124 protein-coding genes and 4 pseudogenes (2 of these 128 only partly in view) are annotated in these 114,665 nt (G+C 41.3%); 39 read left to right on the forward strand and 89 right to left on the reverse strand.

Features of this window, described 5'->3' with window-relative positions; all coding sequences use genetic code 11:
• The 3 genes in view from NSQ76_RS15145 to NSQ76_RS15155 are tightly spaced (at most 41 nt apart) and all read right to left on the reverse strand, a layout consistent with a single transcriptional unit that may run on beyond the window.
• A protein-coding gene (locus NSQ76_RS15145) for a transglycosylase SLT domain-containing protein (protein ID WP_341054631.1) crosses the window boundary here: on the reverse strand, positions 1-1,969 show its 5' portion. The gene continues 2,147 nt to the left of window position 1, outside the view; only the first 1,969 of its 4,116 coding nucleotides appear in the window; it begins with the start codon at positions 1,967-1,969; the stop codon falls past the left edge of the window.
• Positions 1,970-2,107, reverse strand: a complete 138-nt coding sequence (locus NSQ76_RS15150; RefSeq protein WP_095357030.1) for a hypothetical protein — start codon at positions 2,105-2,107, stop codon at positions 1,970-1,972. It abuts the gene before it with no gap.
• Between the two features lie 41 nt (positions 2,108-2,148).
• The gene (locus NSQ76_RS15155; protein ID WP_012011040.1) at positions 2,149-2,589 is read right to left on the reverse strand and encodes a phage tail assembly chaperone; all 441 of its coding nucleotides are present in this window, start codon (positions 2,587-2,589) and stop codon (positions 2,149-2,151) included.
• Positions 2,590-2,773: 184 nt separating this feature from the next.
• Here NSQ76_RS15155 and NSQ76_RS20975 point away from each other — a divergent pair, with 184 nt between their 5' ends.
• The gene (locus NSQ76_RS20975) at positions 2,774-2,830 is read left to right on the forward strand and encodes a putative holin-like toxin (RefSeq protein WP_350223447.1); all 57 of its coding nucleotides are present in this window, start codon (positions 2,774-2,776) and stop codon (positions 2,828-2,830) included.
• A gap of 284 nt (positions 2,831-3,114) precedes the next feature.
• Here NSQ76_RS20975 and NSQ76_RS15160 read toward each other — a convergent pair whose 3' ends face one another.
• The 18 genes from NSQ76_RS15160 to NSQ76_RS15245 all read right to left on the reverse strand — a co-directional run bounded on the left by NSQ76_RS15160 (position 3,115) and on the right by NSQ76_RS15245 (position 14,383).
• Positions 3,115-3,558, reverse strand: a complete 444-nt coding sequence (locus NSQ76_RS15160) for a phage tail tube protein (RefSeq protein WP_024423257.1) — start codon at positions 3,556-3,558, stop codon at positions 3,115-3,117.
• A 1-nt stretch (position 3,559) separates the two neighbouring features.
• Positions 3,560-4,906, reverse strand: coding sequence for a phage tail sheath family protein (locus NSQ76_RS15165; protein ID WP_103131529.1), 1,347 nt, complete (start codon positions 4,904-4,906; stop codon positions 3,560-3,562).
• Between the two features lie 3 nt (positions 4,907-4,909).
• Positions 4,910-5,122, reverse strand: coding sequence for a hypothetical protein (locus NSQ76_RS15170; RefSeq protein ID WP_034282476.1), 213 nt, complete (start codon positions 5,120-5,122; stop codon positions 4,910-4,912).
• Positions 5,109-5,564 carry a phage tail terminator family protein gene (locus NSQ76_RS15175; RefSeq protein WP_024425901.1) on the reverse strand — a complete coding sequence of 152 codons (456 nt, stop codon included), beginning with the start codon at positions 5,562-5,564 and terminating at the stop codon, positions 5,109-5,111. The genes NSQ76_RS15170 and NSQ76_RS15175 overlap by 14 nt, the downstream gene beginning before the upstream one ends.
• A 4-nt stretch (positions 5,565-5,568) precedes the next feature.
• The gene (locus tag NSQ76_RS15180; protein ID WP_341054635.1) at positions 5,569-6,066 is read right to left on the reverse strand and encodes an HK97 gp10 family phage protein; all 498 of its coding nucleotides are present in this window, start codon (positions 6,064-6,066) and stop codon (positions 5,569-5,571) included.
• Positions 6,063-6,419, reverse strand: coding sequence for a YqbH/XkdH family protein (locus tag NSQ76_RS15185; RefSeq protein ID WP_025094218.1), 357 nt, complete (start codon positions 6,417-6,419; stop codon positions 6,063-6,065). The genes NSQ76_RS15180 and NSQ76_RS15185 overlap by 4 nt, the downstream gene beginning before the upstream one ends.
• Positions 6,416-6,799, reverse strand: a complete 384-nt coding sequence (gene yqbG / locus NSQ76_RS15190) for a protein YqbG (RefSeq protein WP_024423261.1) — start codon at positions 6,797-6,799, stop codon at positions 6,416-6,418. The genes NSQ76_RS15185 and yqbG overlap by 4 nt, the downstream gene beginning before the upstream one ends.
• 13 nt (positions 6,800-6,812) lie before the next feature.
• Positions 6,813-7,736: a phage major capsid protein gene (locus NSQ76_RS15195; protein WP_024423262.1), complete on the reverse strand. Its 924-nt coding sequence runs from the start codon at positions 7,734-7,736 to the stop codon at positions 6,813-6,815.
• 22 nt (positions 7,737-7,758) lie between these two features.
• Positions 7,759-8,847 (reverse strand): XkdF-like putative serine protease domain-containing protein, encoded by a 1,089-nt coding sequence (locus NSQ76_RS15200; RefSeq protein WP_341054640.1) that lies wholly within the window; start codon positions 8,845-8,847, stop codon positions 7,759-7,761.
• A gap of 38 nt (positions 8,848-8,885) precedes the next feature.
• Positions 8,886-10,343 carry a phage portal protein gene (locus NSQ76_RS15205; RefSeq protein ID WP_034624554.1) on the reverse strand — a complete coding sequence of 486 codons (1,458 nt, stop codon included), beginning with the start codon at positions 10,341-10,343 and terminating at the stop codon, positions 8,886-8,888.
• On the reverse strand, positions 10,340-11,641 hold the full coding sequence (locus NSQ76_RS15210) for a PBSX family phage terminase large subunit (protein WP_162860192.1): 1,302 nt from the start codon (positions 11,639-11,641) through the stop codon (positions 10,340-10,342). The genes NSQ76_RS15205 and NSQ76_RS15210 overlap by 4 nt, the downstream gene beginning before the upstream one ends.
• Positions 11,642-11,649: 8 nt before the next feature.
• Positions 11,650-12,294, reverse strand: a complete 645-nt coding sequence (gene terS, locus NSQ76_RS15215; protein ID WP_024423266.1) for a phage terminase small subunit — start codon at positions 12,292-12,294, stop codon at positions 11,650-11,652.
• Positions 12,295-12,446: 152 nt separating this feature from the next.
• Positions 12,447-12,965: a sigma-70 family RNA polymerase sigma factor gene (locus NSQ76_RS15220; RefSeq protein ID WP_024423267.1), complete on the reverse strand. Its 519-nt coding sequence runs from the start codon at positions 12,963-12,965 to the stop codon at positions 12,447-12,449.
• A gap of 130 nt (positions 12,966-13,095) precedes the next feature.
• Entirely contained in the window at positions 13,096-13,302 is a 207-nt protein-coding gene (locus tag NSQ76_RS15225) for an XtrA/YqaO family protein (RefSeq protein WP_024423268.1), read from the reverse strand.
• Positions 13,299-13,700, reverse strand: coding sequence for a hypothetical protein (locus NSQ76_RS15230; RefSeq protein ID WP_034624557.1), 402 nt, complete (start codon positions 13,698-13,700; stop codon positions 13,299-13,301). The genes NSQ76_RS15225 and NSQ76_RS15230 overlap by 4 nt, the downstream gene beginning before the upstream one ends.
• A 50-nt stretch (positions 13,701-13,750) precedes the next feature.
• A complete protein-coding gene (locus tag NSQ76_RS15235; RefSeq protein ID WP_029706250.1) occupies positions 13,751-13,993 on the reverse strand; it encodes a hypothetical protein in 243 nt (80 codons plus the stop codon).
• The gene (locus NSQ76_RS15240) at positions 13,971-14,123 is read right to left on the reverse strand and encodes a hypothetical protein (RefSeq protein WP_162860191.1); all 153 of its coding nucleotides are present in this window, start codon (positions 14,121-14,123) and stop codon (positions 13,971-13,973) included. The genes NSQ76_RS15235 and NSQ76_RS15240 overlap by 23 nt, the downstream gene beginning before the upstream one ends.
• On the reverse strand, positions 14,120-14,383 hold the full coding sequence (locus NSQ76_RS15245; protein ID WP_034624558.1) for a helix-turn-helix transcriptional regulator: 264 nt from the start codon (positions 14,381-14,383) through the stop codon (positions 14,120-14,122). Before NSQ76_RS15245 ends, NSQ76_RS15240 begins: the two co-directional genes overlap by 4 nt.
• Positions 14,384-14,542: 159 nt before the next feature.
• Between NSQ76_RS15245 and NSQ76_RS15250 the strand changes: the two genes are divergently transcribed.
• From NSQ76_RS15250 to bioB, 3 genes are all read left to right on the forward strand, one after another.
• Positions 14,543-14,920 (forward strand): helix-turn-helix domain-containing protein, encoded by a 378-nt coding sequence (locus NSQ76_RS15250; protein WP_024425910.1) that lies wholly within the window; start codon positions 14,543-14,545, stop codon positions 14,918-14,920.
• A 219-nt stretch (positions 14,921-15,139) separates the two neighbouring features.
• Positions 15,140-15,490 (forward strand): hypothetical protein, encoded by a 351-nt coding sequence (locus NSQ76_RS15255; RefSeq protein ID WP_024425911.1) that lies wholly within the window; start codon positions 15,140-15,142, stop codon positions 15,488-15,490.
• Positions 15,491-15,641: 151 nt separating this feature from the next.
• Positions 15,642-16,637 (forward strand): biotin synthase BioB, encoded by a 996-nt coding sequence (bioB, locus tag NSQ76_RS15260; protein WP_034624561.1) that lies wholly within the window; start codon positions 15,642-15,644, stop codon positions 16,635-16,637.
• A 35-nt stretch (positions 16,638-16,672) separates the two neighbouring features.
• On the opposite strand, the gene NSQ76_RS15265 is transcribed toward bioB, so the two are convergent.
• From NSQ76_RS15265 to NSQ76_RS15280, 4 genes are all read right to left on the reverse strand, one after another.
• The gene (locus NSQ76_RS15265) at positions 16,673-17,146 is read right to left on the reverse strand and encodes a hypothetical protein (protein WP_024423274.1); all 474 of its coding nucleotides are present in this window, start codon (positions 17,144-17,146) and stop codon (positions 16,673-16,675) included.
• A gap of 367 nt (positions 17,147-17,513) precedes the next feature.
• Positions 17,514-18,347, reverse strand: a complete 834-nt coding sequence (locus NSQ76_RS15270; RefSeq protein WP_025094210.1) for an undecaprenyl-diphosphate phosphatase — start codon at positions 18,345-18,347, stop codon at positions 17,514-17,516.
• Between the two features lie 127 nt (positions 18,348-18,474).
• Positions 18,475-19,617: an AI-2E family transporter gene (locus NSQ76_RS15275; protein ID WP_024423275.1), complete on the reverse strand. Its 1,143-nt coding sequence runs from the start codon at positions 19,615-19,617 to the stop codon at positions 18,475-18,477.
• A 66-nt stretch (positions 19,618-19,683) separates the two neighbouring features.
• Positions 19,684-20,076, reverse strand: coding sequence for a DoxX family protein (locus tag NSQ76_RS15280; protein ID WP_034622098.1), 393 nt, complete (start codon positions 20,074-20,076; stop codon positions 19,684-19,686).
• A 197-nt stretch (positions 20,077-20,273) separates the two neighbouring features.
• Here NSQ76_RS15280 and NSQ76_RS15285 point away from each other — a divergent pair, with 197 nt between their 5' ends.
• Positions 20,274-21,266: a Gfo/Idh/MocA family protein gene (locus NSQ76_RS15285; RefSeq protein ID WP_034622101.1), complete on the forward strand. Its 993-nt coding sequence runs from the start codon at positions 20,274-20,276 to the stop codon at positions 21,264-21,266.
• Between the two features lie 73 nt (positions 21,267-21,339).
• Here NSQ76_RS15285 and NSQ76_RS15290 read toward each other — a convergent pair whose 3' ends face one another.
• From NSQ76_RS15290 to NSQ76_RS21005, 8 genes and pseudogenes are all read right to left on the reverse strand, one after another.
• Positions 21,340-21,864: a type 1 glutamine amidotransferase domain-containing protein gene (locus NSQ76_RS15290; RefSeq protein WP_024423278.1), complete on the reverse strand. Its 525-nt coding sequence runs from the start codon at positions 21,862-21,864 to the stop codon at positions 21,340-21,342.
• Between the two features lie 90 nt (positions 21,865-21,954).
• Positions 21,955-23,943 carry a methyl-accepting chemotaxis protein TlpB gene (tlpB, locus tag NSQ76_RS15295; protein ID WP_034622103.1) on the reverse strand — a complete coding sequence of 663 codons (1,989 nt, stop codon included), beginning with the start codon at positions 23,941-23,943 and terminating at the stop codon, positions 21,955-21,957.
• A 167-nt stretch (positions 23,944-24,110) separates the two neighbouring features.
• A complete protein-coding gene (locus NSQ76_RS20980) occupies positions 24,111-25,058 on the reverse strand; it encodes a methyl-accepting chemotaxis protein (protein ID WP_369877313.1) in 948 nt (315 codons plus the stop codon).
• Positions 25,050-26,087 (reverse strand): annotated as a pseudogene (locus NSQ76_RS20985) (HAMP domain-containing protein); the annotation flags it as partial. The pseudogene NSQ76_RS20985 and the gene NSQ76_RS20980, both read right to left, overlap by 9 nt.
• A 173-nt stretch (positions 26,088-26,260) precedes the next feature.
• The gene (locus NSQ76_RS20990) at positions 26,261-27,211 is read right to left on the reverse strand and encodes a methyl-accepting chemotaxis protein (RefSeq protein ID WP_377939542.1); all 951 of its coding nucleotides are present in this window, start codon (positions 27,209-27,211) and stop codon (positions 26,261-26,263) included.
• Positions 27,206-28,252 (reverse strand): annotated as a pseudogene (locus NSQ76_RS20995) (HAMP domain-containing protein); the annotation flags it as partial. The gene NSQ76_RS20990 and the pseudogene NSQ76_RS20995, both read right to left, overlap by 6 nt.
• Before the next feature lie 125 nt (positions 28,253-28,377).
• A complete protein-coding gene (locus NSQ76_RS21000; RefSeq protein WP_377940214.1) occupies positions 28,378-29,328 on the reverse strand; it encodes a methyl-accepting chemotaxis protein in 951 nt (316 codons plus the stop codon).
• Positions 29,320-30,369, reverse strand: a pseudogene (locus tag NSQ76_RS21005) (cache domain-containing protein); the annotation flags it as partial. The gene NSQ76_RS21000 and the pseudogene NSQ76_RS21005, both read right to left, overlap by 9 nt.
• Positions 30,370-30,525: 156 nt before the next feature.
• Here NSQ76_RS21005 and NSQ76_RS15315 point away from each other — a divergent pair.
• On the forward strand, positions 30,526-31,266 hold the full coding sequence (locus NSQ76_RS15315) for a protein-glutamine gamma-glutamyltransferase (RefSeq protein WP_024423283.1): 741 nt from the start codon (positions 30,526-30,528) through the stop codon (positions 31,264-31,266).
• Positions 31,267-31,287: 21 nt separating this feature from the next.
• Here the strand turns inward: NSQ76_RS15315 and NSQ76_RS15320 are convergent, their stop codons facing one another.
• From NSQ76_RS15320 to NSQ76_RS15345, 6 genes are all read right to left on the reverse strand, one after another.
• Positions 31,288-31,536: a hypothetical protein gene (locus tag NSQ76_RS15320; protein ID WP_024423284.1), complete on the reverse strand. Its 249-nt coding sequence runs from the start codon at positions 31,534-31,536 to the stop codon at positions 31,288-31,290.
• A 24-nt stretch (positions 31,537-31,560) separates the two neighbouring features.
• Positions 31,561-32,589 carry a nitronate monooxygenase gene (locus NSQ76_RS15325; RefSeq protein ID WP_341054660.1) on the reverse strand — a complete coding sequence of 343 codons (1,029 nt, stop codon included), beginning with the start codon at positions 32,587-32,589 and terminating at the stop codon, positions 31,561-31,563.
• A gap of 16 nt (positions 32,590-32,605) precedes the next feature.
• On the reverse strand, positions 32,606-33,007 hold the full coding sequence (locus tag NSQ76_RS15330) for a secondary thiamine-phosphate synthase enzyme YjbQ (protein WP_024423286.1): 402 nt from the start codon (positions 33,005-33,007) through the stop codon (positions 32,606-32,608).
• 113 nt (positions 33,008-33,120) lie between these two features.
• On the reverse strand, positions 33,121-34,413 hold the full coding sequence (locus NSQ76_RS15335; RefSeq protein WP_024423287.1) for a hemolysin family protein: 1,293 nt from the start codon (positions 34,411-34,413) through the stop codon (positions 33,121-33,123).
• Between the two features lie 48 nt (positions 34,414-34,461).
• Positions 34,462-35,136 carry a zinc metallopeptidase gene (locus tag NSQ76_RS15340; RefSeq protein WP_024423288.1) on the reverse strand — a complete coding sequence of 225 codons (675 nt, stop codon included), beginning with the start codon at positions 35,134-35,136 and terminating at the stop codon, positions 34,462-34,464.
• A gap of 80 nt (positions 35,137-35,216) precedes the next feature.
• Positions 35,217-35,441: a hypothetical protein gene (locus NSQ76_RS15345; protein WP_024423289.1), complete on the reverse strand. Its 225-nt coding sequence runs from the start codon at positions 35,439-35,441 to the stop codon at positions 35,217-35,219.
• A 125-nt stretch (positions 35,442-35,566) separates the two neighbouring features.
• On the opposite strand from NSQ76_RS15345, the gene NSQ76_RS15350 reads away from it, so the two are divergent.
• Positions 35,567-36,553: a potassium channel family protein gene (locus NSQ76_RS15350; RefSeq protein ID WP_341054663.1), complete on the forward strand. Its 987-nt coding sequence runs from the start codon at positions 35,567-35,569 to the stop codon at positions 36,551-36,553.
• Here the strand turns inward: NSQ76_RS15350 and NSQ76_RS15355 are convergent.
• The 5 genes from NSQ76_RS15355 to NSQ76_RS15375 form a co-directional block, all read right to left on the reverse strand.
• Entirely contained in the window at positions 36,550-36,951 is a 402-nt protein-coding gene (locus NSQ76_RS15355) for a YugN-like family protein (RefSeq protein WP_024423291.1), read from the reverse strand. The two genes, NSQ76_RS15350 and NSQ76_RS15355, sit on opposite strands and share 4 nt — an antisense overlap.
• 43 nt (positions 36,952-36,994) lie before the next feature.
• Positions 36,995-37,198, reverse strand: a complete 204-nt coding sequence (locus tag NSQ76_RS15360; RefSeq protein ID WP_254241451.1) for a spore germination protein — start codon at positions 37,196-37,198, stop codon at positions 36,995-36,997.
• A 112-nt stretch (positions 37,199-37,310) separates the two neighbouring features.
• Positions 37,311-38,666: a glucose-6-phosphate isomerase gene (locus tag NSQ76_RS15365; protein WP_025094199.1), complete on the reverse strand. Its 1,356-nt coding sequence runs from the start codon at positions 38,664-38,666 to the stop codon at positions 37,311-37,313.
• Between the two features lie 126 nt (positions 38,667-38,792).
• On the reverse strand, positions 38,793-39,965 hold the full coding sequence (locus NSQ76_RS15370; protein ID WP_024423294.1) for an iron-containing alcohol dehydrogenase: 1,173 nt from the start codon (positions 39,963-39,965) through the stop codon (positions 38,793-38,795).
• 121 nt (positions 39,966-40,086) lie between these two features.
• Entirely contained in the window at positions 40,087-41,250 is a 1,164-nt protein-coding gene (locus NSQ76_RS15375) for an iron-containing alcohol dehydrogenase (protein ID WP_024423295.1), read from the reverse strand.
• Positions 41,251-41,394: 144 nt separating this feature from the next.
• Here NSQ76_RS15375 and NSQ76_RS15380 point away from each other — a divergent pair, with 144 nt between their 5' ends.
• Positions 41,395-41,631, forward strand: a complete 237-nt coding sequence (locus NSQ76_RS15380) for a DUF378 domain-containing protein (protein WP_003212952.1) — start codon at positions 41,395-41,397, stop codon at positions 41,629-41,631.
• 244 nt (positions 41,632-41,875) lie between these two features.
• On the opposite strand, the gene yugI is transcribed toward NSQ76_RS15380, so the two are convergent.
• The 3 genes from yugI to NSQ76_RS15395 form a co-directional block, all read right to left on the reverse strand.
• Positions 41,876-42,268, reverse strand: coding sequence for a S1 domain-containing post-transcriptional regulator GSP13 (yugI, locus tag NSQ76_RS15385; protein WP_008345795.1), 393 nt, complete (start codon positions 42,266-42,268; stop codon positions 41,876-41,878).
• Positions 42,269-42,466: 198 nt separating this feature from the next.
• A complete protein-coding gene (locus tag NSQ76_RS15390; RefSeq protein WP_024423296.1) occupies positions 42,467-43,660 on the reverse strand; it encodes an aminotransferase in 1,194 nt (397 codons plus the stop codon).
• On the reverse strand, positions 43,661-44,161 hold the full coding sequence (locus tag NSQ76_RS15395; protein WP_003213765.1) for an Lrp/AsnC family transcriptional regulator: 501 nt from the start codon (positions 44,159-44,161) through the stop codon (positions 43,661-43,663). It abuts the gene before it with no gap.
• A gap of 175 nt (positions 44,162-44,336) precedes the next feature.
• Here NSQ76_RS15395 and NSQ76_RS15400 point away from each other — a divergent pair, with 175 nt between their 5' ends.
• Positions 44,337-45,161, forward strand: coding sequence for an alpha/beta fold hydrolase (locus NSQ76_RS15400; protein WP_224426588.1), 825 nt, complete (start codon positions 44,337-44,339; stop codon positions 45,159-45,161).
• On the opposite strand, the gene NSQ76_RS15405 is transcribed toward NSQ76_RS15400, so the two are convergent.
• Positions 45,158-45,418: a YugE family protein gene (locus tag NSQ76_RS15405; RefSeq protein WP_024423298.1), complete on the reverse strand. Its 261-nt coding sequence runs from the start codon at positions 45,416-45,418 to the stop codon at positions 45,158-45,160. The genes NSQ76_RS15400 and NSQ76_RS15405 overlap by 4 nt on opposite strands.
• Positions 45,419-45,501: 83 nt before the next feature.
• Between NSQ76_RS15405 and NSQ76_RS15410 the strand changes: the two genes are divergently transcribed.
• The gene (locus NSQ76_RS15410) at positions 45,502-46,677 is read left to right on the forward strand and encodes a MalY/PatB family protein (protein ID WP_135032747.1); all 1,176 of its coding nucleotides are present in this window, start codon (positions 45,502-45,504) and stop codon (positions 46,675-46,677) included.
• Positions 46,678-46,810: 133 nt separating this feature from the next.
• Complete coding sequence (locus NSQ76_RS15415) at positions 46,811-48,103, forward strand: sensor histidine kinase (RefSeq protein WP_025094194.1); 1,293 nt, start codon at positions 46,811-46,813, stop codon at positions 48,101-48,103.
• Here the strand turns inward: NSQ76_RS15415 and NSQ76_RS15420 are convergent, their stop codons facing one another.
• Positions 48,104-48,280 (reverse strand): hypothetical protein, encoded by a 177-nt coding sequence (locus NSQ76_RS15420; protein ID WP_162860193.1) that lies wholly within the window; start codon positions 48,278-48,280, stop codon positions 48,104-48,106.
• Between the two features lie 91 nt (positions 48,281-48,371).
• Between NSQ76_RS15420 and NSQ76_RS15425 the strand changes: the two genes are divergently transcribed.
• Entirely contained in the window at positions 48,372-48,764 is a 393-nt protein-coding gene (locus NSQ76_RS15425; RefSeq protein ID WP_025094193.1) for a kinase-associated lipoprotein B, read from the forward strand.
• Here NSQ76_RS15425 and kapD read toward each other — a convergent pair.
• The gene (gene kapD, locus NSQ76_RS15430; RefSeq protein WP_025094192.1) at positions 48,761-49,378 is read right to left on the reverse strand and encodes a 3'-5' exonuclease KapD; all 618 of its coding nucleotides are present in this window, start codon (positions 49,376-49,378) and stop codon (positions 48,761-48,763) included. The two genes, NSQ76_RS15425 and kapD, sit on opposite strands and share 4 nt — an antisense overlap.
• Positions 49,379-49,596: 218 nt before the next feature.
• Here kapD and NSQ76_RS15435 point away from each other — a divergent pair, with 218 nt between their 5' ends.
• The 3 genes from NSQ76_RS15435 to NSQ76_RS15445 all read left to right on the forward strand — a co-directional run bounded on the left by NSQ76_RS15435 (position 49,597) and on the right by NSQ76_RS15445 (position 53,213).
• Positions 49,597-50,775, forward strand: coding sequence for an MFS transporter (locus NSQ76_RS15435; protein ID WP_220396324.1), 1,179 nt, complete (start codon positions 49,597-49,599; stop codon positions 50,773-50,775).
• A 107-nt stretch (positions 50,776-50,882) separates the two neighbouring features.
• On the forward strand, positions 50,883-52,784 hold the full coding sequence (locus NSQ76_RS15440; RefSeq protein ID WP_051582041.1) for a transglycosylase domain-containing protein: 1,902 nt from the start codon (positions 50,883-50,885) through the stop codon (positions 52,782-52,784).
• An 18-nt stretch (positions 52,785-52,802) separates the two neighbouring features.
• Entirely contained in the window at positions 52,803-53,213 is a 411-nt protein-coding gene (locus NSQ76_RS15445) for a thiol-disulfide oxidoreductase DCC family protein (protein ID WP_024423304.1), read from the forward strand.
• A gap of 247 nt (positions 53,214-53,460) precedes the next feature.
• On the opposite strand, the gene NSQ76_RS15450 is transcribed toward NSQ76_RS15445, so the two are convergent.
• A complete protein-coding gene (locus tag NSQ76_RS15450; protein ID WP_034622124.1) occupies positions 53,461-54,018 on the reverse strand; it encodes a YufK family protein in 558 nt (185 codons plus the stop codon).
• A 185-nt stretch (positions 54,019-54,203) separates the two neighbouring features.
• Here NSQ76_RS15450 and malK point away from each other — a divergent pair, with 185 nt between their 5' ends.
• From malK to NSQ76_RS15485, 7 genes are all read left to right on the forward strand, one after another.
• Complete coding sequence (gene malK, locus NSQ76_RS15455) at positions 54,204-55,802, forward strand: malate sensor histidine kinase MalK (RefSeq protein WP_034622126.1); 1,599 nt, start codon at positions 54,204-54,206, stop codon at positions 55,800-55,802.
• Entirely contained in the window at positions 55,795-56,502 is a 708-nt protein-coding gene (locus NSQ76_RS15460; protein WP_024423307.1) for a response regulator, read from the forward strand. Before malK ends, NSQ76_RS15460 begins: the two co-directional genes overlap by 8 nt.
• 394 nt (positions 56,503-56,896) lie before the next feature.
• Positions 56,897-57,979 (forward strand): BMP family lipoprotein, encoded by a 1,083-nt coding sequence (locus NSQ76_RS15465; protein WP_024425935.1) that lies wholly within the window; start codon positions 56,897-56,899, stop codon positions 57,977-57,979.
• Between the two features lie 158 nt (positions 57,980-58,137).
• Positions 58,138-59,673, forward strand: a complete 1,536-nt coding sequence (locus NSQ76_RS15470) for an ABC transporter ATP-binding protein (RefSeq protein ID WP_024425936.1) — start codon at positions 58,138-58,140, stop codon at positions 59,671-59,673.
• The gene (locus NSQ76_RS15475; protein WP_024423310.1) at positions 59,666-60,712 is read left to right on the forward strand and encodes an ABC transporter permease; all 1,047 of its coding nucleotides are present in this window, start codon (positions 59,666-59,668) and stop codon (positions 60,710-60,712) included. Before NSQ76_RS15470 ends, NSQ76_RS15475 begins: the two co-directional genes overlap by 8 nt.
• Positions 60,713-61,672 (forward strand): ABC transporter permease, encoded by a 960-nt coding sequence (locus NSQ76_RS15480; protein WP_024423311.1) that lies wholly within the window; start codon positions 60,713-60,715, stop codon positions 61,670-61,672.
• Between the two features lie 176 nt (positions 61,673-61,848).
• Complete coding sequence (locus tag NSQ76_RS15485) at positions 61,849-63,186, forward strand: 2-hydroxycarboxylate transporter family protein (protein WP_024425937.1); 1,338 nt, start codon at positions 61,849-61,851, stop codon at positions 63,184-63,186.
• Positions 63,187-63,260: 74 nt separating this feature from the next.
• Here the strand turns inward: NSQ76_RS15485 and NSQ76_RS15490 are convergent, their stop codons facing one another.
• A complete protein-coding gene (locus NSQ76_RS15490; RefSeq protein WP_024425938.1) occupies positions 63,261-63,470 on the reverse strand; it encodes a hypothetical protein in 210 nt (69 codons plus the stop codon).
• A 219-nt stretch (positions 63,471-63,689) separates the two neighbouring features.
• Here NSQ76_RS15490 and NSQ76_RS15495 point away from each other — a divergent pair, with 219 nt between their 5' ends.
• Genes NSQ76_RS15495 through mnhG form a run of 7 tightly spaced genes read left to right on the forward strand, consistent with a single transcriptional unit; the run spans position 63,690 to position 69,460 of the window.
• Positions 63,690-66,095: a Na+/H+ antiporter subunit A gene (locus tag NSQ76_RS15495; RefSeq protein WP_025094188.1), complete on the forward strand. Its 2,406-nt coding sequence runs from the start codon at positions 63,690-63,692 to the stop codon at positions 66,093-66,095.
• Entirely contained in the window at positions 66,092-66,523 is a 432-nt protein-coding gene (locus NSQ76_RS15500; protein ID WP_025094187.1) for a Na(+)/H(+) antiporter subunit B, read from the forward strand. The genes NSQ76_RS15495 and NSQ76_RS15500 overlap by 4 nt, the downstream gene beginning before the upstream one ends.
• A complete protein-coding gene (locus NSQ76_RS15505; protein WP_024423316.1) occupies positions 66,523-66,864 on the forward strand; it encodes a Na(+)/H(+) antiporter subunit C in 342 nt (113 codons plus the stop codon). Before NSQ76_RS15500 ends, NSQ76_RS15505 begins: the two co-directional genes overlap by 1 nt.
• Positions 66,857-68,335, forward strand: coding sequence for a Na+/H+ antiporter subunit D (locus NSQ76_RS15510; RefSeq protein WP_285709669.1), 1,479 nt, complete (start codon positions 66,857-66,859; stop codon positions 68,333-68,335). Before NSQ76_RS15505 ends, NSQ76_RS15510 begins: the two co-directional genes overlap by 8 nt.
• A 6-nt stretch (positions 68,336-68,341) precedes the next feature.
• A complete protein-coding gene (locus NSQ76_RS15515) occupies positions 68,342-68,821 on the forward strand; it encodes a Na+/H+ antiporter subunit E (RefSeq protein WP_024425941.1) in 480 nt (159 codons plus the stop codon).
• Positions 68,821-69,102 (forward strand): Na(+)/H(+) antiporter subunit F1, encoded by a 282-nt coding sequence (locus tag NSQ76_RS15520; protein WP_024425942.1) that lies wholly within the window; start codon positions 68,821-68,823, stop codon positions 69,100-69,102. The genes NSQ76_RS15515 and NSQ76_RS15520 overlap by 1 nt, the downstream gene beginning before the upstream one ends.
• Positions 69,086-69,460, forward strand: coding sequence for a monovalent cation/H(+) antiporter subunit G (mnhG, locus tag NSQ76_RS15525; RefSeq protein ID WP_024423320.1), 375 nt, complete (start codon positions 69,086-69,088; stop codon positions 69,458-69,460). The genes NSQ76_RS15520 and mnhG overlap by 17 nt, the downstream gene beginning before the upstream one ends.
• A gap of 92 nt (positions 69,461-69,552) precedes the next feature.
• Here mnhG and NSQ76_RS15530 read toward each other — a convergent pair whose 3' ends face one another.
• The 6 genes from NSQ76_RS15530 to degQ form a co-directional block, all read right to left on the reverse strand.
• On the reverse strand, positions 69,553-69,942 hold the full coding sequence (locus tag NSQ76_RS15530) for a hotdog fold thioesterase (RefSeq protein WP_024423321.1): 390 nt from the start codon (positions 69,940-69,942) through the stop codon (positions 69,553-69,555).
• A gap of 23 nt (positions 69,943-69,965) precedes the next feature.
• Positions 69,966-70,607, reverse strand: coding sequence for a response regulator transcription factor (locus tag NSQ76_RS15535; RefSeq protein ID WP_024423322.1), 642 nt, complete (start codon positions 70,605-70,607; stop codon positions 69,966-69,968).
• 80 nt (positions 70,608-70,687) lie between these two features.
• A complete protein-coding gene (locus NSQ76_RS15540) occupies positions 70,688-72,979 on the reverse strand; it encodes a sensor histidine kinase (protein ID WP_024425943.1) in 2,292 nt (763 codons plus the stop codon).
• Positions 72,980-72,992: 13 nt separating this feature from the next.
• Entirely contained in the window at positions 72,993-73,166 is a 174-nt protein-coding gene (gene comX, locus NSQ76_RS15545; protein WP_024425944.1) for a competence pheromone ComX, read from the reverse strand.
• On the reverse strand, positions 73,144-74,067 hold the full coding sequence (locus tag NSQ76_RS15550; RefSeq protein ID WP_024425945.1) for a polyprenyl synthetase family protein: 924 nt from the start codon (positions 74,065-74,067) through the stop codon (positions 73,144-73,146). The genes comX and NSQ76_RS15550 overlap by 23 nt, the downstream gene beginning before the upstream one ends.
• A gap of 151 nt (positions 74,068-74,218) precedes the next feature.
• A complete protein-coding gene (gene degQ / locus NSQ76_RS15555) occupies positions 74,219-74,359 on the reverse strand; it encodes a degradation enzyme regulation protein DegQ (RefSeq protein WP_003213123.1) in 141 nt (46 codons plus the stop codon).
• A 505-nt stretch (positions 74,360-74,864) separates the two neighbouring features.
• Here degQ and NSQ76_RS15560 point away from each other — a divergent pair.
• The gene (locus tag NSQ76_RS15560; RefSeq protein WP_024425946.1) at positions 74,865-75,221 is read left to right on the forward strand and encodes a hypothetical protein; all 357 of its coding nucleotides are present in this window, start codon (positions 74,865-74,867) and stop codon (positions 75,219-75,221) included.
• Positions 75,222-75,256: 35 nt separating this feature from the next.
• Here NSQ76_RS15560 and NSQ76_RS15565 read toward each other — a convergent pair whose 3' ends face one another.
• The 9 genes from NSQ76_RS15565 to NSQ76_RS15605 form a co-directional block, all read right to left on the reverse strand.
• Positions 75,257-76,483: an EAL and HDOD domain-containing protein gene (locus tag NSQ76_RS15565; RefSeq protein ID WP_024425947.1), complete on the reverse strand. Its 1,227-nt coding sequence runs from the start codon at positions 76,481-76,483 to the stop codon at positions 75,257-75,259.
• Positions 76,484-76,620: 137 nt separating this feature from the next.
• Positions 76,621-78,093 (reverse strand): nicotinate phosphoribosyltransferase, encoded by a 1,473-nt coding sequence (locus NSQ76_RS15570; RefSeq protein WP_024425948.1) that lies wholly within the window; start codon positions 78,091-78,093, stop codon positions 76,621-76,623.
• 17 nt (positions 78,094-78,110) lie between these two features.
• Positions 78,111-78,662, reverse strand: a complete 552-nt coding sequence (locus tag NSQ76_RS15575) for a cysteine hydrolase family protein (RefSeq protein ID WP_024425949.1) — start codon at positions 78,660-78,662, stop codon at positions 78,111-78,113.
• 60 nt (positions 78,663-78,722) lie between these two features.
• Positions 78,723-79,130 (reverse strand): YueI family protein, encoded by a 408-nt coding sequence (locus tag NSQ76_RS15580; RefSeq protein WP_024423329.1) that lies wholly within the window; start codon positions 79,128-79,130, stop codon positions 78,723-78,725.
• Between the two features lie 27 nt (positions 79,131-79,157).
• Positions 79,158-79,406, reverse strand: coding sequence for a YueH family protein (locus tag NSQ76_RS15585; protein ID WP_285711186.1), 249 nt, complete (start codon positions 79,404-79,406; stop codon positions 79,158-79,160).
• Between the two features lie 96 nt (positions 79,407-79,502).
• Entirely contained in the window at positions 79,503-79,724 is a 222-nt protein-coding gene (locus NSQ76_RS15590) for a spore germination protein (RefSeq protein WP_024425952.1), read from the reverse strand.
• A gap of 98 nt (positions 79,725-79,822) precedes the next feature.
• A complete protein-coding gene (locus NSQ76_RS15595) occupies positions 79,823-80,044 on the reverse strand; it encodes a spore germination protein (protein WP_003213446.1) in 222 nt (73 codons plus the stop codon).
• A 66-nt stretch (positions 80,045-80,110) separates the two neighbouring features.
• Positions 80,111-81,214, reverse strand: a complete 1,104-nt coding sequence (locus tag NSQ76_RS15600; protein ID WP_024423333.1) for an AI-2E family transporter — start codon at positions 81,212-81,214, stop codon at positions 80,111-80,113.
• 183 nt (positions 81,215-81,397) lie between these two features.
• Complete coding sequence (locus NSQ76_RS15605) at positions 81,398-81,634, reverse strand: YuzF family protein (RefSeq protein ID WP_024423334.1); 237 nt, start codon at positions 81,632-81,634, stop codon at positions 81,398-81,400.
• 176 nt (positions 81,635-81,810) lie between these two features.
• Between NSQ76_RS15605 and NSQ76_RS15610 the strand changes: the two genes are divergently transcribed.
• Positions 81,811-83,298, forward strand: a complete 1,488-nt coding sequence (locus NSQ76_RS15610) for an esterase/lipase family protein (RefSeq protein ID WP_341054701.1) — start codon at positions 81,811-81,813, stop codon at positions 83,296-83,298.
• On the opposite strand, the gene NSQ76_RS15615 is transcribed toward NSQ76_RS15610, so the two are convergent.
• The 8 genes from NSQ76_RS15615 to NSQ76_RS15650 form a co-directional block, all read right to left on the reverse strand.
• Positions 83,295-83,828: an HD domain-containing protein gene (locus NSQ76_RS15615; RefSeq protein WP_024423336.1), complete on the reverse strand. Its 534-nt coding sequence runs from the start codon at positions 83,826-83,828 to the stop codon at positions 83,295-83,297. The genes NSQ76_RS15610 and NSQ76_RS15615 overlap by 4 nt on opposite strands.
• 299 nt (positions 83,829-84,127) lie before the next feature.
• Positions 84,128-84,871, reverse strand: a complete 744-nt coding sequence (locus NSQ76_RS15620; RefSeq protein ID WP_025094181.1) for a (S)-benzoin forming benzil reductase — start codon at positions 84,869-84,871, stop codon at positions 84,128-84,130.
• Positions 84,872-84,970: 99 nt separating this feature from the next.
• A complete protein-coding gene (essA, locus tag NSQ76_RS15625) occupies positions 84,971-85,456 on the reverse strand; it encodes a type VII secretion protein EssA (RefSeq protein ID WP_034668062.1) in 486 nt (161 codons plus the stop codon).
• A complete protein-coding gene (gene esaA, locus NSQ76_RS15630; protein ID WP_341054707.1) occupies positions 85,446-88,355 on the reverse strand; it encodes a type VII secretion protein EsaA in 2,910 nt (969 codons plus the stop codon). The genes essA and esaA overlap by 11 nt, the downstream gene beginning before the upstream one ends.
• On the reverse strand, positions 88,352-92,827 hold the full coding sequence (gene essC, locus NSQ76_RS15635) for a type VII secretion protein EssC (RefSeq protein ID WP_025094178.1): 4,476 nt from the start codon (positions 92,825-92,827) through the stop codon (positions 88,352-88,354). The genes esaA and essC overlap by 4 nt, the downstream gene beginning before the upstream one ends.
• Positions 92,828-92,878: 51 nt before the next feature.
• Entirely contained in the window at positions 92,879-94,192 is a 1,314-nt protein-coding gene (gene essB, locus NSQ76_RS15640; RefSeq protein WP_025094177.1) for a type VII secretion protein EssB, read from the reverse strand.
• Between the two features lie 15 nt (positions 94,193-94,207).
• Positions 94,208-94,447, reverse strand: coding sequence for an EsaB/YukD family protein (locus NSQ76_RS15645; RefSeq protein ID WP_003213579.1), 240 nt, complete (start codon positions 94,445-94,447; stop codon positions 94,208-94,210).
• 95 nt (positions 94,448-94,542) lie between these two features.
• Positions 94,543-94,836, reverse strand: coding sequence for a WXG100 family type VII secretion target (locus NSQ76_RS15650; RefSeq protein WP_003213769.1), 294 nt, complete (start codon positions 94,834-94,836; stop codon positions 94,543-94,545).
• Between the two features lie 406 nt (positions 94,837-95,242).
• Here NSQ76_RS15650 and NSQ76_RS15655 point away from each other — a divergent pair, with 406 nt between their 5' ends.
• The 3 genes from NSQ76_RS15655 to NSQ76_RS15665 all read left to right on the forward strand — a co-directional run bounded on the left by NSQ76_RS15655 (position 95,243) and on the right by NSQ76_RS15665 (position 98,432).
• On the forward strand, positions 95,243-96,472 hold the full coding sequence (locus tag NSQ76_RS15655; protein WP_024423341.1) for a PucR family transcriptional regulator: 1,230 nt from the start codon (positions 95,243-95,245) through the stop codon (positions 96,470-96,472).
• Positions 96,473-96,582: 110 nt separating this feature from the next.
• Entirely contained in the window at positions 96,583-97,719 is a 1,137-nt protein-coding gene (ald, locus tag NSQ76_RS15660; RefSeq protein ID WP_025094176.1) for an alanine dehydrogenase, read from the forward strand.
• A 116-nt stretch (positions 97,720-97,835) separates the two neighbouring features.
• The gene (locus NSQ76_RS15665) at positions 97,836-98,432 is read left to right on the forward strand and encodes a biotin transporter BioY (RefSeq protein WP_034622146.1); all 597 of its coding nucleotides are present in this window, start codon (positions 97,836-97,838) and stop codon (positions 98,430-98,432) included.
• A gap of 38 nt (positions 98,433-98,470) precedes the next feature.
• Here NSQ76_RS15665 and NSQ76_RS15670 read toward each other — a convergent pair whose 3' ends face one another.
• From NSQ76_RS15670 to NSQ76_RS15680, 3 genes are all read right to left on the reverse strand, one after another.
• Positions 98,471-99,247 carry a sporulation protein gene (locus tag NSQ76_RS15670; RefSeq protein ID WP_135032733.1) on the reverse strand — a complete coding sequence of 259 codons (777 nt, stop codon included), beginning with the start codon at positions 99,245-99,247 and terminating at the stop codon, positions 98,471-98,473.
• Between the two features lie 159 nt (positions 99,248-99,406).
• Positions 99,407-100,735 (reverse strand): Na+/H+ antiporter family protein, encoded by a 1,329-nt coding sequence (locus NSQ76_RS15675; protein WP_024425962.1) that lies wholly within the window; start codon positions 100,733-100,735, stop codon positions 99,407-99,409.
• Between the two features lie 341 nt (positions 100,736-101,076).
• Complete coding sequence (locus tag NSQ76_RS15680) at positions 101,077-102,567, reverse strand: leucyl aminopeptidase (RefSeq protein ID WP_024423346.1); 1,491 nt, start codon at positions 102,565-102,567, stop codon at positions 101,077-101,079.
• Between the two features lie 324 nt (positions 102,568-102,891).
• Between NSQ76_RS15680 and NSQ76_RS15685 the strand changes: the two genes are divergently transcribed.
• A complete protein-coding gene (locus NSQ76_RS15685) occupies positions 102,892-103,368 on the forward strand; it encodes a divergent PAP2 family protein (RefSeq protein WP_024423347.1) in 477 nt (158 codons plus the stop codon).
• A 40-nt stretch (positions 103,369-103,408) separates the two neighbouring features.
• Here NSQ76_RS15685 and NSQ76_RS15690 read toward each other — a convergent pair whose 3' ends face one another.
• From NSQ76_RS15690 to NSQ76_RS15705, 4 genes are all read right to left on the reverse strand, one after another.
• Positions 103,409-104,053: a 3D domain-containing protein gene (locus tag NSQ76_RS15690; RefSeq protein WP_024423348.1), complete on the reverse strand. Its 645-nt coding sequence runs from the start codon at positions 104,051-104,053 to the stop codon at positions 103,409-103,411.
• Positions 104,054-104,152: 99 nt separating this feature from the next.
• Complete coding sequence (locus tag NSQ76_RS15695; RefSeq protein WP_024423349.1) at positions 104,153-104,473, reverse strand: YuiB family protein; 321 nt, start codon at positions 104,471-104,473, stop codon at positions 104,153-104,155.
• A gap of 81 nt (positions 104,474-104,554) precedes the next feature.
• On the reverse strand, positions 104,555-104,680 hold the full coding sequence (locus NSQ76_RS15700) for a YuiA family protein (RefSeq protein WP_157834354.1): 126 nt from the start codon (positions 104,678-104,680) through the stop codon (positions 104,555-104,557).
• Positions 104,681-104,815: 135 nt separating this feature from the next.
• The gene (locus NSQ76_RS15705; protein WP_024423350.1) at positions 104,816-106,033 is read right to left on the reverse strand and encodes an NAD(P)/FAD-dependent oxidoreductase; all 1,218 of its coding nucleotides are present in this window, start codon (positions 106,031-106,033) and stop codon (positions 104,816-104,818) included.
• Between the two features lie 391 nt (positions 106,034-106,424).
• Between NSQ76_RS15705 and yumC the strand changes: the two genes are divergently transcribed.
• The gene (gene yumC / locus NSQ76_RS15710; protein ID WP_024425964.1) at positions 106,425-107,423 is read left to right on the forward strand and encodes a ferredoxin--NADP reductase 2; all 999 of its coding nucleotides are present in this window, start codon (positions 106,425-106,427) and stop codon (positions 107,421-107,423) included.
• Between the two features lie 46 nt (positions 107,424-107,469).
• On the opposite strand, the gene NSQ76_RS15715 is transcribed toward yumC, so the two are convergent.
• Complete coding sequence (locus NSQ76_RS15715) at positions 107,470-107,676, reverse strand: hypothetical protein (protein ID WP_024425965.1); 207 nt, start codon at positions 107,674-107,676, stop codon at positions 107,470-107,472.
• Positions 107,677-107,914: 238 nt separating this feature from the next.
• Between NSQ76_RS15715 and NSQ76_RS15720 the strand changes: the two genes are divergently transcribed.
• Positions 107,915-108,682, forward strand: a complete 768-nt coding sequence (locus NSQ76_RS15720; RefSeq protein ID WP_172643440.1) for a MerR family transcriptional regulator — start codon at positions 107,915-107,917, stop codon at positions 108,680-108,682.
• A 297-nt stretch (positions 108,683-108,979) separates the two neighbouring features.
• On the opposite strand, the gene NSQ76_RS15725 is transcribed toward NSQ76_RS15720, so the two are convergent.
• The 3 genes from NSQ76_RS15725 to NSQ76_RS15735 all read right to left on the reverse strand — a co-directional run bounded on the left by NSQ76_RS15725 (position 108,980) and on the right by NSQ76_RS15735 (position 110,777).
• Positions 108,980-109,342, reverse strand: coding sequence for a HesB/IscA family protein (locus tag NSQ76_RS15725; RefSeq protein ID WP_024425967.1), 363 nt, complete (start codon positions 109,340-109,342; stop codon positions 108,980-108,982).
• Positions 109,343-109,415: 73 nt separating this feature from the next.
• A complete protein-coding gene (gene dapF / locus NSQ76_RS15730; protein WP_024423355.1) occupies positions 109,416-110,270 on the reverse strand; it encodes a diaminopimelate epimerase in 855 nt (284 codons plus the stop codon).
• A gap of 270 nt (positions 110,271-110,540) precedes the next feature.
• Positions 110,541-110,777, reverse strand: coding sequence for a YuzB family protein (locus NSQ76_RS15735; protein WP_008346813.1), 237 nt, complete (start codon positions 110,775-110,777; stop codon positions 110,541-110,543).
• A 255-nt stretch (positions 110,778-111,032) separates the two neighbouring features.
• On the opposite strand from NSQ76_RS15735, the gene NSQ76_RS15740 reads away from it, so the two are divergent.
• Positions 111,033-112,100, forward strand: coding sequence for an NAD(P)/FAD-dependent oxidoreductase (locus NSQ76_RS15740; protein ID WP_341054721.1), 1,068 nt, complete (start codon positions 111,033-111,035; stop codon positions 112,098-112,100).
• Positions 112,101-112,150: 50 nt separating this feature from the next.
• On the opposite strand, the gene NSQ76_RS15745 is transcribed toward NSQ76_RS15740, so the two are convergent.
• Complete coding sequence (locus NSQ76_RS15745; protein WP_025094166.1) at positions 112,151-112,381, reverse strand: hypothetical protein; 231 nt, start codon at positions 112,379-112,381, stop codon at positions 112,151-112,153.
• 101 nt (positions 112,382-112,482) lie between these two features.
• A complete protein-coding gene (locus NSQ76_RS15750) occupies positions 112,483-112,812 on the reverse strand; it encodes a YuzD family protein (protein ID WP_024423358.1) in 330 nt (109 codons plus the stop codon).
• A 121-nt stretch (positions 112,813-112,933) separates the two neighbouring features.
• Between NSQ76_RS15750 and NSQ76_RS15755 the strand changes: the two are divergent.
• Positions 112,934-113,233: pseudogene (locus NSQ76_RS15755) on the forward strand (NifU family protein).
• A 216-nt stretch (positions 113,234-113,449) separates the two neighbouring features.
• Here NSQ76_RS15755 and NSQ76_RS15760 read toward each other — a convergent pair.
• Positions 113,450-114,665, reverse strand: partial view of an alpha/beta hydrolase family protein gene (locus NSQ76_RS15760; protein WP_341054725.1) — the 3' portion only. The gene runs 755 nt beyond the window's last position; 1,216 of the gene's 1,971 nt are visible here — the last part of the coding sequence; the start codon falls outside the window, past its right edge; it ends in the stop codon at positions 113,450-113,452.

Here is a 114,665-nt window from a genome sequence, read left to right on the forward strand (position 1 = left end):
TCTCGATAAACCAGCCTGCGACTGTACTGAATGTTTCTTGGATCCATGTCCAGGCGTTGACTAGGCTTGACCAGATGGTCGTGGCTACCGTAACGACTGTACCGCTTAACGGTGTCCAGACGTTTTCGATAAACCAGCCTGCAACTGTACTGAATGTTTCTTGGATCCATGTCCAGGCATTGACTAGATTTGACCAGATGGATGATGCTACTGTGACAACCGTACTGCTTAATGGTGTCCAGACATTTTCTGTGAACCAAGTCGCAACTGTTGACCAAACTTCAACAATTTGGTCTTTGATTTCAATGGCTTTTTGGCCAATCTTTTCAAATCCGCCGCCATCAAACCATTTTCCGATCGTTTCACCGATAGATTCGCCGCCCATACTTCCAGCGATGCCGCCTACTAGACCACCGATGGCTGTACCTACTCCTGGCACTACGCTTCCAATAGCTGCACCTGCTGCTGCACCTGCCATCCCGCCGGCGATACCGCCTCCAGTTGTACCGATCTTTTCACCAGCATTCTCTTTTTTCATACCGATTAAATTTGTTGCACTAAGTAAACCACCTAGAATAGGTACTTTCTTTAATAATTTACCGCTCCCTTTACCGATATTTTTCATCGCATCCCCTAGTCCACTTAACCCCTTGCCACCTTTCATTAGACCCGTAAACCCGCCAACTGAAGCTGCGATACCCGCACCTTTCTTTAGTCCACTAGGGATTTTTCCAAATAATTTACCTGCATTTGTTTTCAGTTTCCCTAATTTACTTGGAGGCCTTCTATTCATTTCGGTTCTTGATGTGGCATTTGGATTTGTTGATCCTCTCGGTGAACGGCCATTTTTCGCTTTAGTAGATCCTCGGCTGCTTATACCTCTTGCACAACAAGGGCAACAACTACTGCGAAACAAACCTTTTCCACCTCGCGGCTTAGGCTGCGTTTTAGGAGCTGAATTAGATGGTGCCGTTGTTGGTGCCGTTGTTGGTGCCGTCGTTGGTGCTGTTGTTGGCGCCGGAGTCGTACTGTTGTTTTCACTTGATTGATCACTTGTACCAAAGAGGCGATCTAATCCAGTCTTCACCCATTGATCTAGTTTTTCTTCAGGATTAAATTTAATCTTCTCTTTAATTCTTCCGATCACATCTTGTTTGTACTCTTCTATTTTATTTTCAACCCAAGGAAGTGCTTTTTCATCCCAAAACTTTCTAGGACTCAATTTTTCCTTCACTTTGTCTGCAACGTCACCTGCATATTTTTGAATTTCATTTAATCCTTTATTGGCAAAGTTCTGTAGCAAACTCTGTTTAGGTTCATCCGTTTTAGCTGACGGACTAGCAGCCTCAGGCTCTTTTTTTATGGTTTTTTCTTTCACAACAGACTCTGCCTGATCTCGTTTTTTCAACTTACTTTTTGCATTGTCTTGAACAGACACTCTGATTTCGTGTTTGGACATTGTCAAGCTTTTGAGTGTCTTTTTGATTCGTTGAATTGCAGCGGTGGCTTGGTCAACCATGTTTAATCTCATATAGTACGTTCTGTTGATGAGCTGAAGGATTGATTTTTTAATCGATGACATTTTCGCTGACAATTGATCGTTTAGTTTAAACGTCAGCATAATGGGACTTGTCCCCATTTGTTTCAAACGATCTATGTTGGATTTAATGACATTCAGCCCCTTCGCTTGAAAGGATATGACCAGATGATTTGGAATCATATTTAACTGATTGTTCAATGCTTTTAGATCCCGATAGATTCCTTGATCCAGCCTCATAGAAAATACTGAAACTTTCCGCAGCGATAAAGTGAGGTTTCTTAATTTCTTTTCATCCATTTCCAGACTTATTTTCACTGGTTTTCTAAATGGTTTGAGCTGCTTCTCAAACGTTTGAAAACGTTTTTGAATGCGTAATAACTTCTTCGACACCCGGTCTTCTAATTCAAATCGTGCTGTAAGTTTCGCCAATTATTTACCTCCTTTCTTTGCTTCTTTTTCTAGCATGTCTAGCTTGTAGCTGATGAGTCCGAAAAGGAATGCTTTGAACGGTCTTGGTGATTCGTATAATTCCAGGAGTTCAGATGGGGAGTAGTGAAGCTCGTGCATCGCGTAATATAAAAACACCGCTTCTTTATCCCCATCTTTTATTAGTTTTTTGCTGCTTCTTCTAAATCTTCAATTTCATCTTCGAATCCGTTGATTTCGATCGCTTTGTTTAACCAGTTCGCATATTCACCGCCGACTGACAGGACACGTTTTGCTACTTCAACTGGATCTTGTGTGCTGTAGGCTTCTCTTAATTCCTTTGAGCGGAAATCTGGATAAATCGTCGATTCAATCGCAATACGTGCGTAGAAGCGCTGGCTGTCTAAGTCTTTCACACGTCCTCTGCCTTTGACATTTTTGAAGGTTGTGTTTTCTTTTTCCAATTCATCAATACGTTCAGTTGTAATAGCTTTAAAGACAAAAGGAATGACATTTCCTTTTTTATCAACAAAACGCTTAGAAATCGGTACTTTGACTTCTTCCGCTTCTACTGTTTGTCCTGGCATAAAAAATGAAAGATCAAATGTTTGTTTTTCACTCATGTTTAAAAACTCCCTTTGTTATGTTTTTTTGAATGCAAAAAAGCACATCCATTTTTGAATGTGCTTTCCAATCTTTTCATGTATAATTTAAATTGTACAATTGAACGGCTTGCTCAAGGGCGTCTGACTCATCCCCGATAGGAAGGGGGTGATGCATATGTCAACATTTGAAGCGATTTCCCTTATGCTTTTATTCGGGATGTTTATCTTTACTTTGTTGACGTATATAGACAAAAAATAGACTCCCCCTTGAGCTGTGGAAGGTTAAAGGGAAGTCTACCTAAAGAACCTATTCGATAAGCCAGCCCCTTGAAGGGCCTCATTGTACATTGCCGGGATGTTAGAGCATCCTGGCTTCTTTTTATTTTATGCAAATTGCTTTGCAAGTAAACATATTTTAATGAATCGAATACAAGACGTTACCAGACGAAATGAAGACGGCATCAAGACGGTTGTATTACAACTGCATTATAGCATATTCAGCTGTTATTTAGCTAATTAATCAGCTAATTTCCTCCACTTTTCTTAGAATGTATTCTTCAGTTTTTCAGGCAGGTCAAAGTCCTCGAATGTGAAAGGAACTTCTTCTTCAAGTGCCTCTGAATCAACATCCAATCCAGCGATTTTAGCAGAATCAAAGTTGACATCAAATAATGTCACACGCTCAGTGCCACGGCCTGATGATTTATCGTCAATTACCGCTTGAAGAGTGAAATATGGATCTTCTCCTTTTTTCACATAATTGAGCATTAATTGAACGAAACGGGACGTAACTTTATAGAATGTTGCCGTTCCTGTTCCATTTGCTCCCGTTGTTTTATGGCCAGTCATTCGGCGGCCCATGACGTTGACTTCTGATTTGTTTTTCTCCACGTTTGCTTCGAAGGTTTTGATAAATGCAAGTTCCTCACCTTCTAAGAAAAGACGACCTTCTTTACCTGAAATTGTATTTTGCGCTTTAAAAGCCATCTTACTTCACCTCCACATTGAAATAGAATTTTTCTGCTGCATCTACTGGCTGAACCGCTAAATCGATGATAAATCCATCACGATCTTCATTGAGACCGATCACGATATCTGTTTCTGAATTAAAGCCTGTAATACCGCTGCCATCTTGAAGCTGTGTGAGATACTGGGTAATCAGTGTTTTCACAAGCTGCACACCATCATCTGATGCTGGAATGTCATTGCCATTGGCTTTACGTAATTTAATCAGATTTTTTAATTCGAATGTTAAATCATTGTTGATCGCATCAAGCACACGAATGATTTTGTTTTTCGCCATTTGCTGGTTCTTTTCAGCTGTGAAGCTTGTCAAGGAGTTAATATCTTTTTCAACACTCACCGTGCGATCTCGCGCATCAAAGGTGAAAAGGAACTCCCCTTGAGATAATCGGTATTCGACTTGATCATTGTCAAGGCGTTCTAATGTATCGACCGCTCCTTCGTATTCAACAAAGGTCAATGACTGATTGAAATTTGCTCCGGCACTTGCACCTGCGACCCATGCTGTTGTTTGAGCAGGTGTTAGTTCTGTTCCATCTTCGAGGACAACGCCGCTTGTCACATTGATGATTCCTTCTTGGTCCGCTGCATAATTCGCCACAACTCCTTGCACCTTACGTCCTTGCTTATCACGTAAACGTTCGATAAATGAAGCGAAGGTTGCTTTTAATTGCTCACTATTATCGACTGGAAGGGCAATGACATCAAAGTATTCTGTTTCTGCTGCTTCTAGGAAAGCTGTATAATCTGCGACACTTGCCACGCCATTTTTCCCGCCGCTTAGTGCCACACCAGCTGTGATGACAGCTTCACCTTCACCAGAAAATTGAACGTATTTGTTTTTCACAAGATCTTTCACATCAGTGACAACCTGTTTATCCACAATGTCTGTTCCAAGATAAGTGATCACATCGCGTTTTGTGCTATCAAGTACATTTTCGGCGACTTGTACTGTGATCTCATTTCCTTTTTGGCCGCCATAATTTGCTGTGACTACAAAATTTTCAGCAATTTCGGCTTTGGCCGGCTCTCCTTCATTGAGACGGTAAAGCAAGACCGTTTGCGCTTTTTTCTTTGCTTCACGGAAAAGAAGAAGTGACTTATCATCAATGTTGAGTCCAACCTTTTTATTTAAATCTTCCATATTTGAAACGGAAATAAAGGTTTTTGGTTCTCCCCAGCTCATCACAAGGGGAAGTGCCACCGTACCTCGATCGCCTAAAGTAATTCGCTGCTCTGCTGTTGTTTTAAAATTAAAGTAAATGCCAGGACGCTTTTTCTCTGTACCCGGTGTAAAAGTGCCTCCGTTCATCCTTTAAACCTCCTTGGACAAAAAAGCATCAATGTGCTTTTTCGCTTCTGTTTTTGTAATTGGTTGATGTTTGATATAAAAAAGAGCCCCTTCAAGGATTTCTGGTTTGACCCCAAAAAGATCCTTACTGTGCTCCTTCAAGGCTTCAAATGAAAAGCCAAATTCTTTTTCTTCGCCGGCTGTTTGAGCAGGCTGAGCATGTTTAGTCTTGCTCACGTTTGATCACCCCATCTGAAAAGTTGATGTCTTCAAGGCTTGCCTCTTTGTCGCGGTTATACCAATAGCTGCTATCCCACGTCAGGACAATCGCTGCTACACCTTGATCTATCATTCTTGTTTCCACTCTTTTTATGCGGACATAATCATCAAGCACCTCTCCGTCTTCACTCATCATCTGAATGATTTGACGATCAGCAAGCAATGCATCAACGATTGTTTCTGCCGCATCATGTGCTTTTTCTGTATCAATATGAAAGACTTTCACTTGCAGCGAATAAGATTTCATAAAGGTAGAGACCGTATCTGGACCACTGATCACTGTCACAGGCGGCACATAAACGGATGGCACTTGAAAGCGTTCTGGCAAAAGACGATCATACATTGTCACAGGAAAGTGTGTGTAGATATAATGCATGATTGCCCCGACTTCTTGATTCATTCCATCACCTCCCAAAATGTCGATCGAACCAGCTTTGCAGCTTTCGATCCAGCGACTGTTCAAACATTTGCTCATAGAGCATGACGGCATGATCCCAGTAGCCATTGCCATCAATCCATTGAGAGGCAAGCATCATTCCTGTACTTGCATTCGGATCATATTCAAAGCGGCTGCCAGTCCATCTGCCAGGCACCCATCTTCGCTCTCCACTTGAAGAAGTGGCATGTCCGTCATTGACATAGGAGGCATATTCAAGCTGCGTTCCCACTTCAAGTGTGAGACCGCCTTTTGAAATGAGAAAATGATTCTCCTTATCGCCTTGTGTAAAGGATCTAAGAAGCCGGCCTGTATCGACAGCATTCTCCTTGATTAATTCATCCTGAATGATGTCTAAAAACTGCAGGCCCATGTCCTCCAGCCAATCTTGATATTCTGCCTTTAAGCCGCCATCACCCGCTGTCTGCAGCTGTGAAATCAGCCGGTCAAGTCCAGCAATTTTCATAGATTTTCCTTCCTGACTGCTATCACTTCGATGTGATGATTTTTCACTTTTTTAGGCTGCTGTAATTTGAGTGACACGCCATTCCACACCATTTTGTCATGCAAGCGAATATCACTTGCTAAAGGAAAATGGACAAGATAGGATTGATAAATGACTGTATTCGGCTCTTCTTGCACAAGTGACTGGTTTTTTTCTATGACATAACAAGCAAGATCGGTCAGGCTGGGAGCATCGGGATAGGAAAGTGTTATTTGTAAATCATCAGCTGGAATTCCAAATTTCCCGCGGGCGGAATCCTGCTGTTCAAGGTGAAAAAGATCACAGCGGTCTGTTAATAGAGATTGATAGCTCATAATGACCTCACCTTTAACTTGGCACTGCCGCCGGTCAATGTTGGTTCAATGTAATCTACAAGCAGGGCATATACATAGGGTCTGCCTTTGACTTGATCAGCTGCCTTCGCATATGAATAATCGCCCATTTTCTCTGACGTAAAGCCTTTCATCATAGATTCATCATCATTCAGCATGGCAAAATATTGGGCCATTTTTAATAATGCGATTCTTGCTTTTTCAGGGAGGGGCTGATATTTTTCGCTTGAGAAATCGTGACCTACGATCTGAAATACCGCAGCTTCTGCTTCGATAATATCTGCTGTCAGTCTTTCCACAGATCGATTTTTCACACGATCAAAGACAGAATAGGCTTGCAGTTCTTCAGCAGAAATGATCATGGCCTGCCGTCACCTACTCTTTCACTTTCATCACTTTTGCTACAGCATCCTCTTCCTCAAATTTGCTGTCTAGCTTCGCTGTGAGGACAATAATAAATTTACGGCTGCGAATATCTTTTTCTACTTCAATTCGAATATGACGAGAGAAACCTACGATAATATTTTTAGGGTGTGTCAGCAAAATATCTGATACGTCTGTTCCCGCTTCGTCATATGGCTGCATATTGGCAAGGCCTTTGACCGGCACACCGAATGCAGAAGAAAGTCCGCCTTGAATGGCCGCATCTCCGAGGCCTGTCTGACGGTTTGCTACTTGATCCTTCCACTCAACTTCTAAACTTGGGGATGTGTAGAAACGGAAATCCTGAGGTACACGTAAATATTTTGACGGCATCGCTTTATAGGCTTGCTTAAACATTTGGCGGCTGATTTCCGCTCCGTTTGCATCTACGATATGAGAAACTGCTTGTTTTCTCACGCCATCCATTTGAGCTAAAAATGGATCTGCTGAAGTCGTATCGCCATTGACGATGAGCTCTTCAATGTCAACGGCTGCTCGTTCAGCGAGCATTTGCATAATCGTCTGCTGAATTCCGTCTTTCTCAATATTGTTTTCAATGCTGTCATAGGTCATATGAATCTCTGCGATGACCTCTTTCGCATTTAGCTGGACAGTGCTTGTCGCTGGGACAACACGGTCTTTCGCATCAAGTGCTTTGCCTTCTTCTGCTGGGCGCAAAATACGCTGGCCAAAGCCGATTTTTTCGATTTTTTGTGAATCACTTTCCATTGGAATGATACGTGCATCATTTAAAACGGTTGGTGTATTTTGCATCATTCTAATGAATGTGTTGGATTGGGTTGCGTTCATGAGACCGCCGGTTTTTAAGCTGGCAAGTGTCATTTCGGCCTTGCGAATCAACTCTTGATTTCTCACACTGTTTCCTCCTTATTTAGGCTTATAGTAAGCCATCCCATATGGGCTTTGTACTGTCGTTTTGTGTATCGTGGATTGTTTGTTTTGACATGCCGCGCGCTTTTTCAAGCATGTGAATCCGCTCTGAAATAGGCAAAAGCTGCTGCTGAAGCACTTGTTCAAGCGCTGCTTTTTCTCTGCTGGCTGATTTCTCTAAGGAAGAAAGCTGATGACGAATCGGTGCAACGACTTGCTCAAGCACCTTTTGGACAGGTTCTTCCCCTGTTTGATCTGTTTTCTGCTGTTCTGCCTGCTGTAAGACGTTTTCAATGGCCATTTTTGCTTTTTCAAGCTCTTGTACTTGCTCCGTTGTCAGAGCGGCATCTTGTTTTTGTACGGAGGCTGGCCTTTCACCAATCGTTTGAAGCACATCTTCTGTCTTCAAAATGTCCTGCACGATTGGCAGCAATTGCTCAAGCGCTGATCTTACACCCGCCTCATCACCATCACTTGACTGTAAGGCTTCCAGCAGATGGTCTAAAACGCTCCAAAATTGTTGTGACATGTTTGCACCTTCCTCTTTCAAAAAGAAATTTTTCAGCAAAGAAAAAAGCCCTCTCTCATTTGTGCTTTGAGATAGGAGCTGATCTTGTTCTTCTATTGCTACGATGTCCGCCGTTCCAGCCATTGAATAGCCTGTAATGTGGCCTTTCTGAATTTGATCCCAAATCTCTTGGGAAGCCTTTGTTACGAGCACCCAAGATCCTTTTCGAATCAGCTCACCGCCTACCTCAAAATCAGCGGGGGCAATGTACGATTCAACAACCTCGCCCACACCATGTTGAAAATCATGCTGCTTGTCAATGTGGCGAGCATCCTTCATAAAACCATGTGCCGCTCTTTCAATTTCTTTTGCAGACATAAAGTCTTGGTGTGCATCAGGTGTATTCGGTTCATACACGACACCATACACAAGACGATGAGCATCTTCTGCCTTTGTCAGCACACTAACCTCCTTTTGAAAGTCAGGCTGGCTTTTCTTTGCCTTCATCAAAAAGAATTTCTTTTTGTTTGCGGCTCTGTCCACATAGGAAACATGCGTAATTTTTGCGTTTTTTAATTCTCTTGGCATATGTTCACCCCCTTTCAAAAAAGCGCATGCGCTTCGGTTTATTTCTTCAGCTGATTGGCCTCTCGTTGAGGCTGTTGTTCGGCTGATGTCATGCGGCTTTCTAAAGGTCTGTGATAGAGATCCTCCGGCCATTCCTCTAACGTTTTCCCAAGGATACGTCCTGCTAGATCTCGCAAATCGTTTGGTGACACTGCCCCAGCCTGAATAAACGGTGTCAGAACCTTGGCAATCTCTAATGGATCTCTAAAGTCAGGACCATTTAATAGGAAACGAACATGCCAAATATCAAGATCCGGCAAGAAAAGGGTATTGAGCTTTCCTGTGATGAGATGCCGTTCAGGCTGAAATACCTGTTCTTCTGTTGTTTTCCGCGCCGTATCGGCTGTCGCTTTGTTATAGTCTTGAGACTCACCTGTGTAAATAGGCGGCAGGCGAAAAGCAGAGCGGATTTTGTTTCTTGTTTTTTCATCATATTCTAAAAAGAGTGCATCTTCTTGCAAGATCTCTGCTAGGGATTTGAAGTTCACTTTGACATTTGAGACATCTTCTTCTCCAGTTAACCCTTTTTCCGTCGGGAGACCTTCGACTTCAAGCAATAGAAATTTATGTGCATGATCAGAGCCTTCAATATCGTCCATATAATCCTGAAGCTGCTGATAGGAAGACTCAGACAGCATTCCATTTTCGACAATGATGGCACCAGGTACATGCCGCCCTTGTTTAAAATAAAGATAGTTCAATTCTTCTGCCTTGCGTGCCCCATACATATTGACGATGTTGCCAATCCAGCGGGGAATCCCATACGTTCCACTGCCTATTTTAAAATGAATCACTTCTGTTGCGCGCAGCGGCTCTGGGGTGGTGTCATCGTATTTGCCTGTCTCACAATGTAAAATGCGCGGATCACCATACTCCTTGAAGAAGACTTTCTTTTCATTGATCACCTGCACATATTTACGGAATCGTTTCTTTCGATTCATTGTTTTCAATTCGCCGTTTTCTGTATACCGGAATTCAACGTCAACTGGCTCACTAAGCTTGCAAATACGGATATGGAGCGCATCTAAATACTCGATTCCTGCCGGCTTTCCCTGACCATCTCGGAGAACCTCTAAAAAACCATTCCCCGTTTTCTCCCGGTCTTCGATGACATAGCCAAGCACCACATCAGCAGACTCATCATAGTTCATGTATTTCGTAAACTCTTCAAGTCTTGTCCATTCCTTCTCTGCTGCTTTCTTTTTTGCCGGTTTCACACCTTCTGCATTAAAGTCAAAGGCATATTCTACACCAAAACCAAAGCCTAAAATATTGGTCTTATACGCATCAATACATTGCTGAAGAATGGTTGAATATTCTGCCATGCTTTTTAATTCATTGATATTGTAAGGCGGGGGAACAATGTCATCTTTTTCGTAGGAAAATTCATCTGCATACATTTGTTTTGTATGATCAGACATGTTTGCCTTCATAATGGTTGCTTTCAATTGTTTCATTGTATGGACCTCCTCTCTCTGTTTGGACGGACACGCTCTGAGGCGGTCTGTTTCAAATCTGTCACTTCATAATCATCCAGCGCATACCAGATGGCTGATAAAGTGTGCGGATCGATTTGAAATTCATCTTCCTCTAGACGTCCATCCTTATCTGCCTTATAGGTTAGTGATTGAAGTTCATAGATGGTATATGGACAAGCATCAGAACAAATAATTTTCTTAAACCGTTTGATTTTTTTTGTATACTGCAAACGTGAGCCTTGGAATTTATGTGCCGCTACCATTTGAAAGCCGCGCTGCCGAAAATAGTGAATGGTTTTAGGTTCGGCTGCGTCGGCTTTAATCAGTTCCTTTGATTCAATGAACTCTTTCAAGTCAGTGGCTGTTTCATCATCTGTTTTCCCGCGATCGTAATATTCCCAATAAATATATAAGTACTTTTTTTCATGATCGACAGCTAACCGAATGAGCGCATTGTATGATTCAACAAATCCAAAATCCATCCCTGCTCGTTTCAGCGGTCTGTCAATCTGCTGAATGGCTTCTAATACATCAGAATGGCTTCTCACCTCAAATTGAGGAAAAACCTTTGTGCCATTAATGCCGAAATACCCCTTCCTCGCAATACGATAGAGATCTGGATCATACTCTTTCAGCTCATCCAGCTGCTTCACGTAGCTTTTAGGAAGGAATAGGTTATCTTCCGCCGTGGAGTGATGATAGTACGTATCCTTGATGACAACAGTTCGCTTTTTGTATAAGGTTTCGTCATCTAAAACAAATCGCTTCAGCTGTTCATCTCGAAAAAAATGTCTGTACGTCCAATTATCCTGACCAACAGGATTCGTCGATAACATCATATAAAGCGGTAAGGATGGATGCCTCAGCCTTCCAAGCAGCTCTTTAAAACCTTCATAAGAAACCTCTGAACATTCCTCAATCCAAATGATCGAGATGTTGTTGATCGATTTCAATTTTTCAGGCTTGTCCAGTCCTTTAAATAGGATGCTGCTGCCGTTTCGAAATGTTAGTGCAAGCGGCGAACTTCGGCACTTCACCACGTGGTCGATGCCGAGGTCGCTAACGATTTCTTGTAATAAAGAAAAGGTTGATTCGCGGTGCGTATCATACACTTCTCGAATGACAAGTGCTGTCCGCTTTTCTTCCAACAGCTTTAAGACAAGCTTTAAAGCAATGTGATAGCTTTTAGAGGAGCCATAGCCCCCTACTAAAAATTGAAACTTTTGATTCCAATCGAATAGAAAATGTTCAAAATGAGGATTGACTTCTTTTTCAATCAATGGCGTCATGAGTCGTCCTCTTTTCGCTTGATCATAATTTGAAGATCTTCCTCTTTTTCTTCACGCACTGCTTTTTTCGTTTTTTCGATCGTCAGTTCAATTTGCTTCAGCCTTAATCTTCGTTCATCCTTCGCATGTGCGAGCTCTTCAAACTGTTTTATTAGACGTCTGAGTTCACCCATTGCACGGGATTGTGCATTTAAAAACGTGGCATGCCGATCCCATGAAAATTGAAACGAGTATTCTTCTGAGGTGATGTCTAGTTCTGGCTGAATGCCTTCGCCTGTTTCTTCTAATGAAGATGGCATGTATGCCGCCTTTTTCAGCTCTTTAATCATGTCCTCTTGATCTGCTACATACATGATTCGCTGCGCACGAATAATGGCTGCATATTGAATTTGAATTTGATCCCAGATTAAATCAAGCGATGTGCGTCCATCCATTTTCTCCATGATTTCAATCGTTTCATCTGAAAGAAATTGATTGAAAATCGAGTGTGCTTGCTTTGACGAAGTTTTTTGTCTTTGCCATCCGTATCGCCTTTTCCACGATTTGACGGTATGGATCGAGACATTGTAATGATCAGCAATTTGCTGGTACGTCATCCCCTTCATATAATCCTGCTTGGCCTCTATCCGTTTATCTTTCATTTACATTCACCTGCCGCCTCCTTTTAATTCGAATGATTCCCTCTGAAGGAATCATTTGTGTAGGGCTAGCAAACATTCGTTTGGTCTTTCTAACTATAGGTGGCAACTGTAAGACAAGCTTTAGCTGTTTTATTTTTGAACAGAAAAAACACCTATTCAGCAGCTCTGAATAGGCGTTCTTGTACTTTTTTGGACATCTTCGTCCGCGCTCTTTCCATATGTTTTTGGACAGTTCCTTTTTTGACATCCAGCATAACCGCAATCTCGCTAAACGATAACCCTTGTGTTGTGTGCATAAAGAATACGTCCTTTTCTCGATCTGTTAAAACAGACAAAGCTTCATCAATTCGTCTTTTGTCTCTCTCACTGACTTCTCTTTCTTTCTCTTGAATAAGGGTATATTCATGTGATAAAGCCTCTAACACTTCTGGATTTGCGAGAATGGTACGCTGATAGACTGAACGTCTGTCTAATCCTCTGCGCGCACCTGGCTCTCTTCCGATTTGAAGCCATTCTACTACGTATTCCAGATCGCTTACCATACTGGCGATCATTTTTTTATCATGCTTGTCTTGAACGGACAGCTGATGTTCTTCTTTTTCTTTAAATGGTTCATATTGTTTTCTAGCATTCTTTAAAGCTCTTTTATATTCAATGAGTAAATCTTGCATATTGGCTCTCTCCCTTTTTTAAGAAAATAAAAAACGGACACCAATCAAGCCCCCTTTTAGCAGGGTCTTGATCAGTGTCCGCAGGCTTTCCGTCTTGGACATAATATTGTGCTTTGATGTGTTCAGTCAGTTAGCTGATTTTAAAACCAATCTCGTGATCTACTCTTGCAAAATGACCTTTTGCCGTTTGAATAATGGTTTTTCCATGTTCAGGTACATCCATTTTATAAGCCGTTCCTACATTCCCATCTAACACGATGACTTGAATTTTTCCTTTTTCCATCTCACCGACAAATGTTTGGTTTTCTTGAATGAATAGTTGTTTTGGCTCGTTCATATGCTTGTCTCCTTTTTTGGTGATGGCCTCGTGCCACCACCTACCGTATTGATAATGATTTCAACTCTTGGACACATACTATAAAACTGGGAAACTCTTAAATCGACCATCTGCAGAGGGACTTCATCAGCTATAGAATGAAGTGCTTCTTGAATATGCTGTAGATTCGGCTGAAAGATGCTGACGTGTACTGGGCGTATCAACCCTTTTTCTGCGTATGTACGCTTTTTTTGGCAGTCAGCTATGTCAAACGGCATGTGATCAAATAAACGAATTTCAAGTGATAGTGCGCCTTTTAATTTTTGCGGGCATTGCCCTTTTGCAGCTGATCGTATTCTTTTCATCAATGTCTCTTTTGTTAACAAATGCTCATGTTCAATAATTAAATGGATGACCATGTTATGATCTCCCGTCATCCTTTGACCACTGGCGGATGTCTTGTTCGTTTTTACTCGCTTTGAGCAAGCATTTCAAAAATGTCATGATTTGCTTCCATCGTTTCACGTTGCCCTGATTCCTCCTTTTTTGTATCATCGACCTTAGCCTCCAGGAGGGTCATATATGTCTCTTTCTCTTCTGCTGTGGCAAAAACAAACATCGGTTTCTGACGATGAAAGGCGATCCAGCCGCCAGCTTGGTCTAAACAAAGCTGCGCTTCTTTTCTAGCATCAAACGTCAGCTGATGTCTCATCTTCTTCAGCTCCCTCCAAGCTGTCCTCAATTTCTGTTTGGTATCCATATCGTTTCATGTCATATAACCAATAGCTTTTTGGATAACCAAAGTCACTCATCTGAGTCACCATTGGATGTTCAATATTCATTCTGCTCGTCTCCCCTTTTCTAAGAACCGATCTTCTCTTAAAGAATTACTCTTTTCGTGTAACTTTTGGCCAAAAAAAAGCTCTTGAACCCCGGTATTCAGCAGATCTGCAATATGCTTTGCTATTTCTAAGCTAGGCTTCGTTCTGCCCATTTCGATATTCGCATAGCCACTTGTGTACTTATATCCCAATTTTTTCGCCATATAGGTTTGTGTTTTACCTTGCAATATGCGCTCTTCTCGTAAATTTTCAAGTTTCATCTGTCCACCTCTTACTCAATATGTGTAAGTTATATTCATTATGATAATATACACGTAAAGAGTAAGTCAATCACATTTTTATTCTTTTTGTGTATTTATTTATCTTTTCCGTGTAATTCATGATAAAATTTACTCATAACATGAAAAAAGGTGTTTCTGATGGATAATTTGACTGGGAAGATTCTAACTGAATTAAGAGAGAAGCATGGATGGAGCAAGTCAACAGTTGCTAAAAAACTCGGATTAAAGGCAATGTCCACTTATGCAAACTGGGAATACGGCTTGAGAAAACCCGACGGTGAAATGATTGTGAAAATTGCCGAGTTATATGGGGTCTCAACCGATTATCTTCTCACAGGTAAGGACAAAGGCAGGCCCGATGACGATCTTGCAGACGATCCTGATTTGCAAATTGCGTTTAAAGCAGCCTCAGATTTTTCCGAAGAAGCACGAAGACAAACCATCGATTTTATTAACTACATTAGAGAAAAAGAGAAGCAAAAAGGTCGTCAGCCAAAAAAGCGTGACGACAATTGATCATCTCTTTTCATCTGCTTTACGCTGGGACGCACCCAGCTTTTTTTTATACCTCTTTTTCCCTTAAAAAAGAAATAGCATATGAATAAAAAATCATATTTTTTCCAACAAATATGTGACAATTTTCGCCATAATTACTCTTTTTTTCATATATTTTAATTGACAAATAATTCTATTATTATTAATATATGTATATACCAAAAAAAAGGAGTGTTACCGATGAAAAAATTCATGAAAATCTGTACATTGTCTTTAGCTGCTGTAGGTGCTCTTACGTTCTCTCAAACTGAAGGTGCTCATGCAGCTGCACAGCCAAAAGAACCAGTCATAGCAAAAGCTCCTATTATGAATAAAGTAATTACGGTGAACCGTACACTTTCTGTAGGTTCTTCAATCGCCGTCTCTCTTCCAGCAAGCCAAATTTCTGTGTCGGGTGCAACGTATGCAATTCAATTAGATCAAACAGCTCCAAACTTCACTTGGATTCGCGCTGTACAACGCGGTTCTGTAACAGTTTCCTACTATAATTCACTAGGCGAGCTTGTGATTAACTATATTACTGTTCGATAAACAATCTAGCTTTACATATCTAAAGGCGATGACATGAAGTCATCGCCTTTTGGTGTTTAGAGTCGGTTTCATCTGAATCATGATTGCCAACATCCGCCCAATATGTTAACTTTTAATAAAAATAAGTTAACATATTAAGGGGGCATTCATGATGAGAGAGCAGCTGTCTTTGTCTTGGGAAGCAATAGCGGAGAAGGCGATGAAAAATGAACCGATCACGGTGCAAGAGGGTCTAGACATTCTTGAAGCTGACGATAGAGAATTGTTATCTATTATGCAAGCAGCCTATCAGGTACGATTTCATTTTTTTCAAAAAAAGGTGAAATTAAATATGATTTTTAACGCGAAAAGTGGATATTGCCCTGAGAACTGTGGATATTGTTCACAGTCGATGATTTCAAAAGCACCAGTTGAAAGATATACAATGCTTGATCAAAAGACCATTGTAGATGGTGCGCGTGAAGCTCTTAAAAGAAAAGCCGGGACTTATTGTATTGTGGCAAGCGGGAGAGCGCCTTCTCATAGGGAATTAGATGAAGTCACAGCAGCAGTCAAGGAGATCACTGAAACGATGCCTTTGAAGGTGTGTGCCTGTCTTGGGTTATTAAATGAAGAAAAAGCGAAGCGGCTGAAGGAAGCGGGTGTTCATCGGTATAATCACAATATCAATACACATCATGATCATCATGCTCAAATTACGACAACTCATACATACGATGACCGCGTGTCGACCATTGAGCAGGTCAAACAGTCTGGCATGTCACCTTGCTCAGGGGTCATTATTGGAATGGGTGAAACCAATCAGCAGATCGTTGAAATGGCTTTTGCGCTTAGAGCACTTGATGCGGATTCAATTCCAGTCAACTTTCTTCATGCCATCGAAGGAACACCGCTTGAGCATCAAAAACGAACACACCCAATCAAAGCATTGAAAGTGCTGGCAATGATGAGATTTGTCAACCCAACAAAAGAAATTCGGGTATCCGGAGGCAGAGAGTTTAATTTACGGACACTCCAGCCGCTCGCACTTTATGCCGCAAATTCCATTTTTGTTGGTGATTATTTAACAACTAAAGGCCAGCAAGTCCAAACGGATCATCACATCATTGAAGATTTAGGGTTTGAAATAGAAGAATGTGCGTTATAAAAAAAGTCTGCCGATTCTCCGGCAGACTTTTAAGATTAGAATCTTTTATGAAAATCGACAGTTCCGCTTCCATCTTCTCGGTCAAAGCTGCCAACAAACGTCCAGTTAATATATCCACCGTCGCCATTATTGACAAACGTACCATCTTCAAATACCCAAATACCAAACGTAATACCGTCATATTCAACACTATCATAGTAAACAACATTGTTCAGACCGCTAAAGTCGTGGTCTTGGCTTAAGTTTTGGACAACTACGTTGTAGTTTTGACCTGCTTCATAGAACGCACTGTATGCTGCATTTTTTACGAATCCATCACGATTTTGAGATGACTTTACTGCTTGTTCAATTTTATCGGCAATGGCTACTGGATCAATAGAGACACTTCCATCAACCCCTGTTGTTGTAGCAGCTTCAGCCGTTTGACCAAAAGTCGTAAGAGATAGAGGGGCAGCAATCATTGATGTAGCGATGACAGAACCAACAAACATTTTGCTTGTTTTTCTCATTATTTCTAACTCCTCCTTTAATTGGTATGTTTATGTACTACCCCTTTATCTGTCTCTTAAACACTAATTTATGAAAAAAATTCTTATTCTACCAATTAAGAGGGTGTTTTTACTGTTTAATTAGGCGAAATAACAAAAAAACTACTCTTATAAAAGAGTAGTTTCAGATTGTTGACAAAGGGCTAAAATGATCTTGATTTTAGCCCTTTGTCTTCTTTTCAGCGTGATAGAAAACCTTTGCAGTCTAGGAAGGACGAGCACCGGAGCGAATTCGACATTCGTGAGCACTGGAGCGCAGACCTGACACCGAATGCGAGGGTTTGTCTACACGCTGAAATTACTCTTTATAAAAGAGTAGTTTACAGTATTACATGAACAGGATAAATAAAATCACACCTAGGATAATTCGGTATATCGCAAAAGGCACCAGTTTGATTTTATTGATCAGTTTTAGGAAGAATCGAACAACAAAGAGAGCCACAACGAACGCACTCACAAAGCCGACGATAAAGAATGGCAGCATGTCCGGTGTTAAATATTCGGCATTTTTCACAAGGGTTAACAAGCTTGCTCCTGCCATAATCGGCATCGCCATGATAAATGTAAAGTCTGCCGCAGCACGGTGATTCAAACCAAGAATAACCCCGCCTGCGATCGTCGAACCTGAGCGCGAAAAGCCTGGCCATAATGCTAAACATTGAAACAGTCCAATATAAAGCGCTTGTCTGTACGTCATGTTATCGACAGAGCTTGTTTCTGTTTTTCGTTTATTGATCCAGTCAGCGACAAGCATCAGCACTGCCCCTAAAATCAAACCGACAGCGACTGTTCTGACGTCAAATAAGTATTTATCAATATAATCTTCAAATAAGAATCCTAAAATGACGGCTGGAACAAGTCCAACTGCAATTTGGGCGATGGTCAGTTTATGCCCGCTGCGCTTTTGCTCTTCGGTGATATTCTTCTTTAAGCCCAATAAGTTTAAAATACGATCTTTAAACACGATCATAACAGCTAAAATTGAGCCTAACTGAATCACGACTTTAAATGTGTTGGCCGCTTCTGGCGTAATAATTTCCTTTGATTTTAACCAAAGATCATCGACAATGATCATGTGACCTGTAGATGAAACAGGTGCGTACTCTGTTAATCCTTCGACAATTCCTAAAACCAGTGCCACGAATAAATCCCATAGATTCATGATTTTCTTTCCTTTCAATTCTGATCTTTTGAACACGCCAAACATCTATGTCCACATAAAGACAAGCTTCCTTCATCGAAAGCTCGTCTTTATGATACTATATTTTTTTCAAAAAAAGATTATGACATCAAACCTTTTCTTCTTTATACAAATTGGACCGCATTTTGAACCAATCAAATAAGTGAGTCGTGATGACCTTCAGAACGGCATACGTCGGAATAGCGACAATGATGCCGACCACGTTAAACAATTTCCCAGCTGTTAATATAACAAAAATAATTGTAATGGGATGAATATGAAGGTTTTTCCCCATCACCTGAGGAGAAATGAATTTCCCTTCAACTAGCTGAACCACTGTCCAGACTATAATGAGTTTTAACAGCATTACTGGTGACGTCACAAGTGCAATCACAATCGCTGGTGTAATCGCAATTGTTGGACCAAGGTAAGGCACTATGCTTGTACATGCAGCAATGATAGCGAGCAGCAGCGCATAGTCAAGTCCAATGATCATATAACCGATTAACAGAAGAACACCGATACAGAAGCTGACAATGATCTGTCCGCGAATATACGAGCTCAGACGGTGGTTCATTTCGTGAAGCATGATATGTGTATGTTCCCTCATTTTACTTGGGAAAAATTTCAATAGATAGTCAGGCAGCTTTTTGCCGTCTTTTAATAGATAAAACAGAATAAACGGCACAGTCACGATCGAGATGATGACTTCTGTGAGCGCCCCTAAGAATGTTCCTACACCGGTAAAGGTGCTTTCCAAAATCTTCGTCGCTTGACTGGATGCTTTACTTACTAATTCAGACACGTTAAAGTTCATCGAGTTTTGCACTTGATTAATAAAGTTACTTCCTGTTAATTGTCTAATTTGATCTTCTACCGTATCGACGTATTTCGGAAGATTATGAAATAGACTCATGGTTTGAGCTTGTAAAAAAGGAATAATGGACACGATGGTCACTGTAATAATCCCAATAATGACAATATATAAAAGCAAAATGGAATAGATCCGCTTAATTCTTGCTTTCTCTAACAAGTTGACAATTGGATTTAATAAATAATACACGACCCCCGTTAAAATAATCGGTAAGGCAATGGTTTTGACGAGTACAATGAGCGGTGTGAAAATAAATGATGTTTTCATGAAAACAAGGATATTCAATCCAATTAATAACAGGACGAGTAAAAAGAGAACAAACTTGTTATCAAGAAAAAATTTTCTAAATCGACTGCTCCACATTTGCATAGAGTTCATATCGTTCCTCCAAACACGGGCTATTTTTATGAGTAAATTGTACACTACTTGATCATGATATGGTGGTCATTGTTTCAGCTTTTTTTCCCATTTTGCAATAGACATCACCCATACAATGAGAATCGGCTGTCCAATAAGCCTTATCCATAGCAAGGCTTGTTCTGTATTTTCTTGACCTGGAAATGGTATTCCCTCACGAGCAGCAAATAAGTTTGCAGGGAAAATGAGTACAAGATAGACAGCAATGGATTTTGCCGCTGTAATCCTGACATTTGGCAAAAGCAGCAGCACGGCAAGCAGCCATTCAAAACATGCAGTCGCATAGACCATTACATATGGAAATGGCCAGCCTGGCATCATGCGGGCAAAGCCGCTCGGCTCTATCACATGAAAAATACCAGCCGCTATGAATAAAAGCGCAAAGGTGTATGTACTTCCTATATGCAGGACGCGCTTCATGTTTTCTCCTCTCCCTTCTATCTTGAGTATTACCCGAAGAAGGAAGAAACTACCCACTTTTCGTACATTTATATCCTTTATATAAGACGTTTCAGCCTATATAAAGGTTTCATCCGCTTGTCAATAAAAAGAATATTCTTTCATACAAACGCTTTCAAAGCATGTATAATCAGAGAAAAGCAGAAGGAGGGAATCACATGATTCGATTTGCTGTCATCGGAACGAACTGGATTACAGATCGGTTCTTACAAGCTGGTGAAGAACTAGCTGATTTTACATGTACAGCCGTCTATTCACGGTCCGCTGAAAAAGGACAGGCCTTTGCCGAAAAATATGGGATTGATACGTTTTTTACGAACTTACAACAAATGGCGGAAAGTGATACGTTTGATGCCGTGTATATTGCGAGTCCAAATGCCCTTCATAAAGAGCAAGCCATGTTGATGATGGAGCATCAAAAGCATGTTTTATGCGAAAAACCATTCGCCTCTCATCGAAAAGAAGTGGAAGAAATGATTGCCGCAGCGAAAAAACATCACGTTTGTTTGATGGAAGCGATGAAAACGACATTTCTGCCTAACTTCCTTCAAATCAAACAGCATCTTGATCAGCTTGGACCTATCAGGCAAGTGGTCGCGCATTACTGTAAATATTCTTCAAGATACGATGCCTATCGAAGCGGCGAGCTTCCAAATGCCTTTAAGCCTGAGCTATCCAATGGTTCTTTAATGGATATCGGGGTGTACCTCGTTTACCCAGTCATATCCTTATTTGGTCTGCCGAATCAAATCACCGCGAGAGGCTATAAGCTTTCTTCTGGTGTGGATGGGAACGGTTCAGTCCTTTTACAGTATGACGGGCATCAAGCACTTCTTTTTCATTCTAAGATTTCAACGTCTCATTTATCGGCTGAAATTCAAGGCGAGGATGCTACAATGGTGATTGATCAATTCCACCGTCCTTCACAAATTACGATATATGACCGTGACGGACATCAAACTGACATCTCTCTCAAAGATGATCAGCCAGCTATGTCTTATGAAATGAATCATTTTATTGAGTGTATTCAGCAGGGAATGGGGCAGTCTCCGGTCAATACATTTGCCTTATCTGTTCAAACCATGTCCGTCATGGACGAAGCGAGAAGACAAATGGGCGTGATGTATCCTGCCGACAGACAAAATGTATAGGGCATGAAATGATGAACAAAGAGCGAATGATTGATTTGTTCGCCCTTTGTTTTTTACGTTTCGTGTCAGTCATTTATTTTGCCGCTAACACATCCGCAAATGCTTTCACATACGGCGGAAGGTCAGGCGGGCGTCTGCTGGAGATGAGGTGGCCATCTGTGACAACTGCCTCATCGAACCAGTCCGCACCAGCATTTGTCATATCATCTTTAATACCAGGTGTACTTGTCACTTGTCTGCCTTTCAGGATTCCTGCTGATATCAGCACCCAGCCGGCATGACAAATCTGACCGATTGGTTTTGCCTTCGCATCAAATGTACGGACGATGTCTAATACTTCTGGATAGCGGCGCAGTTTATCAGGCGCCCATCCACCAGGGACAAGCACAGCATCATAATCATCAGCTTGAATGGAATAAAAATCTGCATCGGATACCGCCGGCACACCATATTTCCCGATGTACTCATGATTTGCTTTTTCACCTACAAGATGGACAGTTGCTCCCTCTTCTCTTAATCGTAGAACCGGATACCACAGCTCTAAATCTTCAAAATCATCGCTGACAAACGCAATGACCTTCTTATCTGATAAACGCATACTATCTCTCCTCTTCTTTCGATTTCCTCTATTGTACGAGATGTCCTGTTAAAAAGAAAAGCGGTTCCCCTTGAGGAGAACCACTTAACCTTATTCACTAATCTTGAATTTTTTAATTAAATCACGTAATTCTTCCGCCATTTGGGAAAGAGTCGTAGATGAAGAACTAATCTCTTCCATAGAAGCAAGCTGCTCTTCAGCAGATGCTGCGATATCTTGGATGCTTGCTGAACTCTCTCTCGATACATCTGCAATTTCATTCACTGCTTTAGAAATTTGCTCAGATCCTTTCGACAGCTCACGCACCGTTGTATTCATTTCATTCATTCTTGCTGCGATTTCCGCTGTTTGTTCATTTATTTGTGAGAAGCTTTCTTTCGTTTGATCTGTAATTGTAAGACCATTCTTCACTTCTTCATTCACTGCTTTGAACATATTTTGAGATGTTTCAATTTCAGTGACGATTTCATTTACAAGCTTTTCAATCTCTTTTGCTGAATCCGATGATTGAACCGCTAGTTTACGCACTTCTTCGGCAACAACAGAGAATCCTCTGCCTGACTCGCCTGCGCGTGCTGCTTCAATGGCGGCATTTAGTGCAAGTAAATTCGTTTGATCCGCAATACCGTTAATCACGCCTAAGATGTTTGTGATATCTTTTGATTTATGCTCTAGCCCGTTGATCACGCCTTCAGCTTCTTTCACTGAATGGTCAATCGTCTTCATTTGGCCAACAGTTTGCTCCACAAGCTGTCCGCCTGTTTCCGCAACTGTTTTTGATTGAATAGATGACGATGTGATGACATCAGACGTTTCGGCAACTTCGTTCAGACCCTCATTCATTTGTTTTAAATGAGCCGCGCTTTGCTCCACCATTTCGCTTTGATTTTCGTTGCCGTTTGAGAATGTTTCAATAGATGATGTAATATGTTCGGTTGCTTTTGTTGTTTGACCTGCGCTCGCCGTCAGTTCTTCAGATGATGAAGCGACATTCTCAACAGATGTTTGTACAGCTTGAATGACATCTCTTAGGGACTCACTCATTTCATTAAAGCTTGTGCCAAGCTGTCCAATTTCATCTTTTGAGCGGACATCAATTTTTTCTGTCAAATCTCCCTGACTGATCTTCTTCGAAGAAGAGACAAGAGTGGAAAGTGGTTTTGTAATGGAACGGATGATAAAGAAGATTAGAATCCCGCCAATGATAAGCGCGCCTGTTAAAATAATAGCGGCCATGTTAAAGACTGGCTGTGCAGCTTCTTCTACTTCACTGACAAACATCGTCCCGACAATCTTCCAGCCAGTCGCCTTGTTTGTGGTGAACTCCATTTGCTTTTCTTTTCCTTCAAACATGTAGCTCATAGCTCCGTTATCTTGTGAATACAGTTTTTCTAACCATTCACCGGATAATTTTGTTCCTGCTTTTTTCTTTGGATGTGCCACATATGTACGATCTGGACTTCCAATAAAGGCATAGCCTTGTTTCCCAATGTTAATGCTATTGGATTCTTTAACTAGATTCGCAATGTCTAGGTTCATCGCGATGACGCCTGATCCATCCTCTAATTTTTTAGAGATGGTCACCACAAGTGTACCGGTTGAAGCCGTTGCATATGGTGCTGAAACAGACAGCTCACCGTTTTTCGCCCAGCCGTCTTTATACCAATCACGCTCAGTTGCGACATAATCGGCAGGCATTTTTTGATTAGGATATCTTGAAAACACTTTACCGTCACTTGAAGCGACAAAAATGCCTTCTGTGTCATCATTCATGCTCATGAACTGCTCAAAGCGTCCTTGAATATCGGTCGTTCCTTTTTGCTTGAGCTTTTTCTCCGTGATCCATTTGCTAAAGAAATCGGCTGCGTCTGTTTTCACTTTTACAACCTTCGTAATATTTTTATCTAGCTGCTCTACGTTTTCCTTTGCACTTTGCATAATTTGATCATTTAAGGAGGTGCTTGCCGTATGGTATGAAGAGAATGCCAATACGATGATTGGGCATAAAAGAATAAATAAGAAAGAGAATACGAGCTTTTTTGAAATAGATGGCTTTCTGAAATACTGTATGAATTTCATAAAAAAGAAAACTCCTTTTAGTAAGATAGTATATATATCGGAAGTACTACTAGGTTCTTTACTTTTTTAACTTATTAAAGTCTAAATAAGTCCAAATTACCCAATTTATATGCATCGAATGGAAAAACACCTGACGTTTTGACGTCAGGTGTTTCGCTACTCTCCTCTTACATTTTAAATTGTTTAATGAGCTCCCTTAGTTCTTCTGCCATCTGAGATAAAGTGGCAGAGGATGAGCTGATCTCTTCCATAGATGCAAGCTGTTCTTCTGCTGATGCCGCGATATCTTGGAAGCCTGCTGAGCTTTCTCTTGAGAGCTCTTTGATTTGATTCACCGCATGAGAAATATCATTTGAGCCATGCGATAGCTCTTTGGCTGATCCGTTCATTTGTTTCATTTGTTCTGTCATTTCTGATGTTTTATCAGTGATTTTCTCAAAACTCACTTTCGTTTCATCTGTAATGTTTAATCCAGATTGTACTTCACCTGCTACTTGTTTAAACATTTTCTGCGATTTTTCTATTTCCTCCACAATTTCGTTCGTCAGGCTTTCAATTTCTTTTGAAGAGCTTCCTGACTGCTCTGCCAATTTGCGGACTTCTTCTGCGACAACAGAGAAGCCTCTGCCTGCTTCACCTGCTCGTGCGGCTTCTATCGCAGCGTTTAAAGCAAGGAGATTCGTTTGATCCGCAATACCGTTGATGACCCCAAGAATGTTTGTAATATCCTTTGATTTCTGCTCCAAGCCTGCAATGACAAGCTCTGCTTCTTTTACTGCCTGCTCAATCGTTTGCATCTGGCCTGCTGTTTTTTGAACGAGTTCTCCTCCAGCCTGAGCGGTTCTGCTCGATTCGATCGACGATTCCATCATATGAGAGGTTGTGTCGACCATATGCGATAAGCTCCGATCCATTTCGTTTAACTGGACTGAGCTTTTTTCGATCATATCATTTTGATGTTCAGTGCTGTTTGAGAACTGTTCAATAGATGATGTGATATGCTCAGTCGCTTGAGCTGTCTGTCCTGCACTTGCCGTTAACTCTTCAGACGAAGCAGCCACATTTTCAATGGAATTTTGGACAGCTTGAATGACTTGCTTCAGCTTTGCTGACATGTCGTTAAAGCTCTGCGCTAGCTTACCAATTTCATCGTGCGTACGAACTTCAATATGCTGGGTCAAATCACCTTGACTGATTTTCTCAGCCGATTCAGAGAGCTCTATCAGTGGCTTTCGAATCGATTTAATAATAAAATAAATCGCGATTCCGCCAATGGCAATCGCAGCCGCAAGGATAATCATTGTTAAGTCGAGCACTGGCTGTGCGGCTTCTTTTACTTCATTCACATACATCGTTCCAGCTAGCTTCCAGCCGGTTGCTTCATTTGTGGCAAAAAACATTTGCTTCGGCTGGCCATTGTATTCATATTCAAAGCTGCCTTCTTTTTTATCATATAGTTTTGAGATGAAGTCACCAGTCAGCTTTGTCCCCGCCTTATCGGTTTTATGGGCCACATAACGCTGATCTGATGTGGCGATAAACGCATAGCCTTCTTGGCCAATTTTGATGCTGTTTGTATCTTTAACAACCGTATTTAATCGTACATTCACCCCAATCACACCAGATCCATCTGCTAACTGCTCAGATATTGTGATGAGCAGGTCATCTGATGACTTGTCGGTGAAAGGATCTGAAATGATGAGTTTCTTCTCTCCCATCGATTGCTGAAACCATGGTTCATTTTTTGCGCTCTTTGCATTACCTTTGTGAATCTCGGAATATTCAGTTAGTTTACCATTTTGATCTGCAACAAATACTTCTACTACATCATCATCTGTTTCCGATAATTGCTCTAATTTCACTTTGAGTAAATCTTTGTTTTTAGCAGTCAATTCTTCCTTTTTGACCGATCTGGATAAATATGAAACAATGTCAATTTTAGGCTGTATATCTTTATTAATGAGTTCGTTTAATTGTTGAACACCATTTGCAGCGCTAGACATAATCTCATCATTGAGAGACTTTGATGCCACTTCATAAGAAAATGCGGCCAATACGAGAATTGGCACTAGGAGAATCGCTAAGAATGCAGTAATTAATTTCTTCGACATCGTAAAGTGCTTAAAAAAGTTGAATTTTTTCATGACTCTACTCCTTTTGATTTATGATTTGTGGTCTTTCTCTTCTATTCTTAGGTAATATGAATTATTTTTCAAGGAATAATGTTCAATAAAAACAAAAAATAAGTATAATTACCCATTTCTTTTGGTTTATCCAATAAAAAAGAGCCTCTAGCTGGAGGCTCTTTTCTTCATGTCTATTCAACCTTAAATTTGCTAATTAAATCGCGTAATTCTTCTGCCATCGAAGAGAGTGTGGCAGAGGACGAGCTGATTTCTTCCATTGATGCCAGCTGTTCTTCAGCTGAAGCAGCAATGTCTTGAATATTTGCCGAGCTTTCACGTGATACGTCTGCAATCTCACGAACAGCCTCTGACACATGTGCAGAGCCTTTTGAAAGTTGGACAACGGTTTGATTCATTGTTTGAAGCTGGTTAGAAATTTCTTTTGTCATGTCAAAAATATTGTGGAAGCTCACTTTCGTTTGTTCAGTGAAGCTTAGGCCTGATTGAACTTCTCGATTCACCGCAGTGAATACTTCCTGTGATACGTCGATGTCTTGCACGATTTCTTTGATCAAATTCTCAATTTCTTTTGCCGAGTTCGCAGATTGAACCGCCAGTTTTCTTACTTCTTCTGCTACAACGGAGAAGCCTCTGCCAGATTCACCAGCTCTTGCTGCTTCAATCGCTGCATTTAGCGCAAGTAAATTCGTTTGATCGGCAATTCCATTGATGACACCGAGAATTTGGGTAATGTCTTTCGATTTATTTTCAAGCGCACTAATGACGTTCTCTGCTTTTTTCACGGACTGATCAATGACATTCATTTGAGAAGCGGTTTTTTCAACAAGCTGTCCGCCTTCCCCTGCGATATCTGTTGATTTAATCGATGAAGCCGTAATAGATTCAGCCGATTGATTCATATGTTGAAGACCACGATTCATTTCATCTAACTCGACTGAGCTCAATTCGACTTTATCATTTTGGCTTTCATTTCCGCTGGAGAATTGTTCAATGGCTAGTGTAATATGCTCTGTTGCTTTACTTGTCTGTCCTGCGCTGGCAGTCAGTTCTTCTGATGAAGATGCGACATTTTCAACTGAAGTTTGAACGGCTCCAATAAGGGATCGCAATGAATCAATCATTGTATTAAAGCCTTTACCAACTTGTCCAATTTCGTCATCTGACTGGATCTGAAGCTTATCGCGTAAATCACCTTCGCTGACTTTTTTCGAGAAGCGGGCAAGATTGGATAATCTTTTTGAAATAGAGCGGACGATAAAGAAAATGAGGGTGCCTGCTACAATGAGTGTGACACTGAATACGATAATGGCAGTATTGAAAACGGGCTTTGCTGCTTCTTCTACTTCAGATACGAGCATCGTTCCACCAATTTTCCAGCCGGTTAATTCATTGGTGACATATGCAACCTTTTTATCTGTTCCGTTGAGGGTATAGCTGCCGCTTCCTTCTTTGTTTTTATAAATAATACTGGCCAGATTTTCATTGACCTGACTTCCTGACTTTTGGGTTGGATCTGCTAAAACCGTTTTATCTTTCTCCATCATGAAAGCATAGCCTTTTTGCCCAATTTTGATTTCTTTTAGTTTTTGGAGCAGGCTGTCAATTTCCATATCAAGACCAATGACACCTGAACCATCTTTCGTTTTTTGGGCAATTGTGATCACCATTTTGCCTGTAGATGCTGCTACATATGGTTTTGTGATGACTTGTTTGCCGTTTTCTGCTTTCAATGCCTCTTGATACCATGGACGTTCTCTTGGATCGTAGCCGTCTGGCATCTTTTGAACTGGGTATTGCATAAACAATCCCTTTTCAGAGCCTGCATAGATCGCAGAAACATCTTTTTCATTAATTTTTCCAAATTGCTGTAATTCTTTAATGGTCGCATTTCTATTTTTTTCTTGAAGATTAGACGCTTTGAGCGAGTCTGAAAACAGTGTCACAGCATCTGATTTGTTGCCAATATTCTCATTGATTAAGGTATCAAATGCATTGACCTGACTCATCGCACTGCGCATAATCTGTTTGTCTAGTTCTGTCTTTGATGTAAAAAACGCACTAATTGTCAGTGCCACAGTCGGCAGGATAAGAACTACCAAGAAGGCAATGATTAATTTCTTTGAAATGGATGGTTTTTTGAACCATTGGATCATTTTTCCCATTTTAACTTTCCCCCTTTACTTCTCTAAAGTTATTATCGGATGAAAGGTGTATTTTTAGAGGCAGGAAATGACGTTTAAAAATAAAAAAAATACCCAGACAATTCTGGATACTTTTTCATCATTATTTAATTAATTTTAAATTGACTTGTGAGCTCTTTTAGTTCCTCTGCCATGTTGGCAAGTGTCACAGAAGAAGATGTGATTTCTTCCATAGATGCTAGCTGCTCTTCTGCGGAAGCCGCAATGTCCTGAATGTTTGCTGCGCTGTCTCTTGAGACTTGGCGCATCTCCTGCATCGCTTGTGAAACAAGCTTTGAACCGCTTGATAGGTCAATGGCTGTATCGTTTAATTGCGACAGTTTTTTCGACATTCCTTCTGCCGCCTCATAAATGTGCTGGAAGCTTTCTTTTGCTTCTTCTGTCATACCAAGTCCTGCGTTTACTTCTCGATTAACTGCTTTGAACATATCTTGAGATTTAGCAATTTCTAACACAATTTCTTGGATAAGCTTCTCAATTTCTTTCGCTGAATCTGCGGATTGGACAGCTAGTTTTCTCACTTCTTCTGCAACGACGGAGAAGCCGCGCCCTGATTCACCTGCTCTTGCTGCTTCAATTGCTGCATTAAGCGCAAGTAAGTTTGTTTGATCCGCGATGCCGTTAATGACATTTAAAATACTCGTAATATCTTTAGACTTGTATTCTAATTCTTTCATGACCTGTTCTGCTTCTTGTACAGATGTATCAATATGTTTCATTTGGCTTGCTGTGCTTTCAACAATTCGGCCGCCTTGACCAGCCGCCTCTGTTGATTGAAGTGAGACAGCAGCCACTTCAGATGAGGTTTGTGACATATCTTGTAATCCTTCGTTCATTGCCACAAGCTGATTCGTACTGGATTCGACTTTCTCGTTTTGTGCTTCATTTCCATTTGAAAATTGTTCAATTGACATCGTGATATGCTCTGTTGCTTGACTCGTTTGGCTGGCACTTGCCGTCAGCTCCTCTGAAGCCGAAGCCACGTTGTCGACAGATTGCTGTACAGCGCGAATGACGTCACGAAGAGATTCACTCATCTTGCTGAAGCTTCTTGTGAGGTCTCCTATTTCATCCTTCGATTTGGTTTCAAGGGTTTCTGTTAAATCCCCTTCACTCACCTTTTCTGAGAAATCAACAAGCCTTCTCAGTCCAATCGTGATCGAGCGAACGATGAAGAAGATAGCGACACCGCCAAGGATAAATGAAGTAATTAAAAGAATAATGGCAGAATTCCAAACTGGCTGTGCTGCTTCTTCTGTTTCTGATACAAACATCGTTCCAGCAATTTTCCAACCTGTTAAATCATTTGTGACAAAAACGATACGTTTTTGTTCTCCTTTATTCTCATAAGTTGATGTTCCTTCTTTGCCGCTATAAAGGATTGATGAAATATTTCCTGTGACTTCAGATCCTGATTTTTCTTCTGGATGGGCTACAATTTGTTTGCTTTTATTTGCAATAATTGGATATCCTTCTCGTCCAATTTTAATTTCTTTGATTTTATCAACAATGTCTTGCACATCAATGTCGATTCCGATCGCTCCCGACCCGTCCTTCAGGCGCTGGGCAATCGTGACCACCATGCCGTTTGTTGTAGCAGAAATGTATGGATTGGTGACAACTGGCTCACCTTTTTCATCCTGCATCGCTTGCTGATACCAATCGCGTGTTGTTGGGTCATAGCCTTTTGGCATGTCTACTTTAGGAAACTGAATGAAATCACGATTTTTACTTGCTGCATAAAATCCAACTACATCATCTTCGTTGATTTTGCTGTATATTTCAAAATGCTCATACAGTTCGTCCTGGTTTTTCTTTTTAAAGTCTGCAGCAGTAGTTGTTTGAGTAAAAAGTTTCACCGCGTTTTCTTTATTCAAAAGCTTTTGCTCGATCATGTCATTCATATCATTGACTCTTGCTTTTGCTCCGTACATGATTTCATGATCTAATTCTTCTTTGGCAATCTGATATGAAATTGTACTAAGTGTAATGATTGGCAAGACGAGAACAAGTGTGAATGAAATAATCAGTCTCTTGGAAATCGATGGTTTTTTCAACCATTTTATTGCACTTTTCATGTTTTTCCTCCTTTTAAACGATATGTTTTATATCGGACATCTTCATAGTATTTTCATGTTTTTCAAATAAAAAGGATGCTATTTTGTTTATTTTCACAAATTGATTCCTTGCCCAAGCACCCTGCATACGCTAATACAAAAGGGGGCGCTTTTCATATGATTATCCTTTCAGGACAGCCAGTGACAAATGAGCAGCTGGCATCGTTTCAGCTAGAGGGACAAAAGCGGAGCATTTTGATGCAGTTACAAGCCTCAAATGATACGTTTCGCTATAGGCAAGCATCTGATTTGCTATTTGAGGTCACTTTAAGATCGAACATTATGAATGCTGCAAGAGATTTGAATAAAAGCGGTGCCTCATTTGCCATCTTTCAAAGATCGCGTGCAAATGATGCGTTTTGGCGAGTATCGGAAGCAGGAGCACTAGAGCTGCGCTATCAAGTGGAGCCATCTAGAGGCATTAAAGACATTTTTGAAAATGGTTCAAAATATGCATTTGAATGTGCAACGGCAATTGTCATTGTGTTTTATATGGGGGTCTTGCAAACAGTAGGAGAGGAGAAGTTTAATCGGAGACTTCGCAGTTTAACACTGTATGACTGGCACTATGATACTTTGTCGATTTATACAGAGCGCGGGAATGATTTTATCTATGGGGATTGTCTATATTTCGAAAATCCAGAGTTTAGCTATCAGCAGTCGCAATGGCGCGGAGAAAATGTGATTTACTTAGGAGAAGATCAATATTACGGTCACGGGCTTGGAATTTTAACAGCGGCAGAAATTATCGACAAACTAAATAAGAGAAGACGGCCAGGTGCAGTTCAATCCGCTTATTTATTACCGCAGACTACACGGATGGATGTCATTTATCTCAGGCAAATGTTTGGCAGCTAAAAAAAGCCTCTTGTCTCTTGGTTATGACAAGGGGCTTTTGTATGCCTTGCGTTTACGATAATTTTGGAGTGTGCCAAGCATCGTGTTCGCAAGGACCTCCATTTCTTCTAAATCTTTTCTTGTAACCGGCGAGTCGTGCCGGCTCCATTTCACGTAGCGAACAAAATAGTAATGACGAATGGGCGTAAGGACAGCAGGAGAATGAGGGAAATCATCAAACCAAAATTCAATCTGGCCTTTTTTTCGGTAGGAATGTTTTAAGATGTCCATCCTGTCACACCACCCATCATGATTTTATGTCTGCGTCAGTTCGTGCATGATGTCTTCAACGCTTAAAATCGAGTGAATACGTCCAACCCCCTGTCCTGCCCACAGAGCCATTTGATCAGGGTTACCGCCGGCAGCAGCTGCTTTTCGCATCGGTGTTGTGCATACATGCTGAACTGGATAAGGAAGAACCCGATCTTCATGCAGGCTTTCATCCTCCATCCACTGATTCACAATACCTCTCGCTCTTTTCCCAGAAAAAAGTCTGGTCACCTTTGTTTCACTGCCTTCTGCCTGTAAAATAGCCTTCTTATATACTTCTGCCGCAGCACTTTCCTTGCTGGCTAAAAACCGTGTACCGATTTGAACCGCATCTGCTCCAAGCGCCAGCGCTGCTTTGACACCTGATCGGTCCGTGATGCCTCCTGCGGCAATCAAAGGCACGCGGCAGACCCGTTTGACATCTGAGATCAGGCTGATGAGTCCCAGCAGAGCGTCTCCTTTTGCACGTAAAAATGTGCCGCGGTGCCCTCCTGCTTCACATCCTTGCAGAACAATGGCATCCATTCCCTTTTCCTCTAAAAGCAGTGCTTCCTCTTTTGTTGTGGCCGTTCCGATTAAAAAGATCCCCTTTTGTTTTAGGCGGTGAATCGTTTGTTCTTTTGGACAGGCAAATGTAAAGGAAACAATCGGAACGTCTTCTTCCAGAAGAATGTTGATTTTCTGTTCAAAATCATCCCACAATTCTTCTTCGCTTGGCATCCTATGAGCTTCGGGCCATACAGGCAGTTTCCTCTCCCAAAATGCCACATCCTCTTTTTTCACATCAGGAATTGGCTCTGGTACAAACACATTGACCTGAAACAGGCGAGATGTCAGCTGTTTGACCTGTCTAATCTGCTGTCTCAAATCGTCAGGCTGCACATATCCACTTGCCAGGCTGCCAAGCCCTCCGTAATTTGAAACAGCGGCTGCCAGCTGCGGTGTCACAGCTCCTCCTGCCATTGGCGCTTGGATGATTCCATGTTCGATTTGCAACTTTTTGATATCCCCCATTTATTTCCCCCATCTCTTACTCGTTTGACATCACTTGTACATAAAAATGACGCTGCCTCGGCCCGTCAAACTCACAAAAATAGATTCCCTGCCACGTGCCTAGCACAAGATCTCCATCATGAATGAGAACATGCTGAGACGCCCCCATATAACTCGCTTTCATATGCGCTGCCGTATTTCCTTCCATATGGCGATCCTTTGGATGTTTCCACGGAAAGACTTCATCCAGCCGGCGAAGCATATCCCGTTTCACATCTGGATCCGCATTTTCATTAATGGTGATCCCAGCTGTCGTATGTGGACAATAGACGATGACAGTTCCGTTTTGTATGCCTGTTTCCCTGACATATTGGAGAACCTCGTGTGTGACGTCGAGCATGTCATCGCGTCTGTCTGTTTGTACATTGATTTTTTTCATATGAGCTGCTCCTTTTTGACGTTTCTATAAAAACCATACCCTTTTTATGTGAAACAAATCTTCTTATCTAAAGTTTACCAAGCAAAAAAACCTCGTCAAGCAATGCGAGGTTTTTAAGAAAAGTGAACCTTTTTGACTTCAATGGTTCGAATATGGTGGTCTTCAGCATCAATGATCGTAAATTCACAGCCTTCTGCTTCAATCGTATCTCCAATGTCAAAATCAAATTTATGCGTCATCATCCAGCCTGCAATTGTATCAACATCATCATTTTCAATGGCTAAATCCAATAAATCATTTACTTCATCAATCAATGCTTTCCCATCCATCACATAATGAAAATCACCTTTTTTAACGATATGAGGTGTTTCATCCTGATCATATTCGTCTCGAATCTCTCCGACAATTTCCTCTAATATGTCCTCTACTGTGACAAGTCCCGCTGTACCTCCGTATTCGTCTACGAGCACTGACATATGGATTCGTTCCTTTTGCATCAAAATGAGCAATTCTTGAACAGGGGTGCTTTCAATCACTCGTATCACCGGACGCATTAAGTCTTCAATAGAAACATCTTGATTTAGGAAGCTGGCCTTAAATACATCTTTACTATTAATAACACCAATCACATGATCTTTGTCTTCTTTAATAACAGGGTAGCGTGTGTACCTTTCGTTCAGCATATAATGGGTCACGTCTTCTAAGGTCTGTTCAATCTCTATGGCTGAAATTTCTGTACGCGGGATCATGATCTCTCTCGCCACTCGGTTATCAAATTCAAAGATTTTATTCACATATTTGTACTCAGATTGGTTAATCTCACCCTTCTCATAGCTTTCAGATAAAATGAGTCGCAATTCCTCCTCACTGATCGCCACTTCATGTTCTTTGACAGAATGATAACCAAATAATTTCACGATGCTTCGTGCAGCCCCATTTAATGCCTTAATAAACGGGTACATGACTTTATAGAAAAAGATGAGTGGTTTTGCTGTCACAAGGCTGACGGCCTCTGCCTTTTGAATGGCAATTGTTTTAGGCGCGAGTTCTCCCACCACGACATGTAAAAACGTAATGATCACAAATGCGATGATAAACGAAAGGATGTCAGTCAATGCAGAATGAAGCCCGATTTTTTCAAACAGCGGATGCAGAAAATGCTCCACCGTCGGTTCACCCAGCCACCCTAGACCTAAGGCCGTGATGGTAATGCCAAGTTGGCAGGCGGATAAATATTCATCGAGATTTGATATCAGCTTTTGAACATGGATGGCTCTCTTATCACCGCTTTCGATCAGCTGGTTGATTTTAGAGCCTCTAATTTTCACAATCGCAAATTCAGTGACAACAAAAAATGCTGTCGCAGCAATGAGTAATATGACTAAAAATACGTTTAAAATATACAAAAAAACCCTTACCTAACACTGGTAAGGGCTCACCTCCTCTGGCATCAATTAATCATTACGGCCATTTAGGAAGATCATTACAAAACGGAGCAATTCAAACAGGGAGACAAGGGCCGCTGCTACGTACGTCAGAGCTGCAGCATTTAACACCTTGTTCACGCCTCTTTCTTCACTGCTTCTAATGATTCCTTCTGAAACAATGATATCTTTTGCACGAGAACTTGCATTAAACTCGACAGGCAATGTCACAAGCTGAAAGAATACAGCTGCTGAGAACAAAATGATCCCAAGCCCGATTAAGTTAAGGCTGCTGAGCAAAATTCCACCAAGGAAAAGAAGCGGAGCAACACCAGATGCAAAGTTCACGACAGGAAAGATCTTATGTCTCAAAACAAGCGCACCATAGGATTCCTGATGCTGCAAGGCATGTCCAACCTCGTGTGATGCGACTGAAATGGCCGAAATGGAATGGCCGTAGTACACAGGTTCAGATAAACGAACCACACGCTGCGTCGGGTCGTAATGATCAGTCAAAGTTCCTCTTACCGGTTCAACAGGCACGTCGTATAACCCGTTGCGATCTAAAATATATCGAGCGGTTTCAGCACCTGTTTTCATACTGGATGCTTCCACCTTTGAATACTTTTCAAAATTATTCTTCACTTTAAATTGTGCCCAAAATGATAATCCCAATGCGGCAAATGTTAAAAAATAAAAAAACAGCATGCTCATCAGCTTCCTTTTATTTTATATATTTATTTACAATTTTAATGACTTTTATGTACCGTGTACAGCAAAAAGCACTAGGTCTTTTTCAGGGGGATAACCGCACCAATGAAAAAGAAGAACACACCTAAGCAAGCTGTATAAAAGGTTCCCGTACCATAAAGGTCTTGAAAAAAGTGCAGCCATGAAAAATCATTCATAAAATGATTCACAGCATTTAAATCAAACACGAGTAAGATGACAGCTGATGATAAAAAGTGCACACCAATAAAAAGAAGTACGGTCTTTTGAACAAACGACATTCGAATTCCCTCCTTCTTCTCCCTATTTTAAGATATGGGTTCTATTTCAATACATGACAAAGATGAAAAAATGTGTTCCCAATCGGGCATACTGACATTAGCAGTCTCCTGAAAGGAAGAGTCCGATGAAATCAAACCGTATCTTTATTGCTTGGCTAAGGTGGCCGCTTTATCTTCGAATTGCCATCATCATCTGTTTCTTGCTTCTCTTTTTTGGACAATTAATCGTTTTACTTGAACCGAAGCAGTATCATACGATCTTTGATGGGATCTGGTGGGCGCTTATTACAGTCTCTACTGTTGGTTACGGAGATTTTGTGCCGCAAACCATGCCAGGACAGGTGGCTGGTATGGCGCTCATCTTTATCGGAGCCAGCTTTGTCACCGCTTATTTCGCCACACTTGCCGCCGCTGTGTTCAGCAAGCAGCACCATTATGTTGAGGGCAAGGTAGCCTTTAAGGGAAAAGGACATCTCATTATCGTCGGCTGGAATGAGAAGACGAACAAACTGCTTCAGTCGTTTCAAACGATTGATCCAGCTATGCCGATTGTGCTGATTGATGATTCCTTGAAAGAGGGGCCTCTTTTAGAGAATGTTCATTTTATTAAAGGACACGGGACCGAAGATGGCACACTGCGCAAAGCCAACATTACCAGTGCAGATGCACTCATGATTACCGCGGATCAGCATGAAAATGAAGTGACAGCCGATATGCAGAGTGTTTTGACCTTACTTGCAGCAAAAGGATTAAATCCTTCGCTGTATTGTTTAATTGAAATCTTAACAGATCGTTACGTGAAGAATGCCGAGCGTGCTGGTGCCAACCAAGTCATTCATACCTCTGATGCTGTCAATCATTTAATGGTTGAACATTTTCTAATAAAGGAACAACTCACGGCGTTTAAGAAAAAACGACATATGACGCTGCATAAACACGTCACCATCATACCTGTACCAGCTTCATTAGCCGGAGAAACATTCTTAACAGCGCTCCATCATTTTTTAGAGCATCATGTGATCATCGTCGGCGTACAAAAAAAAGAAGGACCCATGATGAATCCTCCCTTTGGCTATGAGCTTCATCCAGAGGATGAACTGATCAGCCTTTAAAGCAGTGCGTCTTCTAATTCCTTGACGAGCGAAAAGCCAATCTCAGCATAAGCCTTTGATACATCCCCATCTTTCTCTTTTGGTTCTTGGAATTGGTTAAAGGATGCGCCCACATTTCCAACCATCGCATGATCATCTAACTTGTCTTGATAGACATGCTTTAAGAGAAATGGATGTCCCATTTTCACCACAACACCTGGCTGATCGAGCTGGCCTTTCTCGGCTGTAAAAGGAACTCTGAGAAAGGTATAGCCATCACGGTTATCAATTTTATAATCAAAATACCCGTGATCATAATCCCAGTTCCCATTAATGACATAACCGAGCGGCTTCATCGTTTCTTCTAAATGGTAAAGTGAAAAGCTTTCACCAGGCAGCCTGGATGGTACATGAATCATACGAAACCCTCCTTTTTGTATAGGGTTCGTTAAAGAGAGGAATTCATACATTTCCTCTCGCGATTTGGACATTGTTTGTAAACGCGGCATCAAATGAGCTTTGATTGGTTGATTGATTCGTCTCGTTATCACTGCCGGAACCTGCTGTTTCCTTCGTAGCACTCTTAGAACAAATGCGTCCGACATTGCCAAAGTTCACGATTGCCTGGCCAGAAATATCATGAATATAAATATGATTCGTCCTCATTTTTCACCCTCCTCCATTCATTATTCTATGTACAGAACATAGGAAAGCTTGCACAGGAATCTGAAGAAAACAAAAAAGGCACACCCTTATGAAAAGGTGTGCTTTTTCATTCTTATGATTGTTTCAGGCGGCTTTCAAGCTCTGCTTTTTTCTCTTCGAAGCCTGGTTTTCCTAGTAAAGCAAACATATTCACTTTATAAGCTTCTACTCCAGGCTGATCAAATGGATTGACGCCTAGTAAATATCCAGACATCGCACATGCTTTCTCAAAGAAGTACACGAGGTATCCGAATGTATAAGCATCCATCTCAGGAATTGTCACGATAAGGTTCGGTACTTTTCCATCTGTATGGGCAAGCATCGTTCCTTCAAATGCTTTTTTATTGACGAAATCAACCGTTTTTCCTGCTAGATAGTTCAAGCCATCAAGGTCTTGTTCTTCTGCTTCAATTACAAGCTCATGTCGAGGCTTCTCTACATTGACGATTGTTTCAAACAAGTCTCTTCTTCCTTCTTGAACATATTGGCCAAGTGAATGAAGATCTGTTGAGAAGTTAGCAGATGAAGGATAGATTCCTTTTTCATCTTTCCCTTCACTTTCACCAAATAATTGCTTCCACCATTCTGCGAAATATTGCAGGCCTGGCTCATAGTTAATCAGCATTTCAATCGTTCTGCCTTTATTGTAAAGGACATTGCGGACGACAGCATATTGGTAAGCCGCATTTTCAGTAAGCTCAGATGAAGCGAAGTCTTCGCTTGCTTTTGCCGCACCTTCCATCATCTGATCAATGTCTGCACCGCTCACAGCGATTGGCAAAAGGCCGACTGCTGTTAATACAGAATAGCGTCCACCAACATCATCAGGGATGATAAATGATTCGTAGCCTTCTTCAGTTGCTAATGTTTTAAGTGCACCGCGTGCCTTGTCAGTTGTCGCATAAATACGTTTTTTCGCTTCTTCAGCACCGTATTTTTCAATGAGGAGCTTTTTAAAGATGCGGAACGCAATGGCTGGCTCTGTTGTTGTACCAGATTTTGAAATCACATTAATGGAGAAATCTGCATCTTCCAATAGATCCATCACATCTGTTAAATAAGAAGAACTGATGTTGTTTCCAATAAAAATGATTTGCGGTGTCTTGCGCTTGCCTTTTGGCAAAGTGTTATAGAAAGAATGGTTCAAAAATTCAATCGCCGCACGTGCACCTAGATATGACCCGCCGATTCCGACAACGAGCAGGACGTCAGAGTCAGACTTAATTTTGTCTGCACTTTTTTTAATGCGGGCAAACTCTTCGCGGTCGTATTGCTTCGGCAAGTCCACCCAGCCTAAATAGTCACTGCCTGCACCCGTTTGTTCATGAATATTATGATGGGCTACCTTCACAAAATCTTTTAAATATGTAAGCTCATGTTCTTGAAAGAAAGGTAACGCTTTCGAGTAGTCAAATTGAATATGTGTCATCGCTTGTAAGCCCTCCATTACGTTAGTTCTGTCCCTTTCACTTTAGCGGAACTAGCTATTGAAATCAAGTGATCGTCACTGGCATAGCAAAAAGCCGCTTTTCTGGATGAAAAGCGGCAATCTGGATTATAAAGAAGCTTTCAAAATCGCTAGAATATCATCACGGTTAAGTTTCATAAAGTTTCCAAAACCACCGTATTCCATTTCTTTTGCTGCAATGTCGGCAATTTTGTCCAGCTGATCCTCACCAATGTCATAATCAGCTAAACGGCTTGGTGCACCAAGGCTTGTCCAGAAAGCTGACAGTTTGTCGATTCCTTCTAATGCGATGTCACGATCTGATTTTCCTTCTGTTTCGATGTCAAACATGTTCAGCATAAGGTTTTTAAAGCGTTCCACATTATGATCGAGCGTGTGGCGCATCCAGTTTGGGAAGAGAATAGCAAGCCCGCCTGCATGCGGAATGTCATAGACAGCCGATACAGCATGCTCAATCGTGTGGGACGCCCAGTCGCCAAAGTAACCCATTTGCAGCGTGCCATTTAAAGCAATCGTTCCTGCATAGAGAATCGTTTCACGATGCTCATAGTTTTGTAAGTCCTCCAGCAGTTTTGGTGCTGTCTCGATGACCGTTTGAAGAACAGCAAAACACATCCGGTCCTGTAAAGGCGTGTTTTTTACATTATGGAAGTATTGCTCAAAAACGTGGCTCATCATATCGACCATACCATACACCGTCTGGTTTTCTGGCACAGAATACGTATGCTCAGGGTCTAGAATTGAAAAAGCAGGGTGAGTGACAGAGCTGCCCCACACATATTTTTCATTCGTTTCCCAGTTTGTGATGACAGAGTCCGGGTTCATTTCTGAACCAGTTGCTGCAAGTGTCAGCACTGTGCCAAACGGCAGCGCTTTTTGAGCGGTTGTTTTCTTTGAAATAATATCCCACACATCACCGTCATACTCTGCTCCGGCTGCTATCGCTTTTGTACAGTCGATCACACTGCCGCCGCCAACGGCTAATAAGAAATCAATGTTCTCCTTTTGGCAGATATCAATTCCCTTTTTCACTGTTGTGAGGCGCGGGTTTGGTTCAACGCCAGACAGCTCAAATACTTCAGCATCTGCTTCTTTTAACGCACTGATGACTTTGTCATAAAGACCATTTTTCTTAATGCTGCCGCCACCATATACAAGTAACACTCGTTTTCCATAACGAGCGAGTTCGCTTTTGAGTCCTTCTAACTGTCCTTTTCCAAACATCAATTTTGTTGGATTATAGTAAATAAAATTCTCCATCTGTTGAAACATCTCCTTACAACGAATATATCCAAAAACATGAAAGACTACTGTAACATATGTACACGATGAACTCAAAAAAAGATAACTGCCCGCAAGCAGCTATCCCTTTGTTGTTCAATTATAAAGAAGCGTTCAAAATGGCTAAAACATCTTCTTTGTTCAGCTTTTTAAATTGACCAAATTCACCGCGTGCCATTGCACGGTCTGCAATTAAATCAATTTTCTCATCGTTGATGTCATAATCCGCCAAACGGCTTGGTGCACCAAGACTTGTCCAGAAAGCTGACAGCTTGTCGATTCCTTCTAAGCCAACTTCTTCGTCTGTTTTGCCCGCAGGATCTACATCGAATACACGCACCGCTAATTGTTTAAAACGGCCTGGGTTTTCTTGAATCACATGTTTCATCCAGTTCGGGAACAAGATCGCAAGACCGCCTGCATGAGGAATATCATAGACAGCAGATACTGCATGCTCAATGTTATGAGATGCCCAGTCACCACGTGCCCCCATTGAAAGCATGCCATTAAGTGCAATTGTGCCAGTGAATAAAATCGTTTCACGCAGCTCGTAGTTCTCTAGATCGTTGATCAATTTCGGTGCCGTTTCAATGACAGTGCGAAGAAGTCCTTCACACATACGATCTTGATAAGGTGTATTTTCTGTGTGATGGAAATATTGTTCGAACACATGTGACATCATGTCAACCATGCCATAAATCGTATGGTTTTTAGGCACAGTGAATGTGTTAACTGGATCAAGAATAGAGAATTTCGGGAAAACTGCTGGACTTCCCCAGCCATACTTCTCATTTGTTTCCCAGTTTGTGATAACTGATCCTGAGTTCATTTCAGAGCCTGTTGCCGCAAGTGTTAACACTGTACCGAACGGAATAGCTTCCATTGGGACGTGTTTGCGTGTCACGATATCCCAAGCATCTCCATCGTACTTCGCACCAGCTGCGATTGCTTTTGTGGCATCAATGACACTGCCGCCGCCAACTGCCAAAATAAAATCAATGTTGTTCTCTTTGCAAAGCTCTACCCCTTTTCTTACTGTTGTTAAGCGCGGGTTAGGCTCTACACCAGCAAGTTCAGTGATTGCAGCTCCTGATTCTTTTAGGATGCTGACAACTTGGTCATAAAGGCCGTTTCGTTTAATACTGCCTCCACCATATACAAGTAATACGTTTTTTCCGTAGTGTTTGAGTTCATCTGAAAGGGCTGATACTTCTCCCTTTCCAAAAATTAATTTCGTTGGGTTCCAATAAGTAAATCGATCCATGTGATCTCCTCCTCGCGCTACATTATGCGCCTCATTCATTCCAAAAGTAAAGTAATTTGCTTTCATCCATTTTCTTACGCATAGTTTGGCTAAAAATCTGCAAAATATAAATGTATTGATGCTGTAGCGAAAGGAGGAATCACGATGAGTGCTATTCAGCGTATTGCCCTCGTGCTCACGATTATCGGTGCTATTAACTGGGGACTAATCGGCTTTTTTCAATTTGACTTAGTAGCAGCGATCTTCGGCGGACAAGGTTCTGCATTATCACGTATTATTTATGGTCTTGTTGGAATTGCAGGTCTTGTCAACCTTGGTCTGTTGTTCAAACCAAGCGAAGAAGCTGTTCGCCGTGACGAGCCGAACCCAGAAGTTCGTTAAATAAAAGGACATAAAAAAGGCTGCCTACATGAGGCAGCCTCAGCGTGTAGACAAACCCTCGCATTCTTTGTCAGGTCTGCGCGCTGGTGCTCACGAATTCTAAATTCGCTCCGCAAAAGTAGCAGCCATTCCTAGACTTCAAAGGTTTTCTATCACGCTGAAAAAAAAGACAAAGGGCTAAAATCAAGATCATTTTAGCCCTTTGTCTACAATCTAAGGCACCGTTTGAAGCGGTGCTTTTTTATTATTTCTTGATAAGGTCTTTACGGTTTGATTGCTCAATCCACTCTTCAAGTTTATCTTTAAGCGTATTGAAACCTTGTGGTGCAGCAGCTTCTTCTTTCACTTGCTGTGGTCTTTGTTTCTTTGGTTTGCTTTCTTTTCTTTCAGGTGCTTCTTGTGTCGCACGGATAGAAAGGCTGATTTTACCTGCATTTTCATCAACAGAAAGAACTTTTACTTGTACTTCGTCACCAATTGAAAGGTGCTCGTTGATGTCTTTTACAAAGCCATGTGTTACTTCAGAAATATGCACAAGTCCTTGAGTTTCTTCATCTAATGCAACAAACGCACCATACGCTTGTAATCCTGTTACTTTACCAGTGTAAACACTGCCTACTTCAAACTTTGTCGCCATGATAACAACTCCTAAATAAATGTTTTAATATTCGTTTATACGCAATTAAAAACTATATCACAGAACGGGCAGTTACGCAAAATATTTTTTAAATGGGTTTAGATGAGAACAAAAGGGGGAATACCTGAAAACAAGAATGCTTTCTAGTATTCCCCCCTAATTTGTGAGGCATGAGTCCATTTGGATTGATGCCTTTTTTTATTTTAAAATGGCTGATGCTTCTTCCTTCACTTGTCGAGCCTGCAAAAATCGCTGAATTCTTGAAAGTGATTCCTGAAGATGATCAAGTGACGAAGCATATGAACAGCGGATATGACCCTCACCGCTCGGTCCGAATACATTCCCAGGCACAACAGCGACTTTTTCACTAAGGAGCAGCTCCTCAGCAAATTGTTCTGATGTCATGCCTGTGCTTTTAATCGATGGGAACGCGTAAAACGCTCCGTTTGGCTGATGGCATGTCAGTCCTAGTTCATTTAAGGAGCCGACAAACAAATTACGACGTCTTCTGTAGCTTTTCTTCATTTTCTCTACATCTTCAAGCCCATTTTTTAATGCTTCTTCTGCCGCATATTGTGCCATCGCCGGTGCGCACATCATAGAATATTGATGTATTTTCAGCATGGCATCCCGCAGTACAGGTGGTGCTGCCACATATCCTAAACGCCAGCCCGTCATGGCAAACCCTTTAGAAAAGCCTGAAATCAAGATCGTTCTTTCCTTCATATCTTGAATAGCTGCGACGCTTGTAAAAGCTTCATCGTACGTCAGCTCTGCATAAATCTCATCCGTAATAATAAGCAGGTCATGCTCTTTCGCAAATTGAGCAATATCTTCAAGCTCTTCCTTTGAATAAACAGACCCAGTCGGATTTGACGGCGAGCAAAGCAAAATGGCTTTTGTCTTCGGCGTCAGCTTTGTGCGAAGATCAGCAGAATCTGCTTTGAAATCTTTTTCAGCGGTTGTACTTAAATAGACAGGCACTCCGCCTGCTAGTGTCGTAAGTGCCCCGTATGCTACGAAACAAGGCTCTGGAATAATTACTTCATCCCCGCTGTTTAAAATCGCACGAAAGGCCAAATCAAGTGCCTGGCTTCCGCCAACTGTGATAATGAGTTCTTCTTCTGGACTGTAATCAATGTGAAACCGCTTATATAAATAGTGGCTCAGTTCTTTTCGCAAAGAAATTAAACCGGCATTCGCCGTATAAGAGGTCAGTCCCTGTTCTAATGACATAATACTTGCTTCTCTGACATTCCAAGCTGTCACGAAATCCGGCTCACCGACACCAAGGGAGATAACCCCTTCCATGGTGGCTGCCAAATCAAAAAATTTCCGAATACCTGACGGCTGAATGCTTTGTACCGTTTCAGATAAATAAGACTTTTTCATTTAAGGAGACACCACGATTCTTTTGTCATCGTCTCCTGTTTCAAACACTTTCCCATCATGTTTATATCTTTTCAAAATAAAGTGGGTAGTTGTTGAAACAACGGAATCAAGTGTCGATAATTTTTCAGATACGAAGCGGGCAATATCAGACATTGATCTTCCGCGGATCACAACGGAAAGATCGTAAACACCTGACATGAGATAGACAGACTCCACTTCCTGAAACCGATAAATCCGTTCAGCAATTTCATCAAATCCGACGCCTCTTTTTGGTGTCACTTTTACATCAATCATTGCTGTAACGCCTTCATGACCATCCACTTTTCGCCAGTCAATCATGGTTGAATAATCAATAATAACTTTTTGATCTTCAAGTTTTTGAATGATGGCTTCGGCTTCTTCTGTTGTCACGCCTGCCATTTTTGCAATTGTATTTAAATCGGCGCGGCTGTTTTCATCTAAAATCTCTAATATTTCAGTTTCTTTTTCTGTTAGTTTCATTTGATTTCACACCTCAGATTATAAAAGCTAGTTTTAAAAAATCTTCTGAACATTATAGCACGTTTTTCCCATTATGCTAAGCAGGGAAAAGATTCTAATGATAGCTTAAAATCCACTTTTTAGGGTACAATACAGTCACCTAACAGAGAGAGTATCAAGTATCGGAGTGAAGAATGTGGACATTGTGCAGCCAGCTTATATGAAAAGTACATTCGGTTTAGATATCTATTACGAGCACTATCCAAATGAAGGCAAGAAAACATTGATCTTAATTCACGGTCTCTTCTCTTCTACCTTCAGCTATCGAAAGCTCATCCCGCTTCTGAAACAGGACTTCAATTTAATTGCGATTGATCTACCGCCATTTGGACAGTCCGAGAAGTCGAATACGTTTATTTACAGCTATCGCAACATGGGAAAAATTATTATAGAGCTAGCTGGTTATTTACAGATTCAGCATGCAATTCTAGTGGGCCATTCAATGGGCGGACAAATCGCCTTATACGCTGCTACTGAACGGCCGGATCTATTTGAAAAGGCGGTTCTATTGTGCAGCTCAGGCTACTTGAATAAGTCAAAAAGATCACTTGTTTACAGCACATATATTCCTTATTTTTATCTGTATCTAAAAAGAAAACTTTTAAAGCAGGGCATTATGAAAAATTTAACGGCTGTTGTACATGATCATTCCATCATTGATCAAGAGATGGTCGACGGATATTTAAAGCCATTTTCAGATGATCAAATCTTTCGGGGGATCTTTCGTTTGATTCGGCACCGGGAAGGAGATTTAACCTCGGACATTTTGAAGAAAATGGAAACACCCGTGCTGCTCATTTGGGGCGAGGAAGATCGAATCGTTCCCATTCAAATAGGCGAAAGACTGCACAAAGATCTGCCAAATTCGACCTTACATGCATTAAAAAAAACCGGGCACCTCATCCCTGAGGAAAATCCGGTCTTTGTGTCTGATCAAATCGGACATTTCAGCCTGTCTTAGCGTGAACAGGAGCTGCTGTCTCGTATGACAAAAAGCTGATTCGCTATATGCTGACAGCTCTCTATCGGAAGAAGCTGTTCAAATGAGTGATGGTAGATGGCTTGAATCTCTTTTGCTAAAGATAACGGGTCTTCTGCGTCGTATAATGCACTGATGACGTCAGCAGGCTCCGTTTCATAAAAATCCTCTCCATAATGAAAAGGGTCCCATGCCTTAATGAATTGAATCATCTCTTCTACAGCTTGACTATCTTTCATCGGTATCACCGCTTATAATAAATTTTGTGATGTTTATTTTAGCACAACCAAGAATGGTTGAAAAACAGCTAGAGGTGGGTTTCATGAATTTCGACGAACAGATCATACGTAAAGGTTCAAAATCAGTGAAATGGGATCAGGCAGAGTCTTTGTTCCTGACAACAGATGCCCTTCCGATGTGGGTGGCCGATATGGATTTTAAAGCACCGCAGGTCGTCCTTGATGCATTGAAAGAGCGATTAGATCACGGTGTATTTGGCTATGCATTTCAGGATCAGGATACGCAGCAGGCAGTCGCTGGCTGGCTCAAAAGAAGACATGGATGGACAATCCAGACAGATGCCGTCACCTTCACACCAGGAATCGTAACGGCACTTAGTTTTGCTGTTCAAGCCTTTACAGCACCGCACGACGAAGTAGTTATACAGTCACCAGTGTATACACCTTTTTATCAAATGATTGAGCGAAATGGACGTACAGTCTCAACCAATCCTTTAAAAATAGAAAACAACCGCTATATGATGGATTTTGATGATTTAGAGAAAAAACTGAGCAGACCACAAGCAAAGCTCATGTTCCTTTGCCATCCGCATAATCCGTCCGGAAGAGCATGGTCAAAAGAGGAATTAAAGCGAGTCGGAGACCTATGTGTAAAGCATGGAGTCACAGTCGTTTCAGATGAGATTCACTCGGATTTAATGCTTTACGGGAAGCAGCATGTGCCCTTCGCCAGCCTTTCTGACGACATTGCACATATCACGGTAACGTGTATTGCGCCGAGTAAAACCTTTAATCTAGCGGGGCTTCAGGCATCTGCTATTATCATTTCAGATAAAGAAAAAAGAACTCTTTTCAACAATGAAGTGCAAAGAAACGGACTGTCCAAACTGAATGCCTTTGCGATTCCAGCGATGGAAGCAGCATACCGACACGGGGATGAGTGGCTTGATGCCCTTGTTCTTTATCTCGAAGGCAATATGAAGACGGCGATGGACTATATCGATGAAAATCTTCCAAATATGCGTTATATGAAACCAGATGCTTCTTATTTATTGTGGCTGGACATTCGGGATTATCAATTCAGTCAAGCGGAATTGAAACGGAATCTGCTGAAAAAAGGGAAAGTGATCCTAGAGCTTGGCCACGTGTACGGACACGAAGGAGACGGCTTTATTCGGATGAATCTCGGCTGTCCTGCTGCAACAGTCAGAGAAGGACTGAAACGTCTCCACCAAGCGTTCACGCTATCAGTTGAATAAGACCTATACGATAGAAAGAACATCCTAACGGGTGTTCTTTTTAAAGAAAAAAACCCTCCTTTTATCATATCTACTTTGTACATGAAATGATATAATGAGAGGAATTACAATTATTTACGAGGAGAGCATTTAAATGGAAATGTTCAAGGATTTTCTGCTCCATGTATCTTTTATTCTATTTCCAATCTTTTTATATCATGCGCTATGGTTAAGCCGGACCCCTGCTCATTTCCCAAAAACGAATAAACTGCTCATCACAGTATTCGCATCCATCTCTTCAGCACTATGTATTATGTATCCAGTTGGTTCGATTTTAGATTTGCAGACTGGGCTTCAATCCATTCCCCTTGTACTTGCTATTTTATACGGAGGATATATGGCGGGGATCGTTGCCATCTTGATAAGCATCATTGTCAAATTCGTGATGTACGGCTCTTTCTTATGGATTGGACTTATCGTTGTCCCAATTTACTTTTTTATCCCATTCCTGTTCTACCGAAAATGGCATCAATATTCGAAGCCAAATAAGCTGTTTTACGGAGTGCTTATCGGTTTATCCAAAGGATTCTTTATTTACATTGGACTTTTTGTGGTCAGCTTAATGGCATACAGCCCAGCTTTTATTATGCAGCAAAAGCTCCTTGAGTTATTTTTCTCAACTCTTTACTACATATTCTTTCTTGTGCTCAGTATCTATTCCATTGAATTCGTTAAGGAAAATGCGGAAATGAGATCACAGCTTGTCCAGTCAGAAAAACTGACCATTGTAAGTGAACTTGCTGCAAGCGTTGCCCATGAAGTACGCAATCCGCTGACAGTTGTGAGAGGCTTTATTCAATTGCTCTTTTCGAGTGATAATACAAAAGAGCCACCTGCCAATAAAGATTATAAAAATCTTGTTCTGTCCGAGTTAGACCGGGCGCAGGACATTATCACGAGCTATCTTGACATTGCAAAACAAAACTATTATCAAATTGAATCTCTTAATCTCTCTAAATTACTTGAGGAATGTGCATCACTGATGACATCCTATGCAAATTTTAAATCGGTCACGATTCATCAATCCATTGAACCTGACTTATACATTCAAGGTGACGTAACGAAGATCAAGCAAGTCATGATTAATTTAATCAAAAATGCAATTGAAGCAGCTCCTGAACATGAAGGGAAAATTGAACTTTTTGCTTCAAAAGAAAATCATAAAATCTGCCTTTATTTCGTTGATAACGGTGTAGGTATGACAGAAAGTCAGATGAAAAAACTTGGCGAACCCTATTACACCTTGAAAAATAAAGGGACTGGACTTGGGCTGACAGTGACTTTTTCAATTATTGAAAATCACCATGGAACGATTCGTTTCAAAAGTTCGCTGCAGTCTGGAACAACCGTCACCGTGAAATTTCCTGAAGATACAAGAAGAAAATGATTAATCCATTTTTTTTGTTCTTTTTTCATCTATCCGCTCCTGCTTCTTAGACGCACGAACGATGAGACGAAAACAAATAAACGCAGCAATAAAGAAAATCACCGTGGTGATAGCCGCTGGGATGTACTCCCTTTTATCTTCAGGAAAATATAGTAGAAAAAGTACGATGAATGACATCTCGCCATTCCCCCTTTTGCTCGTTTACTTCACTATATTGGCTAAAAGAAATGAAATACCTTCCTATGAGAAGGAAATGGAGGAATTTCACATGACAGACATTCAAATTGGACAAGTTGTGAAAGGTTTTTATAAAACAGGTGTATACGTTGGGGAAGTGACAGCAGTGAAACCATCGACCTATCTCGTTCAAGTAAAAGCCGTTCTGACACATCCCACTCAAGGCGACCTGCATCATCCGAAAGAAGCAGACGTGCCTTTTTTCCAAGAGAGGCGGGCTTTGGCCTATAGAGAACAGACAAATATCCCTCATCATATGGTGAAGCCTTATGATGGCGATATCCCTGATTATGAAGAGTCACTGAAAGAAGCTGTAGATAAATTGAAACAAGCACTCCGTGCGGATGATTCCAAATGGGCTGAAAAATCAAGAGCGTGCCTATCTTCTCTTGAGAAAGATTATTTTCCAGAAGACGTCCGCTAATCAGCCGAATCAAAAAAATGTGAGAAATCGATCAGCTCACCAATTTTGGTTGTTTGCGGATTTTCCACATAGGCTCTGTCTTTTTCAAAAAGGGTTAACAGCTGATAAGTCGTCATGGCATCATCGAGTGCTTTATGATGCTTACCAGCTCCTTCACTGCCGTATTCCTTTGCTGCTTTTCGAAGCCCTGTCAGTGTGCGGTCACCAAAAAAGGTTTTATATTCAAAGGCAAGGTCCCTCAGCTTCCCCTTAAAAGGAAAGGCAATGTGATTGAGCATACAATTTTGCTTCAATACCTTCATGTCCATGTTGCCCCACGTAATAATTTCACAATTCTCTCCCCCATCAAGTGACACGAGCTTCTCGATAAATTCCTCAAATGAAATTCCGCTCTCTACATCCTCCTGCGTAATTCCGAGGAAAGATTTACAGCGCTTCGTCAGCTTCGGGAACTTTTTCGGTTTGACGTAGCTAGAGAATGTGTCTATGATCGTTTCATCTGCTGCTTTCACTACCCCAGCTTCAATAATTTCAGGAAAAAAATTTTGCGGATGATATTTTCCATCAGGCATCGTAAATTCAAAATCGACCACAAGCACCGTCTTCTGTTCCACCAGTTTCACCTCACTTTTTCGTCAGCTTTTCATTCTCATACCATTATATTAAGACGGACCTTGAAATCACTTCATTTTCGTGAAAATAATGCAGATTCACTATGCCCAACCTATTCATCTGATGAAAGATCGTTTATTTTCCTTTATAATTATTAAGGAACACGAAATAAATAAAGAAGGTGGTCTCTATCACAAACAGGAAGAAAAACTTGTACATCATGTGGTTTGTGAACTTTTTTGTATCTGCGAGCATTACAATGATCGTCCCTTTTTTATCACTTTACATAGAATCTCTTGATAGCAGCTATTCAAATGAATTTGTTCAAAGATGGAGCGGCTATGTCTTTGGAGTCACGTTTTTAACGGCCTTCCTGATTTCTCCGATTTGGGGGCGGATTGGCGACCGGCATGGCTATAAAAAGATTTTATTAATTAACGGAATTGGCATCGCCACAAGTATTCTATTAATGGGGCTTGTGCACACCGTGTATCAGCTATTCGCACTAAGGCTCTTCATGGGGCTTGTCACAGGCTTTATCTCGACTTCAATGGCACTGATTTCTGCACAGACCGAAAAGGCAACTGCCGGTAAAACCCTTGGAACGATGCAGATGAGTAATGTTGCCGGAGGATTGTTTGGTCCATTAATGGGTGGATTCATGGCAGACAGCGTTGGATTTATTTATACGTTTTTCCTGACAGCGGCTGTCATTTATGTGTCAGCTATTGTGATTATCTTCGGAGTGAAGGAACAGCCGATCCGGTCAAAAGAAGCAAAGCGTGTTTCTTACTCACGGAAGGATGTACTCTTTCACATTTTCAAGCAGCCTTTGCTTGTCGTCACGATGCTTTTAACGTTTATTACACAAGTAGGGAACTTTAGCATTCAGCCGCTTTTGGCTTTATACATTCATGATTTACATGGTCCTGTCAATCTCGCTTTTTATGCGGGGCTTGCTTTTTCTGCAACTGGACTTGGCAATTTGCTGTTTACGCGAAAATGGGGAGATCTCGGAGATCGAATTGGTCATGACAAGGTGCTGCTTGCCCTTCTCATCCTCTCCTCTATTTTATTCATCCCGCAAGCGATGGCGGATTCGTACGTCATGTTAGTCATTTTCCGTTTCCTATACGGGATGGCACTTGGCGGAATTATTCCGTGTACGACGGCGTATATCCGGATTAAAGCACCTGCTTCTATGCAAGGAGAAGTGCTCGGATACAATGTCAGCTTCCGCTTTCTTGGGAATGTCGTCGGTCCGGTAATCGGCGGCATTGTGGCGAGTCATTACGGGATTCCAGCTGTCTTTTATGTCACTGCCGGCATTTTTCTGTTTGGCGCGTTATTTTTATGGGCGGTCCGCTCACATGCGAAAACAAAGGAAAGGAGTGTCTGATCATCTTCAGATACTCTTTTTTCTTGCGGAAAAGCCTTATTCACTAGACTTCACGCCCTTTCTTTTCTAAAAATAACCTTCTCGTATCCGCAAAAGAATGGTACGATATGGCTAGAAAATTGAAGAAAGTGAGTGACCTCATGTTTCGTGCAATCATTGGTTGGTTATTACTTGCTGCCCTCATCCCATTATTTGCTCTGACTTTTTATCTATCAAAGGAAGAAGCTGCAAGTGTAAAGCCTGTTAACGAAGTGCTTGATCAAAAAATCAAGCTGGAAAAGATAGATTTTTCCCAAAACAGTTATATGTATGACCGGGATGGTTCTCTTATCTCCGAAATCGTCTCAAACGATGAGAACCGAGTGTTCGTGAAATACGATAACATTCCTGAACCTGTGAAGGAGCTGTTCCTTCGTTCAGAGGACCGCAACTTTTATGACCATAAGGGAATTGACTTTATGGGGGTTGTTCGTGCCCTTGCTGCAAATGTCAAAAACCATGGCATCAGCCAAGGAGCGAGTACGATCACACAGCAGCTGTCCCGCAACTTATATTTAAGCCATGAACGTTCGTTCAGCCGAAAGTTTACGGAGCTGCTCTATTCCTATGAACTTGAGCGGAAATTCTCGAAGGATGAAATTCTCGAAAGCTATTTAAATACGATTTATTTCAGTAATGGTGTTTACGGTGTCGGTTCTGCGGCTAATTACTATTTTGATAAGCCGCTTAGTTCTTTAACACTTGCCCAAATGGCATTTATCTCTGCTATTCCAAACAACCCAACACTGTATGACCCATTAAAACAGTTCAAACACACAAAGAAACGCCAAGAACGACTGCTTGGTATTTTGAAGAAAGATGGCGTCATCACCAAAAAACAATACAAAAAAGCCGTCAAAGAAAAAATCAGCCTTTCTTTAAGTGAAAAGAAAAACCTATACCCTGACTATGTGACATATGCCAATGAAGAGTTTACAGATCTTGTGTCTGATCAGGAGGGCTTTACAAAACGATTGAAGAAAGCCAAAACAGCTGAAGCGAAAAAGGCGATTCAAAAGGAATTATCTGAAAAGGTCAGTGCCCTACTCCAGGATGGTGTGAAAATTTATACAGCGCTTGATCCTTCCTTACAGCAAAGAGCCGTCTATCAGCTCAATGCTCAATTGCCTTACCAAGGTGTGGAAGGCGGATCAGCCGTCATTAATCATGAAACGCATCAAATTGTTGCACTTGCTGGCGGGAAAAACTATAAGAAATTTGATTTTAACTACGCTTATCAAGCGCAAAGACAGCCTGGGTCTGCGATTAAGCCGCTTTTAGACTATGCGCCTTATATTGATCAAACCGGTGCAACGGCTTCAAGCACCATCAGTGCCGGCAAGTTTTGCAGCAGCGGATACTGTCCGCAGAACTATAATCATAAAACGTATGGAACAGTCACACTTGAAACAGCCTTTAAAAATTCTTACAATACCCCTGCGATCCGAATGCTGGATACAGTGGGTGTCAAAAAAGGCTTCAGCTATTTAGAGAAATTCTCATTCGAACATATTGTAGCGGAAGATTACCGTCTTCCTTCTGCACTTGGCGGATTTACAAAAGGCTTCTCACCGCTAGAAATAACAGATGCATATACCGTCTTTGGCAACCAAGGAGCCTACACACAAAGTCATTCGATCACAAAAGTGACAGACTTAAACGGTAAGACCCTTTACAAGTGGAAAGAGTCGCCAAAGCAAGTATATTCTCAGCGTACAAATGAAACGATGCGTAAGCTGCTTACCTCTGTTGTGAAGAGTGGGACAGGGAAAAAAGCGAATTTCAACGCCCCTTACATCGGTGGTAAAACAGGGACATCCAATGACTACAAAGATATTTGGTTTGTGGGACTGACAGATCAGTACACAATGGGTGTCTGGGTTGGAAGAGATAGAGGAACGGTGGAATCGATTTATCATTCAAGCCCGCACTTGCGTATTTGGAAAAATACGATGCAATACGCCAGATAAACAGGAGGTTTGATTGCGATGCATTCAACACATCCACCCCATTTAATCTTATTTGACGGTGTCTGCAACGTGTGCAGCGGCGCTGTTCAGTTTGTGATTAAGCGCGATCCGAATGAACGGATGATGTTCGCTTCCTTACAATCAGATACAGGGCAGCGTATTTTAAAGGAAAACGGTTTGCCTTTAGATGAGTTCAATTCATTCATTTATATTGAAAAAGGGACCCTTTATACGAAGTCGACAGGCATCTTAAAAGCCGCGCGGCATTTAAAAGGGATATACAGATGGAGCTTTTTACTCCTTGCCATACCTCGCCCAATCCGTGATTGGTTTTATCAGTTGATAGCAAAAAATCGCTACAAATGGTTTGGTCAAAAAACATCTTGTATGATGCCTACACCCGATATTCAAAAACGGTTTCTTTCATAAAAAAAAGCATCCTCCATTATTGGAGGATGCTCAGATTGTTGAAAAAGAGCTAAAATGATCTTTATTTTAGCTCTTTTTCTTCTTTTCAGCGTGACCTGAAAACCTTTGCAGTCTAGGAAGGACGAGCACCGAAGCGGAGCGAATTTAACATTCGTGAGCATCGGCGCGCAGAACTGACAACGAATGCAAGGGTTTGTCTAAACGCTGAAAGCATCCTCCGTTATTGGAGGATGCTTTCTTTGTCTGCTTATGAAGGCAGACTTGCCATCACACTGTTATAAAGCTTAATAAATAAGTACAAAATACCGATCAAAAACGTCGCCCAAAACAGCAGAATAAACATCATAAATCCAATCAAATTCAGCATAGAAAGCGATTGATAAATGCGAACCACAACCCAGATAAAATAGACAAGACTTGCTAATGCAAAAAGTCCGACTAGCAGAATGAGCTGCTGCGTCAACAGAAATGCTAGCAAGCTGGCAAATAAATAAACAACGGATGCAATCCGAATTTTCTTTAAGTTCTCCCCTTCAGGGTCCTTAGCGAAAAAGAGTAACGCCAGCTCTAATACCGTATCTGCAATCAGTTTTAAGGCAGATAAGATCATAAAATAAACAAGTGCAAAAGCAGCAAAGAGAGCAAGACGAATGCCCTGTTCAGAGAAAAATTCAAGCATTCCTTTTAAAATGCCTGCTTGAGTCAAGAAATCAGTTGTGACACCTACTGTGAAAATCGAAAAAGCAGAGCTGAATAGTAAAATTGAAATCAGCGGAAAATATCCAGTCAAATATGTATTTTTCATAAATAGATCCTTTCTCATAAGCTCACATTTATTATGGCTCACTTAAAACGGATTGACAAGATGCTTTCAAAGTAAACCGACAGCAAAATCAAATTTATGATTTTGCACGTACATTCCTTCACAAACTTACATTTTCCCGTTAAAGTATTACTGTTACGAAAAAATCGTGCGTTAGGGGTATACTCGTGAAAAAAACTTTAAGACTGCAAACACGGCTGACGATCTTTGTGTGCATCGTTGTCCTGATCTCCCTTTGTATCACATTCTTTACGATATGGTCGGAAACAGCCAAGAACATCCATCAGCAGGAACGTGACATTGCTCTTTCTACTGCCAAAATGGTCGCAGAGGCACCGATCACAGCACAATCATTAGAAGATCATTCATATTCCGCATTACGAAAATATACAACAAGTGTTCAGCAAATCACCAAAACCGAATTCGTTGTCGTCATGGATATGAACGGTATCCGCAAAACACACCCGAATCCGCAGAAAATTGGAAAGCGGTTTGCCGGCGGTGATGAAAAAGCAGCATTACAGGGAAAAGAACATATTAGTACGGCTTCTGGAACACTCGGCAGATCCATGCGTGCTTTTGTTCCTGTTTATGATCAAAATGGAAAGCAGCTTGGGGCTGTGGCCGTAGGGATTACGTTAAAGGAAATTGACTTGATTATTCATCAAAGCTTACTTCCACTCTACTTCGTCACATCACTCAGCCTTCTATCTGGCATCATCGGAGCACTCATTGTGGCAAGAAAAGTGAAGAAGATTATGTTTGGACTTGAGCCGGATGAGATCGCCACATTGTTAAAAGAACGAAGTGCCATGCTAGAATCAACAAAAGAAGGGATTCTGGCCGTCGATCAGCACGGTAAAATCAAACTGGCCAATGCAGAGGCCAAACGGCTCTTTCATAATATGGGCATTATGGTTGATCCTAGAGAACAAGATGTTCAAACTCTCCTCCCTTCAAGCGGCTTAAAACAGGTCATTGAAACACGCAAGCCGCTGCTTGATCGTGACGTGAGAATGAATGGACTGGAGCTCGTCTTTAATGAAGTGCCAATTACGGTAAAAGGTGAAATTGTCGGAGCCATCGCCACCTTCCGTGACAAAACAGAAGTGAAACATCTGGCTGAGCAGCTTAGCGGGGTCAAAATGTATGCGAATGCGCTCCGTGCCCAGTCCCATGAATTTATGAACAAGCTTCATGTCATTTTAGGTTTGGTCCAGCTCAAAAACTACGATGATCTTGGCACCTATATCAAAGATATTGCGATCTATCAGCAAACGGAAACAAATGAAATCATCAACCATGTGAAAAACTCCGTTTTAGCAGGATTTTTACTAGGAAAACAAAGCTATATCAGGGAACAAGGCGCTGCCTTAGAGGTTATTTGCAGCACACAAGTGCCAAATACGGAGGACCCTGCAGTGACGCATGATCTCATTACCGTGATTGGCAACCTGTTAAATAATGCACTTGATGCTGTTTCTCATACTGAGACGAAAAACATCTCGATCTCCTTCAGATATGTTCAAGAACAGCTTCACATCGAAATCACGGACACAGGTGTTGGTCTCACAAAAGAAGAACAAGACATCATGTTTGATCAAGGCTTTTCAACTAAAGGAGAAGACAGAGGGTTCGGACTCTACTTCGTTGACCAAAGCATCAAGAAATTGAACGGTCATATGATTGTCACGAGTGAAAAAGGAGAAGGAACGACCTTTAGTCTCCGCATTCCGTATAAACAAAAGGAGGATTCACATGATTAATGTGTTAATAGTAGAAGATGATCCAATGGTTGGGGAGCTGAACAAACGCTACCTGACCCAAATCGACGGCTTTGAGTTAAAGGGGATTGCCACCTCCTTTCAGCAGGCACTTGAAGTGTTAAAAACAGAAGTCATACACCTCGTACTGCTCGATATTTATATGCCTGGACAAAATGGGCTGGCATTACTAACAGAAATTCGCCAGCAAAATCATGCCGTTGATGTCATTGTCATTTCGGCTGCAAATGAAGTCGATGTTGTACAGCAAACGATGCGAAACGGAGCAGTTGATTATTTAATTAAGCCGTTTGAGTTCGAACGATTCCAATCAGCACTGGCAGAGTATAAACGGAAACACGCCCTGTATCAATCCATGAACAGCATTTCGCAAAATGATTTAGATGCGAAGCTTTTTCATAAAAAAGCAGAGGCGGAAAAAGTCCTCTTGCCAAAAGGACTGACCAAAAGCACACTTAAACTCATCTGGACAAGCATTCAATCATTTGGCCAGCAGGCTTTCACAACCGAAGACCTAGCCAATCATACAGAAATCTCTCAAGTCTCCATTAGAAAATACTTGAAATTCCTTGAGGATATCGAAGTGGTGGATGTTGAAATGGCATATGGGACAATAGGACGTCCTGTTTTCCAATATAAACTGAACACGAGCAATATGAATTTGATTCAGCAATATCTTTAAAATACTACATCTGACCTTTCACAAAGGCCAGATGTTTTTTTATGGCATACGATGTAACAAACCCCTTGATATCAGTGGTTCTGCTGTAGCGGAGCACATCACAAAAGCGGCATTATATCATATTTCAGCAGATAAAAAGACATCAAATAAAGCCATTTAACATTTTTTTAAAAATAAAACAAATTTCTATTTATTTATTCGATCGGAAATGATAAATTATGATTGATTAGTTCAACGAGATATAAGTCTGATGTCTTACATCTTCTCTCCTGCTCTCCATAAGTTTCATGAGAAAGCAGGATAAAATACCCTCTTCAGAAGGGTGAGAAGAGATAGATCGGTCTTTTTTCGCGAGACTTTTCTGAAACTTTTAAATTTTATAGGGGGTTATGTTTTGAAGAAGCGCAAAATTGGACTAGCATTGTCCTTAGTCGTAGCAGCAGGAACCATCCTTGGAGCATGCGGCAACTCTGGCTCAAACAGCGGTGAAAGCAAAAAAGATAAAGATCAATTCACTGTTGCAATGGTAACTGATGTCGGTGGTGTCGATGACAAATCGTTTAACCAATCAGCTTGGGAAGGTTTACAAGCATTTGGGAAAGACAACAATCTAAAAAAAGGTAAAAACGGCTTTGATTACTTACAATCTAAATCAGATGCTGACTATACAACAAACTTAAACACACTTGCTCGTGAGAAATTCGACTTGATTTACGGAATTGGTTTCTTAATGGAAGATGCTATTTCTGAAATTGCGGATCAACGTAAGAAAAACCACTTTGCGATCGTTGATGCAGTCGTGAAAAAAGACAACGTGGCCAGCATTGTGTTTAACGAAAACGAAGGATCATTCCTTGTGGGTGTTGCGGCTGCTCTTTCTACAAAATCAAACAAAATTGGATTCGTAGGCGGCGTTGATTCTGAATTAGTCAGAAAATTCGAAGTTGGCTTCCGCGCAGGTGTTGAAGCAGCTAACCCGAAAGCAAAAGTTGAAGTGAAATATGCCGGTGCATTCGATAAGGCTGACATCGGGAAAGCAACAGCTGAAAGCATGTACAAATCTGGCGTCGACATCATCTATCATGCTGCTGGCGGCACTGGAACTGGTGTCTTCACTGAAGCGAAAAACCTGAAAAAAGCAGATCCTAACCGTAAAGTTTGGGTTATCGGTGTAGATAAAGACCAGTATGACGAAGGAAAAGTACCTGGAACAAAACAAAGTGTTACCCTTACTTCTATGGTTAAGAAAGTAGACACAGCGGTACAAGACTTAACAACGAAAGCAAAAGAAGGTAAGTTCCCTGGCGGCGAAGTGATCACATACGGTCTGAAAGAAGGCGCTCTTGACATCTCTCCATCTAAGGAAAACCTTGATAAAGATGTATTAAAGAAAGTTGAAGAATGGAAACAAAAAATCATCAAGGGTGAAGTGAAAATCCCTGCAACACGTGATGAACTAAAAGATTTTAAAGCTTAATTTGAGCAGCGGGATAAGCGCGCCTTATCCCCTGCCTCTCCTTTACCTCCTCTTTATTCGTAAAAGGTGGTAAAAGAAAAGCTGCAGCCTCGTTTTGCAGCTTTTCTTTTGCTAGTTTTTATCTTCATCAGCACCCTAAAAAAGGAGCGGTTAAACCTGTGGATTATGTCATTGAAATGTTGAATATACGCAAAGAATTCCCTGGCATTGTAGCAAACGACAACATTACGCTGCAGCTAAAAAAGGGCGAAATTCATGCGCTGCTTGGTGAAAACGGCGCTGGAAAATCAACGCTCATGAACGTGCTTTTCGGACTGTACCAGCCTGAAAAAGGTGAAATCAAGGTACACGGAAAACCTGTGACCATCTCTAGTCCAAATGATGCTAGTGATTTAGGCATCGGAATGGTGCATCAGCACTTTATGCTGGTCGATACCTTCACTGTCGCTGAAAACATCATTTTAGGTAAAGAGCCCAAGAAGTTTGGAAAGATTGACAAAGAACAAGCCATACAGCAAGTACAAGAGCTTTCTGACCGCTATGGTTTGAAAATAGATCCTGCCGCAAAAGTATCTGACATCTCTGTCGGCATGCAGCAGCGTGCAGAAATCTTAAAAACACTTTACCGCGGCGCTGACATTTTGATCTTCGACGAACCAACGGCCGTTTTAACACCTCAAGAAATCAAAGAACTCATACAAATTATGAAAAACTTAATCAATGAAGGAAAATCCATTATTTTAATCACCCATAAGCTGAAAGAAATTATGGATGCCTGTCATCGCGTGACCATTATCCGAAAAGGCCAAGGCATTCGTACACTTGATGTGGCAAGCACAAATAAAGATGAACTTGCAAGCCTCATGGTTGGTCGTGAAGTGTCATTTAAAACAGATAAAAAAGCTGCTTCTCCAGCTGAGGAAGTTCTTCAAATTCAAGACCTCACAGTAAAAGACGCCAGAGGAATTGAAGCGGTCAAACAGTTGAACCTCTCAGTGAAGGCTGGCGAAATTGTCGGAATTGCTGGGGTAGATGGCAATGGCCAGTCTGAATTAATTGAAGCCATTACCGGTCTAAAGAAATCAGAATCTGGCACAATCATGCTAAACGGGAAAGCCATTCAAAATCTCCCGCCTCGTAAAGTGACCGAATCTGGGATTGGACATATTCCTCAGGATCGTCATAAACATGGACTTGTACTCGATTTTTCAATTGGAGAAAACATTTCCTTACAAACGTATTATCAGCGTCCTTATTCAAAATTCGGCTTATTGAATATGAAAAATATTTATCAAAAAGCAAAACGAATCATTGCGGAATATGACGTCAGAACACCGAGTGAATATACAGAAGCGCGCGCTCTGTCAGGCGGTAACCAGCAAAAAGCCATTATCGGCCGTGAAGTTGACCGCAATCCTGATTTATTAATTGCCGCTCAGCCGACACGAGGACTTGATGTTGGTGCGATTGAATTTGTTCATAAACGTCTAATCGAGCAAAGAGACGCAGGCAAAGCCGTTTTGCTCATCTCCTTTGAGCTTGATGAAATTATCAATGTCAGTGATAAGATCGCTGTTATTTTCGAAGGCAGCATTGTCGCCATTGTTGATCCAAAAGAAACAACAGAGCAAGAGCTTGGTCTATTAATGGCTGGAAGTACGCAACAGGAAGTGGGGAAAGAAGCAAATGTCTAATCGCTTAACAAATCTGCTGATTCCGCTTATAGCCATTGTACTTGGTCTTTTGGTTGGGGCCATTATTATGCTGGCAAGCGGTTATAGTGTCATCGAAGGCTATAGCGCCCTTTGGAATGGCGTTTTCGGTGAAACTTATTATATGGGAGAAACCATCAGGCAAGTGACGCCTTATATATTATCAGGTCTTGCTGTTGCCTTTGCATTTCGGACAGGCCTGTTTAATATCGGTGTAGAAGGTCAAATGCTTGTTGGCTGGGTAGCTGCTGTATGGATTGGAACAACTGTCCATGCTCCTATGTATATTCATCTGCCGCTTGCACTCATCACCGCAGCTGCTGCAGGTGCTTTATGGGGCTTTATTCCTGGTTTTTTAAAAGCTCGTTTTTATGTGCATGAGGTCATCGTTACTATCATGATGAACTACATTGCCCTTCATGTCACAAACTATTTAATCTCAAATGTCTTAACAGATAATAAAGATAAAACAGATAAAATCGATGCCACTGCCTCGCTCCGCTCTGGATTTTTTGAACAGATCACTGATTTTTCCCGAATGCATAACGGTATTTTTGTTGCCATTATTGCTGCGGTCGTGATGTGGATCATTATTCAAAAAACGTCTAAAGGGTTTGAATTACGAGCAGTTGGAATGAACCAGCAGGCATCACATTATGCTGGTATGAACGTTCGCCGCAATATCATTTATGCGATGCTTATTTCAGGTGCTTTTGCAGGTCTTGCAGGCGCTATGGAAGGTCTTGGTACATTTGAATATGCCTCTATTAAAGGCTCGTTTACAGGCGTAGGTTTTGATGGAATTGCCGTCGCTTTATTAGGTGGAAATACGGCTGTTGGTGTTGTCCTTGCTGCATTATTGCTTGGTGGATTGAAGGTCGGTGCATTAAATATGCCGCTTGAATCAGGCGTACCGACTGAGGTTGTTGATATTGTCATTGCGATCATCATTCTTTTCGTCGCCTCAAGCTATATTATCCGTCTTGTGATTCAACAAATGAAGAAAAAGGGGGGAAAATAAGTGGGATTTCTGCAAATACTTGAAATCATCGTCCCAGCTACACTTGTTTATGCTGCACCACTTATTTTAACCGCTCTTGGAGGCGTCTTTTCAGAAAGATCAGGTGTTGTCAATATCGGTCTTGAAGGGTTGATGGTCGTCGGAGCATTTTCCAGTATTATCTTTAACTTATTTTTTGCTGATACGTTTGGAGCCTTGACCCCGTGGCTTGGGCTTCTCGTCGGAATGGCCGTTGGCGGATTGTTCTCACTGATTCATGCAGTGGCGACCATTACCTTCCGAGCTGATCAAACGGTCAGTGGTGTGGCGATTAACATGCTGGCACTTGGCGCTACATTGTTTGTCGTCAAACTGATTTATGGGAAAGCACAAACTGATAAAATTACAGAGCCTTTCTATAAAGGAGATATCCCCCTTTTAAGTGACATTCCGATCATTGGTGATATTTTCTTTAAAGATGTTTATTATACGTCTATACTCGCCTTAGCTCTTGCGGTTGTTGCTTGGTTTGTTTTATTTAAAATGCCGTTTGGTCTTCGTCTTCGTGCAGTCGGAGAGCATCCAATGGCAGCTGATACAATGGGTATCAAAGTGTACCGGATGCGTTACATTGCTGTTTTCATTAGTGGACTGTTTGGCGGTCTTGGCGGAGCTGTTTATGCCTCAACGATCGCGCTTGATTTCTCACATGCCACCATTACTGGACAAGGCTTCATCGCACTAGCTGCGCTTGTATTCGGTAAATGGCATCCATTTGGCGCAATGGGCGCTGCTTTATTCTTTGGATTTGCTCAAAGTTTAAGCATCATTGGCTCTCTCCTGCCGCTGTTCCAAGATATACCGAATGTGTATATGCTCATAGCACCATATGTGCTCACCATTTTAGCACTTACTGGCTTCATCGGACGTGCCGATGCACCGAAAGCACTTGGTACGCCTTATCTAAAAGGAAAACGATAAATACGATGTATGATCAATCCCCTGAAGGACAAACTACTTTCAGGGGATTTTTGTATGATAAAAAACTCAAAAACTCCTGTTTATTTTACTTTTATTACACTTATTTTAGTTTAATAAATAGATGAGTGTCACAGAATCTTCTACAATTGAGACAAATAGCATTTGGGGGTGTTTATGTGGCTAATGCACAACAATTGAAATCGATTACAGACGATTCTGACAATAATAAAAGCGTTTTCCGTAAGATCATGTCTTGGAAAATTGGTGTTATTGATCTACCTGTGTATTTAGTACTTGCAGCGATTATTTTAACTGCCGCTTATTTTAATAAAATTCCAGCAAATATGCTTGGTGGTTTCGCTGTTATTATGATTTTGGGGATTTTCCTTGGAGATGTAGGACAACGTATTCCAATCTTAAAAGATATTGGTGGACCGGCGATTCTTTCTTTATTCGTACCATCGTTCCTGGTCTTTTTTAATGTTCTGAATCCGAACTCATTGGAAGCGGTTACGTCTCTTATGAAAACGTCGAACTTCCTTTACTTCTATATCTCTGCTCTTGTAGTAGGTAGTATTCTAGGGATGCAGCGAACTGTTTTAGTACAAGGCCTTATTCGTATGTTTGTTCCTCTCGTTGCAGGTACAATTGCAGCTGTGAGTGCTGGTATCCTTGTTGGCCTTTTAGTTGGCTTCACACCGCATCATTCATTCTTCTTTATTATTGTACCGATTATTGCCGGTGGTGTTGGAGAAGGGATTCTGCCATTATCTATCGCTTATTCACAAATTCTTGATGTATCAGCAGAGTCATTAATTTCTCAATTAATTCCTGCGGCTGTCATCGGGAACGTCATTGCCATTATCTGTGCTGGCGCATTGAAGAAGCTTGGTGAAAAACGTCCAGAACTAAACGGGAATGGCCGTCTTGTGAAATCTAAAGAAGCAAACGAAATTTTCGAGCAGCCAGATTTGGATGCAAAAGTTGATTTCGGGTTAATGGGTGCTGGTGTACTCGTTGCTTGTACAACCTTCATCTTTGGTGGTTTGTTAGAAAGCTTTGTTCATATTCCAGGTCCAATCTTAATGATTGTTCTTGCCGCTTTAATCAAATACTTAAACGTGATGCCTCAGCATCTTCAAAACGGCTCACAGCAGTTCTACAAGTTTGTATCTAAAAGCTTTACATGGCCGCTGATGGTTGGTCTTGGTATTCTATACATTCCACTTGATGATGTAGCAACTGTCATCTCCATTCCATTCGTATGCGTATGTATCGCTGTTGTACTCGCAATGGTTGGTTCTGGTTACTTCGTTGGAAAACTAATGAACATGTATCCAGTAGAATCTGCTATTGTCACTGGCTGTCACAGCGGACTTGGCGGTACTGGCGACGTTGCGATTCTTTCAGCTTCTGGAAGAATGGGTCTTATGCCTTTCGCACAAGTATCTACACGACTTGGCGGAGCAGCAACTGTTATCTGTGCAACGATCTTACTCAGAGTGTTTAGTTAAACTGCCACACATAAAAAGCATGGGCTCTCACATGGGCCCATGCTTTTTTTATATTTCTTTTCTCCTATAGGATCTTATTCATCAGCTAATACAATTCGTAAATATTCCCTGGGCTGAAAAGGATACAGCTTGGTTTCTTGATAGCTCATGTGAAGAAGATGCTCAGAAAACAGCGGCCATTCACTCCCGGCCTGCCACCTTTTTTGATCATTTCGGTCAATCAAGAATGCTCCTCCTAAAATCGTGCAGAATAGGCTTAAGCTGATGACGATCTTTCGTTTCATTTGATCAGCTCCTTTAAGAAAAGCATGTACGAAAAACAAAACAATATACAATGAGTATCATTTTTGATAAAATTATTTTTGTGGTCAAAAGAACCTAAAACAAATACAGTTTGCTTGAAATCGTTTCAAACCAATGCACTATGGCTGTATTTACGCTATAATTTTAATTACCAGTTCTTTAGAACGTGAATTTATATTGATCAAAGGAGGTTCATTTTCTTGCAGCTTATTCACTTCGCCATCCTATCACCTTTTTTACTCGCTTTTGTTGTACCTTTCCTTTACAAATATGTGAGGCGTATACATACAGGATGGTTTGTTCTCATCTTGCCGATTCTTTTATTTACCTATTTCATCCAAATGTTACACATCACTTCGAATGGACGAACGCTTTTCTCACAGGCTGAATGGATTCCATCTTTAGGGATGAATTTCACTGTGTATGTTGATGGTCTCAGCCTGTTATTTGCTTTATTAATTACAGGTATCGGCTCACTAGTGGTGCTGTACAGTATTTTCTACTTATCAAAGGAAAAAGAACAGCTTGGCTCTTTCTACACGTATTTGCTCATGTTTATGACCGCGATGCTGGGTGTCGTTCTTTCTGACAACATGGTGGTTTTATACTTGTTTTGGGAGTTAACGAGTATCTCTTCCTTCCTCTTAATTGGGTATTGGTATAAGCGGGAGCGCTCTAGATATGGAGCAACAAAATCACTGCTTATTACTGTTTTTGGCGGATTAGCTATGCTTGGTGGCTTCATCCTCATTTACCTGATTACTGATTCATTCAGTATTCGTGAAGCAGTCAATCAACTTCAGCTCATTATGGCATCACCTTACTTTATCCCTGCCATGATCCTAATCTTACTAGGTGCGTTTACGAAATCAGCGCAGTTCCCATTCTATATCTGGCTGCCTGATGCAATGGAAGCACCGACCCCTGTGAGCAGTTATCTGCATTCTGCTACGATGGTGAAAGCCGGTATTTATCTTGTTGCCCGCTTCAGTCCAATCTTTGCTATATCAGAGGTATGGTTCTGGACCATTTCCATCGTGGGACTTGTCACATTATTCTGGGGATCATTCCACGCCGTCCGGCAAAACGATTTGAAAGCCATTCTGGCCTATTCGACAGTGAGTCAGCTCGGCATGATTATGCTCATGCTTGGCGTCGGCGCAGCTGCGATTCATGAAAACAATCCTGCCTTTTTTGGCGCAGCCGTTCTTGCAGCTATTTTTCACCTCATTAACCATGCTACGTTTAAAGGCAGTCTCTTTATGGCAGCTGGTATTATCGATCATGAAACAGGAACTCGTGACATTCGGAAATTAGGCGGATTAATGACGATCATGCCGATTACCTTCACAATTACGTTAATCGGTACATTTTCAATGGCCGGATTACCGCCATTTAACGGTTTCTTAAGTAAAGAGCTATTTTTCACAAGTATGATACGGATTTCTGATATCAGCTTTACGGACGTTTCAACATGGGGTGCCATCTTCCCAGCACTCGCTTGGCTCGCTAGTGTCTTTACGTTCATTTATAGTATGATGCTCCTCTTTAAGACTTTTAGAGGCCGTCTGAATATAGACCAATTGGAGAAAAAACCACATGAAGCACCGATCGGCATGCTCATTCCGCCCATCATTCTAGCTGCACTTGTGGTCACCTTCTTCTTTTTCCCTAATATTCTTGCCTATTCTGTCATTGAACCTGCAATTGCGGCGATCATTCCTGAAGCGATTGAAACAGGAAGCCGTTTTTCTGTGAAAATTGAAGCATGGCATGGCTTCCAGCCAGAACTCTATATGACAATAGGTGTTGTTGTACTCGGCACAATCGGCTACTTGACGCTTGCAAAATGGCGTCCAATGTACAACATCTTTAAGGAAAAGTGGTCATTTAATGCTTTATACGACCGCTCTCTTATCGGTTTAGAAAAAGGTTCATACCGCCTGACAAACAGTTATATGACTGGTTTTCTTCGTGACTATCTTGTCTATGTGTTTGGGTTCATGATTATCGTTATTGGCGGCGTGATGTTTTATCAGCAGGCCTTTTCATTTCAAACTGATCAGGCTGCCTCAATTGGCACGTATGAGGTGATTCTTTCACTTGTGATGGTGGCGGCGACGATTGCCACAGTATTCGCAAGTTCACGATTAACAGCTATTATTGCACTAGGTGTCATGGGCTACACGCTGTCATTATTCTTCGTGATTTTCAGAGCACCTGACCTTGCGCTGACGCAGCTGATTATTGAAACGATTTCTGTTGCACTGTTTTTGCTTTGCTTCTATCATTTGCCGAAGCTGAGCTTAAAGCAAAAAACAAGAAGATTCAAAATGACCAATTTCATCATTTCATTAGGCGTTGGGGTTGTTGTCACTTGTCTAGCTTTCGCTTCCACAAGTCAGCAGTCACTTGACACCATCTCAACTTACTTTATTGAAAACAGCTACAAACTTGCTGGCGGTGACAATATTGTCAATGTCATTCTAGTAGATTTCAGGGGCTTTGATACCCTTTTTGAAATTACCGTGCTCGCCATTGCGGCACTTGGTATTTATGGATTATTAAAAACGCAAACAAAACGGAAGAGAGGTGTGCGGCGATGAGAAAGATTGATACGAATGATATGCTTTTGCAAGTCACAACAAAAATCACAGCATTTATCATCTTGCTTTTCTCCCTTCACCTATTTCTTGCGGGACATAACAATCCTGGCGGCGGATTCATTGGCGGCCTGATGAGTGCTGCGGCTGTCGTTCTTCTACTTTTAGCCTATGATCTGAAGACAGTAAGACGCATTTTGCCATTTGACTTTATTTATGTAACTGGAGCCGGTTTGCTCGTTTCGATCCTGACAGGTATGGGATCCTTTCTATTCGGTGCACCTTTTCTATCCCATGCATTTGATTATTTCCAATTACCGTTTTTAGGGAAAACAGAACTGGCGACAGCTGTCCTGTTTGATATCGGTGTGTATTTGGTTGTTGTCGGTGTCACCATGACCATTATTCAAATGATTGGAGAGAAGGAATAATGGAATTTCTAATGTCTATTATCGTCGGAATTATTTTTATGGCGGCGACCTATTTGATGCTGTCAAAGAGCCTTCTGCGGGTCATCGTCGGTACTGCTGTTTTGAGTCACGGCGTCCACTTGCTTCTTTTAACAATGGGCGGTTTAAAAAAAGGAGCGCCTCCCGTTCTAAAAGAGGGGCTCACATCCTATGTGGATCCATTGCCACAAGCATTAATTTTAACAGCCATTGTCATTGCTTTTGGTGTGACATCCTTATTACTTGTCATGGCCTTCCGTGCCTTCCAAGAGCTGCGAACAGATGACATGGATCAAATGAGAGGAAATGATCAGCATGAATAATCTCGTGATCCTGCCTATATTAATTCCATTACTAGCTGCTACACTATTGATCTTTATGAATAAAAACATCATGCTGTCAAGAGTCTTTAGTGTCTTGGCATCTCTTTCAGCCATTATATGCAATGCATATTTGGTTCAAACGATTTTCACAAATGGGATACAAACCCTTTATTTGGGCGGCTGGCAAGCGCCATTTGGGATTGCCCTTGTGGCCGATCAATTTGCTGCACTCCTTGTGCTGACCGCTTCCGTTGTCGGGCTTGTGACAGTCCTCTTCTCCTTTCAAACGATTGGGAAAGAAAGAGAGCGGCTCTTCTATTATTCTGGCGTACAGTTTTTGTTAGCTGGCGTGAGCGGAGCCTTTTTAACGGGAGATATTTTCAACCTGTTTGTATTCTTTGAGTTACTGCTGATGGCATCTTATATGCTTATTGTATTAGGCGGATCAAAGCCTCAGCTGCGTGAATCACTCAAATATATTGTGTTTAATATCATCTCGTCGGCATTATTTATTGTCGGAGTCGCCTGTTTATATGCAGTGACGGGTACGCTCAATATGGCTGATTTAAGTGTGAAAATAGCTGAATCAGGGCAAACAGGGCTAATCACTGTTATTTCCATCCTGTTCCTCATTGTATTCGGCTTAAAAGCTGGGATCTTCCCGCTTTATTTCTGGCTGCCAGGATCGTATCATGCGCCGCCAGCAGCGATTTCAGCTCTATTTGGGGCTTTGCTGACAAAGGTTGGCTTATATGCGATTGCAAGAGTCTTTACATTAATTTTTATACACGATACAGGCTTCACCCATACACTCATGGCGTGGCTTGCCGCACTGACGGTGATATTCGGTGTGATAGGCTCGATCGCCTATTCTGATGTGCAGAAGATCGTGATTTATAACATTGTCACAGCTGTTGGGGTCATTTTGTTTGGATTTGCAGCCAACACACCTGCATCACTCCAAGGGGCCATTTATTATCTCATTCACGACATGGTGATCAAAGGGGCTTTATTTATGCTGGCAGGTGCCCTCTTTGTGTATGCTGGTACAAATCAACTGAAAAAAATGGGCGGACTGATTCAATCCCAGCCTCTATTAGGATGGATGTTTTTCATATCGGCTTTATCGCTTGCAGGAATTCCGCCACTGAGTGGCTTTGTTGGAAAACTAAAAATTGTGGAAGGTGGATTTTCTGCTGGACACATGACGTTTTCTATCCTGGTCTTACTGTCCAGTCTTCTTGTCCTCTACTCTATTATGAAGATTTTCATGTCCGCATTTTGGGGCGAGGAACAGGATATGCGAAGAAGAAAGCCGTCAATTAAAGGAATGGTGTACCCTGGCGTACTGCTTGTCGTCCTATCGCTTTCCATTGGGTTAGGGACAGAGTTCATTGCCCCTTATATCAATCAAGCAGCGGAAATGCTCTCTACACCAGAAAAATATATTCAAGCTGTGCTGAAGGAGTAGATGAACATGGCCTTTCAAATATTACTAAACGCACTCCTCGCCTTTACATGGATGTTTATGAATGATACATACAGAGCCGCAGACTTTGTATCAGGTTTTGCATTAGGGATGATCGCCATTTTCATGCTGCGTCGATTTTTCCCGCAGCGTTTTTACGGCTATGCCCTTTATGCGATTTTCAAGCTGATCATCATTTTTATTCGCGAGCTGCTTCTTGCCAATTTAAGTGTATTAAAGACCGTATTATCTCCAAAGCTCACGATTAAGCCCGGTATTTTCGCCTTTCGTACGGACTTGAAAACAGATTGGGAAATCACCATACTGGCAAATATGATTACATTGACACCAGGTACACTAGTGATTGATATTTCCGATGATCGGTCCATTTTATACATTCATGCGATGGATATTGAAGATGCTGAAAAAGCCATTCACGATATCCGGGTTTCATTTGAAAAAGCGATTCAGGAGGTGAGCGGTAAGTAATGGAACTCATTTTGCAAATGTCACTTGGCATTCTGGCACTGTCTACTTTGCTTTTTGTGATACGAGTGATCAAAGGTCCCTCTATTCCTGATCGTGTAAGTGCACTTGATGCGATAGGAATCAATTTAATTGGGATGACAGCCATCGTTTCAATTTTACTGAAAACCACTGCATTCTTTGAGATTATTTTACTGCTCGGCATCCTTGCCTTTATTGGTACTGTCGCTTTTTCCAAATTCCTTGAGAAAGGGGAAGTGATTGAAAATGATCGTCATCGCTAAAGCCATCGTGATTTTCTTTATCCTGCTAGGCGCTATCCTCTGTTTGATTTCAGCCATTGGTGTCCTTCGCCTGCCGGATGTTTACACCCGTATGCATGCTGCATCAAAAGCATCGACCCTTGGCGTTGTTCTGATTTTAGTAGGTGTGTTTTTTCACGAATGGTTTCTTGCAGGCGTTATTTCTGCAAAAATCCTTCTCGGCATCGTATTTATCTTCCTGACAGCACCAGTCGGCGCACACTTAATCGGAAGAGCCGCCTACAATACTGGTGTTAAGCTCGACAAACGCAGCGTTCAAGATGATTATGGCGGTTTCCGTAACTTTGTGATTAAGCGAAAAGAAGATTCTTATTTATAAAAAGCAAAAAAGAATGGCCTGCCATGTTGGGCCATTCTTTTTTTACCGCACAACAGCATACAAAAAAAGCTTCCGCTGCACCGGGAGCTTTTTTATATGCGATCAATGACAGCAAGTGTGCATCTTGACGTACAGATGTGCCGGTCTCGATCATCTTTTATATCGATTTGAAATACCATTGTACGCCGCCCCACATGTACAGGAACCGCTGTCGCTGTCACCACTCCATCGCGTACAGATTTTAAATGATTGGCATTGATTTCAATACCTGAGCAAACTTGCTGCGTTAAGTCTAAATGAGCCGCAGCCCCCATGCTCGCCACTGTTTCTGCTAGAGCAGCAGATGCTCCTCCGTGCAGCAGTCCAAATGGCTGTTTTGTTCTGTGATCGACTGGCATTGTTGCAACGCATCGTGATTTATTGCACTCTACAATTTCAATGCCTAGTGCCTCAAGCAGTGTATTTGATCCGCTCACATCCATTAAGGCCCTCTCCCTTCACACGTTTACAGCACACTTTCAGACTTGGCAATTAACACCGCTTCTGTACGAGATCCAACATTCAGCTTATTAAAGATGGATGTCAAACTGTACTCAATTGACCGTTTGCTCAAATGAAGCACATCGGCAATCTCCTGGTTCGTGTATCCTTTTTCTACTTCTCTAAGGATCAAACACTCCCGTTCGGTTAAGAGATCGTGATCAGTCTGCTGCGCCTGTTCTGGCTTTTCTTGCTGCTGTGAAATTAATTTCTTTAAATAGGACAGCTGAATGACAACTTCCCCTTGCAATGTCCGGTGTATGTATTCAATAATTTTGTCTTTCGTCTCTGTTTTGCTGATTGCACCGTGTAATCCAGCCCGAATAGCCTCTTCAAAATAATCATCTACTTCATACCCTGTATAAATGATAATTTTCACTTGATGGTTGGTTTCTAAAATTTGTTTCGCAATGTCCATTCCATTGATATCCCCGAGATTTAAATCCATTAAAATCACATCATAGATGGAAAAGTCATGCGTCTTTAAAAAGGCGGCTTCTGCATCAGGACTTAAACAATCGACTGATAGCTGCTGGTCTGATTCTAATATGCTTTTTGTCCCTTCCATGACAGCCGGATGATCATCAATGACCAATATCTTCTTCATGTCTTCCTCCCTTTAAATCACTCACTTCCATTTTATATAAAAGACTTGGCTGATGCCAAGTCTTAATCCTTAATAAATCGTTACAATTCCATTTCAATTTTCACCTTAAGCCCTTTTTCCGGGGCTGTGTGAATTTGAAGCTTTCCATTTAACGCTTTCACTCGTTCTCTAATTCCCGATAGCCCCATGCTCATTGTGTGCTGATCAAGATGACTTGCATCAAAACCGACTCCATCATCCTCATAGTGAAGAACAACCTGATCTTTAATACAAATCAGCATCACTAACACTTGAGTGGCTTTCGAATGCTTCAGGGCATTGGATAACAGCTCCTGAACAATTCGGTAAATATTCAGCTGTGAATCAATATCAATGTCCAATTCTTTATCAAAGCGTGTCGTATTCAGCCTAATATGAAACGGCGCTTCCTCCTGAATTTGAGAAGTCAGCTTCGATATCGCCTTTACTAAACCTAAATCATACAGCAGCTGCGGGCGAAGCTCATGACACGTTTCTCTCGTCGTTTGAATCACTTTGGACATTTGATCATTCCATGAGATAAGCGAATTTTCAATAGATGTAGGGCATTGGTTGTTTTGGAAATTCGTTAAAAACATCTCCGACTGCCTTTTTAGTGATATCAAGTCCTGCAGCACGGAATCATGAAGATCTCTCGCTAAATCTGAACGCTGCTTCTCTTCCATAGCAAACATGATTTTCTTCAGCCAGGCAGGATTGGCCTCACGCTGTTTCAAATCGTCAAGATGCTCCATCAACTCTTCGATTTTGACAACATTTTCTAAACTGACACTTGTATAAAAGGCCAATGTTTTCAACCAAGAAATCTCATCACGCGACAATTTCGGTGTCCGTAAATTAGATAAACAACAAATCACAAAAGAGTGACCGCCCCGCTCACCAATTTTCATCATGAATCCTTTATCAAGCGCAATAATTTTTCCAACTTCACCTAATAATTCCTGAAATTGGTCTACATACTTTTTCCATAGCTTACTGTCCTCTGTCGATTCATCAATCTCTTCAACCTGTCCATCTGCCTTCACTTCAAGCACAAAGGCTTTGTTCACAACAAGTACTTCTAAAATGGTGTATTTTAAATGATAGAACACTTGGTGAAGTGATGACGCCTCACGAATGAGCTGCGTGAATTTAAACACGCTATCTTGATAATTATGCTTCTCTGAAAAACGCTTCAATCGAAAACGGAAGTCGATGATTTCTTTAAAATAGAAGACAGTGAGCATAAGAATATACGTGATAATCGTAAATTTCATTGTATAAAAGTTAGCACTTGGCTTCTGAATGAAATCAAATATAACGACTACCGCTATAGTAGGTGTGATGGCTAAAAGACTATAATATTTGATTCTCCCCAAAAAGAAATCAACATTATATAATTTATTTGTCATAAATTGATAGACTAAGAAAAACGGAATCAATAAAGCGAACGATGCTAGGATATAAGGTGAAATAAAATATTTATGAAATAAATAAGGAATAATAAAAAATAGCATAAATGGACTGAATGATGAGATCAAGATAAGTGCAAAGGCACTAAGGACATTTCCGATTTCAGTCCCTTTCAACTTTTTAGCAGCCCTTAATGTGATAATAATCGTAATAAATGCAAGTGCAAAGAATGAAAGTAAGTTAAAAGCAGCTAAAACCATATTTTTAAACAGAATTTCTAATACAATATTTATAAAAGGGACGGCATACAAACAAAGAAGTACACGCCAACTAATAATTACCGTTCCTAATTCCTTTAAATATTGATACATAAAGTGCATATATAACGACGGTACACTAGTCATCGTAAAAATTACGACAAAGCTGCTAATATATTCCCCTTTACCAGAGCCGCCAGAGCTTACATAGGCTACAGCAACAGCTAGCAAAAAGAGAGCTAGAATATATGCAGACTCTTTTTTCCTAGATTTATTGATTTTTAAAATCATAAATATACAGAATAGACAGATCGAATAAAAAATGATAGGTATTATATAAATAAACAGATTTTCTTGACTTAATAAGCTTACATTCTCTATTTCAATTTCATCACCATGTCTATCAACAACTAAACTCTTGACATTCGCTAAATAACCTCGTCTTACTTCTTCGGTTGGTTCTTTGTTACCGTTCACTTCAAGGATGATATCGCCTTTCCTAACACCAGCATAATAGCTGTCTGTAAAATCAACAACATCCTCTATTTCAAGTTGGCCGTCACTATTCACCGAAACGACTGCTCCTACAAAAATATTAAACACATTGATGTAGGAAATATAAATCACATAAATAAAGCTAAGGATCATTAATATAACAGTTAATTTCGAGTAAAATTTTTGCATAGACCCTCTATACTCACCCAGCATCTTTCCATTTTTTTGATCTAATGGTGTCTTCTTTTTGAAAACCTTCAACAATAATGCTTGCAGTCACTTGATCAACGTGAAGCAACGATGCATTTCCATTTGCAACTTGCTTTAATGCCGAGGGATTCTCCACTAGATAACTAACTAGTTTCTGAATGTTCATCTTCTCCATCTCCAATTAAAAAAAGTATCAGCTTTTCCTTTTTAGAAGCCTCTAAATGTAGTATTTCGAATGCTTCTTTAAACTTATTTCTGAGAAGGTTTCTCATAATAAATACATATTGTTGAACGCCAGATTCTTTTAATTTATCCTTTAATTCTTCAGAGCCAATGCTCTTATCCTCTGATTGATAATAACTGAGCAAGTCAGAACTGGATGGATTAAATTCATTTTTTAAATATACTAGCGGTAATGTTTGCATTCTTTTAAAATCAATATTTTTTTTATTAAAAAGAGCCACATAGTCATTTTCAAGCTGCTCTGCCATGCCTAGATAATAAGCATATTTTTCTACATTTTTTTCAAATGAACCTGTTGCCAAGATAACCCCTAACATACAGGGTAACACAAACAGTGATCCTGCCTTTAACTTCATGATATTTAAACAATCCTGCTCATTCTCCGGCTCCAGATTCATATCCAAATGCTGTCCTTGCATTGACTGAATGGAATAGGAGTATACACTGTTTAAAAGCTCCGGTGCATGATCAAGCTTTGAAAAGACTTCAAAGCTCAATACAAAAAGAACATTTGCTGCATTCATCGCAATTCCGCTCTGACACTTCATCCAAGGATAAGAATCTTTGTCTTGATCTTCAATATCATCTAATATATCGGCTGATAAGATGAGAAGTTCAATCCCTGCTGCCAGTTTTGTAATCGCTTGCTTGTCTTGACCGCCAAATGCCACATAATGCTGGTAAGCCAATTGTCCAAAAGGGAATTCATTCTTTATATCTGTAAATTTCAGAAGCAGCTTTTGTAAATCATTCTGCCTGACTGCATGTTGAATAAAATCAGACATATTCTGCTTGATTTTTGTATTCTCTAGATAGTTTAGCATACTCGATCTTGTACCTCACCCTTTCGTCTTTTATTTTACTAAAAAGACATGAGCAAATGTCCACTGACATCACTATTTAACAATTATATAATAATATATCCTTTTTTTGTATGTATTTGGATAAAAAAAAGACTTGATGATTATCAAGTCTTTAAGAAATTTTCACATATTCATATTTGTCGTATTGATCAATGCTTTTGTTAATGTTATGAAGAGAAGCCGTTGTTTCTCTGATTTCGTTTTCAAGTTTCCATAATAATTGTTTAAGTTCTTCGATTTCATACTTTTCCATCGATTCCACTCTCCTTTTTTGGAAGATCAATGTATTTGTGTATGGTGATTGGGTCATAAGTATTTGATCTGTTACTAACAGTGTAAATGTAATTGAGTATTTTTTCACCGAAAAGTATGCACAAAACGTGTGCGTGATACCGCAAAATTCAATAGGTCTTTTTTCATCATTTTCTGACTTTTCAAATCATACTTTTATCTCAATTTCAAAGGAATTGCGTCATTTTTGCGACAGGAATAGGCATCATTCGTCACACTTCTCTCCCGATAGAACGTACGATCCCCTCTGTATCTTCGGTTTTGCGTGTCATAGGCCAGACGACAGACGCTATTGTGGACACCGCAATTTTTTGGCGACATTCACCGAAATTGACCGCAAAAGTACCTATTTTTATGCTGGAATTACAAAGATAGAAAGATCATTTTGATTCTTTATTCTGATTTTCTACATACATTTAGAACAGATATCCGTCCAATTTCACGTCAATGAGAGAAGAGGTGACCATGTGTTTTACTATGTTCCTTATCCTGCTTTGCAGGTTCCCGCAATGAGCCACGCATACCCGCCGCGCACGCCAATGACTTTTCCTCCAGTAGATGCCCACTCATTTCAACGAGCCGCAAAGGAATCGGCCCGTCTCGTTGCTGATGCTTCACTCATCACGCAGCAAATTTCAAGCTCCCTTCCGTTTGCGCAGCGCATCATGGAAGCTGCTGAGCGCTCTGATTCCACAAGTGTGAGCCGCATGCTGAAGCAAATTGGTGTGAAAAGCGGCATTGATATCCGCTTTAGTCCAGAAGGCATTCGAATCTACTTGTCTCTTGCCTCCAGCAGACTTTTTCTTCTTTTAAAGTGGGCATGACAAAGAAAAAGCCGCTCTCACACGAGCGGCTTTTCTTAAGATTCAAACATTTTATGGCACCATTCAATGGCTTCTATATAACACCCATAGGCTTCCTGTTTCGGGAGATTTCCATCTAACATTTCATCATCCCATTCATTTCGTTCAATACGTTTGGCCATACCTAGCACAAAAGAATAATCATTTTCATAGCCAAGCAGTGCCTCTCCAACTTCATCAGAAAGCGGCAGTTCCTTCACAAGTTCTGTGATATCTGCCCTGACAAGCGTATCAATAAGAGAAAACATACCTGTCAGCATATAAGAGGCGGGGTGCTCTCGTTCAGTACGAGAAGCAATCAGTTCACACGTTTTGGCACGAATGAATGACATTTTGATAATTTCTTTTTGGCTTGAGTTAGCTTGAACATTCAGTTCTTTAAATGAAAGGATAAAGATCCAGCGCCGAATTTCATTAAATCCAAGCAGGATAATCGCCTGCCGGATACTTTTAATTTGATAAAGACGTCTCATGCCGCCTGAATTCAGCATTTTTAATAATTGATATGATAGCGAAAGGTCACTTTCAATAAAATGGGTGACGGTCTGGATATTCGGCTGGTCCTTGCTTAACTCATTTAAAAGCTGATGGTACGCATGGAAGCTGGTCGATAATGCTCGTCCCGATATCACATGCGGCTCACTAAAGAAATACCCTTGAAACAAGTGGAAGCCCGCTTCTAGTGCCTCTTCATATTCTCTTCTCGTTTCTACCTTTTCTGCTAGGAATCGAAGGCGATACTTTTTATACGAATGCAGAATATCTCTTCGTTCTTGCGTTGTGGTTTTCAGAAAGTCAATTTTTAAAATATCTATGCAATAGAGGAGTTCCTCAAGCAGCTTGTCACTAAAATGTGTTCCGTTTAGGAAGAAATCATCGAGTGCAATCGTATATCCCCATTTTTTTAACTGCTTACATCTCATAATAAGTGCCGGGGTAATCGGTACATTTTCTAATATCTCGATCACAAGCTGATGCGGATCAAAATAGGTGAGCAGATCAGATGAAAGCAAGCTTTCGGTGAAATTAATATAGCATCGTTTTCCTTCTGTCAGTGTTTCGATGCCGATATTTAGAAAACTATTGATAATGAGGTCCGTTGTCGCTTGATCACCGTCTTCAGCGCTATATGTATTGGTTTCACTATCTCTATAAAGCAGCTCATATGATACGACTTGTTCTTTTCTGTTAAAAATAGGCTGTCTCGCAACAAACACCCTCAACTGCTCCAATCCTCCTTTATGCCATGACAAACAAGATGTGCTTTCAGTATACCAAATGATTGCGCTTTTAGTTCAATTTCAATCGGTCAAAATAAAAAAAAGAGACCACCTGGCTTGATGGTCTCCCTTTCTTCAGATCATTCGCTTTCATAAAGCTCTTTTTTGATTTTATTTTTCACATCATGGATAAACTGCATTTTATTATCCCAGCATTTTTGACTCAAATCGACTGGATATTCTTCTGGTTTGCTGATTCGTTTGTATTCCTCCCAGAAGAGTCCAAGACTCTCCTGCACGTAGGCTTGAATCGTTTGAATATCTGGATTGTCATAGACAAGTTTTCCTTGCTCAAAAATCGGGACGTGAAGATCTTTCGCCACAAAGTTTGTCACGAATTTACTAATAAATGTATGCACAGGATGGAACATTTTTAGTTTATCCTCACTATGAACATCTTCCTCTTCAAGCGCAATGTAGTCACCCTCAGAATGATGATTCAATTGATTGATAATGCGGTACACACGTTTACGGCCTGGTGTTGTCACTTTCTCTGGGTTGGATGAAATTTTGATGGTATCATTCATTTTGCCGTTTTCTTCAATGGACACCAGTTTATACACTGCACCGAGGGCTGGCTGATCGAATGCTGTGATCAGTTTTGTTCCAACACCCCACACATCAATTTTGGCGCCCTGTGCCTTTAAGTTCATAATGGTGTGTTCATCAAGATCGCTTGATGCAATGACTTTGGCATCATGGAATCCTGCTTCATCCAGCATTGTTCTAGCTTTTTTAGACAAGTATGCAAGGTCTCCGCTATCAAGTCTGACACCAATGAAGTTGATTTTGTCTCCAAATTCTTTCGCTACCTTAATCGCATTCGGAATACCTGATCTGACAGTATCATACGTATCGACTAAAAAGACACAGTCTGTATGTGTTTCAGCATATTTTTTAAATGCTGTATATTCATCGCGGTATGCTTGTACAAGTGCGTGAGCATGTGTTCCTGATACTGGAATGTTGAAGCGTTTCCCAGCACGAACATTACTTGTCGCCTGAAAGCCCCCGATGAGTGCCGCTCTTGCTCCCCACATCGCCGCATCCATTTCATGCGCACGTCTTGTTCCAAATTCTAATGCTGTCTCATCTTCAATGATTCCTTTAATCCGAGCCGCTTTTGTTGCAATCAGCGTCTGGAAATTCACGATATTGAGCAATGCCGTTTCGATTAACTGAGCTTCAACAAGCGTTGCCTCGATGCGCATAATCGGTTCATTCGCAAAGACAATTTCCCCTTCTCGCATTGAATGAAGTGTACCTGTAAAGGACAATCCGCTTAAATAGTCAATGAAATCGCTTTTATAACCGAGTTCATCTTTTAAATACGCCAGATCGCTTTCGGTGAAGGAAAAGTCCGATAAATATTCAATCGCTTTCTCTAAGCCAGCAAATACAGCGAAGCCATTGTCAAATGGAAGCTTTCTAAAGAAGAGTTCAAAGACTGCCTTCTTCTCATGAATGCCGTCTCTCCAATACGTTTCTGCCATGTTAATTTGATAAAGATCTGTATGTAGTGATAAACTGTCGTCATTAAACCGATGCTCCAACTTCCATTCTCCTTCCCTTACTTAACCACTTTCGCACCAAGCGACTGCTCAAAGTGAGAAAGTGCCCACTCGTGCCCCGCTTCATTAAAACTCGCCACAGCATTTTGGTGAATCACAAGTTCGAAGCCTTTATTGTACGCATCAACAGCTGTATGAAGTACACAAATATCGGTACATACGCCGGCTAAGTGAAGTTCCGTGATGCCGCGCTCGCGCAGTTTCATTTCTAATTGAGTGCCTGCAAAAGCAGAGTATCTTGTTTTTTCCATATAGTAGACATGTTTTAAATGTTTTGACGTGTGAAATAGTGAACTTAGTTGTCCATAAAGTTCAATACCCTCTGTTCCGCGAATATTATGGGGCGGAAATAACTTTGTCTCTGGATGATAAGGGTCCTCTTCTTCATGATGATCGACAGCAAAGACGACAAAGTGGCCTTCATCAATAAATGAAGAAGTGATCTCTGTGATCTTAGACTCAATCGCCTGTCCAGGCTTTCCGCATGTCAGTTTTCCATCGTCTGCAACAAAATCAACTGTATAATCAATACAAATCAACGCTTTGCCCATCCGCATCTCTCCCATATGCTCTTTTGAATCATTATAGCTTATTCATTTCACTAGGGAAACCTATTCAACAGATTCATGAGAAAAAGCTTTTTGAAACAGCTCATCCTCTATATAGATATGCTCCTGATTGACCGCACCAGGCATCTCGATGACAAGACCAAAAGGAGAGTGTGCTTCGTGATGATTCACCACTTTAAAGGAACATCCAGCGGCATTTGCCATTTTCACATATTGAGAATAAGATGCATAAGACAGTTCACCATTTAAAAGAAGGGAGGCCTGTCGATTGGCCTTCAATACTTGTTCCACCTCTTGATACGGTTTATTTCTTGATACCTGTCCCTTTGTCAGGGCGAGAAGCGCTCGTTCCCTTAATGAACCAAGAAACATCCTTCGTTCATCAGGTTTTGTTTCAGCATGTCCAAATATCCCTTGCTGCAAATAAAAGTCTACGGATTCTTCTTTCATCGCTGTTTTCACTCCTGGTTTCTAAATTTACATTTCTGTGACCCAGTGCACAATTTTGAGTGCGAGGTCACGGGCTTCGTCTGTTTCTACTCTTTCCATTAAGGATTGTTCAAGCGTATGGATGAGCTGCTCCTTTTCGTCCTCATACGCAATGGAAATACTCCATTCAATGTCAGGTACGGCTACAAGCGTTTTATATTCTTTTTTATTTTCATGTAAATATACATTGTAGGTCTTTGGTTGTCCGCTTGTGATGTGTGCTCTTCTAATTTTCATTTGACTCAATTCACACCTCTTTTTTCTTCTTACATCCATATCTATTGTACCATAAAAAAAGACAGCTTCTGAAAAGGAATTCCCTTTCAAAGCTGGCTATGCATTAAAGCTCTTTTGCTGGCTGATCAGGTCTATATCCCACATAAACGTAACGTTTGGACTGCTAAAAAATTGGACAAAGTCCCCTGCATTATAGGTACCTGATCCACCGGCGGAGTGATCGACACTTTTTGGCGAAATGGCAAAAACATCACCGAAATGTGCAGAACCATTTCCAATCACACGATCAATATGAATAGGCCCAACAATCGCTGGCATCTTTCCACCACCTTTTCTCCCCACATCATATGCCCAGCTCAAAAATACGTGTATGAAAAATAAAAAAGACAGCTGATCTGTGAGTATCAGCTGCCTTCCTATGCATTAAATGATTGAGGCTGGCCAAACAAAGTAAAGTCCCAAAGCATCGTGGCATTCGGATCACTTGTAAGTGACATATAATCACCTGAATTAAAGGCTCCCGCACCGCCAGTAGAGTGGTCTACAGCCAAAGGGGCAATGGCCAGGACATCACCGAAAGTAGCTGCACCGTTTCCTCCTAACGACTCGATATGAATAGGTCCAACGATTGCAGGCATCAGAATCTCCCCCTATCTGCTTATCTCAATCATCTTATGCAAGTAGGGAAAAGGTGTGCATCTGTCCTAGACGTTTAAATGCTGTTCTTTGCGAGATCGCTGACGCAGCTGCACCAATCTGACAATATTCAAGGTGATGGCTTTGAGCAGTGCATAGACAGGGACCGCAAAGATCATGCCAAGGATTCCGCCAAAGCTTCCTGCCCCAATTAATAGCAGGATAATGGTCAAAGGATGTGTGTTGAGGCGTTTTCCAATGATCAATGGAGAAATGACATTTCCGTCAATTTGCTGAACGACAAGAATGACAATGACTGTCACCACCGCTTTTCCAGGCGAATCAAGAAACGCAATAAGCACAGCTGGTGCCGCGCCAAGATATGGCCCAAGGTACGGAATCACATTTGTGACCGCAATGATAATGCCGAGAATGAGCGCATATTTCACACCGATTAATAAGTATCCGATAAAACAAGCCACTCCAACAAATAAACAGACAACAATCTGCCCTTGTATGTAAGCCGCAAGTGTATCGTTTAATTCTTTAAAGATTTTCAACCCTTCCTTACGGTAAGGCATTGGCAAAAATTGAACGAGCTTGTCCGGAAACTTATGTCCGTCTTTCAACATATAAAACAAAATGAACGGAACTGTGATCACAGCTAAAGCAATATTGGCAATCACGCCAAACACAGCAGACATGCTTGAAGCAATATTTTCCGGCAAACCTTTTAATGTTGAAACAATTGTCTGTTCAAACTTCGAGACGGAGACATAATCTTGGTTCATCATCCAAGTGAATGTTTTAGAATGCGAGAAGTCGTTGATAAATTTCTGCATATCCGTCACATAACCAGGGAAGCTTTTGACAAGTCCACCGACCTGCGTGACAATAACCGGTCCCGCAGCATTCACAATGAACGTGATGAGTCCGATGAACAAAAGATAAATAATCAGGATAGCAAGTGTCCTAGGAATTTTCTTGGACAAAAATCGAACAATTGGATTAAAGATGAAAAAGAGAATCCCAGCCAGCAAGATGGGAACAAACAAGGTGGATGCAAATAAAATAATCGGCTGAAATAAAAACGAAACCTTTGTTGATACATAAACAATGAGTAAAACAAGTAATATTTGGAATGTCCAAAAATGAACTTTAGATTTTAACAAAGATGCTCCTCCTGTTACGTATTGATCTTATTAAAAAACTACTATTCAACCCACCTTCTGTCAACTGCTTCTTGTTTTAGAACCTCATTTTTTGTAAAAAAAAGAACAATTGGTATATCATGCACTTTTTCCAGATATACATTCTATAAGCGTGAAAAAAGCAGACACCTTTGCGTCTGCTTGTTACACTCTTTCACTGTGATCAGGCATCACCGATACAATTTGCTGGATCCGCACATAAAAAACTGATTTTGCCCCCGCCTCAATCACAATATGATCCGGCATGACTTCCTTCAATTTTCCGCGCACTGTATCTTTCACTGTTTGAACAATTAATCTCATACCGATCACTTTCTGCAATGTTTGATAAACATATGGATCAACTAATGAAACAAGCTGCGGACTTCCTTGTTGTGCCATCCTACCTGCCCCTTTACTTGTGTATTTACCCACAGCGTATGCAATGACCCATGTGAATGTCACTCAGGGCAAACCTACAACCTAAATACCATATTTTAACATTTTATATAATTTTACATCTTTTGGAATTATAATAGATTGGTGCTGCCAACAACTTAAAACATTTGAAGAGGTGAATGATCTTGAAAAAACTCATCTGTCTCGCTGCTGTCATGCTCTTTTTTTCCTTTGCAAGTTATGCGTATGCAGGATCAATTGGGGATGAGCCTGGGACACCAGGGAAATGGTTTAAAGGAGAAGAGCCGGTTCAAAAAGACGAGTCAAAACCGCCACTTGTTTTTGTTCACGGCATTAACAGCTCCTCCTCCACATGGTTCGACCGAAACGACATGGCAAAGCAAGCTGTTCTGAACGGATACGAAAGCGCATTCATAGATTTGTATCCAGATCAGGATACGAAAAAGAATGGCAAACTATTAGCAGAAAAGTTAAAAGAAATCTATGATGTGTTCGGTCGAAAACTCATTGTGATTGGTCATAGTAAAGGCGGGGTGGATACACAGTCCGCACTCGTGTATCACAATGCCCATCCATATGTAGAGAAGGTCATCACACTCGGCTCCCCTCATTACGGGACGCCGCTGGCAGATTTAGCGTATAGCAAGGGCGGAAGCTGGCTCGCGGAAATTCTTGGACAAAAAAGCGACGCGCTCTATTCTTTGCAAACGGGGCTCATGGCGGCTTTTCGAAGTGAAACCGACAAGCTGGAGAAGTTTCCTCATAAATACATCACGTATTCGGGATCGGAATGGGGAACATTTGGCGGGGTGCTTTACTTAGGAGGCATGTATTTAAAGAGCTTTGGCGCAAACGATGGCGCCGTCACGGTAAGCAGCACAAGACTATCATATGCAAACAATATTTTAACAGGGAAATGGGATCACAACTCAATTAAAAACGGCACAAGCATGTTCCCTGTGTTTCAGCATCAGCTGCTGGCAAATGCCGCAAGCGCTGAAAAAGAAAATATAGAGAGCCCGAACTCTACTGAGCTGAATACAGATGTTTATGTGAAAGGCGGTGAAAGTGAAAAGGAGAAAACAGAAGCGTTCTATGTAGAGGAAGGAACGAATGGCTTATCGATTCAGTGGTTAAATGAAAGTCAAGAGGCGCGGCCGGAAATCATCGCCCCAAATGGAGACGTCTTAACAAATCTGAAGACATCGGAAGCATCTTTCCCATATGAAGGCGCATTTTCGCACCATGTACAAATCAATAAACCCGTTCCTGGAAAATGGACGATTCGATCAAATTCAGGAAAAAAGGCTCCTTATTTGCTGCTCGTATCCTTTGATTCACCATTAAATGACGAAATCAAAGCAGAGGCAGCGAAATCAGGGGATGATGCATCGACCCATTCAAGCGGTCTGATTAAACGATTAAGCAAGAAAGTAGAAACCTTTTACTTTAAGGATGCCCAAAAAGATCATCCTCTCAAAACAACTGCTTCATCAGCTGATCAATTGAAAAAAGAAGGTGCTTATTCTGTCACGGTTCATTACACCGGACTCACTGCATCAGGTACATCTGCATTTAACCGTACCGTTATTCGCACATTGTATGTCGATCAGGATGGAAATATTCATGGAGACATTCCATACTAAACAGAACGTTTCATGGGCTGAAGTGCCTGCTGCACTTTCTGATCCAATTCCGTGATTTTTTTCATTGCAAGTGATTCGTCTATTTGTCTGTAATGGTGATGTCCGCCAGGCTCTTCATCCATTTCATCTGCTTTCTTGACAATTTGCTGAAGTGTGTCCTTATGAAGGTCGCCCTCTGGCAAATATGAATCTGTATGAAGCAAAATCGCAAGCGCAATATCTTTAGCTGCCTTTGGTTCCTCACCGAGGCGTATGAGCAGTTTGTGAGCCCGCTCTGCGCCTTTAATGGCATGAATATCATTCCGTCTATATGTCTCGTAATCCCATTCTCCGCCAGCTGTATACCATTCATAGTGGCCGATGTCATGCAAGAGGGCTGCTTTCACAGCGAGATCTGGATTAATCCCAGCCTGCACCGCCAGTTTGAATGCGTGATAAGCACAAGCAATCGCATGGGCTTTTCCTGAACGATTTAAATATTTTTGAGCGACTGGATGGGTGTAAACATCCATTAATGTAACCTTTCTCATGGAAACCCCTCCTTATCTATATTTTTAGCATCCTAACATATTCTGAAAAGAAACTCAAATGTTCTGTTATATTTTCTATGAGTCTCAAGAATAGCTTATGTCAAATGAGCTGTTTTTGCTTGTACAATACGAAAAAAGCAGTCGCTATGACTGCTTTTTTTCTCTTTTTCAGCGTGATATGAAAACCCCTGAAGTCTAGGAAGGCCGAGTACTGGCGCGAAGCGAATTTGAGATTCGTGAGCACCGGCACGCAGGCCTGACACCGAATGCGAGTGTTTGTCTTCACGCTGCAGCCGTCGTTATGACTGCTTTTTCCCATACTCACGTGCATCGTAGACACATCCGCCAGCTGGATCACCCGCTAAAAGATCGAGCAAAATACGTGCGACTTCATCTGGGCTCTTTAACGTGCCTGTTTCATATAATTGCTGAAAACGGTCTATTTGTTCAAAGTCTTGTTTTGATGATTTCCGAATTTCCCCCTGCATATCTGTATCGATCGTGCCGGGTGAAAAGGAAAACGTGTTGATCGGATGCACCTCGTCCTGTTGTTCCTCATGAAAAGTCCTCATAAACATATCGAGTCCTGCCTTTGAACTGCAATACGCACTCCAGCCTTTGTATGGGTTTTTCGCCGCTCCAGAAGAGAGATGAACGATCGTTTTCTTTCCGTTAAATGATTGAGTCTGCTTGGCAAACACATGGCTGAGCAAAACAGGAATGACAAGATTCAGCTTGTAATGCTGATGAAGTGTATCCTGTCCGCCTTGTCCAACGCGCTTGATAGGTGTGACCATTCCTGCATTGTTGACAAGTAAGATGTCATCAGCATCTGCCAGAGTTTGCGGCGTAAGACTATGTTGAAGCCATTTGGCCGCTGCTTCTTCATCGGTCAGATCAACCTGGGTATGTGTGAGCTTCGGATGGGATATCGGCGATGCACTTCTTGCTGCCGTGTACACATGATCCCCGCGTGAAAGCAGCCTGTTCACAAGTGCTAAGCCAAAACCTTTTGATCCGCCTGTAACGATTGAAATTCGAATGACAATCTCCTCCCTTGATATCACTATTTTACGTAGTGAAACGGTATGACAGCAAGCAATCTGCATAAAGAAAAGCCTGCCTCTATTAAAAGAGACAGACTATTTCTTTTCAGCCTTCACATTCACCTTTGGAATCAGGATGATCATCACAACGAGACCAAGGGCTATCAAGAAACCAAAGATAATCGGAAGCAGTGCCGATGTCTGCTTCTCATGTTCATCCTCAGAAGGTGCTGATACAGCCGAATCACTAAAAGAGATATTCATTTCTTTCATCATACGAGCTGGTGTTTTGGGCGGGTTCTCCTTTAGATCACTAAATAGCTGCGGAGAAAGAGATCCCCCCGGGGCTTTAGGCGGTTTAGCAAAATGAATGTCTGTTTTGATTTTTGATGTCGTTTTGCTTTGTTCGTATTTCGTTTGATCCCTCAATATACTCGAGTTAATATTGAGTTCCTTTTCCTGATATTCATTCGGCTTGACATTCGTATCCGTATCTTCACCAGCAGCGAAAGCAGCAGGGATGAGGAGAAAAAGGGAAACGGCAGCGAGTGCCGTCCCTTTCACGAATAGATTAAGCTTCATGAGTCACATCACGTTCCTCTGTTTTATCTTTCCATAGCTTTTTCACAAGCGGTACGACCATGAAAAGAACAGTTAAAATCACTAACCCTGTGACGCCCATTCCAAAGGTGTCTCCATTTCCATATTGAATCGACAGGTACACGTCTGTCACTGGATTGGTAAAGTGGAAATTCGGCATCACCAAATCAATTAACGGTGCGACAAAGAAGAAAATCAGCGCTGTTGCTGCCATCCACCCGGCAATAGAACCGAATAGGAAAGCCGTGCGAATAAAGGCAGAGCACGCCACTAATAACAAAATGGTGAAGATCGACCATTGAATGGCTTGATCATCTGCAAGTTTGTAAATGTTCAGTCCAAACAAGCTGATCATGAGTCCGACTAATAGATTCAAGATGCCAAACAGCGCACCTTTGACCAGCATCGGAGCTGACGCATAATACGAGCTGAAAAAGCCAATTAACAAACTGCTGATCATCACAATGACCAAAATGACGACCGGCGGTACGGTCTGCGTTTTTTCTTCCGGCACATCGCCGCTGATTTTCAGCGGATTGGCTAAATGGTTATACACATAGTTACTGTTGCCTTGATCACTTAATGTATTTCCTAAAATACCCTTTAAATCTTGCTGAACAAGCTTTGTAGAGTCGACATTCTTGCTCCAGTTTTCATTCAGCGTATCTGCTTTTTCTTGAACTGTTGTGACACTCTCTTCAATGTTATTCGTATAATCCGCCACCCCTTTTTGGCGGTCGGTTAACGAACTCATATTTTCAGAAAGACGAAGCACTTCCTGACCAATTGAATCCTGTGCACTGACAACAATTGAACTGCCTGCAAGGTCTGCTGTATACACCGCATCTCCTTGATCAGCCATTTGCTTAGCTACATTGTCCGCACTTTCAGAAATTGTCTGTAATTCCTGTTCCATGCTTGCCTGCTGAGTCGTAATGTACTCCGCATAACCATCTGAAAACTTCTGCATCTCATCAATAAAAGTAGACACATCATCGTTTGATGTCAGCATCTGGTTTTTGAGCTTATCCCAGTTTTCTGTTTCTTCTTTTTTGATGGAGAGGATGGATTGGATTTCATCTGGTTTGGTGTCGACCAAAGAAGAAGGATCCTTCTCTTGATAGAAGCTGTTAAGTAATGCTTCATAATGTACTAATTCATTTGAATACTTTAATAATTCTGATGCATTTTCTGATTTTGTATTAAAATCCCTAAGTTTATCCATTTTCGATGTATATTGATTTAATGGAGATTGAGTTGTTTCTATTCGTTCTAATTTTCTTGTAATAGCAGATTCTTGTTTGATGATGGATTTCTTTATATCACTTATGTTTTTATTGTTGCTAGTTTCTATTCTTATTATTTTTTCTTCTAGTTTATCTATTTTATCTGTTAAAGATTTTAATACTTTACTCAAAAGATCGACTTTTCCTTGTAATTGATCATTATGAGCTGTGGTTTTCTCCTCGATATTCTTTTTCACTTCTTCTAATTTTAGGGACAGTGCTTTTAGTTGCTCTTTTGATTGAACTGACGTTGATTTGGTTTCCCCAGTTTGTTCTGGATTTTCTTCACCATTTTCTGGAGTAGGTGGCGTTTCTTCATTTCCAGACAAATCATCTGCCACTTGATTTATTTCTGTTGAGATTTCAGTTAATTTCTTCGTCTCTTCTTCAAGATCGATTTTCAAATCGTCTGTCGAGTCTTGCGGATCTTCATCTTGATTATTCGAATCCTCATTCGGATCCTCTTTCGGTTTCTCTGCTTCAAGCAATGCCTTTCTTGAAGTTTTCAATTGCTCTTGCAACGGAGTAATTTTATCCCCTATGTATGCAAGATATTGAGCTTCATAATTTCTAATCAGTTCTTCCTGAGACGTCTTCACAAGTTCCTTTAACCCCGTGGATTGCTTAGGAATAACGTCTTCTCTCGACTTTTGAACAGATTGGATGGCGCTGTCCGTTGTTTTCAGCTGACTTTGTACCCCGTTGATGTCTGTTTTGAGTCCGCCCATTTGATCACTAAAGCTGCGGGCATTTTGGTTTTGAATGTCAGCGAGTTGTTTGAGCCCTTGCTGGATTTGCTTTTGGCTTGTTGATTGCGCTTTGATCAAGAGATCCTTTTGTTTATCTTGATACTGCTGGTATTGATCGACTGCTTTCACAAAGTCCTTTAATTGGTTCTTTGCTTCTTCTGTTGTACTCAAGCCGTCTTTATATTGTTTCTGTGAATCGGCCATCGCATTTTTTAATTCTTCTATTTGTTTCTTCTGCTGCTGGACGGCATCTGATAGTTTGTTTGAGTTCGGTTTATAGAAGTTGTACATCGTGTTTTGGAATTCGACTTCTTTGCCGACAATATGCTCAAATTCTTCTCTCACATTGCCGATTTCCTGTGATACAAAACTCCAGTATAGCGTCGACATCTGTTCATTCATTTTCTTTTGGGCATTTTCCAGCTCTCTTTGCACTTTCTCTTTATTGACTGCATTGAGCTGATCTTGAATTGAAAATTGAATGGACGCCTTTTCAGGATGGTCTTTATCATAGCTCAGCACATTTTTAGAGAAATCAGACGGAATATAAAGGACAGCGTCATATTTTCTGTTTTTCAGTCCATTTTCCGCCGCACTGCGATTCACTACAGTCCATGTATAATCAGGACGTTCTGACAATGCTGCCACAACATCCTGTCCGAAACGAGCCGTGTTTTCACTCTCGCTCGCTCCCATATCCTCATTGACCACCGCAATATTTCGTGTCGCATTCTTCTTCTGTTTTGCCGGGTCATCTCCAATCAGGTGGAAAAATAAAACCGGCAGCACAAGAATCAATATCATGGTGGAGATGATTTTGATGGAGCTTTTTTGCTGCTCTGTCATTGAACACTCTTCCTTTCTACCGCACATAAAGGAACCTGGATTTTCTTCTCTTTTCCGTTTTCAACCAAATACCCGAAGCCTGGCTGAATCTCTGGTTCCTGTCTTGCATACGGAAGCGGTATGATGTTTTGCTCTGATTTTTTCATGAGTAACATAGCATGACGAACTTGTTTGATTTCGTTTGTGAGTGCATCATAGCCCTTACTGAACTCGGTATGATTCCCTGATGCAATCAGGCTGAAGCCTAAGTGTGCATATGACTTCATGAAATCAGCTAATTGATCTTGAAGACGCGGATCGATCGTCTGCTGAAAACGCGTAATGCCATCAATCACAAGCACAATTTGAGGAAATGACAGCTGATCGGTCTCCCCTTGGCGCACAGCTTCGACATACATTTCTTCCCGCACCTTAAATATGCGGTCCATTTCTTCTGCCCATTCGGTGATATCATCTTTTGTTTCAAGGTAATCAATGTTCTCTTCTTTTGCATAATGGGATAGACCTCGATCAATTGAATCAAAGACAGCCAGCTTTTCAGGCTTTGCCACTAAAAGCTGATCGAGCATCAGTTTTGTCACATTTGTTTTCCCGCGCTGCGTTTGACCGATAATGAGGCAATGTTTATTCTTTTTCAAGTCAAAATAAACAGGTGCCACAGATTCCTCATCTAATCCGACTGGAATGTCATAAGGCGGTTTTTGTTCATCTAAACGACTCTCAAGCTCCCAAACTGTCAGCTTATCAGGAAGCATTGGCACAGGCTTTGGTTTTTCGGATGCTTCAAAGCGGTCATGAAGAAGCTGTATCTCCTGTTTCAAATGCTCAAACAATTCGAGATCGTTCTCTCCTTCAACTGGCAGGAACATTTGCGCAAAATAAAGCTCTTCTTTGTTAATAATGACTCGGCCTGGGATCGGCTCTAAGCTGAATTTCGGTCTGCCAATAATCGAGTACGCCTCTCCTTGATCCATTAAGTAATGGACAATCTTCGTTTTCAGATTGTTCATCAGCGATTGACGCACTGCATTTACCCGGGTTGCTGTAATCAAGAAGTATATACCTAGTGATTGTCCGTCACGGCTCAGCTGAATAAATTCAGATTCGAGCTCATGCATTTCGTCTTTGACAATGTCAAAGTTGTCAATCACGATAAAAATGAATGGAAGCTTTTTCTCATTTAAGGCATTGTACATTTTGATATGACTCATTTCTTGCTGTCTGAATAAGCGCTTGCGATATTCAACCTCTTCCCGCAGACGCTTCATTGATTTTTGAATCTTTCTCATCTGATCCATTAAGAAATAATCCGCCGTATGCGGCAGTTTAGCTAACGGAAGCAATGTTCCGTTTCCGAAATCATAAATATATGCGTGCCATTCTTCAGGTGAATACCTCTCCGCAAAGCTCATCAGCAGTGTTGTGGCAGCAAGTGATTTGCCGTAGCCGGAGGAACCGAAGATGCCAATGTTCCCATCTTCCATCATTTGATAAGAAAGTGGATGCTGGCTTTGCTGATCTGGTTCATCGACAAGCGCAAAATGGAAGACATGCTCTTCACTCGACGCATAACGTGTTTTTGGAATACGTTCCTCAAGCGGTGGAAGCCATGGACTTGGCAGCTTCTCGATTCCAAGCTCTTGCTGCATACGTTCAATTTCATCCACAACAGCGGAAATCTCCGTCACTGTCTCTTTTTTCACTGCTGGCTCTGTGCTTACTCCTGATAACGGAATAAGACCAGTATCTGTCACAATGGCAATGTCATCTTCTGAGCCGTAGCCATCTTCCATATATGGTGCACCGCTCCAAGCCGATTGGAACAATTCATAAATTTCATTGTTGCCCACTTGTAAATAACCGCGGCCTGTGACGGTAATGGACGCTGCATCACTATTTTTCAAAATTTCCTTACTGTCTGACGCATCTTGTACTTTTAGTGCGACCTTAAAACGGGAGTTACTCCAAATCTGATCATCAATGACCCCGCCTGGCTTTTGGGTAGCCAAAATGAGATGGACCCCGAGGCTTCGGCCAATACGTGCAGCGCTGACAAGCTCCCTAATAAAGTCTGGCTCTTCACTTTTTAATTCAGCAAACTCATCAGAGATTAAGAACAAGTGAGGCATTGCCTGCTCAGCCTTTTTCTCCTTGTAGAGCTTCGTATAATCATTGATATGATTCACATGATACTGATCAAACAGCCGCTGCCTTTTCTTCAATTCACTTTTAATTGAGGCAAGCGCTCTTTCACTAAAGTTCTTGCTGCCTTCAATATTGGTGATCGTTCCAAGTAAATGAGGAATATTTCGAAACGGCTGCGCCATTCCGCCGCCTTTATAGTCAATCAACAGAAAAGCAACTTCATGCGGGTGAAAATGTACAGCGAGCGATAAAATATACGTCTGTAAAAATTCACTTTTCCCTGATCCCGTTGTTCCCGCCAACAGTCCGTGCGGGCCGTGCGCTTTTTCATGCAGGTTCAGATCGACAATGTCGTTTTTCCCTTTATAACCAATTGGCACAGATAATGATTTGGCCGTTTCTGAAGTCAGCCATTTTTCACGAATGCCAATGTCATCTACCTGTTTGGCATGGAAAAGATCAAGGAATGAGACCGTCTCAGGAATCGAATTGGTCATACCGACTTGATGATCTAATGTTCTCAGTGTTCTGGCAAACAGTTCATTGTCCCCGCGCTGATGTGTATCAAGCTGAAACGGAATTCGTACTGCCTTCTTGTGCTGAATGAGAATATCTCCTTCTTCTTCGTTAATATAACGGACAAGCGTCGAAATATTTTCAGCTAAGCTTTCCTTTGTTTCTGCTGCAAAGATGATGGAGATACCAAGGTCTGTCCGGCTGCCTTCTAAGTATTCTAAAATCACATGCTCGGCAATGAGCTCATGATTTGTCACGATAAACACAAAATGAGGCGTAAAGATTTTCTTCTCTTTTTCTTCTTCTAAATCACGCTCACGTAAAATTTCATAAATAGAGGACAACAGCTGATCGCGTGTTTGTTCGTTGTAAATAAACCCTTTGCCATATGTATGAGGCAGCTGGAAGTGTGGAAGCCATTTCATCCATTCCCAATTCTCATACTCCTGCTCATGAAAGATAAAGACAAATCTCAAATCGTGATAGCTGTGCGAGAAAGCAAGCTGTCCAACTAGCTGATGAAGCTCATTTTTCACAATCGCAGGCTTCCCTATTAATCCTGTTGGACCATCCGCAAGACCGAATGTAATCGGGACATTCTTCACTTCACGATATACTTTTTGCATGTGCTGCGTTTGTTCCATTAAGTCATCAACATCCCGGTTGGCCATATCGCCGCCGCTCATCGATAATTCATAGCTTGATGGGACTGCGCCTGTTCCAAGACGCAGGTGCAAGAAGTCGTCACTCACAAGCGTCTTTTCCCAAATGCGTCCGCTGATTTCTGATGTTAAATACTTCATTTTTTCAAATGACGGATAATGATACGTCAAAATATATTGCTGGCGGTCATACAGCTCCTGCAGCTCTTTCCGTTTATTTTCTAAATAAAGAGAATAGACACGCTGCCGCTTCTCTTCTCGTCTTTTGCGCTGTGATTTTTCCTTAAAGTATTGAACGGACGATGTAATTAACGTCATGATAAACATCGCCATTGACACGATAATAAAGATTCCGCGCGGCTGGATAAGGGCAACAATCCCCATCACAAGGAGCATCACAAGCGGCGGAAGGACAACAAGCCAAAGCCCTCTGCTGTTATTTTCACTCTCCTGCGAAGGAAAGCTAAAGGATACCCGGTCATCTGGCAAATCATAAATCAAACGCGGTGTACGTCTGTATGAAGGGTATTTTTGTTTTGTTTCTGTACTTGGCGGTCTTGTTTTTTCCAAACGTGTATGAAAGGGTTCGTAAGCTGTCACCTGTAATAAATCATCATCTTTAAATGTCACCGTTAGAAAGTTCCAGAACAGCTCATCTCCTGCATAAATCTTCTCTGGACCATGGATTTTCTTTCCGTTCACGTAAATCATCTCGTCCTGAGGCATGACATACCATGTTCCTTCGATTTTCTCTAAAGTGAACTGGCTGGCATCTTGAAACATGGAATGAGCTTGTTCTTTCCACACATCAATCTCATCTTTCTCTTCACGTGAAAAAGACAGCTCCACTCTATTTCCTAGGTAATAAATATATTGATCGTGATGTGCATCCATTAAAATAAGTGTGAGTGAACCAAGCTGATATGGTTCATGTGGAAGTAATTTGCCTTTCTTCTCATCTCCCTGATAAATAGTAAAACCATCATTCGGTTCATCAGGAGATAAACGAATGACCCCTTCATCAAACGAAAGTGAAGGGATTGTCACCGTATGCTCTATTTCAGGTCCAATCAGAGCTTCTCGATTGAACTGCTCATCTAAACGGACAGTTTGATAATCCTCCTCATAAAAAACCCAAAGAAGACTCAAACGCTCCACCTCCTCATGGGACAGCACCAACTGTCAGTTGTATCGAAAGAATTATTTTTTCTCATCTTTTTTTGTCTGAGAGGTTTTCTTTTTCGCTTCAGATTCTTTCTCTTTTTTCTCTTGATCGGCTTTTGACTGCTCTTTTTGTTCAGCTGTTTCATCTGTTTGGCTTGCGTCTGAGGAGTCACTTGTGCTTGTCTCGGTTGTTTCTTTTTCTTCATATTTCGCCATTTCCTTAATGATCGGATCTAGCTGTTTTTGTTTTTCTTCAGCAGAAAGGCTGTCATCGTTTTGAATTTCATTGCGGTAGGCGACGAGTGCCGTAAATATGTACCTGTCGTCTCCAAGCACCCGTGCAATATCAAGTGCTTCCTTGCTATTGCCTTGTCCAATATGAATCCAGAATAGAAAGTATTGCGGATCTGTCTGCAATGTGTACGTTTCTGTGATTTCTTTTTTATGCTGATCAAGCAACAAACTGCCTTGGTTCGTTTGTACATACGAAATGGCCAGTTCATATTGTAGAGAGACTGGCATTTTATTGGCTGGATATTTCTCTAACGTATCCACCACTTGACTGTACTGTTTGTTGAGATAATATTTGTTTGCCTCGACGTACGCTTCTTGTTTTGGCATGGCAAAAAAGAAGGTGTAAATGGTGTACACCAATGCAGGGATTAACAGGACAAGCAGACCTAATCCGATGTATCGCTCGATCTTCCATTTCTTTTTAGGAATGGTTAAGAGCGTTTTTTCTTTCGCATCGATTGCTTTGATCTTTTGCTCAATCAAAGCTGACAATTCTTCCAGCGACTTCGTTTCACTAATTTCTTTTGCCAGCTCCGATAATTTCAACGTTTCATTGTAAGCCACATATTCTTGAAATTGATATTCATGGTCAACCACTCGAAGAACGACAGCCTTGACCTCTTTTAACAGGCGATGCTCATCGGTTTCATATGGCGGGATGCTTTCTTTGACTCCATAATGCAAAAATGCAGGAGCTAAGCCTTGATGAAAAACAATGTTTTCAGGAGAAACAATAGGATGCAGCCGCTTCACGTCGTGTTTAAGAACTGCATCGACAAGCTGGTATGAAAAAATCCATTTGCTTTTTTCATCCTTTGCATGGATGAAACGAAATTCCTGATAGGCAGGAGGCGGTTGTATAGAAATGATGACCTCATCTTCAGTTAATTGGATCTCTTTCTGAAATGAAGGATTGATGTCTTTGATCGGTGCCGCTTCTAAACCGTCTAAGAGTTTAATCGTCTCTTTTTGAAAAATAAAGGTATAGGTGCCTCCCTCTTTTTTCATGACTGCTTCTAATTGTTCTTCTAAATAGGAACTCTTTTTATCTGCCATTTTACAAAAGTCCTTTCATAGTATTTCCAGCCTGTCTCCTGTGGTAATTCCACAGTCTGACAGCTTATATTCGCCTGAAAACACAGCTTTCTTATTGACTACCCGCACCCATCCGCCTTCTCGCTTTGGAAGTGAGATTTGTTTTGCCTGCCAGGCGATATGGATGACTTGTTTAATATGTAAATAATTTGATAGTCTCAAATCAAACACACTGCCATCATAATTTTTTAAGTCGATGGTAATATCGATATACACAAATTTCCACCTCACAAAATAGAAAGAGCGCCGGCATCCATTGACAGACTCGGCGCTGTTTCTGCTTTTCACACTTAGAAAGGAAATCCCTTTGATTAGCCGCGGATTTGGCTTGCGATGTCTTGGTCAGTGCTTTCAAGTGTATTTGCCGTTTGATCAAGCTGATTGCTGACATCTGTTAATAGATCAGACATTTTGATAAATGAAGGCTTAAGCTGTTCGTATTGATCAGCAAATGCTTCACTAGAAGCACCTTCCCACATTCCTTTTAAATCAGAGATCATTCTATTTAGACGATCAACTTGGTTTAACACTTCTTGACTTTCAACACCATATTGCTTAGCGGTCGCTCTTAGTTCTTCTGGGGTTACGCGAATAATTCCTGACATATTCCTCATTACCTCCCGTGCATAGCCGCCATATAATGGGCTAATCCACTTATTTTTTGACGTTATTATTATAAAAACAGAAATGATACACAGTCAAACAAATCTGTTTTTATTTTACAAAATGAGTCTATAGAATTACTGTTTTTTCGCTTTTTATCTATTATTTAACAGTTTTTTGGTCATATATTCATAATAAGTATCCACCTGCTTCGGTGGATCTTTCCGCCTATTGATTTTTTACTATGTTATTATTGTACTATTTCTTTTTCAGCGTGCTTCAACATGCATTTACTTGCTTCTCACACTTTTTGTTTTTTTAAGTTTATGGCAGTTTTTTGTTGATTTACGTACCTCATTCTCTTCATAATGTAAGTACGTGAAATATTCGAAAAAGCAGGGGTTTTTTATGACAAAAAAGACAGATCCGTTTAAGTATAGTCTTGATCGTTTAGAGGATGTGGCAGACCAAATTAGTGATGTGCTCAATTGCCCTATTACTATAGAAGATACTCATCATCGATTATTGGCATATAGCACACACAATGATTTTACTGATCCCGCCAGAACTTCAACCATTATCTCCCGCCGGGTACCGGAAAAAGTCATTAATCGGCTTTGGAAGGACGGCATCATTCCTACCCTCCTTAAAACAGACGAACCGCTTCGTGTCCCTCAAATTGCAGAGGTGGGTTTATCTAGCAGGGTCGCCATTTCGATCTGGAAGGACAAAGAAGTGCTCGGATTTATTTGGGCGATTGAATCCGCACAGCCTTTTTCAGAAGAAGAAATGGACCTTCTCAAAATGGCAGCGCATGCCGTGAAAAACAAATTACTCAATTTACAAATTCGAAAAACGAAAACAGAAGAACGTAATCAGGAGCTTTTCTGGAAGATGCTCACAGGTCATATTCATGAAAAGGATGAGATGCTTGACCTATTTTTAAGGCTTGGCATCAGATGTCCAGACACATATGCCATCATCATCTTCCGTCTTCGTGACGAACTCACAGAGGAGACAGAAAAAAAGCTGTCCTATCTGCTTGAAACAACACAGCAAGTACAGGTACTGTTAACGACTGTTGATTTTCACGAATTCATTATTCTTGTCTCACCAAAAACAGAACATCCGCTTCAAGATATTAAGCAATTCACAAGCGGCATGCTGCAGCAACTTGCGGACCGGTATCATATTCAGCATGTTCAGGCAGCAATTGGAGGAATTTACGATAACATCTCTCAAATTCAGCCTTCCTATAAAGAAGCACTGGCTGTATTAAAGACGAAAGAACGCTTTCCAGTTGAAACTGAACGTTTAAACAGCTTTTCTGAACTAGGCATTTATCAATATCTTGATGTGCTTGCTGAGAAGCGAAAGGGCTCTTCTTACTCCAGTTACTCTTTATCAAAGCTGGAGGATTACGACCTGAGGCATCATTCCAACCTTGTCGAAACCCTTGAGCGGTTTATTGACTGTGACAGCAATGCCAATATTGCCGCAAAGCAATTAAACATCCACATCAATACCTTAAATTATCGATTAAAACGGATTACAGACATCGCAGAAATTGATTTAAAAAACATGAATGAGAAAATGACCATCTACCTTGATATGAAGCTAAAAAACGTCCATTTGTGAAATTTCACAAAGAGGCGTTTTTTTATTTTTTATTTCAACCGAAGAATTTTCTAAACTTTCCGGATACACTAGACATACAATATCAATAGATAAGCATAGGAGGAATAAACATGATCATCGGCATTCCGAAAGAAATTAAGAACAATGAAAACCGAGTGGCTTTAACACCAGGAGCAGCTTCTCAATTGCTTTCAGCTGGACATCAGATTTTAATTGAAACAAACGCTGGTTTTGGAAGCGGATTCACTGATGACGATTATGTATCTGTTGGTGCAGAGATTCTTGATCAGGCGAAAGATGTATGGGCATCTTCTGATATGATCATGAAAGTAAAAGAACCATTACCTGAGGAATATCCTTATTTCAGAGAAGGACTCATCTTATTTACGTACCTGCATCTAGCCGCAGAGCCCTCCTTGGCTGAAGCATTAAAACAAAAAGGCGTTACAGCCATTGCTTACGAAACAGTAACGGACGGAAAAACACTCCCTCTTCTCACACCAATGTCTGAAGTAGCAGGCAGAATGGCCGCTCAAATTGGGGCTCAATTTTTAGAAAAGCCAAAAGGCGGAAAGGGTATTTTACTTGCAGGTGTACCAGGGGTATCAAGAGGAAAGGTCACCATTATTGGGGGCGGTGTTGTTGGAACAAACGCAGCGAAAATGGCGATCGGACTTGGCGCAGATGTCACCCTAATTGATGTAAACGCAGAACGCCTGCGTCAGCTGGACGACCAATTTGGCCATCAAATGAAAACGTTAATGTCCAATCCTGTCAACATTGCAGATTCAGTCAGTGAGGCAGACCTTCTCATTTGTGCGGTGCTGATTCCTGGTGCCAAAGCACCGACGCTTGTGACAGAAGAAATGGTGAAACAAATGAAGCCTGGTTCTGTCATTGTGGATGTAGCGATTGATCAAGGCGGCATTGTCGAAACCATTGATCACATCACAACCCATGATCAGCCTACTTATGAAAAACACGGCATTTTACATTATGCTGTCGCTAATATGCCAGGCGCGGTTCCGCGGACATCAACTGTTGCTCTAACGAATGTCACTGTTCCATATGCGCTGCAAATTGCGAATAAAGGCGCTGCAAAAGCTATTAGAGAAAACAATGCCATCGCAGAAGGTGTCAATGTGATGAACGGACATATCACGTACGAAGCGGTCGCTCGTGATCTCGGCTATGATTACGTACCTGTCAGCAAAGCCATCGATGCCTCTTTTATGACCGAAGCTTAATCAGCTACCCGCCCTATTGATGGGCGGGTTTTATTGTTAACCTAAAATAAAAACAAGTTGACAAAAATCCTTCTTCCCCTTAATCTATTTGTACAGATAAGACAGGGGGAAACATCATGCAAAAGAAGACAAGAACTGTTGACTTTGTGCTAGTGGGAATGTTTGCTGCACTCATGGCTATCGGAGCCAATATCACATCCATTGTGCCATTTTTACAGGTCGGCGGAATTCCACTTACGATGCAGCCGTTTTTTTGTGTGCTTGCTGGTCTCTTACTCGGCAGACGGCTTGGCGCATTAGCTATGATTGTCTATGCCTTGGTTGGAATTGCTGGTGCACCTGTATTCGCCCAGTTCTCTGCGGGCTTTGGGGTCATTTTAGGCAAAAGCGGCGGCTTTGTATTATCATACATCCCTGCTGCCTGGCTTGCCGGATTCATTCTAGAAAAAAGAAAAAACCCTGGCTTTGGCCGCTTTTTGCTTGCAGCCATTGCTGGTACGACCGTGATGTATGTGATCGGAACGACCTATACATACCTCGCATTAAATGTATGGCTCAATGCACCGATTTCCTATCAAACCACATGGTTCTTTATGATCTGGTTTATGGTAAAAGACTACGCATTGACTATATTACTTGCGATGCTGGCACCTAAAATTTATCGCTCTGTATCCAAAGCCACATCCTTTCGAAAACAAGAAGCTGTATCATAGAAAAAAGAGCCTGTCTTCATTCAGGCTCTTTTTCATCATTACTCAGCGTATTGATCTATGATTTCTTCCAGCATTCCTTCAAGCACTTCTACATTTTCAAGATCTGATGGACTGAAGCGGTAGCGTACAAGCTGTTCCCCATCATTATACATCTCCTCAAGCCAGCCTCTCAGGCCTCTTGCTCTACGGTCGACTTCGAAAACAATGTCTAATCCGCCTTCATCTATCAGAAAAATCAGCTCTAACTCATCAAGCATATAGCGATAGTAGTCTGATGTCGGAATGAACTCGAATTCTTGGACGAATGGCAGGCGCCGCTGGAAGTAAGGTGCTTGCTCACAGTCTGCTTCGTTCAGGTGGAAGCCTAGATTTCTAGTGGCCTCCAGTACATTTCTCACCCAAGGGTGTGCTTCAACGAAAATGCGGTCATAGTCAGATTTATCGATTCCGCCTTGGATATCAAGGTCTGTCTCCACTGCAATTTCAACTTTTCCGATCGTCATCGGGGTATCGATAGGAAGAATAAAAGAAAACGGAAATTCATGCTTTTCTCCAGGCTGGATGGTAAAAGAATCCGCCACCCGTACAGAATGGATGTTTGCATATTTTCTACGCTCTTCATCATCTTTTACAATCACATACTGTGTTTCAATTTTAACATTGATATGGCGGATTTCCTGAGCAATTTTTCCGCCCTTTACATGGACAGTTCCCTTTACTTCTTGTCCTGGATAATAAGCATTTTTCTCTAAAATGGTATCTACTTTTGCCGCACCAATTCCTGCACTTGCCGCTAGCTTTTTAAAAAATGACATGTCCCATCTTCCCCTTTTCATTTTTATCAGCATATATACGTAAGATAGAGAAAGAAAGATTCATTTAATTCATACTTTTGTCCTAATTATTTTTTCATCTGCGAACAACAAAAAAGCTTATAGAAAAAACATCATTGTTTTCTCTACAAGCTTTTCATTTTACAGAATAATCGCCGCCAGCCAGCCGAACAGAACAAGCGGAATATTATAATAGATAAAAGTCGGGACACAAGTTCCCCAAATGTGGTGATGCTGTCCATCCATATTCAATCCAGATGTTGGTCCAAGCGTACTGTCACTTGCAGGTGAACCTGCATCTCCAACAGCCGCAGCAGAGCCAATAATGGCAATGGTAGCCATTGGACTAAAACCTAAGTGTAAGCAAAGTGGAACAAAGATGGTTGTTATAATCGGAATCGTTGCAAATGATGATCCGATTCCCATTGTCACAAGCAGACCAACGAGCAGCATTAAAATCGCCGCAAGACTCTGGCTGTTTCCGATAAATTGGGAAGATGCTTTGACAAGAGATTCAATGTCTCCTGTTTTTGTTAAAACATTGGCAAACCCAGCCGCAACAAGCATGACAAAACCGATAAATGCCATCATATTCATTCCAGATGTAATCAGTTCATCTGCTTCATCCCGTTTCATCATTCCAGTCACAAACAAGACAAGCAGTCCTGCGAGTGCACCGAAGATCATTCCTTCCACACCAAGGCTTTGTGATAGATAAAGCTGGACAATCAACGAAACGAGAATAGCAAGACCGGCAAAGAATAAGCTTTTTTTCGTATAAGCCGATTTCTCTACATCTGTAATTTCACGATTCTCATATACCTTCGGCTTTCGATATACAAAAATGGAAACGATCAAGCCAAGAACCATCCCTGCTACAGGAATCAGCATCGCATACGGAATATCTGCTAAGTTTACAGTCAGACCCGCTTCCTTCATATTGTCACGAAGCATTCCGTGGAAAATCTGTCCAAAACCGACTGGAAGTAATATATATGGTGCAGTGAGTCCGAAGGTAATGACACACGCTAGCAGTCTGCGGTCAATCTGAAGCTCGTTAAACACCTTTAATAACGGCGGAATGAGGACTGGGATAAAGGCAATGTGAACAGGAACGACGTTCTGTGAAAAACAGGACACGATCAAAATGACAAGAACGATGAGCACTTTTGATAGTGTTTTCCGTCTTGAATCGCCTTCTTTTCCTAGAAGCTTTACTGCTCCTTCAACCATAGCATCTGGAAGACCTGTTTTCGTCAGTGCCGCAGCAAATGCTCCTAATAACGCATAACTAATCGCCACTGTTGCATTTCCTCCGAGTCCGTCCGTAAAGGCGTCCACTGTTCCTCCCAAGCCTAATCCACCTGCAAGTCCGCCAGCTAAAGCGCCTATGGCCAGCGCAATCACGACATTGACCCGCAGCAAGCTTAATATCAACATTAAAACAACCGCTAAAACAACTGCATTCATGGTGAAACCCCCGAAATCCTTTAGTTTACTAATGTAGTAGATAATTAAAGTACCAACGTATGTTACCATAGAAAAAAAACTTCGTCAAATGGCGTATGTCCTACATAAAAAAGCTCTGCCACTTGGCAGAGCCCAGCGTGTAGACAAACCCTCGCATTCTTTGTCAGTCCTGCGTGCTGGTGCTCACGAATGTCAAATTCGCTCCGCTCCAGTACTCGTCCTTCCTAGACTTCAAAGGTTTTCTATCACGCTGAAAAGAAAAAGACAAAGAGCTAAAATAAAGTTCATTTTAGCTCTTTGTCAACAATCTGAAGCCCTGCCACTCGGCAGAGCCTTCTCCTTTATTTTGTTCCTTCAAATCGTTCCACAAATGTTGCGAGTGATCTCACCATCACACCTGTTGCCCCTGTTGGTCCAAAGCATGAAGGTTTTTCTGTTGTTGCAGTTCCTGCAATATCTAAGTGAACCCAAGGCGTCTCCTCTGCGAATTCGCCAATGAAAGCACCTGCCATGATCGCATGACCATCACGGCCTGGTGAGTTATTGAGATCCGCCATTTTGCTGTTTCGTACTCGTTTCTTATCTTTTTCCGTGATTGGCAGCTGCCAGATCATTTCACCGCATTCTTCTGATGCTTCTTTAAACTGAGCGTACAGCTCATCGTTATTGGTCATCGCGCCTGTTGTCTCATTTCCAAGCGCCACAATGACACCGCCTGTTAATGTGGCCACATCTACAAGGACAGAGGCACCATGCTGCTTCGCATATGTCACCCCATCTGCTAAAACAAGACGGCCTTCTGCATCCGTATTGAGCACTTCGATTGTTTTACCGCTTAGTGACACAATCACGTCGTCCGGCTTCATAGCGTCTGCCGAGATCATATTATCGGTTGAGGCGATGACCGCAATGACATTTTGCTCTGGGCGAAGTTCGCCAATGATTTCCATTGCGCCTAGAACAGAGGCTGAGCCGCCCATATCTGTTTTCATGCCAACCATACTCGCTCTTGGCTTTAAAGAATAGCCGCCGGTATCATACGTGATGCCTTTACCGACAAGGCCGATGACGTCTGTCCATTCTTCCTTGCCTTGATATTTCAATACGATGAGTTTTGGCGGTTCTGTTGAGCCTCTATTGACGGCTAAAATACCGCCCATTCCGAGCTCTTCCATTTGTTCTTTATCTAAAATTTCAATCTCAAATTCATATTTATATGCAAGCTCTGCCGCATACGAAGCCAGATCAGAGGATGTGAGCATGTTTGGCGGCATATTCACAAGGGTACGGGCCGAATTGACTGACTGTCCGTACACTTCGCCGACTTTCAAACTCGCCTGAATTTCAGCTTGATCATGCTCTGTCGTTGCATAAACAAACTCGATAAAACGATCCGGTTCATTTGTTTTATGTTTAAAATCCTGTAATTCATATGTAGCTAAAAGGCAGCTTTCAGAAAGGGCATGGGCTGCATCTTGAGCAGGCAGATCCTTTCCAATAAACGTATCCAGCAAGACAGAAACCGCTTGCTTTTTATCTTGATGAAGCTTTTTGAATAAATGGGCAAACACTTCTTTTGCCTCTTCAAACGTGTAATCTGATTCCTTCCCAAGCCCGACAAAATAAATGCGTTTGATGCCTGTTTCAGGGGATGGGAAAAATTTCGAAAGCTGATTTCGTTTGGATGAAATGTCGCCTTCTTTTAATAATTCAGTGATTCTTCCTTCAAGTAATTCATCCATTTCTTTTGCTTTTCCTGATAATTGGCTCTTTTGAAAAAGTCCGATCGCCAGTGTATCTTTATGCTGCAATTCATTTGTCGAGAAAAACATATTTATCACACGCTCCTTAATGAACTCCATTTTTCACATTGGAACTTCTATTATATCAAAATTTGCGTGCCTATACGATCATTGCCAGTCTGTCTTTACTTGATGAACATTTATATTTTCACACGCGGAAGGGCATCATGAAAAAGCGGCGAAAACCTGTGCAGCCTGTCCTTGTTCTCCTCGTTCCACATCTACTTTCTTTAATGTTATAATGAACATGGACTTGGCAGCATTTTTTACTGCTATCATTTTTTCATCATACTAGGATTTTTAGTCCATCATTTCGCACGATATTTTTTCTTAAAGAGAGGATGTTTCTTGTTCATGAGCGTACTGACGAATTTTCCGCTGCTTGCCAGCCTTGCAGCCATCTTTTTTGCTCAATTTGTAAAAGTACCGATTCAATTTATCATTTCTAGACGACTAGATTGGTCGCTCATTACAAGCACAGGCGGAATGCCAAGTTCACACTCCGCAGCAGTAACAGCACTCTCAACAGCAGTGGCTTTAGAGCACGGGCTAGATACATCTATCTTTGCCATTTCCGCCATCTTTGCCATTATTACGATGTTTGATGCAACAGGCGTTCGCAGACAGGCAGGAGAACAGGCGACTGTTCTCAACAAGCTCGTAACAGATTTTAACCGATTTGTTTCCGAAGCAAAGAATTTCCCTAATGCGGAAGAAAAAGAAAAGCAAAAGAAATTAAAAGAGCTTCTTGGTCATAAGCCGATTGAAGTCTTCTTCGGCGGCTTAACAGGGATCTTGCTGACACTCATCTTAGATTATTACTTCATGTAGAAGCGAAAAAGCTTTGGACCTTAAACGGCCCAAAGCTTTTTTATTCTTTATTGGCTTGAAACTGCTGACGGAATACTTGCATCGATTCTGCTTCATTAAGCTGATTTAAGTCTTTTTCCGTTAACGTCCCTTCACCCTTTTTGATGATATACACATCGAGCACTTTTTTACCCCATTCTCTATACACATCATCAACGGTTTCATAGTATAAATCAAGCTTATGACCTTTAATGGCTTTCCCGGTATCTGCAACCACACCGTAGCCATAGTTTGGGATAAACAGCACCGTTCCAATCGGAAAAACAGATGGGTCGGCTGCCACTGTTGAGTATAAATCACGTTTCACTTTGACGCCTGAATATGTAATGCCATATGCATGATGTTCCTTCGTTTTGCCTGTTGATTCCACACCTGCTGTATAGCCGGTTGCAACAACTTTCTGTTTCGGGTAATCGTTCCAATTAAACGCTTCTTCGAGAGAAACAGCCCGCGAATCTTCACTTTTGAGTGCGATCGTTTCCCTTTTTTGCTGCTGAAAAAAAGAAGATACTTGCTTGCCCGCATCGGTTTTTTTCACCCATACAGCTAAATCACTTGGTTCGACTCCAGATATGCCCGTAAAGCTTGTCAAAAGTGCAAGCATGAATAGGGCGGTCATGAACAATCGTTTCATCCATGTTTTCATCTCTATTTGTCACTCCTCTACCCATCTATTTGTTTCCAAACAAAATGGAAACTATGCAAAGGAGAAACAAAAAAACCCACTTGCGTGTCCACAAGTGAGTTAAAACATTTGATACCCTCTTTTTCGAAGTGCATTAATGACAAAACCTGATGTGATTGCACCGATCAGGCCGCTTAATAAGATGATGATATCTGCCGCAGCGAGTGAGACGATCCGGTCTCCTATTCCTGAAAAAGCAGTGCCAGGCTCTCTTACATAAGCGATCATCTTTTGATTGTTAATAATGAAAAGGCATACAATTGGATATAAAATAGCCATAATCCATGACATTCTCAGTAGCATATTGAGCAAAAAGCCAATGCCGAAGAATAACACGAAAAATAAAATAACTGAAATGATAACGACTGGTAAACTGATCACTTCATCTCCACCCCCAAATATCCCATCATTAGTTTAACTTGGAAATAGAGATGAAGTCAATCAATGGAAAAAGCAGATCGATTAACGCTTCTTTCCTGTCCCTTTACATTCCTCACACGTTTCAGATCCGCCGAGCAATAGCTGAAAATACCCTTTTCCTGAACAATATTGACAGATTGATGTTTTTTCCTTTGTTTGTGCATTCATATTGCTCACTCCTTAATCTAAATTTTCTGATAATTCATCATAACATATTTTGCCGTCAATGACCAAGTGAGAAAATATACCACAACTTATAAAAAAACGTGTATCACGAGGATACACGTTTTTGTCTATGATGGTTTAGAAGAACTTGAATTTTCCTTTTTTCAGAACAAGTCCTGGTCCGCCAACCATGAATAAAGAACGGTTGTCGATGATTTTCTTCATTGCAGAAGCTTTTGTTCCTTGAAGTTTTTTACCAAACGCAACACCTACAGCGTCGTGTTCACCAAGAGAAGCAACTGTTCCTTTGATGTCTGGCTTAAAGCTTTCAAGAGAACCGCCTTTTACTAGTGCTGCAAGGTTTTTCGCTACTGTTTCACCTTGCTGCATAGCGATTTGTGCAGTTGGTGGGTATGGACGGTTGATTTCTTCATTGATAATCAATGAACAGTCACCAATGATGAAGACATCATCATTTTCTGGTACACGAAGATCTGGAGAAACTTTTACGCGGCCGCGCATGTTTTCAAAACCAGCTTCTTCAACGATTGGGTTACCGCGTACACCTGCTGCCCAAACAACAGTTGCAGCTTTGATTTCTTCTGTATCATCGTCTTTTCCAACAATGATCCCCTCAGGCGTACATTCTTTGATCGCTGTACCGATTTTGAACTCAACACCTTTACCTTGAAGGTAGTTCATCGCATAGTCGATCAATTCTGGATCGAATCCAGGAAGAGCTGTTGGCGCAGCTTCTACACAGATGATACGCACGTCTTTTTGATCAATGTCATACTCTTTGCAAAGCTCAGGCACACGGTTTCCAAGCTCACCAAGGAACTCAATACCTGTGAATCCTGCGCCGCCGACAACGATTGTCAAACGCTCTGGACGTTTTTCAGCATCCGTATTATACGTCGCAAATTGAAGCTCAATGTGCTCACGAAGCTGACGAGCAGAGTTGATGTTAGAGATTGAGAATGCGTATTCTTTCAGTCCTGCAATACCAAATGTTTCAGGAACAGCACCAAGTGCAACAACAAGGTAGTCATAAGAAAGTTCGCCATCTGATGTCACAACTTTCTTCGCTTCCTTATCAATGCTTTCAACTGTTGCTTGTACAAAGTTGACACGGGAACTGTTAATCACATCTTTGATTTGATAACGACAGCGGTCATGATGAAGAGTACCTGCACTTGCTTCATGAAGCCATGTTGTTTCGTAATGATAATTATGCTTGTTCACAAGAGTAATGTCCGCATCATTTGTGCCAAGCTGTTTTGTTAATCTTGTTACAGTCATTAATCCGCCATAACCTGCACCTAATACAACGATTTTCGGTTTATTCACTGGAATCACATCCACCTTTTTTAAATTTGCTGTAAAACGGATAAAGAATTACATATCGTTATTCTCAACCGCTTTGCGGCATTTTATGAAATTTAAACAAAAAAATAAGTATGTGAAAATCTGAACTTTCACCTACATAAAACGAAAGCATTTGACCGTATCCGACAAAAATTCATAAAAAATTAATATTTAGTTCCCTTAACAATAATAGCGAGTTCTGCTCCAATTTTCAAGGCTTTAAACTGAAAATCCTTATGATAAACGGTCTTTCTCACTTTTTCCTCCTTTCCAAAGCTTCGGCATCAAAAAACGACAAGTTTTTCAAAACAAGTCAAACGACGATATGTGGTATGATATGATATAGTGATAACAATTTTCATTTGGGAGGATTAAAGGAATGCAAGAAGATTCTAAGGTATATGACATTACCGTTATCGGGGGCGGCCCCGTTGGATTGTTTACTGCGTTTTACGGAGGCATGAGACAGGCAAGTGTGAAAATCATTGAAAGCCTTCCTCAGCTCGGCGGTCAACTATCCGCTCTTTACCCTGAAAAATATATTTATGATGTGGCTGGATTTCCAAAAATCCGCGCACAAGAATTAGTTGATAACTTAAAGGAACAAATGGATAAATTTGATCAAACCATTTGCTTAGAGCAGGCAGTTGAAACGGTTGAAAAGCAGGCAGATGGGATCTTTAAACTTGTGACAAATCAAGAGATTCATTATTCTAAAACAATTATCATCACAGCTGGTAACGGTGCATTCCAACCGAGAAAGCTTGAACTTGATTCAGCAGAATCATTTGAAGGAAGCAACCTGCATTACTTCATTAATGACTTGAACCAATTTGCCGGCAGACGTGTTGCCGTTCTTGGGGGCGGAGACTCTGCGGTGGACTGGGCACTTATGCTTGAACCAATCGCAAAAGAAGTATCCATTATTCACCGCCGCGATAAATTCCGCGCACATGAGCACAGTGTAGAAAACCTGCACAACTCGAAAGTCAATGTACTAACACCATATGTACCAACTGAGCTCATTGGTGAAGACCGCATTGAACAAATCGTGCTCGAAGAAGTCAAAGGCGACAAAAAACAAGTGCTTGATGTGGACGACGTGATCGTCAACTTCGGTTTTGTTTCCTCCCTTGGACCAATCAAACAATGGGGCCTTGAAATCGAAAAGAACTCCATCGTGGTGAAATCTACAATGGAAACAAACATTGAAGGCTTCTATGCGGCAGGAGACATCTGTACGTATGAAGGAAAAGTCAAATTGATTGCAAGCGGATTTGGTGAAGCACCAACTGCTGTCAACAATGCGAAAGCTTACATGGACCCGAAAGCCCGTGTACAGCCTCTCCATTCCACAAGCTTATTTGAAAACAAATAAGATCGGATCAAAAAAGGAGTTCCCACTCGCGGAACTCCTTTTTCGTTTATTTAAAAATCCCAATATAGGCATTTGCCATTCCAAGTACCATTGCAGCAAGCAGCACCACAACAATCCCTGCCACAACCAAAATCACCCGATCCTTCACACGTTCCTTTTTCGGAAGCGGCTTCTCAATCCCGCAAGATGGACACGTTTTGGAACGATAAGGAATCAGTTCATGACAGTTCCTGCAATTGATTTGTTCACTCAAACCTCAGCAACCTCTTTTCTCACTACAGTTTATGTTTGGTTCTCATGATACTCTTTTCGAGTGGAAATAGCCAGTTGTTCGGGCCAGCTGTAACAAAATTGAGCGATTTACGAAAAAAACATAGCTCCTTGAATCCGCTGCGTCAAACAAGATCAACAATGATATAAATTTTTAAAAAGATGATTGACCCTAACGCAACGTCATATTTTATAGTGGATATCAAGAGAGGTGAATTGAAATGAAAGTAAAAGAAGTAGCTGAATTATTTGGTATTAGCATTCGTACACTTCATCATTACGACAAGATTGGTTTATTGACCCCAAGTGAAGTCACGGATAATCGTTATCGGCTCTATTCAGAAGAAAACCTTGAAACATTGCAGCAAATATTATTTTTCAGGGAACTTGGATTTCCATTGAAGGAAATCCAAAAGATGATGCACAATCCTTCATTTAATAAGAAAGAAGCATTTATGCTACAAAGAAAAATGTTAGTAGAGAAACGAAATAATCTCGATAAAATGATCGGAAATATTGATAAGACGCTACAGCATTTAACGGGAGAAACTCAATACACCTATAAAGAAAGGTTTGAGAATATGAATATGAATTTTAGCCAATATGAAGAAGAAGCTCGTCACCGTTGGGGAAATCAAGCTGTTGATGAAGTCAGCTCAAAACTAAATCATTTGTCTAAAGATGAACAAATTGAATTATCTGATAGCTGGGATAGCATATTGAATAAACTAGCCTCTCTTCGCAGCCAATCCCCTAAATCCAAAGAGGTGCAAATCGTCATCAAACAATGGTACGACTTTTTAAACGAAAACTTTCGTTATTACTCTCTTGATGCTTTTTACGGTTTAGGCCAACTCTATATTCAAGATGAACGTTTCACAAAGAATATAGATCGTTATGGTGAGGGCTTGGCATCATTTATGAGCGAAGCGATGAAAGTCTTTACTACTCTTCATAAAAGAGGGAACAGCTTTGAAAATGATGATTGAGAATACAATCGATTAATACGAAATGTTATTCTCAACGAAACACAACAAAGAACATTTTTTCCGACACACCATGATGAAACCTTTTGAAAAGATGTGGAAGATGAACAGAGGAAATACTAAGAAACTGCGAGCTTTTTTCTAATTAAATATCTTTATAAAGAGGACGTGCTGAGTGATTGAAGTCATGTCCTTTTTATGCATCTTCAAAAACAACACAAAAAACCTCCTCAAGAAAATGATTAATATGAGGAGGTCTTCATTATACAAATGGTTTTACAGAATGAATCGTTTTAACCCTTAACACTCTTCCGGCGTACCGGTATTCGTCGCGGTTCTGAACGAAGAACCGCACCCGCATGACGCGATGGCGTTTGGATTGTCAATCGTGAAACCGCCGCCCATGAGTGATTGTTTGAAATCAATGATGGTTCCGTTCATGATATCAAGGCTTTCGGAATCGACAAGGACATTGATGCCGTGCTGCTTGAACTGCGTGTCTTTCTCTGAGACTTCATGGTCAAAGCCCATGCCGTATGAGAGACCGCTGCAGCCGCCGCCTTTTACGCCCACTCGAAGGAACGCATTTTCTTCTTCATGTTCTTTCATCATATCTTTAATCTGCAGTGCAGCAGCTTCTGTAATGGTTACTGGTGTACTCATGATCATCCCTCCTTTTGACTGGATGTTTCTTTTCAATTATAAACGTGATGATGCCTTTTCTCAAATAAATGGTTTAGAGATAAAATGTGCCGTCACAAATCGTTTCAGCAGGTCCTGTCATGAGCACGTGGTCATTGTCTTTCCAACGAATGATGAGGTCTCCGCCTGCTAAATGAACGGTCATGTCTGTTTCTTTTTTTGCCTGACCATTCACAATTGTAGATACAGCCGCAGCACAGGCCCCAGTTCCGCAGGCCTGGGTAATTCCTGAACCTCTTTCCCACACGCGAAAATGAAGTTCTGTTTCACTGACAACTTCAACAAATTCTACATTGACGCCTTCAGGGAACATGTCGTGTTTTTCGATGATCGGCCCAAGTGTATGAAGCGGCGCTTTTTCAATGTCCTCTAAATAAAAAACGATGTGCGGGTTTCCCATCGAAACGGCCGTTCCATTTAATTTCGCAGTGCCAAAATCAAGCAGCTCATTAACCGTTGTGCTAGCCGGTTCACCAAGCATCGGCATTGCTTCTTTTTCAAAACGTGGTTTTCCCATATCTACTGTGACTAGCTGAACGTGACCATCCTGAGCGTGAACGGTCGCTTCAACGAGTCCTGACAATGTCTCAATCTGGAACGTTGTGTCCGTCACAATTTGATGCTCATACACATACTTTGCAACGCAGCGCAGCCCATTACCGCAGTTCTTGCCCTCTGATCCATCATTGTTGAAAATGCGCATCTTCACAGGTGCAACATCTGATGGGCAAATCAGGATCATCCCGTCAGAACCGATTCCTGTATAAACAGAAGAAACGCGGATCGCTATCTCTGATAGCTGCTCTTCTGGAAGCTGTTCCTTCATCTGATTGACGTAAATATAATTATTTCCTAATCCGTGCATTTTCGTGAATTGAAATGATGTCATGAGCTTCCTCCAAAAATGTTGTTTCTTTATAGTATAAAAGGAGTCGATTCAGGAGACAATCTTATCATCCCCCGTTTTTCATACATAGAAGCTCTTTGCTGCCATGGCAAAGGGCTTTTATTATGCATATGCCTCTTTTTCTCTCGTGTGATATTTCATATTGATGATATTTTATTAGCATAACATATTGGATGCGCTTTCTATTAATTCTCCTTAAAAATGGAAGATGAAAATGTGAAAAAAATGCACCTCATGACCCATGTGGTGCATTTAAAACATGTCGTTTTCCTCTATAAAAGCATAAATACGCTCGACTAGCTGCTCTGCATTTTCTCCTGAAACAAATTCTCCATTCACAAGTGCAAATGGGGAGTCCATACATTTGCCGCAATAGCTTAAACAGCCGTATTCCATTACGTCTAGGTTTGGGTCTTTTTCAAGCTTCTCTTTTGCTTCTTGAGACCCTTGTGCAAGATTACTTACACAAAATTCGATCAGTGGAAACACTGTGCTTCACCTCACATTGCCTTACCATCCTACCGAAATTCCTTGTATTAGTCAAAATATGAGCTTCGCCTGTATCGTTACGCCTATTCCTCTTAAAATGTTTTACTATTTAGGACTAACTGATGAATATGTAGGTTATTTTGAAACAATTATTGTGGTTTCACAGTAAATTCGATATAATTTTATTTGGTATTTTAACTTAAAGTTTTTTAGTATAAGTGTTTTTCAATGTCTACGGGGAAAAGGAGAATCGTCATGAAAAATTTAGTCTTGATCGGCGGAGGTTACGGGAATATGCGGGTTCTCCACCGCTTATTGCCAAATCAATTACCTGATGATGTCACTATCACATTAATTGATCGAAATCCTTACCACTGTTTAAAAACAGAATATTATGCACTTGCTGCTGGAACGATCTCTGATCATCACATTCGAGTATCTTTTCCAGAGCATCCGAAGCTGGATATTCAATACGGGGAAGTAGAAAAAATTGATATTGAAAACAAACAGATCTTATTCAGCGACCGTGAACCGATTCCGTATGATGATACGGTGATTGGACTCGGCTGTGAGGACAAGTATCATAATGTCCCTGGTGCGAAAGAACATACATACAGCATTCAAACCATTGATCAGTCAAGACATGCGTATAACAAATTAAACAATTTGAGCGCAGGTGCAACGGTTGGCATCGTCGGTGCTGGACTTAGCGGGGTAGAGCTGGCCAGTGAATTAAGAGAAAGCCGTGCTGATTTAAAAATTATTCTTTTTGACCGCGGAGAGCTGATTCTATCAAGCTTCCCAAAAAGATTAAGTTTGTATGTGCAAAAGTGGTTTGAAGAAAATGACGTAAAGATTATTAACTGTGCCAATATTACAAAGGTTGAAGAAGGTCTTGTTTATAACCATGATGACGCGATTGAAGCTGATGTCATCGTGTGGACAGCAGGAATACAGCCAAGCAAAGTGGTACGAGAGATGGATGTTGAAAAAGACGCACAAGGCCGTGTCGTATTAACTCCTCATCACAATCTCCCAGGGGATGAGCATGTATATGTCGTAGGTGACTGCGCAAGTCTGCCGCATGCCCCAAGTGCACAGCTTGCTGAGGCGCAGGCAGAACAAATTGTCCAATCTCTGCAAAAACGCTGGAAAAATGAGCCGCTTCCTGAGGCTTATCCACAGTTTAAGCTAAAAGGTGTTTTAGGTTCATTAGGGAAAAAAGCCGGATTTGGCTTAGTGGCAGATCGTCCACTTGTTGGCAGGGTGCCAAGACTTCTGAAATCTGGACTGCTTTGGATGTACAAGCATCACAACGGCTAAAATTATGTGAATTTTTTCTCAAAGCTCCTTCGTGACGAGGGAGCTTTTTTCTATGAAACGGCATGTGCCGATGAGTTGGTCCATTTGATCGGAGCAAGGGCAAGAATGCAGTCTTTACGAAAGGTTCTCATCGTTTTCTTCGATAAACAATACGCTTGGATAAACTGATCCGTCTCACGGTGGACAATGATTTTTCTCTTCGTGCACTCTCCATTTTTCTTCATATAAATCATCTCAATCGGTATTTGCTGATGAAGAGATTGTTTCAGTAAATAATTCATGATGCTCACGCTCCTTTCATTTCATTATAAACGAACAAACGTTCTTTTTCAACCTAAAATAGGAACATTTGTTCGTTTATATTTCTCAAAAAAAGAACAGCTTATTCACTGCTCTCCCTGTACCCGTATTTCTCCATTTCTTGATAAATGTCTTTTAATTTTGGATTGCCCTCTCCAACGATTTGATCCTCTACTAAGACAAGCGGATAAAAGAATTCATCATCAAGAATTCGTTCAGACAATTCCTTTTGCTGTTCATTTTCTGGCGGGTGCTCAATATCAATATATGTGATGCGAAAAGGCTGATTCGGATATTTTCGTTTTAATGCTGCATCTAACCATTCAAACGTATCTTTTGAAGAAGGCAGATTCACGCAGCTAGCGCACAAGACATCTCTTCCATATACATAAAGATCGACGGTTTTGTTCATTTGACAAGCCCCCTATTCTTTCTTCATTTTAGCTGAATTTTCTGGATGAAAAAAGTCAAAATCACTTTTTGTTTCAAGATGAGATTGTGCTATAATGAGAAGGAAACTTTGAAACCAATCAATAGATTTTTATCGTCCAGATGAATATAATGGTGATATGTTGTGAAAGGAGCGATTATATCTAATGACTGAAGTCGAAATGAAAGACCAAGTACAGGAAGTACTGGACAAACTTCGTCCATTTCTATTACGTGATGGTGGAGACTGTGAGCTTGTAGACATTGAAGATGGCATTGTGAAATTACGTCTTCTTGGTGCATGCGGCAGCTGCCCAAGTTCAACCATTACATTGAAAGCCGGTATTGAGCGCGCATTATTAGAAGAAGTGCCTGGCGTTGTAGAAGTTGAACAGGTTTTCTAATTCATATATGACATGAAAACGACCCAATCAGGGTCGTTTTTTTCATGATTGACAAAGGCTTTAGCCCTTTGTCTTCTTTTCAGCGTGATATGAAAACCCTTGAAGTCTAGGAAGGACGAGTACTGGCGCGGAGCGAATTTTCTATTCGTGAGCACCAGCACGCTGAACTGACACCGAATGCGAGAGTTTGTCAGCACGCTGAAGGGTCGTTTTTTATTAGGCTAGCTTTTCTCTAAACCATTCCTTTATAAAAGTCAGTCTTTGAATACGCTGCCCCGGGTGGCCGCTTCTGGATAAATCATGAGATGCCTTCGGGAATTTGACCAATCTTGTGTCTTTCCCAAGCTCCTTCAATGCCACAAAAAGCTGCTCTGCTTGATCAACTGGGCAGCGATAATCTTCATCACTGTGCAAGATGAGCAGCGGCGTGTTCATCTGCTTCACATATTTTAGCGGCGAACGATCCCATAGCTTATCGACAGAATCATAAATATCCCCATCAATCTGCCACCTTGTAAAGAAATAACCGATATCACTGATGCCATAAAAGCTAATCCAGTTTGAAATGGAACGCTGTGTGACAGCTGCACGGAAGCGGTCGGTTTGACCAACAATCCAGTTGGTCATAAAACCGCCATAGCTGCCGCCTGTCACGCCAAGCCTTGTTTCATCAAGGAAATCATAGGCTTTAAGCACATGATCAACAGCCTGCATGACATCGTCATAATCAACGTCACCATAGTTTCCTCTCACACGGTCAGTAAACATCTGTCCATACCCATGACTGCCATGCGGGTTGATATACACGATGGCGTAGCCTTCAGAAGCGAGCATTTGAAATTCATGAAAATACGTATGACCATACATCGCATGCGGTCCGCCATGAACCTCTAGAATGAGCGGATATTTCTTTCCCTCTTCCATCTTGGAAGGCTTCATAAACCAGCCATGCACCTCGTCTCCATCTTTTGACTGAAAAGAAAATGGTTCAGGTTCGGATACGATATGCTCCTTTAGAAAATCATGATGCTCGAATGTGATTTGCTTTAGTTCTGTCTCCCCTAATGTCATCTCATACAGCTCACTTGGTGAGACAGGTGAAAGCCGGCTGAGCAGCAGTTTGGATTCATCTGGATGAAGGCTGAAATTGGTGATATGTTCCGCCTCTAGTCGAACAGGATAGGCTAAACCTTCAATAGAGAAATAATAAATCCCTGTACTGCCTTGATCAGAAACAAGCGCATAAAACCCTTGGCTGTCCTTTGTCCACTGCGGAAGCTGATAGACCTCTCCCATCACGCTATCTCCTGCCATACAGTTCCCAACATACATATCGAGCATTTCTGACAGTTGAACCGTCTTTTCTTCCTTCAGATCATACAGCCATATTGATGGGAAGGTGGCATTTTGAAATTCGCGCTCATGTCCAATA

This window comes from Bacillus sp. FSL M8-0256 (assembly GCF_038005765.1).
GTDB lineage: Bacteria > Bacillota > Bacilli > Bacillales > Bacillaceae > Bacillus > Bacillus safensis.

Coding starts and splice junctions, on each gene's coding strand:
- NSQ76_RS15350 (WP_341054663.1), top strand. CDS start 35,567: ATGAAATCAAACCGTATCTTTATTGCTTGGCTAAGGTGGCCGCTTTAT.
- NSQ76_RS15365 (WP_025094199.1), bottom strand. CDS start 38,666: ATGACACATATTCAATTTGACTACTCGAAAGCGTTACCTTTCTTTCAA.
- NSQ76_RS15745 (WP_025094166.1), bottom strand. CDS start 112,381: ATGAATTATTTACTGAAACAATCTCTTCATCAGCAAATACCGATTGAG.
- NSQ76_RS15175 (WP_024425901.1), bottom strand. CDS start 5,564: ATGAATCAAGAAGTCGGGGCAATCATGCATTATATCTACACACACTTT.
- NSQ76_RS15440 (WP_051582041.1), top strand. CDS start 50,883: ATGGCTAGAAAATTGAAGAAAGTGAGTGACCTCATGTTTCGTGCAATC.
- NSQ76_RS15225 (WP_024423268.1), bottom strand. CDS start 13,302: ATGAACGAGCCAAAACAACTATTCATTCAAGAAAACCAAACATTTGTC.
- NSQ76_RS15665 (WP_034622146.1), top strand. CDS start 97,836: ATGCAAAAGAAGACAAGAACTGTTGACTTTGTGCTAGTGGGAATGTTT.
- ald (WP_025094176.1), top strand. CDS start 96,583: ATGATCATCGGCATTCCGAAAGAAATTAAGAACAATGAAAACCGAGTG.
- NSQ76_RS15450 (WP_034622124.1), bottom strand. CDS start 54,018: ATGAAAAATACATATTTGACTGGATATTTTCCGCTGATTTCAATTTTA.
- NSQ76_RS15490 (WP_024425938.1), bottom strand. CDS start 63,470: ATGAAACGAAAGATCGTCATCAGCTTAAGCCTATTCTGCACGATTTTA.
- NSQ76_RS15185 (WP_025094218.1), bottom strand. CDS start 6,419: ATGAGCTATCAATCTCTATTAACAGACCGCTGTGATCTTTTTCACCTT.
- NSQ76_RS15205 (WP_034624554.1), bottom strand. CDS start 10,343: ATGAAACAATTGAAAGCAACCATTATGAAGGCAAACATGTCTGATCAT.
- NSQ76_RS15275 (WP_024423275.1), bottom strand. CDS start 19,617: ATGAACTCTATGCAAATGTGGAGCAGTCGATTTAGAAAATTTTTTCTT.
- NSQ76_RS15180 (WP_341054635.1), bottom strand. CDS start 6,066: ATGAAAATTGCTGGACTTGACCGGCTGATTTCACAGCTGCAGACAGCG.
- NSQ76_RS15415 (WP_025094194.1), top strand. CDS start 46,811: ATGGAAATGTTCAAGGATTTTCTGCTCCATGTATCTTTTATTCTATTT.
- NSQ76_RS15680 (WP_024423346.1), bottom strand. CDS start 102,567: ATGTTTTTCTCGACAAATGAATTGCAGCATAAAGATACACTGGCGATC.
- degQ (WP_003213123.1), bottom strand. CDS start 74,359: ATGGAAAAGTATGAAATCGAAGAACTTAAACAATTATTATGGAAACTT.
- NSQ76_RS15550 (WP_024425945.1), bottom strand. CDS start 74,067: ATGCTAAACTATCTAGAGAATACAAAAATCAAGCAGAATATGTCTGAT.
- NSQ76_RS15530 (WP_024423321.1), bottom strand. CDS start 69,942: ATGGATGTGAGCGGATCAAATACACTGCTTGAGGCACTAGGCATTGAA.
- comX (WP_024425944.1), bottom strand. CDS start 73,166: ATGAACATTCAGAAACTAGTTAGTTATCTAGTGGAGAATCCCTCGGCA.
- NSQ76_RS15320 (WP_024423284.1), bottom strand. CDS start 31,536: ATGGACATCTTAAAACATTCCTACCGAAAAAAAGGCCAGATTGAATTT.
- NSQ76_RS15510 (WP_285709669.1), top strand. CDS start 66,857: ATGAATAATCTCGTGATCCTGCCTATATTAATTCCATTACTAGCTGCT.
- NSQ76_RS15255 (WP_024425911.1), top strand. CDS start 15,140: ATGAAAAAATTCATGAAAATCTGTACATTGTCTTTAGCTGCTGTAGGT.
- NSQ76_RS15435 (WP_220396324.1), top strand. CDS start 49,597: ATGTGGTTTGTGAACTTTTTTGTATCTGCGAGCATTACAATGATCGTC.
- NSQ76_RS15425 (WP_025094193.1), top strand. CDS start 48,372: ATGACAGACATTCAAATTGGACAAGTTGTGAAAGGTTTTTATAAAACA.
- NSQ76_RS15675 (WP_024425962.1), bottom strand. CDS start 100,735: ATGAATGCAGTTGTTTTAGCGGTTGTTTTAATGTTGATATTAAGCTTG.
- yqbG (WP_024423261.1), bottom strand. CDS start 6,799: ATGATCATTTCTGCTGAAGAACTGCAAGCCTATTCTGTCTTTGATCGT.
- essB (WP_025094177.1), bottom strand. CDS start 94,192: ATGGCAGATAAAAAGAGTTCCTATTTAGAAGAACAATTAGAAGCAGTC.
- NSQ76_RS15165 (WP_103131529.1), bottom strand. CDS start 4,906: ATGAACGGAGGCACTTTTACACCGGGTACAGAGAAAAAGCGTCCTGGC.
- yumC (WP_024425964.1), top strand. CDS start 106,425: ATGCAAGAAGATTCTAAGGTATATGACATTACCGTTATCGGGGGCGGC.
- NSQ76_RS15405 (WP_024423298.1), bottom strand. CDS start 45,418: ATGAAAGATAGTCAAGCTGTAGAAGAGATGATTCAATTCATTAAGGCA.
- NSQ76_RS15155 (WP_012011040.1), bottom strand. CDS start 2,589: ATGAGTGAAAAACAAACATTTGATCTTTCATTTTTTATGCCAGGACAA.
- NSQ76_RS15700 (WP_157834354.1), bottom strand. CDS start 104,680: ATGAATGCACAAACAAAGGAAAAAACATCAATCTGTCAATATTGTTCA.
- NSQ76_RS15505 (WP_024423316.1), top strand. CDS start 66,523: ATGGAATTTCTAATGTCTATTATCGTCGGAATTATTTTTATGGCGGCG.
- NSQ76_RS15150 (WP_095357030.1), bottom strand. CDS start 2,107: ATGCACGAGCTTCACTACTCCCCATCTGAACTCCTGGAATTATACGAA.
- NSQ76_RS15380 (WP_003212952.1), top strand. CDS start 41,395: ATGAGTGCTATTCAGCGTATTGCCCTCGTGCTCACGATTATCGGTGCT.
- NSQ76_RS15475 (WP_024423310.1), top strand. CDS start 59,666: ATGTCTAATCGCTTAACAAATCTGCTGATTCCGCTTATAGCCATTGTA.
- NSQ76_RS15720 (WP_172643440.1), top strand. CDS start 107,915: ATGAAAGTAAAAGAAGTAGCTGAATTATTTGGTATTAGCATTCGTACA.
- NSQ76_RS15585 (WP_285711186.1), bottom strand. CDS start 79,406: ATGAAAATTAGAAGAGCACACATCACAAGCGGACAACCAAAGACCTAC.
- essA (WP_034668062.1), bottom strand. CDS start 85,456: ATGAAGCTTAATCTATTCGTGAAAGGGACGGCACTCGCTGCCGTTTCC.
- NSQ76_RS15270 (WP_025094210.1), bottom strand. CDS start 18,347: ATGAATCTATGGGATTTATTCGTGGCACTGGTTTTAGGAATTGTCGAA.
- NSQ76_RS15200 (WP_341054640.1), bottom strand. CDS start 8,847: ATGCCAAGAGAATTAAAAAACGCAAAAATTACGCATGTTTCCTATGTG.
- NSQ76_RS15355 (WP_024423291.1), bottom strand. CDS start 36,951: ATGATTCATGTACCATCCAGGCTGCCTGGTGAAAGCTTTTCACTTTAC.
- NSQ76_RS15595 (WP_003213446.1), bottom strand. CDS start 80,044: ATGCCTGCAATCGTTGGACCTATTCATATCGAGTCGTTAGGAGGAAAC.
- NSQ76_RS15650 (WP_003213769.1), bottom strand. CDS start 94,836: ATGTCAGGAATTATTCGCGTAACCCCAGAAGAACTAAGAGCGACCGCT.
- NSQ76_RS15615 (WP_024423336.1), bottom strand. CDS start 83,828: ATGAGAAAGGTTACATTAATGGATGTTTACACCCATCCAGTCGCTCAA.
- NSQ76_RS15500 (WP_025094187.1), top strand. CDS start 66,092: ATGAGAAAGATTGATACGAATGATATGCTTTTGCAAGTCACAACAAAA.
- NSQ76_RS20990 (WP_377939542.1), bottom strand. CDS start 27,211: ATGATTGATTCATTGCGATCCCTTATTGGAGCCGTTCAAACTTCAGTT.
- NSQ76_RS15445 (WP_024423304.1), top strand. CDS start 52,803: ATGCATTCAACACATCCACCCCATTTAATCTTATTTGACGGTGTCTGC.
- NSQ76_RS15325 (WP_341054660.1), bottom strand. CDS start 32,589: ATGGGGGATATCAAAAAGTTGCAAATCGAACATGGAATCATCCAAGCG.
- NSQ76_RS15345 (WP_024423289.1), bottom strand. CDS start 35,441: ATGTCGTTTGTTCAAAAGACCGTACTTCTTTTTATTGGTGTGCACTTT.
- NSQ76_RS21000 (WP_377940214.1), bottom strand. CDS start 29,328: ATGAGTGAATCTCTTCGTGACGTCATTCGCGCTGTACAGCAATCTGTC.
- NSQ76_RS15690 (WP_024423348.1), bottom strand. CDS start 104,053: ATGAAAACATGGATGAAACGATTGTTCATGACCGCCCTATTCATGCTT.
- NSQ76_RS15245 (WP_034624558.1), bottom strand. CDS start 14,383: ATGAAACTTGAAAATTTACGAGAAGAGCGCATATTGCAAGGTAAAACA.
- NSQ76_RS15265 (WP_024423274.1), bottom strand. CDS start 17,146: ATGAGAAAAACAAGCAAAATGTTTGTTGGTTCTGTCATCGCTACATCA.
- NSQ76_RS15370 (WP_024423294.1), bottom strand. CDS start 39,965: ATGGAGAATTTTATTTACTATAATCCAACAAAATTGATGTTTGGAAAA.
- NSQ76_RS15375 (WP_024423295.1), bottom strand. CDS start 41,250: ATGGATCGATTTACTTATTGGAACCCAACGAAATTAATTTTTGGAAAG.
- dapF (WP_024423355.1), bottom strand. CDS start 110,270: ATGACATCATTTCAATTCACGAAAATGCACGGATTAGGAAATAATTAT.
- NSQ76_RS15235 (WP_029706250.1), bottom strand. CDS start 13,993: ATGAGACATCAGCTGACGTTTGATGCTAGAAAAGAAGCGCAGCTTTGT.
- NSQ76_RS15520 (WP_024425942.1), top strand. CDS start 68,821: ATGGAACTCATTTTGCAAATGTCACTTGGCATTCTGGCACTGTCTACT.
- NSQ76_RS15250 (WP_024425910.1), top strand. CDS start 14,543: ATGGATAATTTGACTGGGAAGATTCTAACTGAATTAAGAGAGAAGCAT.
- bioB (WP_034624561.1), top strand. CDS start 15,642: ATGAGAGAGCAGCTGTCTTTGTCTTGGGAAGCAATAGCGGAGAAGGCG.
- mnhG (WP_024423320.1), top strand. CDS start 69,086: ATGATCGTCATCGCTAAAGCCATCGTGATTTTCTTTATCCTGCTAGGC.
- NSQ76_RS15575 (WP_024425949.1), bottom strand. CDS start 78,662: ATGGGCAAAGCGTTGATTTGTATTGATTATACAGTTGATTTTGTTGCA.
- NSQ76_RS15725 (WP_024425967.1), bottom strand. CDS start 109,342: ATGAGTACACCAGTAACCATTACAGAAGCTGCTGCACTGCAGATTAAA.
- NSQ76_RS15230 (WP_034624557.1), bottom strand. CDS start 13,700: ATGGTCATCCATTTAATTATTGAACATGAGCATTTGTTAACAAAAGAG.
- NSQ76_RS15240 (WP_162860191.1), bottom strand. CDS start 14,123: ATGAATATTGAACATCCAATGGTGACTCAGATGAGTGACTTTGGTTAT.
- NSQ76_RS15390 (WP_024423296.1), bottom strand. CDS start 43,660: ATGAAAAAGTCTTATTTATCTGAAACGGTACAAAGCATTCAGCCGTCA.
- NSQ76_RS15610 (WP_341054701.1), top strand. CDS start 81,811: ATGATCTTGAAAAAACTCATCTGTCTCGCTGCTGTCATGCTCTTTTTT.
- NSQ76_RS15740 (WP_341054721.1), top strand. CDS start 111,033: ATGAAAAATTTAGTCTTGATCGGCGGAGGTTACGGGAATATGCGGGTT.
- NSQ76_RS15315 (WP_024423283.1), top strand. CDS start 30,526: ATGATTATCCTTTCAGGACAGCCAGTGACAAATGAGCAGCTGGCATCG.
- NSQ76_RS15360 (WP_254241451.1), bottom strand. CDS start 37,198: ATGAGGACGAATCATATTTATATTCATGATATTTCTGGCCAGGCAATC.
- NSQ76_RS15750 (WP_024423358.1), bottom strand. CDS start 112,812: ATGAACAAAACCGTCGATCTTTATGTATATGGAAGAGATGTCTTGTGC.
- NSQ76_RS20980 (WP_369877313.1), bottom strand. CDS start 25,058: ATGTCAGCAAAGCTGAAGCAAGTCATTCAAGCTGTCCAAAATTCCATT.
- NSQ76_RS15590 (WP_024425952.1), bottom strand. CDS start 79,724: ATGCCAGCGATTGTTGGGCCTATTCATATTGATCGTGTGATTGGAAAT.
- NSQ76_RS15655 (WP_024423341.1), top strand. CDS start 95,243: ATGACAAAAAAGACAGATCCGTTTAAGTATAGTCTTGATCGTTTAGAG.
- NSQ76_RS15290 (WP_024423278.1), bottom strand. CDS start 21,864: ATGCGTTTATCAGATAAGAAGGTCATTGCGTTTGTCAGCGATGATTTT.
- NSQ76_RS15580 (WP_024423329.1), bottom strand. CDS start 79,130: ATGAAAGAAGAATCCGTAGACTTTTATTTGCAGCAAGGGATATTTGGA.
- NSQ76_RS15685 (WP_024423347.1), top strand. CDS start 102,892: ATGAGCGTACTGACGAATTTTCCGCTGCTTGCCAGCCTTGCAGCCATC.
- tlpB (WP_034622103.1), bottom strand. CDS start 23,943: ATGAAATTCATACAGTATTTCAGAAAGCCATCTATTTCAAAAAAGCTC.
- terS (WP_024423266.1), bottom strand. CDS start 12,294: ATGAAAGATAAACGGATAGAGGCCAAGCAGGATTATATGAAGGGGATG.
- NSQ76_RS15395 (WP_003213765.1), bottom strand. CDS start 44,161: ATGAAACTAACAGAAAAAGAAACTGAAATATTAGAGATTTTAGATGAA.
- NSQ76_RS15285 (WP_034622101.1), top strand. CDS start 20,274: ATGATTCGATTTGCTGTCATCGGAACGAACTGGATTACAGATCGGTTC.
- NSQ76_RS15330 (WP_024423286.1), bottom strand. CDS start 33,007: ATGAAAAAAATCAATGTACAAACAGACAGACGCGATGACATGCTCGAC.
- NSQ76_RS15420 (WP_162860193.1), bottom strand. CDS start 48,280: ATGTCATTCATCGTACTTTTTCTACTATATTTTCCTGAAGATAAAAGG.
- NSQ76_RS15220 (WP_024423267.1), bottom strand. CDS start 12,965: ATGCAAGATTTACTCATTGAATATAAAAGAGCTTTAAAGAATGCTAGA.
- NSQ76_RS15535 (WP_024423322.1), bottom strand. CDS start 70,607: ATGAAGAAGATATTGGTCATTGATGATCATCCGGCTGTCATGGAAGGG.
- NSQ76_RS15670 (WP_135032733.1), bottom strand. CDS start 99,247: ATGTCATTTTTTAAAAAGCTAGCGGCAAGTGCAGGAATTGGTGCGGCA.
- NSQ76_RS15605 (WP_024423334.1), bottom strand. CDS start 81,634: ATGGCACAACAAGGAAGTCCGCAGCTTGTTTCATTAGTTGATCCATAT.
- NSQ76_RS15460 (WP_024423307.1), top strand. CDS start 55,795: ATGATTAATGTGTTAATAGTAGAAGATGATCCAATGGTTGGGGAGCTG.
- NSQ76_RS15160 (WP_024423257.1), bottom strand. CDS start 3,558: ATGGCTTTTAAAGCGCAAAATACAATTTCAGGTAAAGAAGGTCGTCTT.
- NSQ76_RS15280 (WP_034622098.1), bottom strand. CDS start 20,076: ATGAAGCGCGTCCTGCATATAGGAAGTACATACACCTTTGCGCTTTTA.
- esaA (WP_341054707.1), bottom strand. CDS start 88,355: ATGACAGAGCAGCAAAAAAGCTCCATCAAAATCATCTCCACCATGATA.
- NSQ76_RS15410 (WP_135032747.1), top strand. CDS start 45,502: ATGAATTTCGACGAACAGATCATACGTAAAGGTTCAAAATCAGTGAAA.
- yugI (WP_008345795.1), bottom strand. CDS start 42,268: ATGGCGACAAAGTTTGAAGTAGGCAGTGTTTACACTGGTAAAGTAACA.
- NSQ76_RS15540 (WP_024425943.1), bottom strand. CDS start 72,979: ATGCAAAAATTTTACTCGAAATTAACTGTTATATTAATGATCCTTAGC.
- NSQ76_RS15515 (WP_024425941.1), top strand. CDS start 68,342: ATGGCCTTTCAAATATTACTAAACGCACTCCTCGCCTTTACATGGATG.